Here is a 115,343-nt window from a genome sequence, read left to right on the forward strand (position 1 = left end):
CTTCAGGGCTTAATGATGGTGCTGCTGCTCTAGTTATAATGAGTGCTGATAAAGCTAAAGAATTAGGAATAAAACCTCTTGCTAAAATAGCATCTTATGGTTCTGCAGGACTTGATCCAGCAATAATGGGTTATGGTGCCTTCTATGCAACAAAAGCAGCTTTAGATAAGGTTAATTTAAAAGCAGAAGATCTAGATTTAATTGAAGCTAATGAAGCTTATGCATCACAAAGCATAGCTATCGCTAAAGATTTAAACCTTGATGTGAGTAAAGTAAATGTCAACGGTGGTGCCATAGCTCTAGGACATCCAATTGGAGCTTCAGGTGCAAGAATACTAGTTACACTATTACATGCTATGAAAAATAGAGATGCTAAAAGAGGTCTAGCAACTTTATGTATAGGTGGCGGACAAGGAACTGCAATGATTGTAGAAAGAGAATAAAACATCCATATATTAAATCAATTATATAAATCCACTTATTTAATTGATTTATGGATGTACCACTTCGTAATAAAATTTATTAATTTTAAAAACTAAAATTTAATAATACCCACAAATAATTTCAAATTAGATTAATATTTAAAAGCACATATTTATTTTAAATCAATATATGTGCTTTTTTATACTTTCAATTCAATTATCAATTTTAGTATGTCAAAGAATCATAAATCGCATGTCATTCGAACAATTATAAATTAAATCTCCTGTATGAGTTCTTTATTCAATTATTGTAAGTCCCCATCTTTTTAATTCTATAAACACAGTTTCTAAGTTTCTTCCTTTTTCAGTTAGCTTATATTCTACCTTAGGAGGAATCTCCGGGTATACTATCCTATCCACCAATCCCACTTTTTCTAATTCTCTAAGCCTTACAGATAAGGTCTTTGGGCTTATTCCATCTAGTGACCGTACTAAATCACCAAATCTCATGGTTCCATCTATTAGTAAATCTCTTATTATTAAAAACGTCCACTTACTTCCTATTATATCTATTGCTGCTTCTATTGGACATTTATCTGAAGAATTTCCTCGTTCCAATTTAATTTCAGACATATTTATCCCCCTCATGTCTTGATTCATCATATTACTTACTTTTTTGAAATTATATGATTATAATATCACTACTTCCTAAAATATAGTATATATACTATAATAACATTATTCAATAACTTTATATAAAGGAGATGAAATATATGAATATTTTTAGTAAGTATGACTTAAAGAATACTACTTTAAAAAACAAAATTGTAATGCCACCTATGTGTATGTATTCTGCAGATAATGATGGTAAAGCTAATGACTTTCACTACAATCATTATATAACTCGAGCAATAGGTGGAGTGGGCTTCATTATTGTAGAAGCTACTGGCATAACTGAAAATGGAAGAATATCAGATAATGACTTAGGCATTTGGGATGATTCTCATATTGACGGATTAAAAACTATTGTTGAGGGTGTAAAAAAATATGGCTCTAAAATAGCTATACAACTGAATCATGCAGGTAGAAAATATACAGGAAATTTTAGCGAAGCAGTTGCTCCAAGTAAAATTGGATTTGATGAAGACAGTATACTTCCTAGAGAATTAACTAAGAACGATATAAAAGAAATCATAACAAAGTTTAAAGAAGCTGCTCAAAGGGCTGATAAAGCTGGGTTTGATGCAATTGAAATACATGGAGCTCATGGTTATTTAATACATCAATTCTTATCACCACTTTCAAATCTAAGAACAGATGAGTATGGTGGTAGTGTTAAAAACAGAACTAAGTTCCTTAAAGAAATACTACAGGCTATTAAAGAAGTCTGGCCAGAAAATAAAGCAATTTCACTTAGAGTATCATCAGATGATTATACTACAGATGGCATAACCTTAGATGATATGATTGAAATAATAAACGAAGTTAAAAAATATATTGATATAGTCCATGTAAGCACTGGTGGATTAGTTCCAGCAAAAATAGCTGTATACCCTGGGTACCAAGTTAATTATTCAAATGAAATTAGAAACAAATGCAACATACCAACTATAGCTGTTGGCTTAATAACAGATCTTAATATGGCAGAAGAAATAGTATCTAATAAAAGAGCTGACTTAGTTGCAATCGGAAGAGAACTTTTAAGGAATCCTTTCTTAATATTAAATGATGCCAGAGACAAAAACTTAGATATTGATTATCCTAAGCAGTACCTTAGAGCTTTTAAGTAACATAAAAACACTTCATCTTCTGATTTTAGAAATGAAGTGTTTTCACATCATTTATCATCATTAATAATTAAAATTTATCCACAACTATGGTAATATAATCCACTATTCTTCCCCCTAAAAAATAGAACCTTGTGACTAATTTTCATTAATCCCAAGGTTCTATTTTACATAGTATACTTTAATATTCTTTAAGAACAGACTTATTTATTTACTTGCCATCAATTTAACCATAACTGCCTTTTGTGCATGAAGTCTATTTTCTGCTTCCTCGAATATTTCTTTTTCATGTAACTCAAGTATATCTTCTGTTATCTCCTCACCTCTATGAGCAGGAAGACAATGTAGAACCATAGCGTCTTTCTTAGCTATTCCCATAAGATCGCTATTTACCTGATAACCCTTAAATGCTTCTTTTCTCTTATTTGTTTCATCCTCTTGGCCCATACTAGTCCAGACATCTGTAATAACTACATCAGCATCTTTAACTACATCCAATGGATTACTTGCAAAAGTCACGGTTCCTTTTGAAGTTTCCTCTATTTCCTTCACACTTTTTATAACATGTTCAGGTGGTTCATAGCCATTTGGTGTAGCGATTCCTATACTCATACCTACTTTTAAACATCCAACCATCAATGAGTTTGCCATATTGTTTCCGTCTCCAATAAAAGCAACCTTAAGACCTTCAAACTTTCTTTTAAATTCTTTTATTGTAAGTAAATCAGCTAAAACCTGACATGGATGCTCTTCATCCGTAAGTCCATTTATAACAGGGACTCTTGAATACTCTGCTAGATCTTCAACATCTTTTTGGGAGAAGGTCCTTATCATTATTCCATCCACATATCTTGATAGAACTCTAGCTGTATCCTTTATTGGTTCTCCTCTTCCAAGTTGTATATCATGTGAACTTAGGAATAAGGCTGATCCACCTAGTTGATACATACCAACCTCAAAGGATACACGAGTTCTTGTAGAGGATTTTTCAAATATCATTCCTAAAGTCTTTCCTTTTAATAGATGATCATGAGGTATGCCATGCTTTGTTTCATACTTAAGCTGTTCCCCAAGTTCTAGTATTTCCATTATTTCTTCTTTTGTATAATCATTTAGCTTTAGTAAATGCTTATTCTCCATAACTCTTCCCCCTAAGATATTTTTATTTATATATCAATAATTTAGTGATTCTTTGCGAAGCTCATTAAAGTATTCAATGTATGACACCTAAATTTCAACTCAACCGTTAAATGTAGCCTTAATTTTGTACTAAAAGCATTCTTTAAGAACTTCTAATCCAGCTTTTATTTCTTCTTCAGTTATAGTTAATGGTGGAAGAAGTCTTAGAACCTTTGCTCCTGCAGTAAGAGTCAATATTCCTTTAGCTAAAGCTTTTTCTTGAACATCTTTACTCTCACCTTCAAGTTCAATACCTAACATAAGTCCTTTTCCTCTAACTTCTTTTACTGCTGGAATATTAAAACCTTCTATTATGTTCTTTATAAGTTCACCTTTTTTCGCAACTTCATCTATAAACCCTTCACTGGTTACCACATCAAGAACTACACTTGCACCTTTAAGAGCTACTGGGTTTCCTCCAAAAGTTGATCCATGATCTCCCTTTTTGAATACTCCAGCAGTTTTTTCACCAGCTAAGATTGCTCCGATAGGAAGTCCGCCACCTAATCCCTTAGCTAGGGTTACTATGTCTGGTTCTACATTAAAATGCTCAAATCCAAAGAACTTTCCTGTTCTTCCTACTCCACACTGAACCTCATCAAATATTACTAACACATCTTTTTCTTTGCATAACGCAACTGCGTCTTTTACAAAGCTCTCATCCAAAGGATATACTCCGCCTTCACCTTGTATAGCTTCCATCATTACAGCACATACAGTTCCATCAAGCTGTTCCTTTAAGGCTTCTATATTGTTTTTTTCTACATATACGAATCCTTCTGGAAATGGGAAGAAGTAATTATGGAATTTTTCTTGTCCTGTTGCCTTTAGTGCAGCAAGAGTTCTTCCATGAAAAGATTGCTTTAAAGAGACTATCTTTCCTCTTCCTTCACCATATTTATCAAAGCTATATTTTCTTGCAAGCTTTATAGCACCTTCATTTGCTTCTGCTCCAGAGTTAGCAAAGAAGACTTTCTTTAACTTACTTGCTTTTATTAGTTTTTCTCCAGCTTCTATAGCTACTGGATTGAAAAATATATTTGAAGTATGCAGAAGCAAATCAATTTGATCCTTTAACCCCTTCTTTAATTGTTCATTCCCATAACCTAAAGAAGATACCCCTATACCACTTGTAAAATCTATATATTTTTTCCCTTCAGAATCTATAAGACAATTACCTTCACCTTTAACAAGAGCTATAGGTAATTGACCATAGGTATCCATGAAGAACTCATTCCATTTCTCTTTAAAATCCATTTTTATTACACCTCCTATTTACTTTAAGACTCTGTTAAATCGAAATCATGTTAATTCAATGAGTCTTAGAAAGATCTAACTACTATATTGTTAATTAATAATATTCACCGTCACTTTATTTCAGCTATGTGTTATATTAGTGAATCATGGTACCTATACCTTCATCTGAGAACAACTCTATAAGAACAGAATGTGGCATTCTTCCATCTAGTATATGAACTCTCTTAACTCCATTTCTAATACTCTCAACACAACTGTTTATCTTAGGTATCATTCCTCCGCTTATTATCTTTTCCTCCATAAGCTCCGGAATCTCTCCCACTCTTATATCTGAAATAAGTGTTTCTTCTGAACTCGGATCTCTTAAAAGACCAGGTACATCAGTAAGAAGTATGAGTTTTTCTGCTTTTAGAGCCGAAGCTACTTTAGCTGCAGCTATATCACCATTTATGTTATAAGCTTTTCCATCTTCACCTATGCCAATAGTTGCTATTACGGATATATATCCTTGTTTTAAACTGTTATCTATTACTTCTGTATTTACTTTCTTTACTTCTCCTACGAAGCCTAAATCTTCTTCACTTTTTACCTTTTCAGTTATAAGCATATTTCCATCTATGCCACATAATCCGATAGCTTTTCCACCTAAAGAATTTATAAGGAATACAAGCTCTTTATTTACTTTGCCTGCAAGCACCATTTGCACTATATCCATGGTTTCTTCATCGGTGTATCTTAAACCGTTTATAAACTTTGGCTTTTTCCCCATTTTTTCTAGGAATACATTTATCTCTGGACCACCGCCATGTACCAAAACAACATTTATTCCAACACAACTCATAAGTATCAAGTCATTTATAACCGCTTCTTTAAGAGTCTTGTTCTTCATTGCACTTCCACCATATTTTATTACTATAGTCTTGCCATAATATTCTTTTATATATGGAAGCGCCTCTATAAGGGTATTGGCCTTCTTAAAATCTATACTGCTCATAGTTGCCACCTCTTTATAATAATAAGTTCTAACTATACTTGTATTGATTATTGAAATTAAGGTTTTACTACAGGAGATGCTATATGAACAAGCTTATTTAAGCATCGGATGCAGTGACACCTTAATCTCAACAGCATACTATTATTTTTAAGTTCTATAATCTCCATTAATTCTTACGTATTCATAACTTAGGTCACAACCCCAAGCGATAGCTTCTTCTTCGCCCATTTTTAAGTCAATTATTATAGATATTTCACTTTCTCCAAGTACTAGTTTTGCTTTTTCCTCACTAAAAGGTACTGGCATACCATTTTTGCAAACTTCTAAATATCCCTTTATGCTGTCAAAAGATACATCAACTTTTTCTACTTCTAAAGGTTCATCTGAATATCCAAGAGCGCATAGTATTCTTCCCCAGTTTGCATCTGCACCAAATACAGCAGTCTTAACTAAGCTTGATTGAATTACTGATTTTGCTAACGCTACTGCATGCTCTTCATTTAAAGCACCTTTAACATAACATTCAATCATCTTAGTTGCGCCTTCACCGTCTTTAGCAATAAGCTTAGCAAGTTCTGTACATACAAAAGTCAATGCGTTCAAAAATTTATAATAACTCTCATCTTTATCCGTAATTTTTTCATTTCCTGCCATACCATTTGCAAGAACTGCTACCATATCATTTGTACTTGTATCACCATCAACACTTACTCTATTAAAGCTTTTGTTGGTAGCATGTAGAATAGCTTCTTTTAACAACTTTCCATCTATGCTAACGTCAGTAGTCACAAAGCCTAACATAGTAGCCATATTTGGATGAATCATTCCTGACCCCTTTGCCATAGCCCCTATAGTAACTTTTTTATCACCAACTTTTATTGATACTGCTATTTCCTTCTTTATAGTATCAGTGGTCATTATAGCTTCTCTAGCATCTATGTTTCCGTTTCTATTTATACTGTTTACAAGCTCAGCCATTCCATTTTCAATTGCTTCTATGTTAAGTGGAACACCTATAACTCCTGTAGATGCGACAATAACATTTTCCTTATCTATACCAAGTCTTTCACCCGTTACTTCAGCCATTCTGTTAGCTTTTATTATTCCGTCTTCTCCTGTACAGGTATTTGCATTACCACTATTTACTATGATTGCTTGAGCCTTATAATCTAATAAATTCTTTTCAGTAACTAGTATAGGTGATCCTTTAACTTTGTTCTGAGTATAAACTGCTGCTGCATCACATATCTTTTCTGAATATATAAGTGCTAAATCCTTTTTTTCTTTTTTCTTCTTTAATCCGCAATGTATTCCTGAAGCAACAAAACCTTTCGGTGCTGTAACTCCACCTTTTAATATATCCATTTCTATTCCTCCTCTTTAAAAATTGCTGACAAATTAAAAAGTTAAAATGCTGGTGCTAAAAATTCTAATCCCTTATTTTCTTCATAACCCATCATTATATTCATATTTTGTATAGCCTGACCTGCGGCTCCCTTTAGCATATTATCTATCACAGAACATAGAATAAGCTTATTTGCTCTCTCATCAAAATGAACTGATATTTGGCAGTTATTTGATAATGTCACTGACTTTATCGAAGCTGTCTGTCCTTTAGGTACTATATTAACAAACTTCTCACTTTCATACGCTTCTACTAAAGTGTCATAAGCTTTTTCATAGCTCACTTCTTCATTTAATTCACAGTATATAGTTGAAAGTATTCCCCTATTTACTGGTATAAGATGTGGTGTAAATACAATCCTTATTTCTTCACCATAGGCTTTACCTAAGCTCTGCTCTATCTCAGGAATATGTCTATGAACTCCTCCAACCTTGTAAGGAGATATATTTTCATTACTTTCTGGATAATGAGAAGTTAATGAAAGTCCTCTTCCTGCTCCAGTTACTCCGGATTTAGAATCAATTATTATTCCATCCTTTTTAATAAGCTTGTGCTTTAGTAATGGAGTTAATGCTAACGCTATGGATGTTGGAAAGCATCCTGGATTAGCTATTATAGGTGATTTTTTGATAAGTTCTCTATTTACTTCACAAAGTCCATAAACAGATTTTTCATGAAGACTTCCATATAAATACTTCTTTCCGTACCATTCCTCATATTCATTCTCATCTTCAAGTCTAAAATCTGCACCTAAATCTATTACCTTCTTGCCTTTTGCTATTGCAGTATTTGCTATTTCTTCACTTAATCCATGAGGAAGTGCTAAGAAAAGAAGATCACTCTTTTCTACAACCTCATCAGTATTCTCACATTTTAACTCAGTATATCCTAGTAGATTAGGGTATATATCTGTTATGTTTTTCCCCTCAAAGGAGGAAGAGCTTATTGCCGCAACCTCAACCTCATTATGAGTGAGAAGCAACCTTAAAAGCTCAATACCTACATATCCTGTAGCACCTATTATTCCAACCCTTAACTTGTTCACCTAACATCCCCCTTAATGCTTTTGCTCTTTTTTAATGAAATATTTTAGATTATCTAATTGTATATTTACAGATGACTTACTAGGTCCACCTACAACTTCTCTTCGTTCAACACAATTTTTAAGATCTAAAGCTTCATAAATATCCTTGTCAAATAAACTTGAAAACCCTTTGAATTCTTCTAAAGTTAAATCTTCCAATTTTGTTTTCTTTTCAATGCAATAAAAAACCAGCTGTCCAATCACCTTATGAGCATCCCTAAAAGGCATCCCTTTTTTAACTAAATAATCTGCTCCATCGGTAGCATTGGTAAATCCTTCACCAGCTGCATCTCTCATTCTTCCACTATTAACCTTCACCGTTGAAAGCATATCACTAAATACATCTATACATAATTTAACTGTATCTAAGCTATCAAAAATAGCCTCTTTATCTTCTTGCATATCCTTGTTATAAGCTAGCGGAAGCCCCTTCATCATTGTAAGTAGAGTTATAAGCCCCCCATAAACTCTTCCTGTTTTTCCTCTAACAAGCTCTGCTACATCTGGATTCTTCTTTTGTGGCATTATGCTTGAACCTGTAGAAAACCCATCATCAAGCTCTATAAAACCGAATTCCCCAGTGCACCAAAGAATTATTTCCTCGGAAAACCTCGATAAATGCATCATTATTATTGCTAAAGCGCTATTAAGTTCTATTACATAATCTCTATCAGATACACCGTCTAGACTATTCATGGTAACGTCATCGAACCCCAATTCTTCCGCTACCATGTATCTATCAAGTGGATAAGTAGTAGTTGCTAATGCGCCACTTCCCAGTGGGGATACATTCATCCTCTTATAACAATCCACAAGTCTAGAATAATCTCTTTTAAACATTTCTCCATAAGCTAACAAATGATGACAAAAGGTTATGGGCTGTGCCTTTTGAAGATGTGTATATCCAGGCATTATGGTGTCAACATTTTCAGATGCTATCTTATATATTGAATTTTCAAGTTTCAATATTAAGTTCTTCAATTTATCAATTTCTTTTTTTACATACATTCTTAAATCCAATGCTACTTGATCATTTCTGCTTCTGCCTGTGTGAAGCTTTTTACCAACTTCACCTATGCTGTTTATAAGCATTGTTTCAACATTCATGTGTATATCTTCAGCATCTTCTGAAAAATTAACTTCTCCATTTTCTATGTTTTCTAAAATACTTTTAAGCCCTTCAACTATCTTCTCCATATCATCAAAAGAAATAACATTGCAGCTTGCAAGCATTTTTGCATGAGCTATACTTCCCTTTATATCTTCTTCATACAATCTATAATCAAAAGATATAGAGGAATGAAATGCATTAACTAAACTGTTTGTTTCCTTTTGAAATCTTCCACCCCAAAGTTTCATAACTTACCTCCTATTTTTTTGAAAGCATTGACTTAACTGTTATTGGCAATCCAAATAGATTTATAAATCCTTCTGCATCCTTTTGGTTGTAAACTTGATCTTCTCCAAAGGTTGCTATTTCTTCACTGTAAAGAGAATATGGTGATGTTATTCCAGCATTTATTATATTTCCTTTATAAAGCTTTAACTTAACATCTCCAGTAACTGTTTCTTGTGTTTTATCTACAAATGCACTTAGTGCTTCTCTTAAAGGAGTAAACCATAGACCAAAGTAAACCAATTCTCCAAACTTAGTTGCAACTAGTTCTTTATAGTGTGATGTTTCTCTATCTAAACATAATGTTTCTAATTCTTTATGTGCATAATATAAAATCGTTCCACCTGGAGTTTCATATACTCCCCTTGATTTCATACCAACTAATCTATTTTCAACAAGATCTATGATACCAATTCCGTTTTTTCCACCTAGTTCGTTAAGCTTTTTGATAATTTCAACTGGACCATATTCAACTCCATCTATCTTCTTAGGAATACCTTGTTCAAAGGATACAGTTACATAAGTAGGTACATCTGGAGCTTTTTCTGGAGATACTGAAAGTTCTAGTATCTTATCATAGTCTGGCTCATTTTCCGGATTTTCTAAATCTAAACCTTCATGGCTTAAATGCCATAAGTTCTTATCCTTGCTATAGTTTGTTTCTCTTGTTAAAGTTATAGGAATATTTTTTGCTATAGCATAATCTATTTCTTCATCTCTTGATTTTATATCCCATTCTCTCCAAGGAGCTATTATCTTCATTTCTGGTGCATATGCCTTTATTCCAAGTTCAAATCTCACTTGGTCATTTCCTTTTCCTGTACAACCGTGAGCTATAGCATCTGCCCCTACTTTTTTTGCTATTTCTACAAGTCTCTTAGCTATTATAGGTCTTGCAAAAGATGTTCCTAAAAGATACTTTCCCTCGTATATTGCATTTGCTTTCAAACAAGGAAAAATAAAGTCATTAACTAATTCTTCTTTTAAATCAGCTACATAAAATTCTGAAGCACCAGTATTGATAGCTCTATCTCTTAATCCTTCTAGTTCATCTCCTTGACCAACATCGCCTACTACAGCTACAACTTCACAACCATAGTTTTCCTTAAGCCAAGTTATTATTATAGATGTATCAAGTCCACCTGAATATGCTAAAACAACCTTATTTAATTTCGCCATTAAAAACACCCTCCAATTTCTTCATTTAAAACATGTTATAATTATACATTCATTCTTTATAATTATGCAATACTTTTGAATAAATTTTTATTCATATTTTTTCTTAAACACTCATTTCAATAACATTCACGAAAAACTTGCATTTATACAGCCGCTTATTCAATGTTCCAAATATTCTGTTTTATATTATTTGTGCATAGTTCTGATGTATATATGCATAAAAATAATAATTTAGAATATATTTTAATTGTTGATTAGTGCATATTTATAATATTTTTTTTAAAAAACAACTATTTTATCTGAGGAAAATTAAGAAATGCAAAGATTAAAAAACCTTTGCATCTGTCATTGTATAAATATCTTCACTCTTTCTACTCTTTTTTCACTCATTTCTTCTATCTTTAAGGTTATATTATCGTAATTTACTATTGAATTTTCTATATTTTTAGGGATGGTTCCAAGCATCTCAAGAACGAATCCACCTATAGTATCTGTATCCTCAGAATTAATATTCAAATTAAGTATTTCATTAACCCTGTATATGGATAAAAGTCCATCCACACTATAGGTATTGTCATCAATTTTTCTTATCTCTTGTTCATCCTCATCATATTCATCTGATATGTTCCCCATAACTTCTTCTACCAAGTCTTCTAAGGTAACTATCCCCGAAAAACCTCCATATTCATCTATCAATATAGCCATATGACTTTTTGTTTCCTTTATATCCTTAAAAAGTTCATCAATATGCTTTGTTTCAGGTACAAAATAGGGTTCCCTAACTAATTTATTAAGTTCTATATCATCTATGTCTTTAGTTATAAATTGACTAAAAATATCCTTAGTATATAAAATTCCAATAATATTATCCACTTCATCTTCATAGATAGGGATTCGAGAAAATTTCTCATGTACTATTTCTTCTATAACATCTGCGATTTTTTCGTCACCGTCTAACATGAATACTTCAGTTCTAGGTATCATTACCTCTTTTGCTAGTTTGTCATCAAACCTAAATATTCCATTTATCATTTCTCTTTCTGTTTCATTTATTACTCCATGTTCTTTCCCTACTTCTATCATTGATTTTATTTCTTCTTCTGATACCCTTTCTTCCATGTTGTTCATATCTATTCCAAATAACCTTATTAAAAGATTTGTTGAGAAAGAAAGAAATTTTACAAATGGTACTGTAATCTTAGAGATCATAACTACAGGTTTTACTGTAAACATGGCTACAGATTCAGACTTTTTTAGAGCTAACCTTTTAGGAAATAATTCACCTAGCACCAATGTAAAGTATGATATTACAATTGTTATAATCACCAATGCAATTTGGTCACTGTAAGGCACATTATTTTTGGATAAAAATCTTGCAAAGCTATTTGATAAACTCGTTGCTGCAGATGCACTGGCAAAGAAACCTGCAAGAGTTATTCCAACTTGAATAGTGGCTAAAAATCTACTTGGTTCATTTGTAAGATTCCTAAGCAGTATAGCTTTTTTATCTCCCTTATCAGCTAAAATTCCTATTCTATTTTTATTTAAAGAGACTATGGACATCTCAGCTGCTACAAGAAATGCATTTATAGCAATTAATACTACTACTAATAAAATGCTTTTGATTAAATTTTCTTCCATAGCATTCTCCCTTAGTACTAAAGAGTTCCTATATCGAAACTTAATTTATACTTGTTCTAAAATCCCGGCTTCTGGGGATTTTCGGGCATTCATAAATTAATAGTTGAGTTAGGAACTCTATAAGATAAAAGTTTTTTTAGTCTTAACTATGATTATTATTTCTTAAAACACTTACTATTATCCTATTTTATAATTTTCTTAATTTTAGTGATGTAAATGAACCGTATTGAAATTAAGTAGTTATACATCCGATGCTTTATAACCACTTGATATTGCTAGGTTTAGTTACCCCAAAATTTTATAATGGTCTAGACAGTAAAAAATGCTATCAAGTAAAAAACTCAATAGCATTAATAAAAATCATAATTTTTGTTGTTCAGGAATCTTAACTTACTATAATCTTTTAGAATACAAAAAAATTAGGGAATATTCATCCCTAATTAAATTTATTATTCATTATATCATCAAAGGTTATACCATTTAGCTGTTCATTAACTATATTTTGAATTCTATTCAAAGCATTATGTAACTGACATCTTCCAGATCTATTTGCATTGCATATTTCAGGCTCACCTATACATTTAGCAACATAAGTAGGTCCATCTATTGCTTCTATAACATCATTCAAATGGATCTCTTGTGGAAGCTTTGCTAACGAATAACCACCATTAACACCTCTATAAGAACTAACAATCTTCGCATGTGTCAACTTTCTAAGTATCTTAAGCAAAAATCTTATAGGAACTTTTTCATGTTCTGATATGGATCTTGCTTCTATCTTAGTACCATAATCTAATTTACAAAAGTATAAAACTACTCTTAAAGCATAATCTACTTCCTGTGTTATCTTCATAATATTACCCCTTATAAGGTTTTAAATACATGACTAAATATAGCACTAATACATTGAAATGTCAACGTTTCACTTGATTTACCTACACTCACTTACTATGTATCACTTCGTTTTAAAATCTATTTTTAAAACTTCTTTAAGCTCTGAGATGATAATTTAAAAATATGTATTTTATTATAGAGTAGATTAGAAAATAATTAAACTCGTATCCTTTGATAATATACAAACCAACATTCCCCATCATTATATGCTTATAAACTATTTTTTCTTTATACAGTTATTTATTAATTAAATGTTGGTAAATATTTATATACATAGGTGGACTAGCATGTAATTAACTTTATATTTTAAATATACTTTTCTAAAACTACCACAGTATTAAAACAGTTTTAGTACAAAACTATATTTCTTTGCAATTACTTCTCAGTAACATTAGTTGCTTTACTTGCTTATTAATTTTTCAAAGTCATATTTCTTGCTATATGTTCCTGTTAATTTATTTAGAATTATGTTGACACCCTTACTTATTAATATTTTTAAAGTTTCATTAATCATTTATCGTCTTATTAATTCCTATTAATAGCAAGATTTTATTTCTAAATGTATTAAATTATAATCTAATAAATAACCAAATTATACAACTACCTTTTCAATATAAATATAATTGATTATTGAAAGTTGTATTAACCTACAATTTCTTCAAAAAGGTGAATTCATAATTCTTATTTCAGCAATTTTTATAAATCTATTTCCTTCAAATAATCTATCATATATCAAATCCATATAGTCAATCACCTTATCCAAATTCATAATTATAAAGAAACTAAGGTATCTTTTTAGATACTTCGAGGCTACTCCGTGAAAAATTGATAGCCATTTTTTCAAATTTGGCCAAAGGTATTTTATTCTATACTCAGTCTCTACCTTAATCGATTTGTTTCTATTATGTCTTCTTGCTATTGATTTTATATAACTGTCTCCATAGGGAGCAATGTATGATTTCTTCTCTATTTTAGAATAGACTTTTTCATTGAAAGCAATTTTATCCCACTGATGCTTAAATATCGGTTTTATAAACATAGAGTCTTCTTGTCCTTTTGCACCAATAACCCAGAGATCTTCTCTTGGAGTTGCGGAGGCAATTATTTCAGCATTTCTACATCCTTTAAAATTCTCTTTTAAAATAACCTTTCCTACATGTACAACTCCTGATAAACTATCTGGAGTGGAGTCTATACTTAAAGCTTGAAGTATTTTATGTCTCCAATAAAAAGCGGTGCCAATACTTATATGTAGCTTTTCTGCGCAAAATTTTAAAGTTTTATTTTCTGTCATTAATTCAGTAAATTCCAACCAAGTTCTAGTATTCTTTTTTGAATAACTCCATAATGAATTAGTTGTATGTGAAAAAGTTTTTTCACATACTTTGCATTTGTATCTTTGAATTCCATTATAAAAACCATATTTAATATACCAACTTGATCCACAAATCGGACAAACTTCTACAACCCTATCTTTATAAAAATCTCTTTTTATAACCTTGTTAGTATGCAGATCAATTTTTTTCAATTCAACATCATGCTGTAGCAAAAGGAACACCTCTCTAATAAAATTTAATGATTAGGCTATCCTCTTAATGCTTGCCACATATTCATGTTTTTAATCATTACCAACATTTATTTAATAAATAGTTTTATGCTAGAACAATTCATAGGAGCTACCTTCTTCAGTGAGCTTTCTATGAACAACAGATTTTTCTGAACATAACTTAAGAAATTCTTACAGTAGAATAAATTTTATTCCTAAAAATATTAACGTAATTATAATTTATATGATTACTTGATGAAGCAAATTAAATAAACCTTATATAAGTTAATTTTAAATATTTATATTTACAATACAAATTTTCCATGATATTATATGTGTATTCAATTAAATTTTATACAATTTAATTTGACAAGATATAATTAGGAGATGTTTAAAATGGCTATTTATGATTTTAAAGTAAACAATATTGATGGAAAAAAAATCGAATTATCTCAGTACAAAGGCAAAGTTTTAATCATTGTTAACACTGCAACTAAATGTGGTTTTGCTCCACAACTTGAAGATTTACAAAAGTTATACACCAAATATAAAGATAGAGGATTGGAGATATTAGGTTTCCCTTCAAATCAATTTGAAAACCAAGAACCTGGTTCGAATGAAGATGTAAAGAAAGTTTGCTCAATAAACTATGGCGTAACATTTAATATGTTTGAAAAGGCTGATGTTAGAGGTAAAGATTCTCTTCCAATATTTAATTATCTTATATCGGAAAAACCTTTTAGAGGCTTTAACTTAAATGATCCTCAGCAAAAGTTTTTTAATACATTTTTAGAAGAAAACTTTCCTGAATCTTTAATCGATGATTCTATAAAATGGAACTTTACTAAATTCCTTGTTGATAGGAATGGTAAGATAATCGGAAGATTTGAGTCTCCTGTCGATCCATTAAGTATGGAAAGTTATATTGAAGCTTTATTATAATTAATATAACATTTATGCTATATTTCATGAATATCTAGTTGTTATCAGTAAAAGCATCATTAGCACTATCGATAATTCCAATTTCAAATAGTTAATGAAATTTCTAATTTTAATTCGTTTAAAGAAGAGCTATTTACATTCAAATATATAAATGATATATTTATATTGTAAATTAGGTTTTATGCAATTTAATTAAACTCAATATTATTGGAGGTATTAAATATGAGTATATATGATTTTAAAGCTATAGATATAGATGGTAGAGAGGTTGACTTTTCTGATTATAAGGGTAAAGTATTACTTATAGTAAACACTGCAAGTAAGTGTGGTCTCACACCTCAATTTAAAGAACTAGAGGATTTGTACAATAATCTTAGAGGTAAAAACTTTGAGATTCTTGGATTCCCTTGCAACCAATTCGCTAGTCAGGACCCAGGAAACAGTGAAGAAATAAAAAGTTTTTGTCTGCTAAACTATGGAGTAACTTTTAAGATGTTTGAGAAAATTGATGTAAATGGAGAAAATGCTCATCCTATCTACAAATATTTAACTTCACAAAAAGGTGGACTTTTAAATAAAGCCATTAAGTGGAATTTTACAAAATTCTTAGTTGATTCAAATGGAAATGTAGTAGACAGGTTTGCTCCAACTACATCACCTTCAAAAATCGCGGAGGATATAAATAAACTTTTAAAGGACGTGTAACAATGGAAAACAACGAATTAAAAGATGAAATGTTAAAATTAGATAATCAATTGTGCTTTGCTATTTACGCTTGTTCCAAAGAAATAATCAAAGGGTATCGCCCTTATCTTGATGAGTTAGGCCTTACTTATACACAATATATAACTCTACTTTCACTTTGGGAAAAGGATGGTGTAACTGTAAAAGAATTAGGAAACAAATTATATCTTGATTCTGGTACTTTAACACCATTATTAAAAAAGTTAGAAGCTTCTAATTTAATAGAGAGAATTAGAGATAAGGAAGACGAAAGAAACGTTATAATAAAGCTTACTGAAGAAGGCAAAAACAAAAAATTATCAGCTGAATGCATTCCTCAAAAGTTATTGGAAAATACAAAACTGTCACCAGAAAAACTTTTAAGTATAAGAGAAAGCATGAAAGCTCTACTAGAATCAATGAAATAGCATAAAAACTACCAGAAATATATCTGGTAGTTTTTATTTTACTTTATATTAACTTTTTTCTATTTCTTCATAAAGAATTCATATAAAATGGATATCATTAATAGTATGCTAATATTTTTTCACAAACAAATAATCCGTAAGATAAATAATTTTGAGGTGTAAAATGTTATAGGGGTGATAAAAATGGCAATAAAAAGTATAAACCTTAGCGTTAACGACATGACCTGTACTTCTTGTGAAAATAGAATATCTAATTCTTTGAAAACTCTTTCTGGTATATTAGAAGTAAAGGCCAGTTATAAGAACTCATCGGTTTATGTTAAGTTTGACAACGAAAAGTGCTCTTATGGGAAAATATGCGGAGCAATAGAAGAGATAGGTTATACGGTCACAGGAAATACTTTATCCCAAAGTAATTCTGCTAAAACTGAAATATTACCTATACTTGCAATAATACTTATAGCATTTGTATTTATAAAATTAGGTCAGAATTCTATCGGCTTTGATATGAGTTCTAAACTTGGAACAAATACTACATACGTTATGCTATTTGTAATAGGTATTTTCACTTCTCTACACTGCGTAGGTATGTGTGGAGGTATAATGCTTTCTCAAAGTATATCAATAAAAGGTGTAAATAAATTTTCAAACCTAAAACCTTCGCTTTTTTATAACTTTGGAAGATTAATATCTTATACACTATTAGGCGGAGTAGTAGGTGCTATAGGATCTGTATTTACTATAACTATAGGGACTCAAGCATTAATATCCATAATTGCCGGAGTTTTTATGGTAATAATGGGATTTAATTTAGCTGGGTTTAAGTTTTTTAGATCTATTAACATTAAACTTCCTTGGTCAAACTGTAATACAAAAAAATCAATTACAGGTAAACCATTAGTGGTTGGTCTTTTGAATGGCTTGATGCCTTGCGGACCTCTTCAAACAATGCAATTATATGCACTTGCTACTGGCAGTCCAATTAAAGGCGCAATTTCTATGTTCATATTCGCCTTAGGTACTATTCCACTTATGCTTATATTTGGAGTTGCTGCAAGTTTTCTAAACAGTGGTAAGACCAAGAAGCTACTAAAAGTCAGTGGAATTGTAGTAATATTGTTAGGATTTATCATGGCTAACAGAGGTTTTACTCTCATGGGCTTTAATATATCACCTATGTCTATACTAAACAGTAAAAACTTAGCTTCTAATGTTAAAATGTCTGATGATAACAAGGCAAAATTAGTAGATGGTAAACAAGTTATTAACCTAACTGCGGATAACAAAGGTTATTCTCCTAATGTAGTATTTCTTCAAAAAAATGTACCAGCCAAAATAGTTATCGACGGAAAACTTATAACTTCCTGTAATAACGAAATTGTATTTCCTAGTCTAAACATAAGTAAAAAACTAAAATCCGGTGAAAATGTAATAGAGTTTACTCCTACTGATAAAGATGTTGATTATAGCTGTTGGATGGGTATGATCACAGGTAAAATCAAGGTTGTTGATAACCTAGGCAATGTGTCTCAGGAAGATATCTCTAAAGCCCAATCAGATCAACAACAATCTGCCGCTGGAGCAAGTTGCTGCTCTCCTACCGGAGGAGCTACTCAAGAGCCACAATTATATGGTCAACCTATTTCTAAGGTACCTACTAGTAAAATAGTTGTAAAAGCCAAAATTGATGGTATAACACAAAATCTTTCGATTAAAGCTAATAATAATGAATTTGAACCTTTAGTTTGGGTATTTAAAAAAGGTCTCACAGCTAATGTTTCTCTTAATTTAGATGGCATGAATAATGCTGATGGCAAGTATGACATTATAGGTTTTACTACAAATGCTAAGGTTAATAGCTTTACAATAAGCAATTATCTTGGAAAGTTAAATATGAAATTTGATAAAGAAGAGACTTATTTTATTGAAAAAGATAACAATGTTTACGGAGTTATAAAAGTTGTCTCTGACTTTGATAACGCTGACTTAGAACAGATAAGAGCTGAAACTATAAATCAATAATCATATAAGCCGTCTACACATACTTATCCAAACTTTTATCTAAAATATAACGTAATAAAGAATAAAAAATGTACCACTTCGTAATTAAATCTATCTTTTAAATTATCTCATCAGAATTCATTAGAATTTTGAAAATAGATTTTGTAGTGAAGTGGTACATTTTTATATATTGTTTCAACCTTGAAACTTTTTTCTCTTAATGCTTCCCCAACTTCCCTTTAGTTTTCTAAATTTTATTATACCTTCCAATCTATATAGAGTAGTCATTTGCCTATATCCGAAATTCTCTATTATTCCATAGAAGGTTAGCTTTATTAGCTGCCATATTGACGGATATTTATTAAAAGTATATTCCTCCAGTAGTATCGCACCTATGGAAAGTATAACTCCATATAGTATAGATGAAGCCAAAAAAAGCAGGAAATACCTAACATTAAGCACTCCAAAAAAATAAGATAACGGAATAAATACGTATCCTACTACTTCCACTACAGGTCCAATCATCTCAAACACCCAAAAATAAGGAGCTGCTAAGATACCTATCTTTCCGTACCTAGGATTAAAAAGTAATCGTTTATGCTTGAACAAACTATCCATAAGTCCAATCTGCCATCTTCGTCGTTGTACCCTTAGATCCTTAAATTTCTCAGGAGCCTGAGTCCAGCAAACTGGATCTGGTATAAATTTTATCTTATACTTCTCTTTTCTGTCTCTCATAATTCTATGAAGCCTTACCACTAGCTCCATGTCTTCACCTATAGTCTTAACAGTATACCCCCCAACTTCTATAACACTCTCTTTTTTAAATGCTCCAAAAGCTCCTGATATTATAAGCAAAGCATCAATTGCATCCCACCCCATTCTACCGGTTAAAAATGCTCTAAGATACTCAACAATCTGAAACATGGCTACTCTATTTTTAGGTAACCTTATGTCTTTTATCTTTCCATTATCTATTGTGCTTCCATTTGCAATCCTCACTATTCCTCCTACAGCTATTGTGAGTTTATCCTCTACAAAGGGCATTATCACTCTTACTAAAGAGTCACTTTCTAATATTGAATCAGCATCAATAGATGCAAATACCGGATATCTAGATATATTTATTCCAGCATTTAAAGCATCAGCCTTTCCTCCATTCACCTTATCCACTACTACTAGCTTAGGTATATCTATATTTTTATATACTGCTTTTATCTCATTAGTAGCAACCCTATATCTTATAGGTTGGTAAACCTTTCTAAGCTTAAATGCTTCTATTACTCTTTCTAGAGTTTCATCCTTAGAACCATCATTAATTACTACTATTTCAAATGTAGGGTAATTCAAGGCTAGCAGAGATTTTATGTTATCGACTATGGTTTCTTGCTCATTATATCCTGGGACTAATACTGATATAGGAATCATATTATCTGATTCACTATACTTTTTGTGGCTCGAATATCTCATCTTTCTTATATAATCATACAAGTTAAAACTTGATAATATAAGCTGAATAAAATAGATTCCATTAACAATAAGGACATAATATAAGATAAAGTGGTTAAACGCTAAAATTACTTTTCTTAAGATATCACCCATCTTCTGTTTCACCACCATTATCAATGTAGTTTTTTACGAGTAAAGCTAATTTTTCATCATAGTATCTATGGTTTTCATTATCAAATATTCTTGACATTAAATCAGTATCTTCCATAGCCGATATTATTATATCTTTAGCAAATCTATCTTGCCCTTCAAATACTTTATGAACATACTTTAAACTTTCATCTAACTTTAGTATAGAAACAGCAGAATTATATCTCACAAACCATTGCCTATCAGATAATTTGTTAATTAACTTAGGTATGACATTTATATCACTGTATCTTCCCAGAGTTTTAGCAGCCAAAGCCCTGATTTCCCAACCTTCATCGTCTAAGAGATTAGAGATTTTATCAATATAACGAGTATCTTTCATATTACCTAAAGCCTTAATAGCTGATATCCTTCTTTCTTTAGAACTACTTTCTAAATATCTTGCTATTTGTTCTATCAAAGTGTACTCTAATGAATTACCGGCAGATTTTATAAATAGCGAACTTATAAATTCGTCTTCTACATCTATCATTTTTGAATATACAAAATTTTTATTTCCTTCAAAGCTATCTATTATTTCAATGAGGCTCCGTTCACTTAGAAGAATTGATCCATTTATCTTTGAGAAAGCATCTATAAAACTCTGTTCATCGCCTATTTTAGCTAATGCTAAAAGAGCATTGTACTTTATATCTTGTATAGATATTGGAATTTGTTCTAACAAATCTTTTGTAGCCTTTTTACTTCTTAATTCTCCCAACCTTTTGCAACACAATGCTTTCTTATATATATTTCTCGTATTTAAGTCTTTCAATTCCTCTTCTACAATTTTGTAATCTTCGCAAAATCGTATTAAGACTTCTCTAAATTCACCCGTGAAGTTTTCAAGATAATAGCTTATTCTTTCTTCTACTATATCTTTTCTTATACTATTCCTTAGTATTTTCTTAAGTCTCTTTACATCAATGCTAATATCATTTGCAGTTTCAGTATCTATTACTTTATTAATTATAGAGTCTATCTCAGGAATTAACTGTTTTTCATACCTAGCTCTCTGCTTTCTAGCTATTTTTTCTATACTTTTTTCCACTATTATATACACATAAAGGAATGCTACTATAGTGCTAAAAAAAATTATAGAATAATATATATACTGTTCCATGAATTCACCATCATTCTTTTATATACTTTTTTATGATTTCATCCATCTCTTTTGGTGAAAATGGCTTTTTAACAATTTCACTTGCTCCTATTTTTAAAAGATACTTTGCATTTTCAGTTGACTTTTGGGCTGACAAGACTATTATGTTAATATTATTATCTATCCTTTTAACTTTTTTTATAAATTCATCTGCATACATGGTATCCATGTAAAAATCTATTATAAGAAGATTAAACAGGGCATACTTCATTAATACTAGAGCTGCATTTGCATTATCAGCAACTGCAACAGAGTAATTCCTATTCTTATATCTACTAACCATTATTGAAGTTAAGGTTACGTCATCATCGACAATTAAGATTCTTCCTGCGGTCATTTTATCATCTTGGCTCGCCATTAAAAGTGATTTATTCTTCAATCTACTGTCCTCCTATATCTTTAAATGCCTCTTTTAATATGTAATAGGAAGGCTTAAGCCTCTCATGAAAACTTGGATTATTCCATTCACTTAAGCTGAAATATCCCATCTCATTACTATTTATAGCTTTATTATTGCTTACATGAATTCCTCCCAAATATATACCATCAATCTTTGTAGCTTTTATACCATAAATATAAAAGTCATTCATTATGCTCTTTGTAGAAGGATCCATAAAGTTTAATAATTGCCATGGTATTCTTATTTCAATGTTATCTCCATTAACATTAAAATCTGTTAATGAGTTAAATGCATTATGTTTAGGATTTCCATCACCGAAAGTTAATCTACCAGTTTCATACTTTGAAAGAGGTATTACAACTTTATCTTGAGGTAATAACTGCTCTTTATTAAGGCATAAATACATTGGATTAAATATATTGTTATCTTTGATCTCAAATGCTGTATTTCTATCTATCTTTTTCAATTGTTTTGCATAAAGATAATAGAAAGAATCGTAATAGCTATGTACCATAATTCTAGAATTACTTTTCCCGTCAATATTTATAATAAAATCTACTGGTCTTTGAAAACTTATATCAGTATCTTTAAGTGATAAACTTCCTGAACTCGGAGTTACGTCTATTGGAATAATAAACTTATCTTTTTCTAGATTGAAATTATCTACTTTTGCATATATATATAAATATTTCTCATCCTGCCTAGCATAAACGCTAAAATCACTTCCCTTAGCTAAAAGCTTGCTATTTTCCCATTCATCAGGCTTTCCATCAACATAACATACACTATCTTTATTCCCAGGGTCAAAGGCTAAAACTCCAAATTCTTGCTCATTGGTTTGAGGGTTTGACCAATAGGCTCTTCTCTCCGGAATATCAAAATCCATAGTATTCCAAGTTCTTTTAAACCATTCATCTTGCCATGTGAATACGATCCCTCCACAATATCCTTCATCATATATATTTTGCAACATAAACTTATTCATTTCTCCTTGGCTTTTTTCGTCGATGTATCCTTGGTTGAATCCCATATGTATATTCTCATGAGCTTTTCCTCTAGATGCAGGAATACCGAACTCAGCTACAAGCACTGGAGTTGTATGTTGTTTTCTAAGATCCTTTAAATAAGCTCTATAAGTGTTTGACTTTCCATTCGGATCTTTAAACTGCGCATATTCATGTTGATAATTCATGAAATCAGGATAATAAGGATATATATGATAAGATGCAAATAATCCAGGTTTAAAAGAACTTTTACTCTTTATATGCTCTTGATTTACTACCGCTATATCTTCAGTTGATAAAGGTTCATTTGGATGTGACAACATATCTGTGGTTACCCAATTAGTAAAACTAGTTGGCCTTTGCATCTTATAGGTTGTGGACTCATACTCTATAACATAATCCCCTAACTCACAAAGAAACTTTTCAAAAGGAGATGCATTATTGGTATATAGGTACTTCCCATCGTAACTAACATTATCTTTGTTAATAGCATTTGTATTTAATACAAACTCAGGGTCCCACTCTATACCAAGTATCCATCCTACGACATAATCGGATATATCTTTTTTATAAATCCCACTAGCATAGCCTTTTCTTTCTGGCAATTCTGCCTTTCCATGAATTATATCTACTAATGCTTTTATATCTGTTTTTACTTGCTTCTTTATTTTTGGATCTTCTGCATTTTTTATATTTGCAATATCTTCTTCATTAATCCAAATGCCTTGAAATAGATATAAAGGTTTAATAGACTCTTTATTGTATTCATAAAGAGCCTCATAAAAATCTGGCTTTAGAATAGTATATACTCTTATGCTATTAGCATTCATTTCACTTATATATTTAAACCATCTTTTATATTCTTCCTTAGTTATTGCAAGTTCCCCTGGAAAACTACCTGGCTTAGCTGCTCCTATATTTACACCTTTTATAAAACTTTTTTTCCACTTTCCTAGTTCATAGATATAAAAATCTTTTGTATCCACTTTAGTAATAAATTTTATATTATCCTCTCTATAAACAGAAAACTTATTCCTAACTATATATCCAAACTTCCATATTGAAAAGCTAAGAATAGCTAAGGTTATTACCACTGCTAAAAACTTCTTCATTCTAAATCCCCCCCTTACACCTCCACTGTTTAAAACACCGTGTTTACATATATAAAAATCTCAATATACATTCCTATAAATTCTTTTGGAAAACTCCGTACTTTAACTGTACCTAATATTATTATGTTCTAAAGCAGATTGGTCCATGTAAGTATGAAGAATAAAAAAATCGCTGATGCGACTTTTTGCGCATCTGCCTTTTCTGAACGTATGCGAAGAATCTTACAGGCGACATATTCTTCTTTTTTTATTCTTTAACTTATATTACTTCTTACGCCTCTCCATATACTTGTCCAAAGATCTTATTGTATTATGAATGGTCTAAAAAAATAAAAAAACCTTTGTCTTTCAACAAAGGTTTTTAACTAATCTAAAAAATCAATATTATCTTGTCATGCAAGCTTTTATCTTTTTAATTCTTTTATCCCCAACTTCTTCTACTTTAAACATGACATTTTTATATTCAACTATTTTTTCTTCATCACTCTTAGGGATCTTTCCTATCATACTTACAAGAAATCCGCCTATTGTATCAAAGTTGTCAGTTTCTATATCTAAATGTAGATGTTCATTAACATCATTTATTGATAAAAGTCCATCTATTAAATAAGTGTTATTATCTAACTTTTTAATTTCACTTTCATTATCATTCTCATCGTATTCATCGAAGATATTTCCCATAACTTCTTCTATTAAGTCCTCTATAGATACTACTCCTGAGAATCCACCATATTCATCTATAAGAATAGCCATATGATTCTTAGAGTCTTGTAGTTCTTTAAACAGAGTATCTATATTATTAGTTTCAGGAACAAAATAAGGAGTCCTTAATATACTTCTAATGTTAATCTTATCTATCCCTGTCTTATTGGCCTGGAAGAAGAAATCTTTCATATATAGTATACCTATTATATTATCAATATGACCTTCATAAACGGGAACTCTAGAGAAGTTTTCATTTAATAGCTTAGAAGATATTTCTCTTATAGGAGTATTTATATTCAATAAAAATACTTCCGTTCTTGGAGTCATTACTTCTTTTGCAAGCTTGTCATCAAATTCTATTATACTTTCTATCATTTCCTTTTCGGTCTCATTTATAACACCATGTTCTTGTCCAACTTGAACTAAGGACTTTATCTCTTCTTTAGAAACCTTTTCCTCTAAGTTTTTACCATCAATTCCAACAAGTCTTAGCAATAAATTAGTTGATCCTGAAAGGAATTTTACAAAGGGGCTACTTACTTTTGAAACGAATACGATCGGCATTACAGAAAACATAGCTATTGCTTCTGAGTTCTGAAGGGCAACTCTTTTTGGGAACAGTTCTCCAAATACTAGTGTGAAATATGATAATAAAATAGTTATTACCACTAAAGATATTTGACTGCTATATGGTATATTAAACTTTTCTAAGAATACAGAAAACTCACCACTTATTCCTGTAGCAGCAGATGCACTAGCAAAAAAGCTTGCAAGGGTTATACCAACTTGTATAGTTGCCAAAAAGTTACTAGGTTCGTCCAAAAGTTTTATTAAAGATAAGGCTTTCTTATTTCCTTTTTCAGCAAGATTTCTAACCTTGTTCTTATTTAAAGAAATTATAGCCATTTCTGCAGATGAGAAAAAAGCATTGATAAGTGTTAAAAACACTATTAATAATAATTGAAACAAAATACTACCATACGGGCTCGGGTCCATACTTTTAATACCTCCTAAAACATTATAGCTATAATGATATCATAGCTAATGAAATCTTTCAAATTCGAAAAATTCTTAGAATTGTCTAATAATTTATCTCAAATGCTTAATATACAGTTTATCCTGCTTACACTTTCTAAATCTAGTCCATAATTCAAGTAGGTACTATAGATGTACCAGTTCGAACCGAAATCTATTTTTAAAACTCTCACGGCTTCTGGTGAGAGTTTTAAAAATATAAATTCAAATACGAAGTGGTACATCCATAAATGAAAAAAATCACCTACTAGATATAGGTAAGAATATAGTATTCTTAGCCTACCTCTAATAGGTGCAAGTTCAAGTTTGGAACTTATTATATATTAACTATAAGGGTTTGCTATTTATAATTTTTCACTTCTATGGATGTACCACTTAGTAATAAACTTATTATTTTTAAATTCTCTCACTTATCCAATTGTGAAGTGATACTTTTATACATTCTCACCATTGGCTTCTATTACTTCTTTATACCAATAGTAACTCTTCTTCTTGATTCTTCTTAAATCTTTGTCTCCAGTTTCATCCTTATTTACATAGACAAAACCATAACGTTTTTGATACCCGTTAAGCCAGCTTAAAAGGTCTGTGAAAGACCAAGTGCAGTAACCTATAAGTTCTACCCCGTCAGTTATTGCTTCTTTGCAAGCTTTAACGTGTGCTTCTAAATAAGCTATTCTATAATCATCATTAACAACATCATTTTCTTCTAACTTGTCAAATTCGCCAAGTCCATTTTCTGTTATCAATATAGGCAATCCATATCTATTAGTTATTCTTCTAAGCCCTATTCTTAAGCCTTCAGGATCTATCTCCCAATCCCAGTTAGTAGCCTCTAGATGCTCATTTCTTTTAGTTTTAAATACTCCTGGGATACCACTATCTTGCGTAGTTCCTTTTTTACCTGAAGTATTCATCTTAGCTTCTCCAACACCATCTAATGGATTCATTTCCACAGTAGCTGATCTATAATAATTAACACCCATAAAATCAGGAGTACCACTCTTAAGAAGTTCTATATCTCCTTCTTCTATCTTTGGTGCTAAGCCTTTGCTTGCTAAATATTTATATGCCGCTTTTGGATATTCACCTTTAGCATAAACGTCCATCCACCAATGACTAGTTAGCTCTTCATGATTTTCAAAAGCTAATATATCTTCTGGCTTACTACTTGCTGGATATGTTGGTGAGTAAGCAAAACTTGGTCCTATCTTTCCGTCTGGAACTAGTTTTCTAAAAGATTGTATTGCTTTAGCGTTTGCTAAAAATGCAATATGATTTGCTGCGTAAAGTCTCTTTTGATCCTTTACTCCAGGTGGATGTAAAGCTGTACCATATCCTAGACCTATAAATACATTTTGTTCATTTAAAGTAACCCAATGCTTTACTCTATCTCCATAAGCGTTGAATAAAGTTATACAATATTCATTAAAGTCATCTATTATTTCTCTTGATTCCCATGCACCATACTCATCCATCAATGCTTGAGGAACATCCCAATGGTATATAGTTATAAGAGGCACTATGTCATTTGCAATCAGTTCATTTATAAGATCATCATAGAATTTCAAACCTGCTTCATTAACTTCGCCTTTTCCATTTGGATAAATTCTGCTCCAAGCTATAGAAAATCTGTAGGCCTTTAATCCCATTTCTTTCATAAGGGCAACATCTTCTTTATATCTGTGATAATGATCTACTGCAACGTCACCATTTGTTCCCATATATGTAGTTCCAGGTAGTTTAGTATATATATCCCATACAGAAGGTCCCTTACCATCTTCATCCCATGCACCTTCTACTTGATATGCTGCTGAAGCTGATCCCCAAAGAAAATTATCTGGAAATTTACTTAATTTTTCGTATATCACAATCACCACTCCTTTTACCTCATTTTATAATTAAAAAATTTATCAGTAAACAATTACAGCAACAATAGTAACATGTTAACTAGTATAGACATTTTGTTTTTTCTAAAAACAAGCTGTTACAAAAATATTGTATTAATAAAATTATTTTATTATAATATTTATTATGCTTTCTTTCGGTTTATACAAGTATCTATGTACATTTATAAACTTTATTAAAGCACCAGACTTTTACAAATCAATTTCAATGCATAAATCTATATAGTTATTGTTAAAAGTTATATTGATTAAATTGGTTTATGTTTAATTATTATAGAAATTAAGTTGATGCTACAGAGGATGCTGTATGAACGAGCAACTAGAATTAAATGATTTTTGTATGTATCATCAACTTAATTTAAACACATTAAAAATAAAAGGTTAGATGGGAGAATTTTATGAATACTATATTATTTGACTTAGATGGAACTTTGCTACCTATGGACACGGATGAATTCACAAAAATATACTTTACTGAAATGGCTATATACCTTGCAGATCTTATTGATGGAAAAACTTTAGCTAAAAATGTATGGGCCTCTACCGAAGCCATGGTAAGAAACTTAGATTTAAAAACTAATGAAGAAGTATTTATGGAAGACTTTGCAACAAGAATAGATGCAGACATAGATATATATAAAGAAAGATTTTATAGTTTTTATGATACAGGTTTTTTAAATGCTAAAAAAGCTGTATATGAAAATGATTATATACAAAAGAGTGTAGCCCTACTAAAGGAAAAAGGCTATGAACTGGTTATAGCAACAAACCCACTTTTTCCACTTAAAGCAATACTTCATAGGATAAGATGGGCAGGATTAAATGCTAGTGACTTTATCTATATATCTTCATATGAAAAGAATCATTACTGCAAACCACAAATTAAGTTCTATGAAGAAATACTAAATGATTTAGGAAAAAAAGCCACTGACTGCATGATGGTAGGTAATGACGTAGAAGAAGATATGGTTGCTGGTAAGCTAGGAATTGAGACTTATCTAATAACTGATAACCTACTACAGAGATCTGAAGATGAAGCTAATTCAGACCATAAAGGTACATATGAAGACTTTTATAAATTTGCTGAAAACCTTCCAAAATTAGTTTAAATAATATATAAGACTCCTCATATGATCAATAGAAGCTAGTATCATATAAGGAGTCTTATATATGTATAAAACTTTTTATCTTCTATTCTCAACTCCCATAATAATCATAGTTGTTACTAAATTATATTTATCATATAATTATCTATATAGAGATTCCCCGTAAAAAAGTGGCTGAAGCGATTTTCTTCAGTGAATTTTTTACTCATCTGCCTTTCCCAATGTATATGAGGAAAATCTGGCAGTAGATACATTCTTCTTTTTGGAGGTGCATAATGGCTCATATTTTTTACAAAGATGGACATGCTGTAGATAATACAATAATAGACAACCTAAAAGACATTGATGAAAATATACTTTTATATATATCGCAAGATAAGAGTGAGGCCTTTTTTAGGAGTCCTCATAAGAATAATATAAACACAATAAGTAGAGATATAATTCATAAGGATAAAAACACCATATTCTTAAGTATTCCATATTTGAATACCCATAGTAAATACATATTAGAAGCTGTGTTATATAAAAATACTTTGATTTTAAATGTAAAAGACAAGTCATGTATTGAATTTCTAAAAGAAAAATTAATTACTGACATAAATATAAACTCAAAGTCACTATTACTTCACTTATTTGAATATCTATCATTTGTTTATAGCGATAAGTTAATGAGATTAAATGAAGCTATAGAAGAACTTTTTGAAAATGCAATTTCAGAGAAAACAATAGAAATGGAACAAATCCTTAAGAAAAAAAAGATTGTATCACTTATTAAGAGATACACCACTTATTATAAGTCTATGGTTAACTATTTAGAGGACGAGCTTTCAGAGGAACTACTGTTCAATAAAGTATTTTTTTCTTTCGATCATACTCTTCAAATAGTAGAAGATGTTGAAAGTTCTATTTATTCCTGCATTGATATATACAACTCTATTTCTGCTAACAAGATGAATAAAACCATGGAGCTTTTAACCTTTATAACAGTATTTACTCTTCCATTGACCATAATTACCGGAGTCTTTGGGATGAACTTCGAGAATATGCCTTTACTTTCAAATAAGTTTGGTCTTTTACTTGCTTTCTTATTAGCAGTTGTTATAGCAATCATTGAATTTTTATATTTTAGAAAAAAGAAATATCTATAAGTAATATAGGTATTAAAGAGGTGAACTTTAGATGAATATAAAAAAATTATCTTTAATATTTTGCACTTTATTAACACTAAATACTCTATTATATGGTTGTACCAAGAACCAAGTTGTAGCCACAAGTACTAATAAAAGCAATGAACCTAACATCATAAAGTACGATCCACCTGAGGATAATTCTTCAAAAGCTACTACAAATAATGGTGCTACTTCTAATAAAGACGGCGGCTCAAATGTAAAAAATTCAACTAGTACTTCTCAACCGCCAGTCGATAAAAACACTTCTGGATCAGCTGTAAATTCAGTAACTTCAAGCAAATCTTCTAATATAAATACTAACAATGCGTCAAAAGTTAATGCTTCAACAGAATCAGCACTTTATGATGCTATAAAAAAAGGTATTGAAACCGGAACTGATATATCAGTTGATCTATCTAAGATTTCAATTAATGGAAGTCTTGTTGATTTTGCTTTAAGGGTTGCTAGTGAAACCGGCTACGCAGGGTATCTTGAAAATGTTCAGTACAATACTACTGGAAATAATGTAGTTCTACACTTCAACTATAAAGCAGGAAAAGATGGTTTTACTTCACAAATTAATTCTGTAAATTCAAGAGTCCAATCCATAATTTCTTCAGTTATAAAACAAGGAATGAATGATTATGAAAAAGAATTAGCTCTTCATAATTATGTAGTAAATAACACTGTTTATGACTATAAAAATCTTGAGCTTAATTCTCTTCCTGATGATTCTTTTACAGCCTATGGAGTATTTATTAAAAAAGTTGCAGTATGCCAGGGTTATTCTGAGGCTATGTATAGACTTTTAAACGCAGCAGGAGTAAGTAATAAAATCATTACTGGAACTGCGAATGGTGTACCCCATGCATGGAATCTTGTTAGTATAAACGGAGCTTACTATCACATGGATGCAACCTTTGATGATCCAATATCCCAATCTGGAAACCTCTTAAGTTATAACTACTTTAACGTAACAGATGCTCAGATATCCAGAGATCATAGTTGGACTAAAACCAATTACCCTGCTTGTAATAATACGGCAGCAAACTACTTTAAAGTTAATAACTTGCTCGCAAATAATCAAAATGACTTTTATAATATAATTTATAACGGTCTATCAAAAAAACAAACTACAATAATGTGTAAGACAAGCAGTTATGATACTAATACCTTCTCACCAAATGCACTAGTAGATGTAATATCTAAGCATCCTGAATTAAATTATATAAATAATTCTAAAGGTTTTTCTTACAGTTACGATCAAAATTCTTCTGTAATGGAGTTTTTCGTAAGCTATAAATAATGAATATTATCTTGTAGTATATAAACTTTATTATAAAGTGGTACATCCATATGCAAAGAGACTGAAATCCTTATGATTTCAGTCTCTTTGCTTTATAGCTTTGTTGCTAGGATGCCATAACTTGTTCCATCGAAATTAAAAACTTCTTCAACTTTAAACCCAGTCATAGCTAATAACTCTTTTATGACTTCTATTGATATTAGATCTTTAGCTCTAATCTGGTGTTCTTCGCATTGAATTGAATGATTTAAAAGAGCAAGCTTACCATTACTTTTCAACATTCTATTAATCTCATCTAAGAAAGCTTGCTTATCTTCTACTTCGTGAATTACATTACAAGCTAATGCGAAAGTGATGGAAGAAGATTCAAGTTTAAGATTGTTATGATCAGTTTTAATTGTTATTATGTTATTCAATTCACTAAACATGGCTTTTTTATCAACTTCATCTAACATCTTTTCTGAGTTATCCAAAGCATAAATCTTATTCTTATTTATTATTTTTCCTAAAGGTATAGTGAAGTTACCTCTTCCGCAGCCTATGTCTGCAACAACATCCTCTTCACTTACACCGAATTTCATCAAAATCTCAAAAGGCGAAGCTTCAAGCTTTGTCAAATCATTTTGATGTATAGCGCTGCTTTCTATATTTAATTTATGTTCCATATATAAAATCCCCTTCCCAAGAAGTTTATAATTTCAGATGCAAATATCCTATAACGATTATCTCCATTTTTTCTTATTTATAGACTAAATATAAATTTATTTACTCCAAAAAGACATTTGCTCTATTGTATCCTCTTTCAAGGATGATATTGATAATCCTATTAACCTTATTTTCTCTTGCAATTGTAGATTTTCTAATATATCTATAGCTTCGTTATACAAATCATTTTCTTCTCTTATATAGCTGTTTAATGTTCTGCTTTTAGTATGGTTAACAAATGATGATGTTTTTATTTTAAGTGTTATAGTCTTCCCACTAACATTTTTATTTTTAAGTATAGAACTTATATCTGAAGAAAACTCTTTTATATATTCTTTAAGCTCCTCTATCTCATCTGTATCAACTCTAAGAGTAGTCTCTTTTCCTATAGATTTTCTCTCTCTTGATGTTATGACCTTTCTATTATCTATGCCTCTTATCCTATCATATATATCATGTCCAAATTTGCCGAAGTATTCTATAAATATATTCTCAGGGAGTTTATATAATTCCTCCACAGTAAAGATTCCTATATTATTTAACTTTTTCACCGACTTCGAGCCAAGACCATATATCTTGTTTATAGGTAAGGGAAATAAAATTTTGGGCACCATTTCCTTAGTTATGATCTTAAGACCATTAGGCTTATTCCAATCAGATGCAAGTTTAGCCAAAAACTTATTGTATGATATACCAACAGATAATGTAAGCCCAATGTCCTTTTTAACCTTATTTTTAATATAATTTGCTATATCTATAGGATTTTTATTTATATAACTTATATCTAAATAAGCTTCATCTATGCTTAATGGCTCAACATAAGGAGTAATATCACGAAATATATTAAATATATTATTAGAAATTTCTTTATATCTCCAAAATCTTGGTTTGACAAACACTGCATTAGGACACAATTCCTTTGCCATAAATATAGGCATAGCACTCCTAACACCAAAACGCCTTGCTTCATAAGAGCATGTAGCCACTACTCCTCTATTTGATGTTCCCCCTACAATAACTGGCTTACCTTTTAAACTAGGATTATCTAGTACTTCTACTGAAGCAAAAAAAGCATCCATATCTACGTGAATTATTACAGTATCCACTTGAACACTCCCTTTTTTTATTCTTTAGTTCCTTATAACTTAATTATGCGTATAGATAATATGTGTAACGACTTAGAACATAATATAAGTTAAAGAATAAAAAAGAAGAATTTAATAACATAACTATTATACCAAAAAGAACACATGTTTCCACATAATTTTAATTTTTTTAGACATTGTTAAAGTCTATGCTAAAATCAAATGGTTATTCATCCAATGTTTTAATGAGCTTTCACAAAGAATTAATATGATTTCAACAATATTCTTAGGCATAGCATTTTTTAATAGATATAAGTTCCTATATTAATCTATAATTTGTATATTTACATATACAAATTAAATTAAATATAGGAACTTTTTAGATTTATTAAGAATTATATTTTTTTAGTAGTTCTAGTGCTTGCTCTTCAGGTACTGGCTTGGATATGTAATAACCTTGTACAATATCACATTTATTATTCACTAGGTAATTATATTGTTCTTCCGTTTCCACTCCTTCGGCAACTACATTTAATCCCATTTGATGCGCAAGCTGTATTATTACACCTACTATACTTTCATTTGTTTTACTTGCATCATCAGAACATAATTCATCTATAAATACCTTATCTATCTTTAAAGTATCAAAAGGCATATCTTTTAAATAAGTTAAGGACGAATATCCCTTACCAAAATCATCTAAGGATATTTTTATTGATTTTTCTTTAAGCTTATTTAACTTAGTTATGTTTTTGTCTATAGATTCCATAAGTATAGATTCTGTAATTTCTAAATTAATAAATTGCGAATCAACTCTCGATTTAGCGATAATACCTTCTACCATGTTTAAGAAATCATCTTGTAGAAGTTGAACCACTGATACGTTTAATGATATATTGATATCCTTATACCCCAGGTTATGAATTTTTGTTATAAACTCACAGGACTTTTCTAATACCCATCTACCAATTTGTATGATTATGCCTGTTTTTTCAGCTAATGTTATGAATCTAAATGGAGAAACAAATCCTAAAGTTTCACTGTTCCATCTTATCAGAGCTTCAAAGCCTTCTATTCGTGAATCCTTTAACGATATTTTAGGTTGAAAATGAAGTACAAATTCATCTTTATTTAGCGCTAATCTCAATTGATTTTCCATTATAAGCATTTCAAGAATATTATCATTCATCCATTTTTCAAAGAAGGTGAAGGTTCTTTTACCTGCTTCTTTTGACTTATACATTGCTGTATCCGCATTTTTCAAAAGCTCCTCAAAATCTTGTCCATCTTTCGGATACATTGCAGCTCCAAAGCTTGCTGACGTTATTACATTGACGCCATTTACTGATATATTATTACCTAACTTTTTCGATAAGTCATCTATATAAGAATTTATAAATTCTTTATCTACAGCATTAGGTAATAGAATCAAAAATTCGTCTCCTCCATGCCTCGAAACTATACCCTTATCTCCAGTTGCTGACTTGATTCTTTTCGAAACTTGTATTAACAAATCATCTCCTATGGTATGACCAAAAGAATCATTGATATTTTTAAAGTTATCTAAGTCCATAAATATTACAGCTATATTTCTCTCATTATCTTCTTTTATAAGCTCACCAAATTGTCTTGATATTTCTATTCTATTAGGTAATCCAGTTAGAGAATCAAAGAAAGCTAATCTTTTAATCTGATCCTCTTGGAGCTTTTTCTCATGAATATCAGAATGTGAACCAACAATCTTAACTGGCTTGCCGTACTTATCCTTCATCGACTTACCGATAGCACGAATCCATTTATATTTACCATCCTTTTTCATTATCCTGAAATCATATGAAAAACTGTCTCTTATACCTTCACTTACTTCCAAGATAAGATTTCTAGCTGTATGTCTTTCATCAGGATGCACTATCTTATACCATTCATCCATATCTTTAAGTTCTTCGCTTGATAAATCAAAAATCTCATACCATCTATCTGAAAAATATCTTTCTCCAGTTGTTAAATTAATCTCCCATAATCCATCGTTAGCTGTTTCAAATACTAACTTGTACATCTCCTCATTTTTTTGGATAGTATCTCTATTTTCCTCTAACTTTATATACTGATATCTAAGTTCCTCATCTGAAGCTGCTAATTCTTCATATAGTTCAGATAACTCATAATTATTTTTTCTCAGATTATCTTCAGCCTTTTTTCTTCTTAGTACATTTATTATTAATATTGTTACTAAGGCTGTTAGTACAAATATAATTGATATAACTCCCCATACTAGATGCTTATAAGTTTTATAAAAAGAAAATTCTTCATTTACTACAATACTACCTTTTGGTAATTGATCTTTTGAAATATTAAACTTCTTCATTATATTATTATCATATACATTTGAAATAGCATTTCTATCCTCAAATATATTGGTAGAAGGTAAAGTTCCATTCATAATGCTGATAGCAAGTTCCGCTGCACTTGATCCATGTTCTTCTCCGTCAAGTAAGCTACCACCAATAATTCCATGATTTAAATCCATTTTATAAATACCAAATATAGGTACAGATAGTTTTCCACTTAAAAAGCTTGTTAATTCTTCATTTTGCACAGTTTTTCCTTCATTATCTCTTGCGTAGGTTGTGACAAGCACAATACTGTCCTTATCTATTACAGGAATATTCTTTTCTAAGTTATCTACTGATAAATCACTAACTCCCTGTACATCAATCTTAATATTTAGTTCATCTAATTCTTCTTTTACTTCCTTAAAAGATGCTGTACCAGTTTCAGTATTATCATGGATCACATACATTTTTTTTGCCTTTGGATATATATGTATTGCAGATTTTACTGTATCGCTAATATCATCTTCTTCAAATACTCCATAAACATTGCTGTATCCGTCTGTGATTCTTTTAGCAGTTTCATCAAATACCCCTGAAAAGACAATAGGTACATCTCCAAATATCTCCTGTGTATTTTTCACTGAAAAATCTAAGGCAGCATCATCAGTTGTCATCACTAAATCTATTTTTTTATCTTTATATCTAGATTTAATTAATTCCTTAAACTTGTCCAAGTTTTCTTTATACGGACTATTCTTCCAATCTATATATTCAACATAGACCTTGTATTTTGGGTCAGCTTCTTTAAACTTTTTTAAAATCCCATTGGTTTCATCTATTGTCCATGTATAAGTACTATCATAGGAATTTATAAGTAAAATACTTTTTTCCTGCTGTTCTGCATTTGTTACTGGTGGATTTATAAAAGAAGCCAAAAACCCTAGAAGCATAAAACTTATAAAACTTATTATAAATATATTGAAAATTTTCTTTCTCTTAAAGTTTTTGTTATAAAACACTCCTACTCCACCTTCTTTCTTTGCAGACAAATTCACTTATTTTTTGACATTAATTTCATATTATTTATAAATATTATAATCTATATGAAAAATAATGTCTATTAACATTAATTATTTTTTAATTACTTTAATCTATTTATTAAACTAGCCTTTATAATCTTATCTTTTTATGTATGGATGTACCACTTCGTAATAAAATTTGTATTTTTAAATTCTCTCACCAGAAGCCATGAGAGTTTTAAAAATAGATTTCGGATTGAAGTAGTTCACCTATTAACATTATCGTACGAAAAATATTTTTCTACCCTGTTAAAATATTCATATAATGTTAATGGGGAAAGTATTAAAGCTTTTCAGGCCTTTTTTCAGTGATTAATCACTACAAAAAAGACCTGAAATATTGCTATAGTATTTTAAATATAAATATCATTTATCTAACCTAAATTGAAATAAAAGCTCCTTATTATATTTTACCAATCATACTTATTGCTTCACTTAAGCTTGTTACTGGCTCATTACAAGTAAAATTCCTACATATGTATATTGTTGTTTTGCCATCCACTCTGTCTTGGTATCTTGTATAATCTGCTATTTCATGAATCATAGGATTAGATTCATTAGCATTCTTTGCAATTATTACTGAAGCAGGTGTACACACTGACCTAATATTACTTATATAATTTTTAAACTCATCTGAGTTAATATCACCTACTACAACTATTTCTTCGCTTTTACTAAGAGATAAAAGTATTCCTGACACCATTTGAGTATAAGCTATTGGACTTTCTTCTATAATGTCAGAAAATGCTTTTTGAAGCTTCTCTGCATATCCTTCATACTTTGTTTCACCAGTTATCCTACTAAGTCTAAAAAGATTGGTGAAGGAAATAGAATTTCCAGAAGGTATGGCTCCATCATATATTTCCTTTATCCTAGTAAGTACTTCCTCTTCATTTGATGAGGTGAAATAAAAACCACCTTCATCATCCCAAAAATTCTTTATTTGTTCATTCATTAGGTCAATTGCTTTCTTAAGATATCTATCATTAAAAGTAGCTTCATAAAGCTCTATCAGCCCAAATATCATAAAACTATAATCATCAACATTGCCTGATATATTCCATTGGCCTTTACAATATCTATGAAATAAACTTCCGTTGTCTTCTATGCTACCAATAAAGAAATCAGCACATTTTGAAGCAGCTTTAGCTAAATCCTCCCTATTGAATATCGCTGCAGCTCTACTTAAGGCCCCTATAATAAGACCATTCCAGTCCGTCAATATCTTATCATCCATATGAGGATGTACTCTTTGCTCTCTTTTCTTAAATAAAGTTTTTCTTATTTTATCTAAAGTACTATTTAAGTTATCATCATACTTATCTTCACTAACTTCGCTTAATTTTTCTTTAAGGTGAAGTATGTTATAGCCAGTAAATCTTCTAGTTGCCTCATCCTTAAAATTCCCACTTTCCTTTAAATTATATACTCTACTTAAAAGCTCAAGTTCTTGATCATCTAATATATCTCTTAATTCTTTTATAGACCATACATAAAACTTACCTTCTTCTCCTTCACTATCTGCATCTTCTGCAGAATAAAACGCTCCTTCTTTTGACAATAATACTCTATTACAGTATTCTAGTATACTCTCTGCAATCTCCTTAAAATAAGTATTCTTTGTGATGTTATAACACTCTGTATATGCTAAAGTAAGCATAGCTTGATCATAAAGCATTTTTTCAAAATGAGGAAGCAGCCATTTTTCATCAGTGGAATATCTATGAAATCCATAACCTATATGATCATAGATTCCCCCCATACTCATACTATCTAGAGTTTTAACAACTATATCTAATGCCTTTTGTTCCTTATTTATACGATAATAATTCATTAAGAATAATAGATTGTGAGGTGTTGGAAACTTAGGAGAGTTACCAAATCCTCCATTCTTACTATCATAGCTATTACTAAGCTGTTTAAAGCAAAGATCAATAACTTCTTTACCTAATAAATCCCCAGGAGAATTTTTTGTAGCCTCTTTAACTCTTTGTGATATATGTTCTGCTGAATCAAAAAGTCTATCTTTCTCTTGACTCCAGAGTTCCTTAGTTTTATTTGTAAGTTCAATCATTCCTATTCTTCCGTACTTACTAGTCTTTGGTATATATGTACCTGCAAAGAATGGTTTCTTATCTGGGGTCATTATTACAGTTAAAGGCCAACCTCCACTTCCTGTGAGCATCTGACATACAGTCATATAAATATTATCTATATCAGGCCTCTCTTCTCTATCTACCTTTATCGAAATAAAAGTATCATTCATAAGTTTTGCTACTTCTTCATCCTCAAAACTTTCATGAGCCATAACATGACACCAATGACAAGTTGAATAACCTATACTTAAGAATATAGGTTTATCTTCTAATCTTGCCTTTTCAAAGGCTTCTTCATTCCACGGATACCAGTTTACTGGATTATAGGCATGCTGCAAAAGATAAGGACTTTTTTCATCTACTAGCTTATTAGTTCTTATACCCGTTAATGTACCATTATACATTTAATCACCTTATTTCATTATTTATTTTGGCTATATTTAAGAATTTTATTTAAAATCATTAAAGCATTAAAATATCTAGGTTTAGTTAGCTTGAAAATCATATACATTTCTGTGCAATAAAAAGCCATCAGATATTACTTGATAGCTTTAATTGTTCTATACCAACTTATTTTCGCTTCATTTTAATAACTACCCCTTTGGCTTAAATATAATGGCTGCCATAAACCCAAAAATTATTGCAGCAGAGATACCTGAGCTTGTGATCTCAAAGATACCAGTAAGAACTCCAATTATCCCAGTTGTTTCAGCTTCCATTAAAGCACCTTTTACAAGTGAATTTCCAAAACTGCTTATAGGTGTTGAAGCGCCAGCTCCTGCAAATTTAACCAGAGGATCATACCATCCTAATCCACCTAATATAGTGCCTGTTACAACTAAAGTACTCATAGTATGAGCAGGTGTTAGCTTAAATACATCCATCATTATTTGACCAATGACGCAAATAAGTCCACCAATTATAAAAGCCCAAAAAAAAGTCATCATATCCCTCAAACTCTCCCTTCTACATCTCAATAGATACTGCATGAGCAATGCACGGAATACTCTCTTTTTGTTGATAAGATAAAGGGGATAACAATGCTCCTGTAGCTATAACTAGTATTCTTTTTAACTCACCTTTTTTCATACGTTTAATTAAATGACCATAGGTAACAGTAGCGGTACATCCACACCCACTTGCCCCAGCCATAACTGGTTGGTCATCTTTATAAATCATAAGTCCACAGTCTGTAAATCTATCACTTGGCATTTCCATGCCATGTTTCTTTAATAGATCTGCAGCAATTTGATGCCCCACTTTTCCTAAATCACCTGTAGCTATTAAATCGTAGTATGATGGGTCTATATCTAAATTTTTAAAATGTTTTTCAATAGTATCTACAGCTGCTGGAGCCATAGCAGCTCCCATGTTATATGGGTCAGAAATTCCCATATCAACTATTTTTCCGATTGTTGCAGAAGTTACCCTTGGCCCATCACCTTGTGCAGCCACAAGTGCAGTTCCAGCTCCTGTTACGGTCCATTGAGCAGTAGGAGGCTTTTGAGCACCATATTCTGTTGGATACCTAAACTGTTTCTCAACCGCTACATTATGGCTTGATGCTCCAGTTAATACAAACTCAGCCGCCTTGCTATCAACCAGCAAAGATGCCAATGCTAGCCCTTCCATAGAACTTGAACACGCCCCAAATACACCTAGAAATGGGATTTCCAGTGATCTCGCAGTAAAACTACTAGATATAATTTGATTCATTAAATCTCCACTTATAAAAAATTGTATATCCTCTTTTTCCATATTTACCTTACTCATTGTAGTATTACAGGATTGCTCTAATAATTTCTTCTCTGCTTTCTCTACACTTTCTTCTCCTACCCATATATCATCATGAGTAAAATCAAAATCTTCTGCTAATGCTCCCTTTCCTTCAAATGGACCTCCTATGGCAGAAGATGAGATTATTACTGGTTTTGATTCAAAAATCCAAGTTTCTCTTCCCTTAAGCATTTAAAAGCCCCCTAGCCACTTGATAGTCAACTTAATTATCGCAACAACAAACGCAGAAAATACTCCAAAAGCAATTACTGAACCTGATAATTTAAACATGTTTCCTCCTACTCCAAGAACATAACCTTCACTCTTATGTTCTATAGACGCAGATGCAATAGTATTGGCGAATCCAGTTACTGGAACTGCAGTACCAGCTCCAGCCCATTGAGCGATATGGTCATATACTCCAAATCCCGTAAGCAAAACAGAAATAATTATAAGTACAGCAGAAGTAGGCCCTCCTGCAGTTTCTTGAGTAAACCCAAAAAATTTAATAAATATAACTTGAAGAAATTGACCTATTGTACATATAATTCCACCAACTAAAAAGGCCTTAAAACAATTTTTTATAACTGGACGCTTCGGCTCTCTAACCTTTGCAAATTCTTGATATTCCTTCTGGATATCCGTTAACGTTTTCTTTTTGCCCATTTAACTAACACCTTCTAATCTACTAAATATAATTTCCCTTTTATAAATTAATCTTTCAATTTTCAGGATTAATTATGCAGTATACCTAAAACTTATTTGATAGGCATTTTTTCTTTAATCATAATAAATCTTTTATTAAGTAAATTAAAAACATAACTAACGTCTTAACCTAAACTTTGCAAATTATCAAACTATACCTTGTGTGACGATGTATTATATTATATAATGGTAAAAAATAACTTAAACAGGAGTTAATTATGGATAAAGAACTTATGAGAGGAAGTATTGATATACTTCTGTTATCACTTATAGAAAAAGAAGACTTATACGGTTATGAAATTGCAAAAAAGTTAAAAGAGAAAAGTGATGAACTTTATAGTATGGGTGAAGGAACCTTATATCCTGCACTGCAAAGATTAGAAAAAAAGGAGCTTATTCATTCTTATTGGTTAAGTTCAGAAAATGGTGGAAGACGTAAATATTACAGCATTACAGATAACGGCAGAAAAAAGTTGTCACAAAAACTTAGCGAGTGGGATTTACTAAATAAGCTGATTAATAATTGTAGGGAGGGATTTTCATGGAAGAGCTTGATAGATACATTAGTTCTATAGTAGCAGATTTAAAGATAAGTAAAAAAAGAAAACTAGAACTAATATCAGAATTTAAAGACCATTTAGAGTTATTAAAACTTCAATACATGTCTGAAGGATACTCAGAAGCTGAAGCTGTAAGAAAGTCTATAGATAGCTTTGGCGAAGTAAAACAACTGAAATTAAACATAATGAACTCTCTTTCAAATTATAGAAACAGAATAACTCTGCTGTTTGGACTATTACTAATTATATCACTTATCCTAATTGGCAACAAAATCCCTATGCCTGGAATAGATTTGGCTTTAAGTTCTAACTTATTGTCTACATCAGTGTTTTTTATGATGATCTTTATACCACTGGGGTATTGGGTACCAGTAATATTCTCAAAATCAAAGAAGAAGCTTGAGCTTTTATTACTTGCATTACCGTTGACTATAAATGTTATTATATTATTTAGCTTTTTTATGATGTCTTCAATAAGAATAAATTATATCATATCAATTTCTATAAGTAGCTTTTTAGGAGGCTTAATTGGATATATACTTCTAGTATCAGTTAATAAATTCTATATGATAAACATAAAACTTCTAACTCGTAACTAGACTTTTATGTTTGACACTTTTAAAGGTATTATACTGAAATTAACGGGTTATTCATCCAACGCTTTAATGAACTTACGCAAAGAATTAATCTAACTTCTCCTGTATAACCAATTAATTTTAACAATTTTCTTAAATAAAACCTTATCTTTTAATTTTATGAAATATATAAATTATGAAAAGCACTTGAGTTTATATAATAAATAAATTCAAGTGCTTTTCATTATTCTGTACAATTTCTATATCCTAAGCATTCTAACTCAAAAAATCAGTAATCTACCAGATTATGAGTCAATCTCCTCTATATCTTTGCTAAGGCCTTGTCAAACTCTGCAATAATGTCATCAATATCTTCAAGTCCAACAGAAACTCTTATCAGCCCTTTAGATATATTAGCTTTTTTAAGTTCCTCATCCGTTAATGCCCTATGAGATGTCTTTACTGGATATGAGACAGAAGTTGTTACCCCTGCAAGGCTTGGAACGAATTTTATACTTTCAAGATTTCTTATTAATTCATAAGCTCCTCTTTCTCCGTCTATGACATCAATACTTAGCATACCTCCAAAGTCATCTCCATTGAATAGTGATTTTGCCACCTCAAAGTAAGGTGAACTTTTAAGACCTGGGTAGTATACATTCTTTATCTTTTCATGTTTTTCTAAGTATTCAGCAAGCTTTAATGCATTCTCTGAATGCTTCTTTAATCTAAGTTCTAAAGTTCTTAAACTTCTTATTAAAAGCCAAGCATCAAAAGGACTCATCATAGGACCATATAAAGCACCTGTATTTCTTATGCTGTTTACATTCTCTTTGTCTGCAACTACAATGCCTCCAGTAACATCGCTATGTCCACATATATACTTTGTAGCACTATATACAACAATGTCTGCCCCAAGCTTTAACGGCTGGCATATTACTCCCGTAGCAAAAGTATTGTCAACAATAAGCTTTGCACCATGTTTATGCGACAATTCTGATATAGTTTTTATATCAATAACTTCCATCAATGGGTTTGATATAGTTTCCACATATACCACCTTAGTATTTTGTTTAAAATATTGTTCAATACTTTCATTTACCACATCTACAAATGTTACTTCAACATTAAATTTTGCAAGTTCTTGCTTTAAAAAGGTGTAGCTTCCACCATATAAGACACTTGCTGCTATTATATGATCTCCAGCCTTTACATTAGCAACTATCGACATTGCTATGGCTCCCATTCCAGATGAAAATACCTGCGCATCTTCTGCTTCGTCTATTCCTGCTATTATCTCTTCTAAAGCATCATGTCCTGGATTACCATTTCTTGAGTAAACATACCCTTCTTCTTCGTTATCATAAACTTTATCAAGAGTTTCTACATCATCAAACACAAATACTGAAGTCATTGATATTGGAATAGTCTTGGATCTTGAAACTGATTTAGGACTTTTTTCTCCTAAGTGAGTGAGTCTTGTACTAAAATTGCCTTTCATTTATAAATCCCCCAATCTTAATCTTTATATTTTTCTGAGTTCGTTGAAATTAAAATAACCAAACTTTATTCAGATTTAACTTCCTTTGAACCATGATTTCTAGCATGAATCCATCCTGCATATTCTTCAATTCCTTCACAAGTTGCTAGTGCCTGTTTTTCATTCAAATACTTTTTAGCATTGTTTCCATATATTTTCCTGTCCTCACCTATAGGACATACTTTTATACATACACCGCAGGGATACGCATAGGCATCCTTAAGCTTTGAATGGTATTCCGCACATTTTTTCTTGTCCATATTTGCTATAAGTGTTTCTGTAGTAGTATAAACACTAGCTGGACAGCATCTCTTACACATTTCACATTTAATACAAAGATCCTTATTTAAAAGTTCATCCGGCTCTATTACAGCATCAGTTAAAACAGATACCAATCTAACTCTAGGTCCAAATTCTTTAGTTAATAAAGTATGGTTATAACCTATAGTTCCAAGTCCTGCATACTTTCCTGCCAATACATGTGAAAAGGCAGCCGCTGGTTTCTTCACCAATATAGATATGTCTCCATACCCATCTCTTGGAAAATAAAAGGCTCTATGCCCTAATGTATTTAAATAATTCGCTAGCTTATAGGCTGTTTCATCTAATAATCTATTAGTTGTATTATATAATTCCGAGTAAACTATAGAAGGTGTAGTTTCAAGCATTGGCAAAAATATTTGTATTCCTAAAACAATTATTGACTTCGTTTCAGGCCATATATTTTGCGGAAAATACTCTGGCGATGTTTCTTTAAATTCATCCCATCTATCCACTGAAGCAAAGCCTATAATATTTGCCCCCATTTCCTTAGCTTTATTTATAATATCTTGTTTTAATTTATTACTTCCATTTATATCAGACATAAAAACTCCTCATTCTTTATTTATGACTAATTAACTTTAAAATTTGCATACACTGGTTCTCTAAGGTTAAATCATTGCAAGGATATATATAAATACCATTATTTATTTCAAACAAAATCAGTTCCTTTAGTTATCTGTAATTGACTTTATAAAATTGTAAATCATCGTTAAAAATCTTCCCTCCTTAAAAAAAACTTATCGTAAAGATTAAAAAAAATTATAACTCCTAAAAAACAAAAAAATCTCTTCACTGAAAGAGATTTTTATAACACGTTCCTTATCTTTCAGCATTGCTGCAGGATTTAGCACCATGTATGCAAATGAAACATACTGGTTGCTGGGTTTCAAAGGGCCAGTCCCTCCACCACTCTTAATAAGACTTTATTAAATTATTATTTTATTTATATAATATTTTCTATATTGTGTCAATAAGAAAATAATCTAAATTTATTATGAAAACATATTGACAATACTTATATACAAGATTATTATTGAGTTGTAACTCAATGAGTTTATGCTCATCAAATTAAGGTGGTACTATGACAGAAAATAAAAGACAAATTCAAAAAAGAGAAACTAGAAGCAAGTTAATAGAAATAGCAATGGAGCAGTTTAGCTTAAATGGTATTTTATCAACAAGGACCATAGATATTGCAAAGGCTGCTAAAGTGTCTCACGGCACTGTGTTTTCCCACTTTCCTACTCAAGAAGAGCTACTTATAGCTGTTATCAATGAATTTGGCAATAAGATTGCAACTCGTCTACATGAGTTGGTCAGTGAAGAAAGCACTTTAGAGGATTTATTAAAAGCACATATAACTGCGTTATCAGAGTTTGAAGCTTTTTATACTAGACTGATAATCGAAAGAAGACTTTTACCTGTAGAAGTTCGTAATGTGTATATTAGCATCAACTCAACTATTTCTCATCACATTAGTTTAGCTGCTGAAAGAGAAATATCTCTTGGAAACATACGTCCTCTTTCTATTGATTTACTTTATAACACTTGGGTTGGATTACTACACTACTATTTAACCAATGGTGACCTTTTCTCACCCAATAAGTCTGTACTAAAAAACTATGGAACACAATTATTACATCATTACATTAACTTGATAAAAATATAATTTTAGGAGGTAGTTATTAAATGAAAACTTGTATCGCATGTGGAATGCCTATGGAAACAGTCGAAGATTTCGCTAGTAAAGATGAACGAAAGGATTATTGTAAATATTGTGCACGTCCTGATGGAGCAATGCAATCTTATGAGGAAAAACTTAGTTCATTAACTAACTTCATAATCAAAACTCAGGGATTAGACACTAATGTTGCTAATGAAGTTGCAAAATCAATGATGGCTAAGCTTCCAGCTTGGCAAAAATAAAGTAATAAGGCTTTTGCATTTAATTATGCAAAAGCCTTATTATCTTATACTTTTCCTACTAATTGTTTGCTTTCATTAATATCTTTAGGAATTGCCATTTCTGGAAGCTTTCCGTCTAATGATAGATAGTAATGTCTAATTGGAGTTAGATCGTCATTAAGTTCATATACCAAAGGTGTTCCTGTTGGTATGTTAAGACTTGCTATACCGTCACTAGATATATTATCTAAATATTTAACCAAAGCTCTTAAAGTATTACCATGAGCAGCTATTATAACCTTCTTATCTTCTTTTAAAGCAGGAACAATTTCCTGAAACCAGTCCTGTAACACTCTCTTTTCAGTGTCAGCTAAGTTCTCTGTTAGTGGTAATTGCTCTTCTGACAATCCTTTATATTTTATCTCATGACCAGGATATCTTGGATCATCTTTACTAAGTTCTGGTGGTCTAACATCAACAAATCTTCTCCATTTATGAACCTGCTCTTCTCCATACTTTTCAGCAGTTTCTTGTTTATTTAACCCTTGAAGCGCACCGTAGTGTCTTTCGTTAAGCTTCCAAGAATTATGGATAGGTATCCACATTAGATCCATTTCGTGAAGTATTATCCACAAGGTTCTTACAGCTCTCTTTAATACTGAAGTATATGCAACATCAAAAGTAAATCCGTTCTCCTTAAGTATTTTACCTGCTTTTCTTGCCTCAATAAGCCCGTTCTCTGATAAATCTACATCTGTCCACCCAGTAAATTTATTCTCTAAATTCCAAAGACTTTCTCCATGTCTTATTAAAACTAATTTCTTCATAATTTCCACTCCTCTCATAGGTTCAGATATTCTATATTATTATTTATTTCAATATATAAAATTCTATAAATAATGATTTAATTTATTATTAATTTCTTCAGACATTTTCTATACTCTATGTTAATAAACTACAATTTTAGTTAATTGATAATTATTATCATTTCATACTTCTATTATACACCTTTCTTTTCGAAATTCCACTATTTATTAAAATTTTTCTATGCCTTTAATGTAATTTTCACCTTAAAGTTTATATGACATGTTTCTTTTACGGCCTTCTCGTCTGTTACCTTTTCAATGTACTTTTTTTGTATAGAACGCTAGATAAATTACAAATATATCTTCTTAATCCAAAAACGTTAAACTCATACTGGTATAGACTAGGTTTATAATATCAAATATAGCTTTAAGTCTTATATTAAAATTAAATTATTTTACTGCTGCTTTAAGTAAACATTTTCACAGCATTGACATTTAAGATCATTTAGAATTATAATAAGCATAAAATGAAGCGTCATTCTATGCTTGAAGCGAGGTAATATCATGGTTTACAAAAGTTCAAAGGAAACACAAGAAAGAAAAGACTTAAAAAAGAAACATATTCTTGAAACTGCAATAAAAGTTTTCTCAGTAAATGGCTATCATGGAACTACAGTTAAAGATGTAGTTGAAGCTGCAGATATATCAGTAGGAACCTTTTATTTCTATTTCAAAAACAAAGAAGACTTGTTTGACACACTTTATGATGATGTATCTGAAGAGTTTTTTAATGCTTTAATTAATTCTTTAGATAATATAAACAAAGAGATTGATTTAGGTTTTAGTAAGGCTATAGCTTTCTTTCTAAAGGTAATTGAGTTAAATAAGCCTCTAGCAAGAATTCTGCTTATTGAAGCAGTTGGTCTAAACCCTAGGTTTGAAAAGAGGCGATATGAGATAACCCAGAAGTATGTCAGCTATACTTCAAATTATTTCGAACAAATGAAGCAAGCAGGAATTCTTAAAACCCCTGATGTTAAGATATGTTCTTTAGCCTTCATTGGTACACTCTATAACGTAATTATGGAATGGCTTCAGAGTGATGCTCCTAATAGCTTAACAAACTATGCCTATGCACTCACAATTTATAACCTTCAAGCCTTAGGAATCACTTATGATGATAAAAATGTAAAACAAGGGATAGAGGACGTTCTTAAGAATATATCAATCCAATGCTAACAATATCCAAGATCTTTTATCCCAGTATATTAATTGATAATTTTAAAATCTATAGACCCGATAAAATCTAAAGCATTATTAGTCCACTACAAATTCTAAACACTAAATAAATTCAGTTTTAATAATTTTACCTAAAATATCAATAATACATGAAAGAATAAAGGAGATAAATACATGAGAAAGATGCTAAAATTTCGATGGGTTTTGTTAGCTCTATGGATAATTGCAACAGTTTTATTTACCATAAATCAACCTAACCTAAAGCAGATATTAAATCAAAAGGGTCAAGCTTCAATAAGTGATGATTCGCCATCAAAGCAAGCATCAGAGATGATAAACAAAATGGGAACTTCAAGAGGTGACACAGCTATATTTGTGTTTACTGATCCAAATAAACTAACTGATGACGAAATGAAGGATATCGAAAAAGGTATACAAAGCCTTAACGATAAGAAAGATTCACTAAAAATAAACGGCATAATGGATCCTTTCGGGACTCCTGAAGCTAAGGATCAAATGATTTCTAAAGATGGCACTACTCTAATAGCTCAAGTTACCTATGAAAAAGGTACTAGAGATAGTGAAACCATAATAAGTGGCTTTACAGATGCTTTGAAAGATGTTAAGACAACTCACTATATAACTGGTGAACTAGCTATAAATAATGATTACTTAGCTGCTACTAATAAAGGGGTAGATAAAAGTGCCTTCATTACTGTAGGTTTTATATTAGTAGTACTAATGATAATGTTCCGTTCAATAATCACTCCTTTTGTATCCTTACTTGCAGTTGGTGTTTCCTATCTTTGTTCTATGGGTATAATAGGAATATTAATCAATGCTTTCAACTTTCCTATAACAAGCTTAACACAAATGTTCGTAATTCTTGTGTTGTTTGGAATAGGTACGGATTATAATATATTACTATTTAATAGATTCAAAGAAGAATTAGGACATGGTCTATCAATAGATGATGCTATAGTTACAACTTATAAAACTGCTGGAAAAACAGTTATATATAGTGGACTTACAGTATTCATGGCATTTGCTAGTTTAACTTTTGTTAGCTTCCCAATATACCGTTCAGCTAATGCTGTAGCTATTGGTATAGCAGTTCTATTAATTGAACTTGTGACTTTAACTCCACTGCTTATGAAGCTACTTGCTAGAAAGCTATTCTGGCCTTCACATAATGTTTCAGGTCATAAAGAGAACAAGCTTTGGGAAAAGGTTACTTCAGCTTCAGTTAAACATCCTGCTATATCTATAATACTGGTGGCTGCTATAATAACTCCAGTAATAGCATTTAATAGTACAAAGCTATCCTTTGATAGTCTTAAAGATCTAAGTGCTGATACTCCTTCTGTTAAAGGCTTCAATCTAATTGCAGACAAGATGGGCAGAGGTAAAGCAATGCCTACTACTGTAGTTATCGAAAACAAAGATGCTATGGATAACAATGAAGACTTAGCAGTTATAGATTCTCTAACAGAAAAACTTAAGAACTTAAAGGGTATCGAGCAGGTTTCAAGTGTTACTCAACCAAAGGGAGATGCTATAGAGAACTTCTATACAAACTCTCAAACAAAGACTGTAGTAAACGGGCTAGGCTCTGCTAATAGTGGTGTAGGCCAAATAAATGATGGATTGAAAAAAATAGACAGTAGTCTTACCACTCCTGATTTTTCAAGTGTTAAAGAACTTTCAACTGGTACAGGTGCAATCCAAAACGGTATGGGTGCAGTTACAGATGGTCTTAAAAAGATAATCGACGGTATAGATCAAGGGGCTAATGGTGCCGATAAACTTACTGCAGGTATTTCAGGACTTAAAGGTGGAGTTGCTCAGATAAATGGAGGACTTCAAACTATACATGATAACCTTGCTACAATTCAACAAGGATATGCTGGTATCGGACAATTTTATAATGCTCTACCGACTCAAATATCATCGCTTAAACAATTTATTACAGCAATGAACGCTTCAGTAGATTCACTTGCAACAAAGGTTCCTGCTAATGATCCTGATATCTCTACCCTTAGAGGCACACTTGCTACTCTTTCAGCTACTTTAGATGGGCTTTCAGGAAAAGTATCTGAATTTAACGGAACCTATAATCAACTAACTACTGGATTAGCAGCTCTAAATCAAGGCTTAAATCAAATCATAGCTAGCACAGGGGCAAATTCACAATTAGTTCAAGGAATAACTCAATTAGAACAAGGTGAAGCTGGACTAGCAGATGGTTTAAGAAAAGGTAATGCTGGTCAAAAGACTATAATTGATAACATGGCAAAATTACAAGATGGTGCTGGGAAGATAAAAGATGGCCAAGATAAATTATATGAAGGTTTAAACAAATTAACTGGCGGTTTAACCCAGTTAAAAGATGGTATAGGTAAGAGCAGTGATGGTTTAGGCTCAATATATGATGGTATAAATAAAACTAATGATTTCTTAACACAATTGACAAACGGAACAAAGAGTTTCTTTATCCCTAAGGAAGCTTTTGAAAAATCAGACCTTACAAAAATGTTTGATGCTTATATGTCTAGCGATAGAAAAATAACTAAACTTACTATAAATCTTGATTCAGATCCATATGCAAAAGAATCTATTAAAACAATTGATGAAATAAATGAATTGGTAAAGAATGAGTTAAAAGGCTCAAAGCTTACAGATGCTAAGTTTGGGGTAGCTGGTCCAACAGCAACTACTAATGATCTAAATAGTATAGCAACCCATGATATAACTCTTACCCAAATAATAGTGCTTGGTGCTATATTTGTACTACTAGTTATAGTAATAAGATCCTTCTGGATACCTGTATATATAGTTGGTTCCCTTGTTGCAGCTTACTATACAGCAATTTCAGTAACAGCATTCTTAACATCAAAGTTATTTAGTAACGTAGACGGAATGTCTTGGAACGTACCATTCTTCTCCTTTGTAGTAATCGCTGCCCTAGGAGTTGACTATAGTATATTCCTTATGACACGTTTTAAAGAATATCCAAATACAGATCCAAAGGAAGCAATAATCCTTGCCGCTAAAAATGTAGGAGGTGTTGTAATGTCTGCAGCAATAATCCTTGCAGGTACCTTCGCTACATTATATCCATCAAATATACATGTTCTTATGGAACTAGCTATTTGCGTAGTTACTGGATTGTTCCTACTAAGCGTTGTATTACTTCCGGTAGTTATTCCTGCTCTAATATCAATACAGGAAAAGATAACTACAAAATCATCTGAAACAAGCTTTAATAGCGATTCAATAGATAACGAATATATAGCATAATATAAAAAAACACTGAAGCGACTTTCTTCAGTGTTTTTTTGTGCATCTGCCTTTTCTGAACGTATGTGAAGAATCTTATAGGCGGCATATTCTTCTTTTTTATTATTTAACTTATACTATATATTAAGTGTGTTCGCATAATTATCCACAGATATAATTTACATATAATTTTCTAAAGAATAAAAAAATCCACAGATTTGCATTTGTTTACTTGCAAGTCTGTGGATTTTATTATTTACTTTGTGGATATATAAGACATACTACTTCATATTGAAATCTATCAAAATAATGCTTAGTAGAATCACCAAAAGCATTATTTCGAGTTTAAGGATTGAAATAGTATGTATGTTCAGATGAATAGCACATTTTAAAGTAACTAATTATGCTGTAAATACGAATTCTAAAGAATTTTCATTTTTTTATTCTTTGTAATACATTATTTTCAACGCCTTCAATCTATATATTTCACATTAGCCACACTCTCCCTACAAGTATAAAATAATCTTGCTGAGGTAAAACTATATGTACAAATTTTACTAAACATAACGGAGGATAAAGCAATGTTGAACCAAGAAGAAACTTTAAAAATAGCAGATTGGCTAAAAGATACATTGCAAAATTCTTTTGATATAGAGTTCCGTCATTTAGAATTCAATGAAATAAAGGCTGATTTTCTGTACATTACTAGCATTTGTGACAGGCTTGTCATCCAGCAAAATATAATAACATCATTTTTTAGAAGCAAAGATCTTCTGGAATATAGAAACTATCTTATTTCATTTCCTAAAAGTTTAGAATCAACTGATAGGCAACTTATATTAGATAAGCTACTTCAGGGATCAGTAGCTGTATTTCTAGAAAATGCAGTTTTACTTTTTGATGCAAAGAACTTTCTAGAAAGTTCTATAGCAGAATCTCAAATTGAAACTGTTGTTCAAGGACCTAAGGATGCTCTTAGGGAAAATTTAGATACAAATTTAAATATTATAAGACAACGCTACCCAACAAAAGATTTAAAAATTGAGTTAAGACAATTTGGGACCTTAAATACTCTAGGTGCAATTATATACAACAACAGTATAGTAAATACCGAAGCCTTGGAAGAGTTGAAAACTTGTCTTCAAAAACTATCTAATAAATATACTGAATCAGTACAACAGTTACATAAATATTTGATGAAGCATAATTCATCAATATTTCCAATTGTACTACTGACTGATAGACCAGATAGGATAATTAGTACCCTTAATGAAGGTAAAATATCGATAATTATTGAAGGTTCTTCTTTTGCTATGATTCTACCATCAGTATTTTTTGATTTTATGTCATCAATGGAAGACGTATATCAATTACCTGCTATAAGTAAAGCTCTTTTAACATTAAGATACCTAGGATTATTTATAGCAATCATATTACCAGGTTTCTACGTAGGGATGACCTCATATAATCCTGAACTTTTTAAATTCCAATTGGCACTTTCTATTGCTGGTAACAGGGTTAGTGTTCCTTATCCATCATTTGTAGAGGTTATTTCAATGTTATTAATGACTGAAATACTATCCGAATCTAGTTCAAGACTTCCTAAAGTAGTAGGGCCAGCGGCAACAACAGTTGGTGGATTAATAATTGGTCAGGCAGCCTCTGAAGCAGGTTTAATTAGCAATATAATGGTTATTATTGTATCCGCAGTTGCAATATCTACTTTTCTTATACCAATTAATTCCTTCAACTATTCTATAAGAATTATTAAATATCCATTGTTAATACTATCCATATTTTTTGGATTGAACGGCATAATCGTTGGTATAATTGCGGTAACCTTATATATAGCAAACATAAGAAGTTTCGGACGACCTTACTTACAGCTGTTTTCAAAAAAAACTACAAAATAATTCTTAAAAGCTAAGAGGTAATTTCATGAAACGATACTTTTTTTATATTGTTTTAATTAATTCATTTACTAATATAATTATATTTCTTCCTGAGATTATTCTACCAGCCGTGAATGAGGGAGGCTTACTATCTATTTTTCTGTCTCTTCCTTTTGGCACTATTATGATGTACATTTTTTTGAAGACACTTATTAGATTTCCCAATAAAACTTTATCTGAAATCCTAGAAATAACGTGCCCTCGTTGGGTTCAAATAACCATTATGCTATTATTTGGTCCAGCTTGGTATATTTCAGGCTTGTTGATGCTATCTTCTACTTTAGATATGACAAATACCTTTATGGATCCTCATACATCAACATATTTGTTATTATTACTTTATGTGTTTCTAATTATTTATGCCATCAGAATGAAGGGTACAACATTACTTTATGTATTAGAGATATTTATGCTCTTTATAAGTCCTACAATTATATTTATATATGTAAAAGGAGTTACAGATCCTTTTTTCTGTTTTGATGCCTGTGTTGAAACCGTTTCAAATCTATTTACCTTACCAAAGTTATCAGTTTTTGCAGTAACAACTTATAGCTTCACTGGCTATACTGACATGGTTGTTTTTAATAAATATTATAAAGGTACATATCCACTTAAGCTTCTTTGGATATTTCCAATAACAGAGTTCCTTTTGATGTCATTTGCTTTTCTGATTCCTCTTGGCTTTCTTGGAACACAAAATGTTGATAACTATAACTTTCCCTGGATTACCTCTGCAGATTGCATGCTTATTAAAACTGGTATAATTGAACGTACTTTATTTATTTACTTATTAATTTACCTTGTAACTTCATTGGTAAATATAATTATTCATTGGCATGTTTCCTTAGATATATTTAAGCAATTATTTAAAAATCAGCTCAAATTAAAAAACACTAAATTAGCAAACCTCTTTATATTATGTGTTTTTGCTGTTATCCCTTTTTTCTACAAACACTTTGTGCCACAAATAAAGAGTGAACTTGTGGTTAAACTTTGGCTTTCACTTCGATTGTTCATGGAATTTTTCCTTGTTATGTTTTTAGTTTTTGTGACATATAATGCTCATAAAAAGGGGCGAATTTGATGCGAAAATATAAATTACTAATTTTAATTTTTTACATAAACTTAATTATAACTGGATGTGCATTTAAAGATATAGATAAAAGATTTTTTGTAGTTAGCATGGGAATTGATCAATCAGAAAAATCTGCTAACTCATATTTAGTAACATTAAAGTTAGCAGTCCCAAACACTGAGCCTAAAAGAGGTGAATCTAACTTTATAATGTTCACTCAAGAAGCAGACAATATTTCACAAGCAGTAGGTCTTATCAAGTCAAAAGTAGATAAAGAATTAGATTTTAGCCACTTAAAAGTAATCCTCTTTGACAAAAAACTTGCTTCGGCTGATATGAGAATTCCTATAGATTGGCTTGTGCGAAGAAGAGATGTACCAAAGAGTACCTTGGTTGGTATAGGTAGCCCTAGTGCAAATGCAACCATAGGAGAAAAGATTTATTTTGAACGCGTACCCTCTAATGCTTTAATTTTATCTTTAGATAGATCAGGTACAGTAACAAATTACATTACCACACAGTATTTATTTGATTTAGAAAGACGTCGTACAGAACTAGGATTAGATCCAATACTACCAATTATTGAGTCAGATAAAAGTAATAAGGATGGCGATATCAAAAACAGGACTAATAGCTATACCATAAATCAACTTGCTCTTTTTGAAAAAAAGAATTCTTTAAAAATCAAATTAATTCTAAATCCTGAAGAAACAAAATTATATAATTTAATTGCATCCTCACATACTAGAGTTAATTTCCATGTAAATTATCCACAATCTAATTTTGTTTTTGATATAAATGATTGTAAATGTAAATATAAGTTTGAAACAAATAATAAAGATATAACTAATATTAACCTAAAACTAACTGCTACAGGCTCTATAGAAGAAATCATAGGAAACTTAAAAGCAAATAATATTAAAAGATGTGAAGAAGAAGCTGAGCTATTTTTACAAGAAAGAATTCAAGCCTTGTTAGAAAAAATTCAAAGTAATGAGGTTGATCCACTGGGTTTAGGATTGCATTATCGAGCAAGACATTTAAATGCATACAATAGCAACGAATGGGAGGATTGGCAAAAGCTTTATCATAGCCTACAATTCAATGTGAAGGTTGATATTAAATTGAAATCAACTGGTATTACAAAATAGCAAATTGCACTTAGAAATAGTTACTATTTAGAGTATATAAATAATATACATATAATAAATACTTACTATCCATAGGAGCATTGTATGAAGTCACCTAATAACCCTTGTGATTTACCAACTTCTTTTCCGCCACAACATCAACCACAGCAACCTGGAATTGAATTTGTAATGAATCCAAGACCAGAATTCCAGCCCCCACCTGATTGTGTACTAAGAGAAAAAAAGCTTTTAGACAAGGTGGCATTAATAACTGGTGGAGACAGTGGTATAGGCAGATCAGTAGCCTTAGCCTTTGCAAAAGAAGGAGCAGATATTGCTATAGTTTACTTAAACGAACATATAGATGCAAAAGAAACAAAAGAGATGATAGAACAGTTAGGCAGAAAATGCATAGCCATTGCAATTGATATTTCTAAAGAAAAGAATTGCAAAATTGCTGTACAAATGGTGCTAGAGCACTTTAACAAGATAGATATATTGGTAAACAATGCTGGTGTCATCTATCCTCATTACAATTTTGAAGACATTACCGATAGTGAACTAGAATGGCTTTTTCATGTAAATGTGTTTTCGTACTTTTATTTCTCTAAAGCAGTGCTTCCTCATATGAAGCCAGGCAGTTGCATCATTAATACCTCTTCAATAGCCTCATTTATTCCTTATGGAATAGCTATAGATTATGAAGCATCAAAAGGTGCAATTACATCCTTTACTCAGTCTTTAGCAAAAAACTTAATTCGAAGAGGTATACGTGTTAATAGCGTTGCTCCAGGTGAGGTTTGGACACCATTAATTCCAGCTGCTTTTACAGCAGAAGCAACTGCTTCATGGGGATCTGAAACTCCCATGGGAAGATCTGCCCAACCTTATGAAATAGCTCCAGCCTATGTCTATTTAGCCTCTGATGAATCTAGTTATATGACAGGTCAAACTATTCATGTGTATTCTTAAAACTACAAATATTTGCTAAGCAAAAGAATCTCTGATTTCTCAGAGATTCTTTTTGATGTGGACTTATTCATAAACGTTTTTCTAAGAGTAATTGGTATTTTTGTAGGTAATTTAGGGAATTAAATAATATATTTTTTAGTCTTAAGCTAGAACTGTTAATAGTTCTTCATTAAGAGCTATAGACTTCTTATCTGTCTCAACAACATCTGCATAATTATCTGAATTAGTAACTATTACGGGAGTTGTTAATGTATAACCTGCTTCTTTAATAGCTTTAATATCAAACTCTACTAATACTTGACCAGCTTTTACACGGTCACCTTGTTTTGCTTTTGTAGTAAAATGCTTTCCACCTAATTCTACTGTATCCATACCTATATGGATTAGTATTTCAGCTCCATTGTCACTTGTGATTCCTAAAGCATGTCCTGTTGGGAATAATGTTGTTAAAACTCCATCTACTGGTGCTACTACTTTTCCTTCTGATGGTTCTATTGCAATTCCTTTTCCTAAAGCTCCTGATGAAAAAGCTTCATCTTTGATAACTGCTAAAGGTCTAACTTCCCCTTTTATTGGACTAACTAAAGTTTCTGCTTTTACTTCTATTTTTACGTTATTAGTAGTTGTTTCTTCTATATCATCTTCAAATCCAGTAAGCATCATTAATGTAAAGCCTATTACGAAACCTACTGCCATTGCAATTACTGCTCCATAGAATCCCTTATCCATTCCATTTGGTCCTATAAAACTTGGTATTCCGAATACACCCATACCACCCATTATATATAGGTTACTTCCTGCAAATCCAAGTATACCACCACCGATAGCAGCAGCTATACAGCTTAGTATAAATGGTTTCTTTTTAGGTAAAGTTACACCGTATATAGCTGGCTCTGTAACACCAAAGATACCTGAAATTACTGCTGGTATTGCAATTGATCTTAGTTTACTGTTCTTAGTCTTAAGTAATATAGCTAATACTACACCTGTTTGAGCAAATGATGCAGCAAATGTAGTTGCAAGTACTGGGTCATGCTTAAGTACAGCCATGTTGTTAATTGCTATAGGAACAAGTCCCCAATGTAATCCGAATATAACGAATACTTGCCAGAACGCACCTATAAATACACCTGCTATAATAGGACTTAAGTTGTAAATTGCTAATGTTGCTGCTCCAAGAAGCTTACCTGCCCATGTTGCAACTGGTCCAATAACTATAAATGTAAGTGGTACTATAACTAATAGTGTACAGAATGGAACTAAGAATGTCTTAACTACATCTGGAATTACTTTTTTAAATGCTTTCTCTATCTTAGCACCAACGAAAGCTGCTAATATAATAGGAATAACTGTTGATGAATAATCCATAAGTATTACTGGAATACCTAAGAAAGTTAAGTTTACATTTGATGCAAGTACTGTGCCACCAAATACTGTATATAATGGTTTAGCTGCAGTTAATGCCGCAATCTTAGGATAAACTAGTGATGCACCTATTGCCATACCTATAAAGTGATTACCTTTAAACTTTTGAGAAGCTGTATAACCAAGGAATATTGGGAAGAAGTAGAATAAACAATCTCCTATTCCGTTTAGTATTGAATATGTTCCTGAAGTAGCACTTAATAAACCTAAAGCTACGAATAAGGCATTAAATCCTTTTATCATACCAGTTGCGCATAAAACACCTAGTGTTGGAGTGAATACCCCTGATATGATATCGATGAATTTATTAAATGGACTCATCTTTTCTTGTCCGCTATCTTCAGAAGAAGCTGAAAAACCACCAATAGCCACTACATCTGCATATACGTCTGGAACATGGTTTCCTATAACAACCTGATATTGCCCACCACTCTTGATTACGGTTACAACACCATCCATCTTCTTTAAGACTTCTGTGTTCGCTTTACTTTCATCTTTTAATTTGAAACGTAGACGTGTAACACAGTGAGTTAAACTGTTAACATTTTCTTTTCCGCCGACATTTTTTATAATGTTTTTTGCTAAAGCTTCGTACTTCATATATAACTCTCCTTTTATATAATTTTGAATTTATTGTATTTTTTTACTTTTATGTTGGACAAAAAAGACGAGACCAAATAGGCAGTACGATTTACTCTATACTCACTAATTTGGTCTCGCCCGCTTAACCGGTTACGATCCAATAAATATTAACTTTATTAATTAAACACTACTATAGATGAGCTCGATTTAAACATAAAAGACCCTAACCAATAAAAAGAGTTATACTTGTCTCTTTTATCAGCCAGGGTCTTGCCTAATCGAATTAGTTACAATCCCATACATCAATATGTAAGCGTTTAATCTATGTACTTATAATAACTTGTTTTATTAAGCTTGTCAATAAGTTTTTTATAACTTTTTTATAAAAACCTTAACTTAACACTATAAGTCTTATCATCTTAAATAAGTATGAGCACCACCAGAACACTGGCAGCGCTCATTAGTTTAATCTTTACTTGTATCCTTTTTCTTTATCTAAAGCTTCATCTCTAATTTCATTTCTGAAAGAATTTAGCGCTTCTTCTCTTCTTTCATTCTTAGCCTTTAGATCTTGCTTAGTTTTTTCATCATCTGTTATTTCAATCATATCATTAGCTTTATGGATATTGTCTAAAGTATCGTTAATATGTTGTTGGATTTTATTCACGTTATCTCTTCTATCATCTGGGTTAACTTTCATGTTCAAACATCTCCTTCACTTAATAATATTTCTACTTTATTATGTGTTGGAGCATGTTTATTATACGTGAGAATAGTTTCAGTATATAGTTATAATTTCATCACTAATACATACAAATTAACTCTGCAATTATCAAATGTGCAATTATCAAATGTGCAATTCTAGGAAAAGCATAATCACAGTTAAAAAGTATTATTTTTATTAAGTACTTTATATATCAAAACTTAGTTTTTTATTAAACTTTATCCTTCTTTTTACTATTTTCATAATAGTACATTTTTGCAATAACTACACTACTATTATCGCAAGCTCTATACTTATAGTATATTTTTTCTTTATATAGTTGTTTATTAATTAAATGTTGTTAAATATTTGTATACAGATAGACAACCTTATTAAGCTTATATTTCTAGGGCTTTCTTTCCCAATCAAGTATAGCATTAAAGCAGTTTTCCAATAGAACTGTATCTCTTTGCAATTACTTCAGAATATATCTATCATCTTACAATATTGTTAATATTTCGCAAACTTCATTAATAGCAAAATTTTATTTCTAATTATGTTAAATTGCAATCCAACAAACAGCTAAATTTTCAATTTACATCTAATGAATTATTCAGAGGTATACTAGCTTATAATTTCTTTAAAAAAGTGAATTCATAACTCGTATTTCATCAGTTTTTATAAATCTATTTCCTTCAAATAATCTATCATATATCAAGTCCATGTAATCGAGCCCCTTATCCAAGTTCATGATTATGAAAAAACTAAGGTACCTTTTCAGATACTTTGAGGCCACACCATGAAAGATTGATAGCCATTTTTTTAAATTGGGCCAAAGATATTTTATTCTATACTCTTTCTCAACCTTAATATATTTACTTTTATTATGTCTCATCGCCACTGAGTTTATATTGCTGTCTCCGTATGCAGCAATATATGAGTTTTTTTCTATTTTAAAATAAACCTTTTCATTGAAAGCCACCTTATTCCAGTGATGCTTAAATATTGGTTTTATAAACATAGTGTCTTCTTGTCCTTTTGCACCAATAACCCAAATGTTCTCTCTTGGAGTTGCTTCGGCTAGTATTTCTGCATCTCTGCACCCTTTAAAATTCTCTTTTACAATAACTTTTCCTATATGTACAACTCCTGATAGACTATCTGGAATTGAGTCTATGCTCAACGCCTTAAGTATTTTGTGTCTCCAATAAAAAGCTGTGCCAATACTGATGTTTAGCTTTTCTGCGCAAAACTTCAAAGTTTTATTTTCCGTCATTAATTCAGTAAACTCCAGCCAGGTTCTAGTATTCTTTTTTGAATAATTCCATAGTGAATTAGTTGTACGCGAAAAAGTTTTTTCACACACTTTGCATTTATATCTTTGAATTCCATTATAAAAGCCATATTTAATATGCCAAGTTGATCCACAAAGTGGACACGCAGTTACAACTCTATCTTTATAAAAATCTCTTTTTAGAACCTTGTTAGTATGCAGATCAAATCTTTTCAATTCAACATCGTGCTGTAGCAAAAGGAACACCTCTCTAAGAAAATCTAATAATTAAGCTATCCTCTTAATGCTTGCCACATATTGAGCTTTCTAATCATTACCAACATTTATTTGATAAATAGTTTTATGCTAGAAAAACTTATTGAAGCTTCCTTCTTCATTAAGTTTTTTTGAATAGCAGCATTTTCTGAACATAAGTGTAAGAGATTATTTCAGTAGAATAAGTTTTACTCATAAAAATATTAAAGTAATGATACTTTAGATGATACATTGATGAAGCAAATTAAATAGAACTTATGTATATACAAAAAAACTATTACAAGATGGTATAACTTCCATCGAGTAATAGTCCTAAATATCATAATAAATAAATTAATTAATTTATATTTATTGTATTCTATTAGAGTACTTTGTTGAAATTAAGTTGTTAGCCATTTATTTAATCAACTCATCGTAGTTGTTCTTAATAACCTTAAATACTATATCTTGAAAATCTATATCTTCACTCAAAATTCTAAAATCTTTTACTGTAGCTTTTATTATTGATTTTATATTTTTAAATTCTCTCACCAGAAACCGTGAGAGTTTTAAAGATAGATTTCGGTTCGAAGTGGTACATCTATACCAGTATCTATAACTGTATTACTTTGTGCCTAATCGAAACAATTTTATATATTTAACTAATTTTTCAACTTCACAAAAAGAATTTGTATATACAGGATTAGTTCTTTCAATCACAAATATCTTAAGCTTTCTATCAATTGCAGCTTTAATCTTCTCTTCAGTTCCACCTTCTACTCCGCTATCTTTTAAAACTATTGCCTTTGCATTATATTCATCTATAAAGGCAAGATTTAGCTGATAGCTTATTGGACCTTTTATAGCAATTACATCTTCTGTTTTCACACCAAGTTCATAGCATTTTTCCATTACCTTAGTTGATGGAAGAACTCTATGTATGATCCTATTATCAAGGTTCATATCCATTAACTTTCCAATGTTATTACTCCCAGTTGTATTTAGTATGGCACCCTTAACATCAAGTAGCTTCTTGTAAAGTTCATCGTAGCTCCCAACGCTTATTATATCTTCTTTGTAGTTTTCTACAATCGATGGTCTCTCATATCTTATATATTCTATTTTAAGCTCTTTGCAAACCTTGATAGCATTTTCTGTTACCACCTGAGCATATGGATGAGATGCATCTACAAGTATAGTAGATTTATTATCAATTAAGAATTGCTTCAAAGCTTCAGCATCTAAAGGTTTAGTATTTAATATCTTATATCTATAATCCTTTAATAACTCTCCACCATAATTAGTAGCTGTGGAAACAGCTATATCCTCTGTAAATTCATTAAGTAGAGAAAGAATCTTCTTCCCTTCAGAGGTTCCTAGTATTAAAGTTATCATAACTTATATCCTCTAGGAGTTACAAAGTAGCCATCCTTAATATAGCTTTGGCTGTTTCCTATAATAACTATTGAAAGCATATCTGCCTTTTCATAATCAAAAGTATCTAAAGTTGATATAGTAACTTCTTGTCCATCCCTCAAGGCATTCTTAACAAGTGCCACAGGAGTATCTCCTGTTCTATATTCTCTTATCGAATCTAAATTTTCTTTTAGATATTCTGATCTACCTTTGCTTCTAGGATTATATAGAGATATAACAAAATCTCCTTCTGCAGCTAGCCTTACTCTTTTCTTAATAAGTTCATACGGAGTCATAAGATCGCTTAAACTGATATTGCATGAATCATGCATAAGAGGTGCACCAACTATGGAACCAGCTGCTGATGAAGCAGTTATCCCTGGAATAACTTCAACTTCTTCATCTTTTCTAAGCTCAAGAATTAAACCAGCCATACCATATATGCCCGAATCTCCAGTGCTAATTACTGCAACAGTACTATCTTTACATAATCTTAATGCTTCTTTACATCTTTCTTCTTCACCCATCATACCTGTTGAGAATATCTTCTTCCCATCTAATATGGGTTTGATAAATTCTATGTATCTTGTATATCCAACTATTATTTCACTTTCCTCTATTGCTTCCTTAGCTCTTATTGACATATGTTCAATACCGCCAGGGCCTATTCCAATAACATATAATTTTCCCATTATATTTCCTCCACTCCTATACATAAAGTCATTCCGTCAATACTTAGTTTTTCTGTTATAAGTGTACCTCCAAAAAGTTCTACAGAAGGTTCACAAACTGCTCTAACACCTATTGTCTTTTCTACAAAGTCACTACCTTTGTATCTATGCTGTATCTTCTCGATTTCTTTTATTGATGCTATCTTAAAATCAGCATCTAAGTACTCTGAAAGTCTTTTTATAGCCTCTTCATTCTTTTTCACTTCAACTGTAGCCACAGTTTTCACAGCACTTTTATGAAACCCAAATTCCTTAAGCTTTCCTATAACAATTTCTCTCATCTTATCAACTGAATAGTCTTTTCTGCAACCTATACCTAAAATAATATTTTTTCTTATAAGGCATAAGGTTTTATCTTCATTTAAATATTTATCTTTATTAGTAACTACAACTGCCCCTGATTTTTCATTAGTCTTATTACTATTTAGATTATTATGATAACATGTTTTTTCTACCTTTTCAGCGTTACAGCTTTGCATATCATAATCTCCGTCAATATACCCCTTTGGTGTAGATATTTTTTTCTCTTCATCAACAAAAACTACTTTTTCTCCTGCAACTAAAAGTGCTGCTATCTCTTTAGCCTTTTTTAAATCATCTATTACCAAGTTATTATTTTTAGCTATCATATCTGGAGCGATAAGGCCCATATTATCAGTAGCTGTTGTTATTATAGGCTCAGCTTTTATTAGCTTTGATATTTCAATAGTCAGTTCGTTTGCTCCCCCTAAATGCCCACTTAGAAGACTTATTACATACTTACCTAACACATCAATAACCAATACTGCTGGATCCTTATCCTTTGATTTTATATAAGGAGCAATTGCCCTTACTGCAATTCCTGTAGAAGTAAAAAAAATCAAAGCATCATATTTTTGCTGCTTAAAGATTTCACCAACTACTTCTCCTATGCTAAAGACTCCATTATCATTTTTATTAAACAAATCTATCGGAATATATTTATTTATATTTCTATAGAGTTTTTCTCCTTGGCTATTAATGCAAATTGCTGCTATCTTCATCTATTACTTTATTCCTTCTCTGAACATATGAGTAAAACTCTTATCATAAAGCTTACTTTTTTCATATTCACAATCTATAAAATCTCCAACTAGTATCTGAGCACACTTAGTTATTTTTGCATCTTTAACCTTTTCTGCTATATCATCGAGAGTTCCATATATCACTCTTTCATCCTCCCAAGTAGCTCTTTCAACTACAGCAATAGGAACATTTCTTCCGTATCCCTTTCTTAGCTTCCCTACTACCTTTTCAATCATGCTAATGGAAAGGAATATCGCCATAGATGCTCCTATTTTAGCTAAAGCTTCTAGGTCCTCAGTTTCAGGTACTGGAGTTCTCCCTTCAACTCTTGTAAGGATTACTGTTTGAGTAACACTTGGAAGAGTAAACTCACTCTTTATAGAAGCTGCCGCTGCTGTAAAGGAACTAACCCCTGGAACTACTTCGTAATCTATTCCTAAGATTTTAAGTTCATCCATCTGTTCTTTTATAGCTCCGTAGATTGAAGGATCACCAGTATGTAGTCTAACTACTTCCTTCCCTTCAGCTTCACTTTTTCTCATAACTTCTATAACTTCATCCAAATTCATTGAAGCCGAATTGTAGATCTCCGCTTCTTCTTTGCAAAACTTTATATGCTCTTCACTTACCAAAGAACCCGCATATATTACAACATCTGCTTTCGATAGTATATCTCTACCCTTTACTGTAATTAAATCCACATCCCCTGGACCCGCACCAATAAAGTAAACCATTTATTATCCCTCCTATATCTTTAACCTATCTATTCTATAGAAACCTGCATATTTCATGATTGTATAAACTCTTAATACTACTATGTTTAAGACTACTTTTAATCAACACCGTTATTAAACTTACATAATGGTCACGCCTCTATCTATGCGCAATAATTAAAGCCATATACTCTCTGTTCTTTATTATATCGGCTCTATCGCGTATAACTTCTTGTCCTTCTCTTCCAGCTTTCTTTATATAAACATATGTAAAGCCCTTTTCTTCTAAAATATCGATTATTTTTTCCTCTTGCTTATATACCTTCATAAGTACAACATTCTTCTCATCTGTTATCTTATCTATCTGATTGCCTGGAAGTATCAAAAGTGGTTCATCCCCTATAACTAGTGGTTCTTTTGCAAGACTTGCACAAGCACAGAAGGAAGTTATTCCTGGAACAGTTTCTGTCTCATAGCCATGCTCTTCTATATGCTTTAATAAGTATATATAAGTGCTATATACGAAAGGATCTCCTATTGTTAAAAATGCTACATTTTTTCCTTCTTTAAGCTTCTCTTCAACCGCCTTAAAAGCTTCAAATATCTTAGCCTCTTGTTCTTCTCCCCCCATTGGAAAATGCTTTACTAATACTTCAGTATCTTCTTTTATATAATCCTCTGCAATTTCTAATGCTATACTCTTTCCTCCAGCCATCCCACTAGGAACGACTACAACTTCACAGCTCTCAATGACCTTAACTGCTTTTATGGTGATAAGCTCCTTATCCCCAGGACCAACGCCAACTCCATATAACTTTGCCATAATATCCTCCTAATAATTTAATTACCGTTCTTTCAATTACTGAATCTAATATCCTACTAAGTTAAACCTTGCAACCAACTTCTATATGTTAATTTTCTACTCAAAATTACTCTATTCACGAACTTAAAGTTATTTATAAAGATATCCTTCTATTTGAATTAAGTTTTTACGGATGTACACTTCGTAATAAAATTTATATTTTTAAATTCTCTCACCATAATCCGTGAGAGTTTTAAAAATAAATTTCGGATCAAAGTGGTACATCTTTACTTCTTTGTTGCTGTAATTATAAAAATAGGATTATTAGCTGTAAGCATGAGACTTTTTCCCTTTGCTTTACTTACTGCAAGCTGAGTACATTCTAGCTCATACCCTAATTCTCTAAGGCAATTTACAGCGGTATACAGATTATCTATAGTTATAAAGTTTAGTACCATATTTCTATTGGGTTTTAACTTATTTCCATATACCTTTATTATATCCTGCAGATTTCCACCACTTCCGCCTATAAATATTCCGTCATATTGACCTTCCACTAAGTGTTCCACCTCAAGTGCTTCTCCACTTATAATTTGCATGTTTTCAACATTAAACTTTTCCTTATTCTTATGTAAAAGCTCTAATGCTTCTTCATCTTTTTCTATAGAAATTACTTTTCCCTTTGTTACAGCTCTACTCATTTGAACGGATACTGAACCTGTTCCAGCACCTACATCTAGCAGGTTATAACCTTCTTCAATTGCTAGCTTTGCTATACTAACTATCCTTACTTCTTCCTTAGTCATAGGACAGTTGCCTCTTATGAATTCTTCATCTTTAATATAAATCATTTTCTATCACCACCACTGATAGCTCATCAAAAGCTCTATTCATTAATTCTTCTGGATTTCCACTTGAAATTACTTCATCCTCGTAGGATAAATTCTCTCCTACATAAACCATTGCTGCTATATTCTCTTTATATAACCTTCTGCATAGGCTATCTGGACTATTGTTTTTATCTGTTAGCCATATGGATAGTTTATTTTTCTTTACTACTTCTAAAAAACTTTCTTCTCTTCCATGAAGACTACCTAAATGACTATTTTGCCATGACTTATTTAGTTTAGCCATAAGATATTGAAAAGAGCTTAATCCAGGAATAACTTGTATTTCTCCTTCATATTTGGTTCTTATATAATTTGAAATTCCATAAAAACCTGGATCACCAGAAGCAATCACTGAAATATTCTTATGTTTATTTAAGTTTGCAATACTTATTATTTCTTGTAAACTACTAACGGTTGCTATCTTAGCCTTAACATGGTTTATGCTCTCTATTGCCCTAGAAAAACCTAAGATTAGATCCGAAGTCTCAAGTATTTCTGTAGCCTTTGGAAGTATGTACTCCTTACTTCCTGGCCCTATCCCTACTATATATAGCATAAAAAATCACATCACTTCCTACTATCGTAAAGTACTCCACTATCCATAGAGTACATTATAGCTTCAACTTCCAGTTTATTATAAGTAAATATATTTATTCTATTTACTATCTTCTCTCCGATATTTTTGTACAATTTGCCATAACCATCGCCGAGAAGCTTAACTGCACCTTCTGTAGTCTTTTCTTCATAAACCTTTCTAATCAGTTCAGTACTTTCCCCCATAAGCGCTAGTTCTAATGCCATGACCTCAAGCCTAACATCACATACTCTGCTATGAGTATTAAAACAGCCTGCAGCTATCTTGCATATCTTACCTATGTGTCCTACTATGGTAATCTTCTTAATGTCCTTTTCCATGCAATAGTTTAGAGCATCACCCACGTAGTTGGACATTATAACAAATTTACTACTGTCTAAACCTAGACTTTCGGCCTTATCTTCACCCATATTACCAAACAGAAGAACAAGTTCATCATGCCCGTTTGCGACCTTTTGATTCATCTCAAGCTTTATTGATTCTCTTAGAGCCTCTTCTGACATAGGGGTGACTATTCCTGTAGTTCCTAATATTGAAATTCCTCCAATTATGTTGAGCCTAGGATTAAAGGTTTTTTTTGCAACTTCTTCTCCCTTTGGAACAAATATTGTTATCTCAACACCTTTGCCATCAGGCAAAACTTCCTTAACTTCTTTTTCAATCATAGTTCTTGGTACTGGATTTATAGCTGGTTCACCCTTTTTAACATATAATCCTTCTCCCATTACTACGCCTACACCTTTGCCACCTTTTAAAGTATATCCATCTTCTTTTTTTGTAGCTCTAGCCCAAATCTCTAGACCATGAGTAGCATCTGGATCATCTCCGCCATCCTTTAGTATGCAACACTCAACATAATCCTTACCTCTTACTACTTTTTCTATAGGAAGTAGAAGAACTATACCTTTAGGAGTATCTATTTTTATCTCACTTATATCTTTATTTTCATATAGCATCTGTGTGGCTGCCTTAGCTGCTCCAGCAGCACAAGATCCAGTAGTATACCCACATCTAAGTTTTTTTCCATCACAGGTAACGTATAATTCTAACATACTATCCTCTATTCACTACTAGATACATCAACGCATTTACAATAGCAGCCGCAACGGTACTTCCACCTTTTCTACCTCTTATAGTTATCATAGGAAGTGGCAGTTTTTCAGCTTCTACCTTGGACTCAGCCGCACCTACAAAACCTATCGGTGCCCCTATAATAAACTTGGCATTAGCTTTGCCTTCTTCTATAAGTTCTTTAAGTCTGTATAAAGCTGTTGGAGCATTTCCAAAAACAAAAAACTCTACTCCTTCTTCCACAGCTTTTTCTACTGCTGCCATTGATCGAGTAATTCCTCTTTCCCTTGCTATCTTAGCTACATCTTCTCTATCCACGAAACACTCAACCTTACAATTAAGATCACTTAAAGCTTTTTTGTTTATACCTGATAATGCCATCTTAGTATCTGTATATACTGTAACTCCGCTTTTTAAAAGCTTTAAAGCTTCATCTATAGAATTTTCTCTTATATATACTAAATCTTTATATTCAAAGTCTGCTGTAGTATGTATAACTCTTTTTACTATACTAAGCTCTCTTTCATTAAAACTGTGCGCTCCTAACTCTTCACCTATTATTTCAAAACTTCTCTTTTCTATATCCATTGGGATCTTTATATATTCCATGTTCTCTCTCCTATTTACCTTCTACAATTATAATAAATTGTTTTTAATATTATCATTAAAATTGAGATATACCTAAGTTTAGATAAAAATCTTAACCATATATAGATGTATAACTTTGTAATAAAATATATTTATCAAATCAAGTTCCTATTATAAATTTATGTCCACCAAACTACTAAACATTTCAATATTTCCGAAGAAATGTATGTGAGCATAAGCTGCAAGGGTATTATTCTTGTGATAACCACATTGCCACTGTTTTATTGAGTTATCAAAAGTAGTCTTGGAAACCTTGTATATTTTCTTTTCATGAGATTCTATCTTTGATCTATGAAACTCATGACAATTAATCTTACTTTCATTTTTCAAGATTTTATTTTCCTCCGACACTTCTAGTTCAGCATAGCCAAAATTCTGAAGCCTGCTTGTAAGCGTAGCTTTACCTTCAAAAAAGCCTACTGAATTGGTCCCTTCAATTTGTTCCATTAGATACATAAGACCGCCACATTCACCATAACACCTTAACCCTGAATTTAGCTGAACATTTATAGATCTTAACATAGATTTATTTTCACTTAATTCTTTTATAAATACCTCTGGGTAGCCTCCTCCGAGATAAAGAAAATCAATATTTTTAGGTAACTCTTTATCTTTAAGTGGGCTAAAATATTCTACTTCTCCAACCTGTTCTAACAGCTCCAAGTTTTCCTTATAATAAAAGCTAAAAGCTTTATCATATGCTACAGCTGATCTTATTTTTTTATTAGATAAATTAAAGTCATCTTCATACCTTTCAGTATTATCAAAACATCTCATAAGTGCTTCTACATCCACATGAGCTTGTATTAGATCCGAGCATATATCAATTTTCTCATCTAAATCATTTATTTCACTGCTTTGTACCAGTCCAAGATGTCTACTTTTCAAAACTAATCTTTCATCTTTAGGAAGATATCCAAATACTTTTACGCCGCAATTTTTCTCAATTGCCAGCTTTAGAAGTTTATAATAACTTTCACTTATATTATTTAGCACCACACCAGCTATAGTAACTTTCCCAAAGTTCTGCAGCCCTAATATTTCTGCACATAGGGTTGCTACTTGAGCCTTAGGTGAAAGTACAAGTACTACCGGTATATTCATAACCTCTGCCAGATGTGCTGTAGAGTATTCATAGGTTATTCCCTTACCATCATATAATCCCATGACTCCTTCGATTATTCCATACTCTCCAACCCCTCTTGAAAAACTTGCCTTAACTCCCCTATCTCCCATAAGGAAAAGATCTAGATTTCTTGATGTAGACTTTGTTATATGAGAATGAAAGGCTGGATCTATATAGTCCGGTCCTGCTTTATAACCTTGTACCTTTAACCCTTTACGTTTCAATAGGTTAAGCAGTCCTAAGGTAAATGTAGTCTTACCTCCGCCGCTAGAATTTGAGGATATAATTATACTTTTCATCACTTGTATCCTCCTATAATTTCTTTTCTAATCCTACTATTTCGTATATCTTATCCATATCTAAAGAATTCCTAACAATATCAGCTAACTTATCAAGTTCACTTTCTCTTAAACTTTCATAATTGCTTGCCTTTTTATAATGTAATCCTTTTTTCTCTCTTAATTTATTAATAATATATTCTCTAAACATACATCCATCAAAGATACCATGTATATATGTGCCCATTATATTGCCATTAGTATTTATTGCTCCATCTTTATAAATTAATTGTTGTTCTCCTAGATACTTGCCATTTTTCTCTACTATTTCGAATAATGGCTCCACTTCTGTTCCATAGCTGCTTATTCCCATATGAATTTCATAGCCATATATTTGTTCTAACTGTTTACAATAGTTATCAGACATATTATTCTTTTTTAAGAATTCAGATATTACATTTGCCTTAACTCTTGTAGTAACCTTTTCTTTTTCAAACACAGTTCCTATATCTAAAAGACCCATTCCCTTTATCTCTCTAAGCTCTGTTTCAACCTCATATGGGTCCTCTATAACTTTTCCGAGCATCTGATATCCACCGCAAATTCCAATAACCATACCATCCTTTGAATAAGTTATAATCTTATCCTCTAAGCCATTTTCTCTTAAAGCTTTAAGATCCTCTATAGTATTTTTACTTCCTGGAATTATTAGAAGATCTGGTGTACCAAACTCTTCTGGAGAAGTTATAAACCTTACAGATACATCTTCTTCATTTTTCAACGCATCAAGATCTGTAAAGTTTGATATTCTAGGAAGCTTTATTACTGCCACATCTATAGGTGCAATTACCTTCTTATTGAAATCTACAGCTCCATCTTCATCTTCTAGTTTTAGTCTGAAATAGGGAACAACTCCAAGAGTAGGCTTATCTATTATCTCCTCTAACATATCAAGTCCAGGCTCGAGTATTTTAACATCACCTCTGAACTTATTTATAATCGTTCCTTTAACTCTTTTTTTCTCATCTTCCTTAAGTAAAAGCATAGTTCCAGCTAATGCAGCAAATACTCCACCCTTATCTATATCTCCAACTAAAAGCACAGGTGCATCCACAAGTTCTGCCATCCCCATATTTACTATATCTTTATCTCTTAGGTTAATCTCTGCTGGGCTTCCCGCACCTTCCATAACAACTATGTCAAAGTCTTCTTCTAGCTTATCAAAATGTTTTTTAAGCATATCCTTAAAACCAGATTTCATATTATGGTATTCCATAGCAGTATAGTTGCCAAATACTTTTCCATTAACTATCACTTGAGATTTTTTATCTGAAGTTGGCTTAAGCAAAATAGGATTCATATATACTTCTGGTTCTAATCCGCAAGCATAAGCTTGCAAAACTTGTGCTCTCCCCATCTCTTTACCATCTAAGGTTATATAAGAATTTAAGGACATATTTTGTGATTTAAATGGCACTACCTTAAACCCATCTTGTTTAAATATTCTACATAATGCAGCTACCAAAATACTTTTCCCAACTGAGGATGCAGTACCTTGTATCATGATTTTAGCCAAATTTTACCACCCCTTAAAAATTGCTAGCCATTCCTTTTTTATTCTTTCCTATACCTATATATTTCTCACTTATGGCATCTTCTAAATGTTCAAGATATAGATTTTGTATATTAATATTTTCCCCTAGTCCATGCATATAAACATCCACTTCAAAACCTTCTTTTTCAAGTATACTTTTCCATGAATCTTCTTCATCTCCAGCCATATCATTTACGGCGTGATCACCAGCTACTAGTAAAAGTGGCATTAACGTAACTTTGTTTATATGATTTTTTCTTAAATTCTTTATAACGTGATTTAAGGTTGGATAACCATCTATGGTTCCTATAAAAACCTTATCAAAATCGTTATCCCAAAATACAGTTTGAAGACAACTATAGGTTGAATTTGCCGGGTGATGTGTTCCGTGTCCCATAAAAACAACAGCTTCATCTCTTGATACTTGGTTTTCTAAAGCATTCACCATCAAGGTATAATCATCCGGTATATCGTCTTCTTCTCCTTTAAAATACAAAAGTGGTCTTCCAAGCTTTATATATTTAAAGTCATTGTCCTTTGAAAAACTTTCTATTACATTTCTTATATAGTCATATTCTAAACCTGGTATAAGATGAAGAGGTTGAACTATTATTTCATTAAAACCTTCTTCCTTAAGCTTTTCTAACGCTTCTTCAGGTGTATCTACATACATGTCATACTTACTAGCAAGTTTTTTTATTACACCATGAGCTGTGAAAGCCCTTCTTATTTCGTATTCATCATGTTTTTCTTCTATCAATTTCTCTATTTTTTCTATAGTTAGCTTTCTTGTATTCTCATAAGTAGTTCCAAAGCTAACCACTAGTATTGCTTTCTTACTAATATCTTTCTTTTTTATTACATCCTTCATTAAACTTCCCCCTAAAAATATGCTTCCTCATTTAATCTACAGATGTACCACTTCGTAATAGAACTTATTATTTTTAAATTCTCTCACCAGAAGCCGTGAGAGTTTTAAAAATAGATTAAGATTCGAAGTGGTACATCTATATTCACAAATTAAAAACTTATGGTCAATAGGCACTAAAAAATAAAAAAGATAATACTCCTCAAAAGAATACTATCTTTATAAAAGACTTATATATAGAAATTTTGCGTATAAACTATACCTATAACATATAGTATCATTATGCTCAAAATAAGCATTTATTAACGCATATTAATTCCGTATAAACTATCAATAAAAATAGTACTTTCCCTCCGAAAGACTTACTTTCCCTCAATTTAGGCAGGTCTCCTGGCTCGTGCTTCTTTCTCTCCTTAACCTTCCCCTTTTTTATTAGATTAAAGTTCTTACCTTGTTTTCTAATCTTAAGGCTTAACTTTACTTCTATATAAGAGTGGTATTCAAAGGTTCGTCTTCACTTACAGTAGCGGGGGCTGCTGCGGATTTTAACCGCATTCCCTTTTCACCTTTCTAAAAATAGTTTCTTGAAAGGCACCTAAATCTGTTATTAACTTGTCAAAATTAGCTTACATTTATATAAGATGTTTGTCAATATATAGATAAGGCAACCTTTTTCAGTGAAAAAATCGCTGAAGCAACTTTTACAGTAAAAAATCCACAGCCAAAAATATCAGCTGTGGATTTTTAAGATCATCTTCTTATCATATTTGTATTTTAAGCCAAGTAAACATCTATACTTCTGAAATCCCCTTGTCTTATCATTTCAGCATAGCGCCCTTCAATTATACCGCCCACTATTTCAAAAGCCTCTTCATCAAAAGTCCTTAACTCTAATCTTTCTACCACAGCACCATTATCCCCATAGGTATTTTTGCTGCTCCTATTATGATAGGTAACAATAGTTTTTCCAAGGAACTTAAAGCTAATTTCATTATTGCTGTTAAACAACCAATGTGGAAGTATAGGTTTTAATTCTAGTTTTAGTTTTCCTTCTTCATATCTAAATACATTTTTACCAGCCATCATCACAAACCACATACTTAACATTTCTGAGGTTGATCCAGTAAGTCTTGATACAAAACCTCTTCCATGCACTTCTTCATCTGGGTTTACTGAGCTTGCTATAAACGATGAGTTTTCAAGAGTACTTCTTCCATAAACCTTAGGATCTATAAAAGGTATCAATGCAGTCTTTATATCTTCAAAATATTCATCATACAAACCAGCTTTTAATAGTCCTAGTAGATATTTATATTCCATATGAAGGAATATTGACTCTCTCTCAAGCCAACCAGCAGTGAAGGCTCTAGCTCTTCCTACTTCATGGGTAGTTTCGTCTAAAGGCTCTGAAGTCTTATACATATTAAGCTTTTCATCATATATCTTACTATTTTTTATCTTATTATAAAGTGATTTTGCCTTATCTATGTCTTTTAAACTCTTAAGCATTCTAGCTGGACCTTCAAGGAACAATGGTATTGGAACGCATTCAAATTCCTTTACTAAAACATTTTGATATCCATTTACAGGATTCTTCTTGCCTTCTAATATCTCATATTCTTTAGCTTCATAAGTTATATAGGTAGGATATATACCCTTTCCTAATTCCAAAGCTTTTTCAAGTCCTTCATTAAGCTTAGTTCTAAATTTGTTAAATATCTCTAGTATTTCTTTACTTGTTAATTCTTTCTCTTTTCCATCTATTCCAAATCTTATTTTTTCTCTATAGGCTTCTTTTAAATAAGATATCTTGTCCCAATATTCAAATTGGCCTATTTCCCCATTATTTTTTCTATTTAAAACAGCGTCAACATCTGTGATCAGTTCAAATAATTCTGTATGAATTGGAACTGACTTATCAAACTTCTCTGAGGCATCTATTATAAAGTTCAAAACTCTAACTAATTCCGCCGATTCATTTATACTAGACCCAAATATTCCAGGCAATCCATTCATAGCATCATTCCAGCCTGGCTTATTGGCTTCCATCTCAATGCCCATTCCCATTGGATCAAGATTTACAAATTTATTTAAAGCAAGAGAAATAAGCTTTGCATATAAATTTGTTTCGTATATATCCCCAGCACCATTGTCCTTTTTAAGCCAATTAGTATCAGTTAGCTTTATATTAAGCTTATGGCATTTTTCTTCATCTTCTAAAATAGCTCCATATTGACGAACCTTACCATTAGTAATTACATATTTATCGCTTCTTGGCAGTACTCTTACTGGACTATCAAAAAATCTATAGTCTTTGGTCTCAAATAAAAACTTTTCTAACTTATCTGGATATATATTTAAATAGTTATCTATAAGATCCATGTTATAAGTCCAGTGATCTGTCCAATATCCTTCTCCAAATTCAGCCTCAAAGCCTTGCGTAGAGTATTGTAAAACTCGTTCAACAAGCTCCTCGTAAGAACACTTTATAATTACATTATTGTCAGCTATATAGTTAATAAGCTTACCTGGAGTGAATTTACCCATTAATATATTTTTTACATTGTTATCTTCTTCATTAAATAATTCGAATACTTCATCAAACTTTTCTTTATCAAAGGTAAACTCTGATCCTTTTACTGATAAAGGATTGTATCCATCTGCTTGAATCAAATCCATAAATTGTTTAACATTAAATTCTTGAACTTCTGGGTTTATTAAAACATCATTTCTACGATTTTGATTAACATCTCTAAAGTTACCATTACCTTGAGAATAGTATGCAGGCTCTATAGAGAAGAAATTATATTCTCTTTCAAGATCTCCATGTTTTCTTGAGTATACATGGTAAACATGATTTTTTCCGTTACCTTTAAATACTAATGGATATCCGCCTCTAAGAACATTATCCATGTAACATTGACTTATATATTGATCAAAGAGATGATTTCCTGTTTCTGTATAAGTATTATCAACTAAGTCTTCAATTAACTTTCTTGCTTCATCTTCTTTTATTTCTACATATGCCACATTAAATCTATCTTTTATAGAATTTATAAGTTCAACACTAGCAATATGGCCATAAATGCTGCATAAAGTAAACTTTTTAGTAAGTCTCACAGCTTTTCCTGAGAAGCCTCCTGAAACCTTGTTCTGAGGTACTTGCTTCTTAGAATATATGTCCTCTAAGTCATTGTCTTCAAATCCGAAAGGTCTAATAAGTGATGTATTACATCCAAAAATTAAATCCATATCTATTATAGGGCTTATCAACTGATTATCTTCACTAGAGAATGATAAGAAGAAATTTCCCTTATTAACCTCACCCACTTCTGCTGAATCATTTGTAGTGGCTCTAACCTTATAGTAAGCTATATTATTTTCTAGATTAAAGACATCAAACCATGATTTCATAAGGTTTGCCATCGCTTGATAGTCGGCATTAGTTATTCCATATGGAAGAACCTGAGTTAATCCATCTAATATCTCTATGAACTTTTCAGTGTTGTCTAAGTTTTCAACATCAACTTTTCTAATTAGCCCTGCATAACTTTCTTTAGGCACAGTGAAGTAAGTAACAGTAACCTTAATATTTAAAGTCTTATTTATTTCTTCTACCTTAAGTATATTCTTCTCTATTAGCATCCTTCTTTTTGTATCATCTTTTGATGAAGAAGAAAATATTTCATGTACTTCCCCATTATATTTTATAAAAGTCCTAAACCCTTGCAATTCAATATTCTTGTACATTAAATGCGCTGGAAAGAACTCCATTATTGTACTATTTTTATCCTTTACTCCAAAGCTTCCAAGTCCTTGTCCACGATTTACATAGTATGCCCACATTGGGATACCATCTACACCTGCAACACCTGGAAGAAAACTAGAGAAAGTTTTTGCTTTATCATAATCTTTTATTATAAATTGATTATCTACATTAAAAATATATTCTACTGCCATATCTTCACTACCTTTCACCATTATAAATCAATACATTAATCTCATAGAAAGATGTACCAATTCACCTTTCAACATTTTCAAAACTTTAAATATTCTTAGGAGCGATCTTGAAAATATAAATTCAGATGTGAAATGGTACATCTTTAAATTTAGACACTGTTAAAATACCATGTTAAAATTATTAAACTTAGCTTAAACAATAAATGTAGCTATGGAATGTGCGTCTAAAACATAATTAGCATATTCTCCATCAGCTTCTATATCAAAACTTTCTGCATTATCGCTTTCATTCATAACAATTAGTGCTATGGATCCATCTTCATTTAGAAAAGCAACTTGCTGAAGATTTGAAGCACCATCAATAACACTATCAATTCTTACAGCACCTGGCTTAACATACTTACTAAAATGTCCTATATAATAGTAAGAACTGTTATAATGAACTTCTTGAGTCTTAGTGTCTGCAACTATAGGTGCATCACAAAGATTTCCAACATGGTTTGGCCCACCAGTTTCGTCAAGAATTAGATTCCAATCAATCCAGCCTTCCTGCCAATTTCTAAAGTCACCTATCATATTTCTTCCATACCTTTCACCAGTTAACCAAGAACCTAGGTGTAGTCCACCTTCTTGACAACCTTCTGTGAATAAAATATGTTTGTCAGGATATTTATCATGAAGCTTTGAAAGATTCTCAAATTCCTCTGAAACATACCAGTGGTTTCCTGTACCATAAACATATTTTGCTGCCTCAGGATCAGATAAAACAGTATCTGCTCTTTCGAATAAAATATCTCTGTTATGATCCCATATATATATTTTTACATCTGAAAGACCTTCTCTCTCTAAAGTTGGTCCTAGATGATTCTTTAAGAAGTCTCTTTCTTCTTCAGCTGAATATAGACAGGAATCCCATACCTGCAAAGCAGCTGGTTCATTCTGAACAGTTATAGCCCAAATATCGAAGCCTTCTTTTCTCATAGCTTTAATATATTTAGCATAATAATTTGCCCAAGCTTCATTGTACTCAGGAAGTAAAGTTCCCCCATGATTCATCTCACCATTTGATTTCATCCAACCTGGAGGGCTCCATGGAGATGCAAGAAGTAGGATTTCACCATCCCTAGTTTTTCTTGCTGCATCTATAAAAGGTAATACCCATTGCTTTTCATGGCTTATATCAAAAGTTTTTAATTCAACATCATTTTCTTCTACATACGTATAATTTCCAAGAGAAAAGTCACAGCTGTGTATGTGAACTCTTCCGATCGAGTAAGCTAGTCCATCAACTTGATCAAAGTATTTCTTTACTATCTCTGCTCTTTTTTCTTCATCCATTCTAGCTAATGTATAAGCTGCCGATTCAGTAAACGCTCCACCAAATCCAACTATTTTCTGATACTTTTTATTTCTATCAATTTTCAAAGTATTATCTGATGATTTTTGTCCATTAAATCCAATTGAATCTTTTTCAGTTAATCTGTCTGCTGTATCTTTTGATGTCTTAATTATTCTTATTTTCCCCATCTCTACACCTCAACTATTCTTTTCCATAGGTTTCTAAGATGTAACACTTCGAACCGGAATCTATTTTTAAAACTCTCACAGCTTCTGGTGAGAGAATTTAAAAATAATAAATTTTGTTGCGAAGTGGTGCATCCAAAATTTTAAATGTATAGCTTTACACTTAATATGGTATAATTTATGCTATTCATGGTAAAGGGGTGTTTTTTTGGTTATAGAGTTGATTTTTTAGATATTTTACATAAACATAAAATTTTATACTTTTCTAGACAGTAAAATAAAGGAGGGTAAAGAAAACTACCTTATAGTGTAATTTCCCTTCCCTCTTTAACTTGAAACTTCTGTCCTTTAGATTATGAATTTAGTATCTTTAGAGCTTCTTGAATAATTTTTGTAGCATTTTTTATTACTGGTTGTGCTTCGCATCTATATATAGGCTTACCTTTAAACCTACTTTCTTCTTTTACTGCTACATCCACTGCAAGTATAACGAGATCTGCAGCTACTACCTCCTTGGCACTTATCTTATTTTCGATACCTATAGAACCTTGAGTTTCAACCTTTATAATATGCCCCATCTTTTTTGCTGCTTTTTCCAAAGCTTCCGCTGCCATATATGTGTGAGCAATGCCTGTCGGACAGGCTGTTACAGCTACTATTTTCATTTTATCCCTCTTTTCCTTTTCACCTTGCTTGCTTATATAATAATGTATTTACATTCCTTCACTATCTTCTTCTAATTCTTCAGTAGCAGGTACTGGCTTCTTTAAAATATTTATCATTAAAACAGTTACAGCTATTCCAACTAAAACAGAAATTATAAAGCCCAAAGGATTATCAACAACAGGAAGTACTATAGGGCCTCCATGTGGAGCATGATCTCCTACTTTAAGAAGTGCTGCTAAACCTGCACCTATTGAAGATCCAACCATAATTGAAGGTATAACCCTTAGCGGATCACCAGCGGCAAAAGGTATAGCTCCTTCAGTGATTCCAATTAGACCCATAGCGATAGCACCTTTACCAGCCTCTTGTTCTGTTTTCGAATACTTTTTAGGAGCAACCAATGATGCGATACCCATAGCTAATGGTGGTACACATATTGCTACAGCAACAGGTCCCATTACTGTAAATATATTCTCTTGAATCATTGCTGAACCAAACATAAAGGCAACCTTATTTACCGGTCCTCCCATATCAAATGCAATCATTGCTCCCATAATAAGTGCTAGTAAAACAGCACTTCCAGAACTCATTGACTTTAGACCGCCAGTCATTGAAGTCATTAGTGCACTTATAGGTCCTCCAAGGACATAAAGCATAAGTAGTCCAACTGTGATACTAGTTAACAGTGGTATAATGAATATCGGCATTATAGGCCTTAAACTCTTAGGAATCTTCCAGCTCTTTATCCATCTTGCAATGTAACCTGCAAGTAAACCACCTATTATACCGCCTAGGAATCCTGCCTTTACATCATTGGCAAGAACTCCGGCTACAAGACCTGGTGCGATACCTGGCCTATCAGCTATACCATAAGCGATAAACCCTGCCAGTACTGGAACCATTAGGGAGAATGCATCACTTCCGATTTGCATTAACTTTTTCAAGAAATCATTATCAACTACAGCGCCTTGACCGGCTTTGACACCGCTTAGCATAATAGAAAAAGCAATAAGGACACCACCTATAACAACTATAGGTATCATGTAAGAAACACCTGTCATAAGATATTCTCTAAGCCTTTTTAGTTCTTCTTTCATTTAATATACCTCCATTTTCAATTTTTTGAAAACCTTTGACTTTTCTACATTTACAAGAACCATGTCCATCAAATTTATGACGCTTCGATACTGCGTAAAATATAATAGACCTCTTCTTCAGTAGTTGCATTTCGCAATAATCTTACAAAATCTTCGTCCATAAGTTTTCTTGACAATTGAGCAAGTATCTTAAGATGTAGATTCTCTTTGTTTCTCTCCGGCACTCCTAGCAAGAATATTAAGTCAACTCTTTCACTGTCCATAGACTCCCAATCAATGCCGTTTTTTAATTTTGCGAATACTATCAAAGCCTCTTTCACAGTTTCTGATTTTCCATGGGGTATAGCAATACCATTACCAACACCTGTTGAAATTTCCTCTTCTCGTTCCAGTACACATTTTAAAAAATCTTCTTTTGAAATTATCCTGGCTTCCTTATAGGCTAGATTAATCATCTTTTTAATAACCTCTGTTTTACACTTTGCATCCAAATCAAGCACTATAAGATTTCTATTTATCAGCATATATAAATTCCTCCACAACTCTAGAAATTTCTTCTGAACTTTTTATGCTTTTTAAGAATTTTACATTGCTACTATCATCAATAAAATTGTATAGGTTTCTCATCCATTTCCTTGATTTTTCTCTGTCCGCTTCACTTATGCATAGTAGAAAAATCATTTCTACATTTTCATTTCCCCAACATATAGGATGATCCAATATACTGATAGCAAAGCATGAGCGTTTAACCAGAGCTACTTCACCATGAGGTATTGCAACCCCACCTCCTATTGCTGTGCTATATATCTTTTCTCGTTCTAACACACTGTAAACGTATTCATTGTCTACATATTTGCTGTTAACTAAATCAGTACATATTTCTTTTATCAATAATTCTTTGCTTTCTACAGAACCTCGTACCTTTATTAGGCTTTTATCTATAATTGGATATGTTTCATCATTTTTGCTTTTATTACTATAAACATTATCAATAAAAATTCCTAATCTTCTAATATCGTTTTGATTAAGTAATGGGCTAATCATTAGTTTAGGTCTATTTACTTCTACTGGAACTGTAGATATAACTATATCTATGTCTTTCAAGCTTCTCTGCTTTAACTCGATGATAGATATTACATCGATAATCTCTATTTGTCTGAAGCTCTTCTCAAGCCTAGCTGCAATAAATTGAGAGGTCCCTATACCACTAGCACAAACTATTAATGCTTTTAGTGGATTTTTGTTACGTTCAACTGATGCTGCTAGATGAAGACATATATATCCTATTTCTTCATCTGGCATTTTTACACTCAGATATTTTTCAAATACAGTGCTTGTCATCCAAGCAACTCCATATATTTCAATGTAATTTTCCTTTATCTCTTTAAGCATTGGATTTCTTAAGGCAAGATCATATTTTAATCTATTTATTGTGGGGCGCAGATGTAAAATCAGCCCATTTAACAGTTGTTTATCGTTACTTAAATTCATATGAAGGGCTCTCTCTGCAATACTAATTATCTCCCTAGCCATTATTACTGCTAGTTCGCTATCACCCTGACCTTCCAAGGCAATCGTTAGATTTTCGCTTTTCCCTTCAAGAAGTTTTGTACCTAAAATATGAAGAAGTATATATCCTATTTCAGATTCAGGCAGTTTTATCTTAAATGACTCTTCAATTTCTTCTGCTATCTGCCTTGCTTCCTCATACTCCTCATTTTCCTTCAAACTATTTAGCATTTCCTCAGAGAGCTTTACATCTTTTCCTTCTTTTAGTCTTTTGATTGATATTGCTATATGCATAATTAAGCTGACAAAAGCTTCATCCGAAAATTTAAACTCTAATTTTTTTTCTGCCTTCGTGATTATATTTTCTAAAAGCCTATAATCAATATTTACTAACTCTTTTAATTTTGAAATAGACTTATAATCGATCTTCCTCTCGCATTCATCATAAAGAAGTTCTTTAAGTTCTTCGTAACCTTTATTGCTTGTCAATGCTAATAGGTTTGCAATAGCTTTTCTCCACCCCTCTTCATTGCCAATAATCTCGACACCATAACTTGGTTTCTTTTTTAAAGTTAGATTGAACTTAGAAAGCCATTCCTCAACTTTCTCTAAATCTTTCTGAACAGTAACTCGACTTACGTATAAACTTTGAGATAATTCTTTCACTGCAATAGGTTCTTTACTTATAAATAATTGTTTTAAAATATAGTTCAATCTATCCTCTGGAGAAAATGGTTCTATATAGCTATTATCTTCTTTTAAAGTTTCTTCAAGTCTCAGTTTTCTTTCTTCTAATCCCTCGATAATAATCCCTACCCCTGGTTTTTTAGTAAGCTTCAAATTGGCTTCGTCAACAATCTGTTGGATTTTAGGAAAGTCATTTCTAATGGTCTTATTTGATACATTAAGATTCTGTGCAATAAAATCTACAGATACGGGGCAATTACTTTTTAATAACAAATCCACTATTTTATAAACCCTGTCCATATTTATTCACCTTTTGCCACAAGTAATGCGGCGTACCATTTTACATTTATTACCACCTACAATCTTATTATAATTTTTCCACAGTCTAAATTCAACGTTTCAACTGCTCCATTTATTACCTCATCGATGTGGCAACATTTTATTATCAAATATTTATATTTTCATTTGTACATTTGCTTTACCAAACCTTATTAGTATTGATAAAAAAGTAGCTGAAGCGACATTCTTAAGTGAGTTTTTTAACGCATCTGCATTTTCGAATGCATATGAGGAAAATTTGGCAGGCGAATAAGTTTTATTTTTTACTGTCTAGCCATAAAAAACTTATACAAGCATTGTAATATTTAGGTTTAGCTACCTTAACAATTTTATAATTTTCTATACAGTAAAAAAGATACCCAAATCGAGCTCCCAGCCACTCTGATTCAGGTACCTTTTTTAACCTATGGACTTATGTGTTGCAAACATTAGTATTCTTACCATATAAGCAGAATTTATTCTTATTTATATGTTCTGCAGCTTAATTAACGTAATTATGTATGGATAATTTGCATTATTCATTATTTGATTATTACTCTTTATTATTTAATCTTGTTCCAATGCCAATTGTTTATTACTGTAAGTATAACTTTTTTCTAAATTAGTGTAAAATAATCATATATACTAATTTTTATTTTTGTTTTGTAATAATATAATATTTGATCTAGCCGCTACTTTATATGTAGTTAAATAAGAGAGGTGTAGGACTTTGTTTGCAGAAGAAAGATTAGATGAAATTATTAAAATATTAAATAGTGAAGGTAAATTGAAAGTTAAGGATCTAAGCATAAAATTCAATGTTACTGAAGATTGTATACGAAAAGATCTAAAAACATTAGAAAATCAAAGTTTATTAAAACGAACTTACGGAGGCGCTGTACAAGTAAGAGAGTCAGCAGAAGATATAGATGTTCTTATAAGAAAAGACGCAGATATAACCACTAAAACCATAATAGCACAAAAAGCGTTTAACCTTATAAATCATAGAGAGACTATTTTCTTAGATATCTCTACAACTAATATAATACTTGCTAAATTGCTTGCTTCCAGCAACAAACAGATAACCATAGTAACAAATATGCTTGATATAGTGAATGTACTTTCGAAACCTAATAATATTAGAGTTATTTGTACTGGTGGAATTCTAAATAGAAATCTAGATGGATTTACTGGAGCTCCTACTATTGAAATTATATCAAAATATAAATTTGATAAATCCTTTATTGGAAGTTGTGGAATTGATGTATTTGACGAAAGTATTACAACATTTGATATTGATGATGGTATAACCAAGAGAGCAATTCTTGAATCTAGCAAAAAAAGTTATGTTGTTATGGAAGATTCTAAATTTCACATGGATGGAAATTATAAGTTTGCCTGTCTAAGTGATATAGATTGCATAATAACAGAGAAGGCGCCAAAAGAAGAGGTTGAAAGTATATTATCTGATTTTAATATAGAAGTATTTTAAAGAGAGTTGTAGGAAACGTGTTGAAATTAAAGACTCCTTATATCTTTTAAGCAAGGGTATAAGGAGTCTTATTCGCCTATATTTTAAACTGATTTATAGCTTCAACCATACTTGTTGACATTGAAGAAAGTATTTGAGCTGATCTCGCCACTTCTTCAGATGAACTATTCATCTGCTCAGAAGAAGCTATAATCTCCTCTGACGAAGCTGAATTTTGCTCAGCAACTGCTGAGGTGCTACTTATCTTTGATATAATGTCACTTTTCTCAGTACTAACAGTCCCCATAGATTCTCTTACATTTTTCATCAATGGTATCACTTTTTCAACCATTTGTATTATATCTTTAAAAGAAGTTATGGATTGATTTATTATATCTATTTGATCTGTAAATTCACTATTCACATCATTTGTTGTTGTTACTACTTCATTGGTCTCTTTAGAAATAACTCTTAATAAATTGTTTATCTCTGAAGATGCAGCTTTACTTTGCTCTGCTAGATTTCTTATCTCATTAGCCACTACAGAAAATCCTTTCCCAGCCTCCCCTGCTCTAGCAGCCTCAATGGCTGCATTTAGTGCCAATAGATTTGTTTGGTCAGCAACACTATTTATAAGAGATGTTATTGCATTTATTTCCTTTATATTAGTCCCTAGATGATCTATTTTTTTGGTAACACCATTAAAAGAATTGTTTATAGTCTTAACTGAGAATATAAGATTTTGCAATTGTTCATTACTCACATTAGCCATAGACCCTACGACTTCAGTAATATCATTAACATCTTTAATAATGGAAGCCATGCTATCAATTTGTTCTCCGAACTCATTAACTATTTTAGCTATGCTAAGTAGTTCATCTGCCTGAGATGTTGATCCTAATGCGACTTCTTGTATTGATCCACTAACACCTTGAGAAGATGAGCTCATTTCCTCTGCCACTGCTGAAAGGGATACTGCGTGATTGTTTATCTTACTTGCATTTTCTTTTACATCACTTAATATTGAAGAAATAGAATCTACTGTAACAGCTAGTTCCCTTTTCATAATACCAAATTCACTGCTTTCATCTCTATCTATATCTATAGTCAAATCTCCTGAGGCCAAGACTTTTAATTGAGAAGTAAATATTTTTATTGATTTTTTTATGTAAGTTAATGTAACCATAGATATGATAACTATCACAATAGCTACAGCTATAGAAATTGCTATAAAAGTATTTCTTGTACTAGTAAATTGCTGCTGGCTTTGCTTACTAGTGGCATCAGATGACCTTTTTTCACTTGCAACGAGCTTGTCTATATTTTCTCCTACTAAAAGCCCGGCATTAGTATAATCATTCATATATTCTTTTGACATTACTTGCCCAATTCTTCTTTGCTGTCTAAGTGGAGAAAACTTATCCATATACTTTTCATATGATTGCTTAAGTTCTGATATAAGCTTATCTTGTTCTGCTGTATTTTTTGAAGTCTGAAGCTTACTTAGCAAAGATATTATTTTACTATTGGTATCACTGACTGTCATTGCCATAGTCTCGTCATAAGGTTCAGCAATTATTTGTGAAATAATATTCTTCATACCATTGAAAGCACTATCTACATCAACCAATATTCTCATATTTTCCAATTCATTATTATTAATTGATTTTAAATTATTATTTATTTTATATAAGTTGGATAATGAAATTACTCCTACAATTATTAAAGAAAGCACAGACATTGAACAAATTGCTAGTATTCCTTGCACGGCTCTTGCATTCTTTAATTGATTTTCCTTCTTCTTCATCACTTTATCCTCCAATTATATTGATATACTGCTTATCTACAAAACTTATATTTTAAAATTTCCTAAACATAACCCACAAGAATTTTAAGTATATCAGCACATCATAGCTAACCGTTTACAAAAATCACCTTAACATAATTTTATATATACGATTTTAGGATTAAAAGTAGATAAATTTTAGAATCAGGTGGTTTTTTTCAGAAATCACTCGATTTAGGTAGAAATAAATTTTTATAACTTCCTATAAAGTAAGAAAAAGCAGTCACTTATATGAGTGCTAGATGTTAAATGTATAACATCTAGAACCACAATAATAGTGACTGCTAATTACATTCTATTTTGACTATATTAAATCAATAAATTTATATTAAACAAAGCCTATATTTTAAACTTATTGATTGCTTCTACCATACTACCTGACATTTCAGAAAGGATCTGCGCTGACTCAGCAACTTCTTCAGATGAACTACTCATTTGCTCTGAAGATGCAGTTATCTCTTCTGCTGAAGCTGAATTTTCTTCTGCCACTGCTGATGCATTTCCTATTCTTCCTATAATCTCAGTCTTTTCAGAATCTATGTGTCCCATAGATTCACTTACTTCCTTCATTAAAGGTATTACTTTTTCAACTAGCTCTATGATATTTTTAAAGGAAACTATTGACTGGTCAATAACATTTATTTGTCCTGCAAACTCATCATTAACAACATTAGTAGTATTTACTACCTCATTTGTCTCTTTTGATATTACTTCCAACAAATTGTTTATCTCTGTAGAAGATGATTTACTTTGTTCTGCTAATTTTCGTATTTCATCAGCTACTACTGCAAATCCCTTACCAGCCTCTCCAGCTCTTGCTGCTTCTATGGCAGCATTTAGCGCTAACAGATTAGTCTGATCAGCAATACTATTTATAAGAGAAGTTATACCATTTATCTCTTGTATATTATCGCCAAGTTTATCTATCTTCTCAGCAACCTTACCAAAAGATTCGCTTATGGTCTTAACAGATAGTATAAGACTTTGTAACTGCTCATTGCTTAGATTTGCCATTGTACTTATAGTTTCAGTTGAACTATTTACATTCTTTACTGTTTTTGAAATACTTTCTATAGATTGTCCAAACTCATTAACAACGCCTGCAATGGTCATTAATTCTTCCGCCTGTGATGTAGACCCTACTGCAACCTCTTGTATAGCATTGCTTACTTCTTGAGATGATGAAGTCATTTCCTCTGAAATTGCTGATAAAGATAGTGCTTGTTCATTCATCATTCCCGCATTTGACTTAACATCACCTAGGATACCTGATATAGCTCCTACAGTAACTGCTAGTTCTCTTTTCATTATTCCAAATTCATTCTTTTCATCTCTATCTATATCCACTGTTAAATCTCCAGAAGCTACAACCTTTAATTGTTTTGTAAACTCCATAATGGATCTTCTTATATACCATAATATAAACATAGATATAAAAGTAACCAAAACTACTACCCCTACAGAAATTGCTATAAAAGTAGTCTTAGTTGATAAAAATTGCTCCTCACTTTGCTTGCTTATAAGGTCAGCAGATTGTTTTTCACTATCTACGAGTTTTTCTATACTTGCACTAACTCCAGTTCCAACTTTAGTGTATTCATCCATATATGCTTTATCCATGACTTGTCCTGCTTTTCTTCTTTCAGCAAGAGGAGGGAACTTTTGCATATATTGATCGTAATATTCTTTCATATCACTTACTATCTTATTCTTATCTGCAGTATCACCAGATGTATTCAATTGATCTATTAAGTTTCTTATTTTCGTATCTGTATCCTTAACCGTTGTAACCATATTTTCATCATAAGGTCTATCTATTATTTTTGTAAGAACATTTCTCATACCATTAAAAGATCCATTAACATCTCCTAATATCTTTATATTCTTTAGCTCTTTCTTGTTAATAGCCTCCAGATTACTATTTATTTGGGACATATTTGTTAGTGAAACTATCCCCACAACTATCAAAGAAACAATTGCAATAAGCCATAGAGCCACTATTCCATGTACTATCTTAACATTTTTAAATCTTTTTTCTTTCTTTCCCATACTACTCCTCCAAATAAAATAAATTTAAAATAATGTAATTTCAAACCGACTTTAAAACTAATGGAATTTTTTTACCAATCTTTTTTAAGTAATATTAATTATTAGTTATATTATCGTGTATTAATTAATTATATTGATAGTCAAAATATATTTTTTTGGAGTGGGAGCTAAATAATTATTTTATTTATAGCATTTTATTTGCAATTCTATTTTTTTCAATCCACTTTACAGCATAATCTACTAAATCTCTTTGTCTAATGAATCTTACAATTCCAATGCCAATAGGGGTCATTTTCACTTCATATTCCTTTTCAAAATCCCTACCTATATCTTCAAAATCTTCACCATCTACAGCTAGTGTCTCGTAAGTCACCCATTTCCTTTGTCCATCAACCATAATTGCACTACTGTTATATTCATTATGTTTACTATCATACTCAGCAATTGCATCTGCTAGATGGAGAGAAGTATTCTTATCATATCCAACACCTATTAACATTACATATCCATCCAAATCATATAGCTTATCTATAGGTGATCCTTTGCCAAATATATTGGATAAATCATGATCTCTTGTCAAGAATTCCGCATTCTTTCCGACGGCTGCAAAAGATCTTACTGGATGGTCACTTCTTTGTGCATTTGGCCAAGTCCTAAACATTTCTGAAACTGCCCCCATTGTATTTGTAGGTGTAATCGCCTTATCATAAGCTGGCCAGTTATCTCTTATTATTTGGTACCACTCTACTGGTTCTTCCCAATGCACTCCCATATTAGGATCGAGGTTTTTCCAGGTTTGAGTTGGCATCATAATAGTTCCTTCTTCTCCAACGGATTCTAATAGTGACTCTATTACAATTTGGGGTCCTCCACAGACAAAACCTAGACTCATTAATGATGTATGAACTATTATATTTTGTCCTTTTTTAACTCCTAATGCTTCAAATCCCTTTAATAAATCCTCTTTTAAAACAATCTTTCTGTTCTCAACTTCCATTTTTACTCCCCTTCTATCTCATTACTACTTTAAGAATCGCTTGTGCTAACGCTTGCACATCTTCCCTGGTGTATATAAGCTATTAACAACTACACATAGTACATACTCAAGCTTACTTAGATTATTCTACTATTTCTCTACTTGAAACTTATCAACAAGGGATTTACCACCTTCTAAAACCTTATTTTAAAACCCATATTACCATAATTACCCATGCATAACAATAATTTTGTTGACTTATCTATTTGCCAAAAGCTCTCTATTCGACTTTCATTTTAGTACAGCAAAAAAGGCCACAGCTTGTAGCTATGACCTTTGGTTATTTAATTCTTATTTAACACTTCTTTTTCTGACTAAAACCCCTGCACCTATAGTTAACATCATCAACCCTAAAATTAATAATATATTACTATCAACAGTAGAACCAGTCTTAGGCAATACTTGCTCTCCAGTAGCAGCTTTTTCAGCAACAATGAATTTAGAGAAGTGAGGTGTTGTGAAGGTTACCTTATTGCCCTCTACTTTTGTGTCCATGATTTCAAATTTCTTTGTACTTTCATTATAGTAGAATACTGCAATATTATTTTTATCTAATCCCTTAAGCTCTTCATCTGTTAATATTAAAGATATTTGAGCCTTGCCATCAGCAAAGTTGTGTATGTCAACTTTAGAATCACCTGTTACCACTGATAATCCAAAATTGTATACTTTCTTGATACCTTTAATATTCTTAGTTATATCATTGCCCTCTTCAATAGTTAAGTTTACAACTACTCTTGAGCCATCTTTTAATAGGCTCTTGCTTATTACTGAGAATGGAACTACAGCATCAATATTTGCACCTTTTACTTCTATACTTCCATTACCATTCTTAATAGCTGCTGTATCAGTTACTTCTAATGTAAATCCTTTTGAAACATCTTTTATTTCAATTACATTATTACCATTAGATATCTTTGATACTTGAATTATCTTTTTACCATTTTCATCTGTTATAACAGTTCCAGTTTGGTTATTTTGGCCACCATTTGAATTTCCGTTTCCAGGATTATTACCTCCATTACCTGAGTTGCCATTATCTCCTGGATTATTGTTGCCGCCATTACCTGGATTATTGCCATTGTCCCCTGGATTGTTACCACCATTTCCTGGGTTATTTCCGTTATCTCCTGGCTGTTGTGGAACTTCCTTTACTGTAATAATTCTTTCTTTATTTATTACATTACCTTCTCTATCAACTACTTTATATACAACCTTGTAAGTTCCAGCCTTAGTTGTATCAACATTATTTGAAACCACTTCAAGCTTAGAAGTTAAATCATCACCATTTATATCTATTGCTTTTACACCATCTAGAGGATTAAATTTATCCCCTACATTTATAGTTAAGTCGTTTGTATCAATTGCTCCCATGCTTAAGACTCTTACTATAAAGAAACTTACTGAGCTATTTCCAGCTGCATCTGTAATAGCAACTTTCACTCTAAATACTCCATCCTTTGATGTATCTACAACATGTGTTATTACTGCTTTAGCTGTAACATCTCCATCTTTATTATCAGTTATCTTTAATGCTAAATCTTTTACAGGATCAAAAGTAGCTCCTACAGGAATTACTGCATTGTGACCTTCTATAACTGGTGCTATAGCATCTTCTTTAACAGTTACTTTAAAGCTCTTTTCAGCTTTATTCCCTGAAATATCAGATACAGACGCAACTACTTCGTAAGTTCCTGCTTTATTTATATCTAGCTTGCTATCATCTAAAGTTACCTTACTAGTGATATCTCCATCCATATCATCTACTACACTTAGTCCTAAGGCTTTTATTAAGTCTGGTTTTTCACCTTGTTGAATTACAGCATCATTTCCATATATAGTAGGAGCAGTACTGTCATTAGTGTATTTTAAAGTTAATGATCTTATATTAAATCCATCTACGTCAACATAAACCCTTAAGTTTTGTACTCCTGCTTGAAGATAAACAGGTGTTGAATCAGAATTAGCCCATTTATTCCAATCTCCTGTACTTGGCATCTTGGTTTTTCCTAGTTCTTTACCTTGGCTATCTTCTAGAATTGCCACAGGCACTGAGCTTACTGAATCTGCATAGTTATAAGTTACTTTGTATATACCTGCTTTCTTAACATTAACAGAGTAATCCATATATGAACCAACTACTGTATCCCCTATATTCTTTACTCCATCCTTAGTTTCAATAGCATAACCCTTATCTCTTGAGCCTCCAAATAAGCTATCTGCATTAATTACAGTTGTATCACCTGAATTATCTGCTTTGATTTCTTGAGGAGCCTGCTTCTTTACTATCTTTATTGAATTAAGAGTAAAACCTCCGTTTACAACTTCTATTCTTAAAGTTTGGGTACCAGCCTCAAGTCTTACTGTATCCTTCACTGAAAGTGTACCACCCCAGAACTTAGCAAAACTTAAAGTTGCAATATTTCCAGCTACATTTGTATCCTGTCCAACACTTAATTTTATTGCATTGGTAATTGCTGAATTATTGTAAGCAGTATAAGTTATAGTATAGTCCCCTGCTTCAGGAACATCTAAATAATAATCTATTCTATTTCCTGTTTGAACATCACTCTTAAGTGATCCCTTAGCTCTATATGCCATATCTTCAGTTAAAGTAATTTCTTTATCACTTACCTTATATGGTGTAGGCTTTTGGTCACTCTTCTGACATTTAATTGTAGTAGTTAAAGTGTTATCATTTGTTGAATCACTGTAGGCACTTGCAGGAATATTTACTACTAGTGGAAGATCCTCATAATATAGTGCTCCCCATTTTAGATTTAATCTTACGTGAGTTGCATCTAAATAAGTTGCGGATACTAATTGAACATATTTTCCTTCAGCAGCATCACCTGATAAGGTAATATCGCCTAATTTATCTTTATTAAATGTTCCTCCAGTTAGAGTAACATCTACAGAACTCGTATTCATTGGTATAGCATCTGTAGCTGCTATCTTCTCAACATCTGGATTAGCAGTTATTATAAAACTGCTTCCGATATTATAGGTTTTGTCTGACAGTCCTGCAACTTCTTTTGCAGCCATTAATACATTTATAGTCTTATCATAGTCAAAGTCTAAGCTAGAGCTTCCATGAAGTGTAATCTTAGCAGCTGTGTCATTAACTCTTGTAACCTCGTAATCTATACCTGCTGGCAAATTTTCTAACTTCCAGTTGGCTTTTGTAAGTGTATCAGCAAACTTTCCATCATAAAGGTTTACGTTGATTACACTGCCTTCTTCTTGTCCTTCATTTATAACATTATTAGTAACTCCAATTGCAGAGCCCACTGTGAACCAATCTAAATTAAATCCACTCTTAACTAAGAATTTAAGCGTATGCTCACCCTTTGTAAGGTTTATCCTAGTACTTTGAACCTGCCACTTTGACCAATCATCAGTCCCTTGAAGATTTACTGTTTTCACCAAGTCACTATCTGAATATAAATCAAATGTTGGTGCACTATTTGCTGAAGCGATATTTAAATTAAGAGTGTATTCTCCATCTTCAGCTACATTAACTTTGTATTCCATAAAGTCATCTTTATCTACAAATCCAAGCTTATCATCTTGTATCACTACACCTTTTGAATTAATGTAGTTCTTCCCTTCTATTCTTCCTGGAAGGTTATATATTGAAACTGCCTTCTCAACCTTAATATTTTTTATATTAAATTCACCTGCATCTATATTAAATCTAATCTTCTGCAGACCTTTGCTTGTAAAATTGATTGTATTTTTAACTGTAAAGTAATTACTCCAAGTACTGTTATCCCAAGCTGATTGCTGAACAAAAACATTGGTTAATTCCTTATCACCAAGCATAACATGTATCTGTCTATTTTTCTTAGCACCATCGTCATAGTTGCCCCATGGTGTAGCTGTTTCAAAAGTCATGTTATATAAACCAGCTTCATCTACATTTACATAATAGTCTAGGTAATTTCCATCATGTATATATCCTACATGATCTCCTTCAACCTTTATATTTGAGCTAGCATCAGTAAAGTTAGCTGAACTAAAGGTTCCTGGTAATTTGTTTATCTTTTCTGCAGCTATTGGGTTCCACTTGTAAGTAGCTACATTCTTTGCAGGTATTGTTGCAGTGATTTGTGCTCCGCTGCTTGTTAACTTGAAAGATTGTGCATTTTCTGTTTGGTTAACTACAACTGCAACTAATGATCCATCTGGATTCTTAAATACAACATTTGTTACTGTATCCTTTGAGCCATAATTACTATCTATTCTTACAGCTCCAGGTTTTATAAATTTTGAGAACTGACCTGTTATATAATACTCAGGAGTCGCCCAGTAATTATTATGATCATTAGCATCTAATACAAACATTGTAGGGTCTGGTGTTCCAGTCCATTGTTCTGGAGAAATATTGCTATCTAGCATTGTTACCCATGAATTATAACTTTCAGCATAGTTTCTATAGTATTGAATTATTCTGTCAGCTCCTGAAGTTCCCCAAACTGATCTTTCAGTTAGATTTACAGAATGACCTGGGAACATATCATGAACTTGTGTCATAGCTGTTGGCTCTCCGCCGTAGTCGTGGAAGGCTATACCATCTATTGCAGCTTTTCCAGCATCATTATTCATTGCTTGAGATGCAAAGCTTACTCCGCTATCAAAATTATGATCAAAAGCCCAAATCTTAATATCCTTGCCCTTTAATACATCACTCTTAGCTATATCAGCTTTAATAGCTATAGCTAACTTTTGCTCTTGCTCTGGTGTCATAGAGCAGCTTGGATAATCTATTTGAAGTCCTGGTTCATTTTGAAGAGTCATTGCATATATTGGAATTCCAAGCTTTGCGTACTCTTCTAAATATCTAGTATAATACATAGCAGCATCAGCAATGTGAGCATCACTTAATTTACCACCCTTTATTAACTTTCCATTATTCTCATAACTTTCACTACTGCTTGTTTGATCTTTCATCCAACCTGGAGGTGTCCAAGGAGATGAGAATAACTTAAGATTTGGATTAATCTTTAATGCTTCTTTTATTGTTGCTACTATATTGTAATCTATATCTTTTTGTATAGAGAAGCCCTTGCCAGTAGTGTTGTACCAATCTGGTCCTGAAGCTCCTGGAACATTGTCGTAATAAGTGTAGAATTCTCTTCCTGTGAAGTCTGCTGTACCTATAGTAAGTCTCATTAAGCTCATACCAGCTCCATCTACAGGATCAACTAACTTCTTTAAGAACTCAGTTCTTTTCTCTGGTGACATCTTGGATATATTATTAATTGTTGATTCTTCAAAAGAAGTTCCCATACCTAGGAAGCTTTGATACTTCTTTGAATCATCAATCTTTATATCAGTAATTTTTGAATCATCTTGTGAAGTTATATCAAGATTATCCTTCTTAGTTAAAGTATTTGATAAATCCTTTGGAGCATCATACCAGCTCATGCTTCCAGATTGCTCTGAAGAACTCATATATACCTCAACTGCTCCTGCTTTTATAACTGGGCCTGAAGGAGTAGTTCCTGGATTTTGTCCACCTCCATTATCATTTCCAGTATCCTCATAATCACCAATTCTAGTGAAGTTCATCCAATTGATATTAAAATTGCCGTTACCAGCCTTAAAGGTTAAGGTCTGCTTTCCAGCCTTCAAGTTTGCAACACCTTCAACGGTCTTCCAATTTTGCCATCCACCTGTATCTGGCACAGTTGCTTTTGTAAGATTCTTAGTACCTAAGAATAATTGAGCACCATCTGTTGATCCACCTGGACTTGCTACTCTAAATTCAACTTTATACTTACCATCCTGAGCTACATTTACGTCATAATTCATCCAGTCTCCACCATCTATATAACCAAGGTTTTTTCCACCACCCTGGTCACTAGTGTTTTCACTCTGAATTCCATACATGCTTGTATAAGCTTCAGCTTCAACTTTTCCAGGTATAGCTATTGAGTTATCTGGTTGTGTTGGTTTTTGTGGTAATACTGCTGTTTGTCCTTTTTTAAGTCCATATCCAAACTTAAATAAAGCTTTTCCATCTTCATTTTTACTTGTAATGTCAGAAGCATACCATGGCCAAGTTATATTTAGTTTACCTGTAAAGTCATAGTTACCAAATAAAACATCAGCAACTCCTTGTCCTTCACTTCCTGGAAGCCATGCTTCTACTAATCCATCCATATCATCTATTTGATCTGCTATAGTTAAAGGTCTTCCAGAAACTAAAACCACTACAACTGGAAGATTTGGATTTGTGTCTTTTATATTTTTAAGAGTTGTTAAATCATCTGAATCTAGCTTTAAAGCATCTGGAGATCTGTCTCCATCAGTTTCTGCATAAGGCTTTTCACCTATAACAACCACTGCCACATCATTATCTGCTGATGCTCTACCACGCATATTATAAGTTACCTTAACATCATTACCTACTGTATTCTTAATTCCTTGCAGTATTGTAGTTCCAGTAGTTGTATTTCCAGCAGCTCCCTGCCAAGTTATAGTCCATCCACCACATTGAATTCCTATATCATCAGCACTTTTTCCTGCTACAAGTATATTTTTCTTGTCTTTTAATTTACCAACTATATCATTATCATTCTTTAATAAAACTAAAGACTCTCTCACTGCTTGTCTTGCTATATCTCTATGAGCTTGAGACCCTACAGTGCTTAGCAAATCTCTTTGTGCATATGCATCTTCGAACAAGCCTTGCTCGAATTTAACCTTTAATATTCTTGTAACTGCATCATTAATTCTGTCCTGTGAAACTTCATTTTTTTCAACTAAATCCTTTAGATTTGTAATGAAGCTTCTCCATGAATTTGGAACCATAGCCATATCAATTCCTGCATTTACAGCTTGTTTTATCTTATCTCTTTCAGTACCTGAAAGTTGAGCTATTCCTTCATAATCAGATACTACTATTCCTTTAAATCCTAATTGGCCTTTAAGAACATTGCTTAGAAGGTCAACATTACCATGACACTTTTCACCGTTTATGCTATTGTAAGAAACCATAACTGATCTAGCACCAGCATTTATTGCTGCTATATATGGTGGAAGTAATTCATTTTTTAGAGTTTCACTAAGATTGCTAATTACAGCATTCCCCTGATTTACACCATCAGTAGTTAATCCTTCACCAATATAATGCTTTGCTGTAGCAATTACAGTATTATTCTTTTTAAGCGTTCTACTTGGATCTTCCCCTTGTAAACCTTTTACATAAGCCTCGCCAAGCTTCGCAGTAAGCGCTGAACTTTCTCCAAAGGTTTCATAGGTTCTTCCCCATCTTTCGTTATGAGGTATTCCAAGTGTTGGCGCAAAAGTCCAAGTTACACCGGTTGCTCTCATTTCTTCAGCAGTTGCTTGACCAATCTTCTTTACTATATCAGCATCTCCTGATGCCCCTAGGCCTATGTTATGCGGAAAAATTGTTGTTCCAAAAACATTATTATGTCCATGAACAGCATCTACTCCATATAATATTGGAATTCCAAGTCTAGTTTCTGATGCTGCCTTTTGGAAACCATCCACCATATTAGCCCAGCTCTCAGCAGTATTTGGAGTAGGAAGTGATCCACCTCCACTTAAAATTGAGCCAAGAAAATAATTTTTTACATCTTCTGTAGTAGCTGTCTTTCTTTCAGCCTGTACCATTTGCCCTATCTTTTCATCAAGTGTCATTCTAGATATAAGGTCATTTACTCTTTCATCCACAGAAAGTCTAGAATCTAGATATTTAGGAGCGTCCTCTGCTTTAACAATGGAAGATACTCCATTTCCTAGAACCATAGTTGTCACGAAGGTTGCTGTTAAAAATCTGGATAACCACTTTTTTAACATATTTACTATTCCCCCCTTAAATGTTTAATCTTCTCTCTAATCTTACCTTTAACCTTTGTACTGATGCTATTTAGTTAAAACACACAAGTACACTCACTTTACACTGCTTATATTTTCACTCTTTACCTCCTTATCTATCTCTTTTAGAAAGTAATCTGGGCTTATCCTTCCTGCTGCCAGCTGATAGCATAATTCTTCTATGTTCAGCTTAAAATTTGGAGTCAAGCTATCATGCCATGAGGTGCCACTCAATGATTTAGAATTATTGAGTATGCTTACCAATTCTTTTTGTATCTTTGTTTCTTTTTTATTTGAATAGTTCTCATACTTTTGTGCAGGAACTATTAACCCCTTTTCAAAACCCTTCTTAGCCCAATTTTCTGGCTTCATTAAGTACTCTAAAAACTTTATAGCTTCATCTTTAACCTGGGAGCTAGAAGATATGGCATAACCGCCACCATTCCAAGCAACTAGAGCATCATCATTAGAATTAGGCTCTAGTACTAATGGCATCTTACTTACCTCCATTTGATTTCTAAACTCCTCCGGTAATTCTGTATTGTTTACCATCCCAATCTCCCATGAACCTGTGTATATCATAGCGCTCTCTTTTTTGGTAAATAAATTCATAGAAGTATTGTAATCAAGCTGCGTCATTGTATCTGCAATACCACAAGCATCTATAAGAAGCTTTAAATCCTCTGCTGCTTTTTTAAATACTGGATTATCTATAAAACTTTCTTTACCGTGTATAGCATCATATATAAAGCTTTGATCTTGTCCCTCCATAAGCACTAATTCCTGATATAGTAGTGCCAAAGGCCACTTATCTTTGATATTTATAGTAATTGGAATAATCCCTTCATCTCTAAAACTCTTACAAACCTCAATAAGCTCTTTAAAATTCTTAGGTATATCTATTCCACTTTTATTAAATAGATCTTTATTATAGTAAAGAGCCATATAATCCATACTTTTAGGCACTCCATATAACCTTCCATCCAGACTAAAACCTTCTAGTGCTCCATCTTTAAATTCATCTTTTTTAAATTTATTACTATCTAACTCACAAGCATATCCACCTTTCATCACTGGATTAAAGAATGATGGCTGTCCCCAAACAAAAAATATATCTGGCAAATTATCACTTATGGCATATGCCTTAAATCTCTGTTTATAAGGTTCATCTTGATATGCTTCCACTTCAATGTTTACATTACTATTTTCACTCATGTATTTATCTATTAAGAGCTGTTCAAGCTTTCCTTGACCTGATTCTCTTTCTGGTAAGTTAGATAGAAATCTTATAGTAACTTTTCCATCCTTATGATAACCTTTACTTGGTGTAGTACTAATAATATCACTGCTACAGCTAGTACAAGTAATCATAATAAACACTGCTATTACTATATATCTAATAATTCTATAACTTTTTATTCTCATATATTTCTCCAATTTGCATGTGATTTTATAGATGTATCACTTTGAACCGAAATCTATTTTAAAACTCTCACGGTTTCTTGTGAGAGAATTTAAAAATAATAAATTTTATTACGAAGTGGTACATCAACATCTACTATTTTGTACTAGAACTTATAAATACAGTTTATCTACAGAGTAATTATATAAACCTCAGGTAAAAATTAGTAGTATCCAAAATTCAGAAAATGGTATGATTTTTCAGAACTTAAAGTTTATTGAACGATAAATTTAGGTGCCGTTAAAGCACCGTGCTGAAATTAAGTGGTTATTCATCCAATGTTTTAATGAGCTTGCGCAAAGAATTAATATTATTTTGTCATATTCCATGGCTAAAACTGTAAACTCACTACGTTCGAACAGTACAGTTTTTTAACGCCATTCCATCTGAAAAAATCATTTAATTCTAGTTGCTCGCTCATATAACATCTCCTGCATAACCACTTAATTTCAATAGTACTCTTAAATAAATCCTAAATTTAATAAGTTCCACATCTATAAATTGAAACAGTATTTCTTTTAATGTAAAATATATATGGAACAAAAATGAATCTATACCATATAAAAGGAGTCATATATGAGTTACCTTAAGAAACGGCTGGTAAAATTCAATATAAATTATATGAATCTTAGTATTAAAAATAAGATATTGATTTTTTATGTCTGCATTTTGTCTATAATTTGTTTAATACTAGGTGGTTATTCTTATTTAGTAGCTTCAAAATCTTTAAAAGATGAAGTAACTTCTATCAATATTAAAGACATTAATCAAACTGCAGACAGCATAAACTTCTTACAAAAAGATGTTACAGACCTATCTACATTTATATGTTTAAACCCTTTAATTCAATCTTTAGTAACTACCAATGAATCTTCTGATGAGTATGAAAAGTTTACTAAATACGGATTAGAACCGTTGAATATATTGCTTGCATCTAAGGATTATATAAGCTTTATAGTCATATACGGTGATAAGGGTTCAAAATATTATTTAAGCAAGGATGGAAGTAATGGTCTCTCCTCTTATGATGCTGTAAAAAAAAGCGAGGTTTATAAAGATGCTCATGAATTAAAAGGAGCCCCTTTATGGGTTAATATAGGAAGCAAAAATAATATACTAATTTCTGATAATAGAAGTCCTAAGATAGCCATGGTTAGAACAATCATTGATACTAATACTCTACAAGAATCAGGACTTATGGTAATCTGCATAAATACATCCTTTATTGAAAACCTTTACTCACAGGGTCTAAAAGGCTCTGACAGTATAGCACTTATTGATAATAAAAATAATATTATTTCATCTAAAGATACAAAAAAATATCTTAACGACACAAATATAAATTATGTTTTTTCTAAATTATCCGAGGTTAATAGATATGAAAATCTAAACTTGAGTGGTTCAGATCTTTTAGCTACTTCTAGTGTCATAAAAGAAAGTAATTGGAAATTAATATCCCTTACCTCTCAAGTAGAAATGTTTAAGAGTCTTAATTCAATAATGACAATGACACTTACAGTAATAGGTTTTTGCCTTATAATTTCATTTTTCATATCAATATTTGTATCATCTAAGCTTACAAATCCAATAAAACAGTTACTGGCTTCTATGAGAAGAGTAAAAAGTGGAAATTTTAAAGAAAAAGTTGATTATAAATTTAACGATGAAATTGGAATGTTAGTATATCAGTACAATGATATGATTGATAACATACAAAATCTTATTAATAGAGTTTATAAGCTGCAGCTTAAAGAAAAAGAAGCTGAATTGAAAGCACTTCAAGCTCAAATCAATCCTCATTTTTTATATAATACTTTGGATATGATTTTTTGGAAATCAGAAAAGGCTAAACAAACTGAAATAAGCGAAATGGTGTATGCTTTATCAAAGCTATTTCGTACTACTTTAAATAACGGACAAGACTTCATCTTAGTAAAATCAGAAAAGGAGTTTATAGAGAACTATCTGTTACTTCAAGGTAAGAGGTTTAGAAATAAACTTGAATATTCTGTAGCTATTGATGATGATATTCTGTGTTATTCAATTCCAAAATTGATAATACAACCTTTTGTAGAAAATGCAATAATACATGGTACTGAGGCTGATAGTGATAAAAGCTATATTTCTGTAACTGGATCTGTTGTAGAAGAGAACTTGGTATTTTCAATTGAGGATAATGGTAATGGAATTGATGATGAAACAATGAATTCTCTACTTAATAGCAATTCCAATAATACTAACCACATTAACAAGCAAAAAGGTTATGCAATAGGAAATGTAAATCAAAGACTATCACTTTACTATGGAGAAAACTACTCATTAAATATGGAAAGCAAAACAGGACAAGGCACAAAAATCATGATATCTATTCCAATTAAAGATATATCGCTTTAATATAAGATATTTCATAAACTCTACTATTTATATATAAAGGAGATAATTTGCATGTATACATTATTTTTGGTTGATGATGAAATAGAACTTGTTGAAGGTTTAAAGGAACTAATTGACTGGAATAGCTATGATATTGAGATATGCGGCGAAGCAGATAACGGAGTAAGTGCCTTAGAGCAAATTCTTAAAATTAAGCCAGATATTATAATAATGGATATTAAAATGCCTAAAATGAATGGCATTGAACTCTTAGAAAACATATTTTCAAAAGGTTTAAATTCAAAGTGCATTATATTAAGTGGTTATGATGATTTTGCATATGCAAAAAAAGCAATTAGCTTATCGGCATGTAACTATCTCTTGAAACCTTGCCGTCCATCAGAAATATTAGATTCAGTAATAGATGCTAAAAACAAACTCATTGAAGAGAGATTAAAGGATGAACTTCTAAAAAAATACGAAGGTAATCTTAATGAATATTTACCAATAATTAAGAAGAACATTCTTCAGGACCTTATATTAAAACCCTATAACAAAACTAAAGTCTCTGAAGAAAATATTGCATTATATAATCTCAAATATGAAAATTTATTGATCTTCATAATATCTATAGACCATTCTACGCTTATATATGATCTGTTTAATGAAACTGACATAGATTTTATAAAAAGCTCTATAAAAACCATTGCCTCAGATGCTTTAAATACAGTGGAATATATGGATTACTTTGAAGAAGATGATGATATTATTGTTTTCTTGTCCTTCAGCAATGAAACAGCAAAAAGTGATACTATTTATCTTTCCCTTGAAAATATAAGGAATTCTATAAAAGCTTTTTTAGGATTTTCCGTAACCCTTGCACTTGGGAAAATAGTAAATAGATTAGAAGATATCAATTCATCTTATTTAAGTGCTAAAGCAGCCTTTGAGTTTAAATTTTTTCTTGGTGACAATAATATAATTCATTCAGATTATATAAATGGTTATAAAGTTGTAAATAACCCCTACCCAATAGATGAAGAGCTTAAGTTAATAAATTATCTTCGAACTGGTGCAATAGAAGAAATCAGATCAGCACTGAATAGCTTTTATGATAAACTCTGTAATGGAGGGATGCCTACAAAGAAAAATATTCAAGGTGCTACCCTGTCACTTCTAGGATCTATTAATAAATTCTGTATAGAAAATGATATTGATATAAATGCCTTATCGAAGCTGAGTTCACCTTTTGACGTGGTACTTCAATGTGAAACAATTGATGAATTAAAAAATCAACTTGAGCTTATTATCTCTAATATATTTGCAAAAACTAATCCACTAAATAAAAATAATTCTCTAATAAAACTAGCAATAAACTTTATTACAGAAAATTATTCAAAAGATATCACATTGGAAAGCATAGCAAGAGAAATACATTTAACTCCTGGCTATATAAGTCAGTTATTCAAACAGGAAACAGGAATAAACTTTCTTGAATTTCTTCATAAATACCGCATAGAAAAATCTAAGGAATTATTAAAAAATAAACTCTTAAAAAACTACGAGATTGCTTACATGGTAGGCTACACAAATGAAAAACATTTTTCTAAGACCTTTAAACGATACACAGGCCTTACGCCAAGTCAGTATAGGGCAAGCGTTGCTTCTTAAAATTAGGCACCGTTAAAGCGTTGTGTTGAAATTAAGTAAAAAAATAGATAGCGCCTTAACTATAACCACTTAGTTATTATTTTTAATGTAGTATACTATTTAAATTAACTTGCAAATAATATATACTTTTCCTATAAGATTAATAAAGATGTGCCACTTCAATCCGAAAACTATCTTCTAAGCTCCTCTGGGTTCTGAGAGGAGGCTTTGAAAATATAGGTTTCATTATTAAGTGGCACATCCATAGATATTTAAATCATCTATAATTTAGGAGGGTTATTTCATGTCAAAGCTACTAAATTCATTAAACACTAGTAAATTTAATCTACCAAACCGTTTAGTAATGCCCCCAATGGCAACTTCTAAAGCTGGGGTAACCGGTGAGCTTACAGAAGATATAATAAAATACTACGATGAAAAATCAAAAGGCGGATATATTGGGTTAATAATTATAGAACATAGCTATGTTTCAAAAGAAGGCAAAGCTAATCATAATCAACTTTCTATTTCAAGAGATAATGATGTTGAAGCCTTAAAAGCTCTTGCAAAAACTATTCAAAACAACGGTTCAAAAGCAGTTATGCAAATAAATCACGCTGGTGGATCTACAAAAGAAGAAGTGACAGGTTCACTACCAGAAGCTCCTTCTGCCATAGAAAATCCATATACAAAAATCGTTACTAAAGAACTTTCTAAGGAAGATATAAAAAAAGTTATAAAAGACTTTGCAGAAGCTGCTAGAAGGGTTAAGGAAGCTGGTTTTGATGCTGTAGAAATTCATTCAGCACACGGATATTTGCTTAATCAATTCTACTCTCCTATATTCAACAAGAGAACTGATGAGTATGGCGGAGATATATTAAACAGGATAAGAATACATCTTGAAGTTATCAAGGCAGTAAAAAAAGCTGTAGGTGATGACTTCCCTATATTATTAAGATTAGGCGCTTTAGATTATGAAGAAGGTGGCGCTACTCTTGAAGATGCTAAAATAGCTGCTAAAGAATTTGAGAAAGCAGGAGTTGATATTTTAGATATCTCTGGAGGATATAACCGTTTTATGGTACCTGGTTTTACAGAACAAGGCTACTTCTATCCTGTAACTGCTGAGTTAAAAAAAGTTGTTAAAATACCTATAATTTTAACTGGTGGTGTTGTTGATGCTAATGCTGCAGAACAACTTTTAGCTGATGAAAAAGCCGATTTAATAGGCGTTGGAAGAGCTATATTAAAAGATTCTGATTGGGCTAAAAAAGCTATTGAAAGTCTTAAATAATTTATATATAAAATTATAACAAAAGGGCAGCTACTCATTAGCTGCCCTTTTGCATCAAATATATCCCTTATAATTGTCATCATCATTAAGTGTATTTAAAAGATGCTTAATCTCTTGGTCCTTATCTTTATCCATAACCAAGATAACATCACCTGCGTCTACTATAACTAAGTCCTTTATTCCAAAGCCTATTACTAGATTTTTATTACCAAATACAGAACAGTTTTCGCATTCCTCTAAGAAAACGTTCTTTGAAATACTATTGTTCCTATGGGTACCTAAAAATCTACTTAATGCACTAAAGCTTCCTATATCATCCCATAAAAAGTCACTCTTCAGAACATAGGCCTTTCTTGTTTTTTGCATAACTCCAAAATCTATGGAGATACCATCTATCAAGCAATATTGTTCTGTTATTGTACTTTCTTCGTTTTCTGTCCCAAGGTTCTTATATATCTCCATCAAACTTTTATACATCTTAGGAAGATATTTTTCTATCTCTCTCAAAATTACGTCTGCTCTAAAAACAAACATACCGCTGTTCCAAAGATAGGTGCCCTTTAGTATGAAGTCTTTTGCTACCTCAATATTAGGTTTTTCAGTAAACCTGGCAACCTTAAAAGTAGCTATATTTCCACCAACTCTTTCGCCCATCTCAATATAACCATACCCTGTTTCCGGTCTAGTTGGTTCAATTCCTAAAGTTACTATACCTCTTCTTCTATCTGCTATTTCCACTGCCTGCTCTAAAGTGTCCAAGAAGTTCTTCTCTCCTTCAATATGGTGATCTGAAGGTAATACCATCATCACAGCATCCTTATCATTTTTAAGAAGCTTTACAGCTGCAAGACCTATGCAAGTAGCTGTCTCCTTATTGCTGGGTTCTGTGAATATATTATCAGCACAAATGTCTGATAGCTCTTCTTTTATTTGATTCTCATAATCTTGATTGGTAATAACATAGATATTGTCAGTCGGTACCAATGGGCGAACTCTTTCAACAGTATTAACTAAAAAGCTTTTGTTATTTACCACCTTCAAAAACTGTTTAGGTCTGTCTGATCTAGATAGTGGATAAAGTCTTGTTCCCTTGCCTCCTGCTAAAATCAGTGCATAAAGCATTTAGCCTTCAACTCCAAGTATTGTTATACACTATACTATGTTTATCCCTGAAGTAGTGTGAAATATCTTTTCAAATAAATGGAAATATATACTGAGACTCATATCTCCAATTTATTATTAATTGCTTAATACTTTCAATGACTCACTCATTTCATTAATAACTAATAAACGCAGATCTTTATTATTAAACTCTAATACTTTCACTAAAGTAGCTTGTTCATTTGAAAAACACTTAATTGTAGTTGGTGCCGGCCATATTATTGGACAAGATGGTCTAATTGAAAAATTGAAGACTAAGGGATATACTATTACAAGACTTGAATAGTATGGTATGAAAATATGCCCTAATATGAAATGAGATAAAAAAAGCTGTTTACCTAGTAGCTTTTTTTATCTCATTTTTCATTCTTAATATCTAAAATACTGCAATAAACTTATAAAATTTTTCCTATATAAACATTTATAAATAAAACTTTTTAAATTTATAACTTCTTAAAAATTTACGCCTAAAATGCAGGTTTGAGAGCACTTTAAGACTTACTGCATTAATTAATAACTTTTTATTATCTCCAAATCACATTTTTCTTTGTCATTTCTATAACTAGTATATGAGATTTTTCTATGGCCTTAATCTTTACATCTTCTTCAACAATCTCAGCTGCATCTCTTTGATTAAGCTCTGTACCATTTACTGTACTTGTGCCTTCTATTTGTACCATATACGCCTGTCTTCTGTTCCCTACAGCAAAGTCTATTTCCTTGCCTTCTTCTAATTCAAGTGCATAGAAATTTATATCTTGATTTACTTTTATAGGCGCATCTCCTTGTTTTGAAGATACAAAATGAAACCATTTATTTTTTCTTTCTTCCCAATCAAATTTAAAATCTCCATATTGAGGAGTATGGTTCTTCTTATCTGGTAAAACCCAAATTTGAAGGAATCTTGCAGTTACATCACCTCTATTGTGCTCACTATGATAAACTCCAGTACCAGCACTCATATACTGTACTTGGCCTCTTCCTATCACGCCTTTACTTCCCATTGAGTCTTCGTGAGTAAGTTCACCTTCTATCCCATAGGATATTATCTCCATGTCCTTATGTGGATGCATATCAAAGCCTGTATGTGGCTGAATCAAATCATCATTTATTACTCTTAAATCTCCAAAACTAATATTTTCTACATTAAAATAATCTGCAAATGAAAAATGAAATAAACTATCAAGCCACTGATTTTTGCTACGTCCCATATCACTACTTTTTATTTTTCTTATCATCGCTTTCACCTCTATATAAAATTTAGTTAATTACTTTTAATAACCTTATAACTTCATGATACATTAACATTTTATCGTTGTCAATAACAATTATCAGTAAGTACTTGCTATTATAAACACTGTATTTTATAAAGTTTATCAAAGCATTTAATATATAAATTCATAAATACAAAAATACAAGCTCCACTTATTTATTCATCCTTAGCTTAACCACTAATAAAAATTAAATTATGAATTATTTTATAGACTGTAGAAAATATTATATGGTAACCAAATGTGTTACAAACTTTTTCTTTCAAAAACCACACTTAAATAGTATAATTATTACGAATATCAAAGGTCCGTTTTTAGGAGGAGTTTATGGATAAACTAATGGAGTTAGTACAAAAAGCTAAAGAAACTCATTGTCTTACAAAGGATGAGTTAGTTGAACTTTTAAAAAATGACGAAATAAATGAAGCAATATATAAAGCAGCTGATGAAGTTCGAGAAGAATATCGTGGAAACGAAGTTCTTTTAAGAGGACTTATAGAATTTACAAACATATGCAAGAGAAACTGCATGTATTGTGGGCTTAGAAGAGACAATAAAAACCTTGAAAGATATAGATTATCTGAGGAAGAAATCTTAGATTTTGCCACTAAAGCAGTTGGTTATGGTTATAAAAATTTAGTTCTTCAAGGTGGAGAAGATGATTACTTTACTATAGATAGAATGTCTAGCATAATAAGAAAGATAAAAGCACTAGGTGTTACTCTTACTATAAGTATAGGTGAAAAAACATATGAAGAATACAAAGCACTAAGAGAAGCTGGCGCTGATAGATATTTACTTAGAATAGAAACTACTGATGAGGATTTATACCATGAGCTTGATCCTGGTATGAGTCACGCTGAAAGAAAGAGATGTCTTAGAGATTTAAAGAGTCTAGGCTATGAAGTAGGTTGCGGTTCACTAGTTGGACTTCCTAACCAAACAATTGAATCTATAGCAGATGATCTTCTATTCTTTAAAGAGATAGATGCTAATATGATAGGCATTGGACCATTTATACCAAATGGAGATACTCCTCTAGCTGATTGTGCTGGTGGCGACTTCCACATGTCAATTAAGGTTATGGCCTTAACTAGACTACTTATGCCTGGTATAAGAATTACTGCAACTACTGCTATGGAAACACTTAATAAAAACGGTAGAGTTATAGCCCTTGAAAGTGGTGCCAATGTTGTAATGCCTAATGTTACTGAAGGTGATTACAGAAGACTTTATGCCTTATATCCAGGAAAGATATGTATAAATGATACTCCTGCTCATTGTAGAGGATGTATTTCTGGAAAGATTAAAGCTCTTGGTAGAACAGTATCCGATATATCAAATGATGGATCAATCCTTACTATTGAAAAAACTAACATTAGTTCTTAATTTAATACATATATACAAAGTTCGTATATAATTTACAAAAACCAGCTTGAGAATAAATCAAGCTGGTTTCTTATTTACTTTATTTTAATGCTATATTTAAAAACATTATTGAAATTAAGTGGTTATACAGTAGATGCTATTTAACCTCGCTCACACACGCTATAATTTAAACTTCTCTATTACTTCTTTTAAGCTTTCAGCTTGTCCATTTAAATCTAAAGCTAATTCATTAATTCTCTTATTATCCAAAGCTTCATCTTCTATTACAGCTGTTACTTCTTCTGTGGCTGCAGTGTTCTGCTGCGAAATAGCTGCAATATTTCCTATAGCTATATTTAAATTATTTTTTCCTTCGTCTATATTTCTTACAGAAGTCATTGACTGCTCTATTGCAGCAGATACTTCTCCAAAGGTTTTTTCTAACTCACTAAAGGATTCTATTGTTGATTTAACCTGTAACTGCTCTTTTTCAAAAGCTTCCTTTGCACTATCCGCAATTATCATAGAATCATTGATAGCTGAATTTACGTCTCCAATTATATTCTTTATTTCTAATGAAGCCTTTTGAGATTGCTCTGCTAATTTTCTTATCTCATTTGCTACAACTGAAAATCCTTTTCCAGCCTCTCCTGCTCTTGCTGCTTCAATAGAAGCGTTTAATGATAATAGATTGGTTTGATTAGTTATACTGTTTATCTCATTTAATATCTTTAAGATTAACTGAGTGCTATTTGTTAGCTTATTTATTGTACTAGCAACTTCAGTCATAGCCTGAGAATTTTCTTTTGAGGTTTCATGTAATTCATTTATATCTTTCGTATTATTCTTTATAGCATTTATAGCATTTTCTTTTGCATCATTAAGGGTTACTAATACTTCAGTAGTATACTTAAGTTGATCATCTAGGTCTGTATTTATAGACGCACAATTCATAGTATCTTCCGCCTGTTTAGATGATCCTATTGATATTTCTTGTATATTTCTAACAACATCCTCTGACTTTTCATTTATACTATTAGATACCTCTAAAAGATGAGATGAAATAGATGCTGTTTCATCTGCCAGTATTGCAGTGTTGGTTAACGCTCCTTTTAGCCTTGCCACCATATTATTAAAATTAATCGATAACTCGTTTAATTCTTTTATCTTGTACTTCTTATCAGATATAACCGTAAAATCACAATTAGAAACCTTGGTAACTAAAGATATAAAATTCTTTATTGGCACAGTAATTTGCATAGATATCGGAATAGATGCTAATGCTGCTAAAAACAAACATACTACTAGTATTATTAAGGAGTATTTGCCTACATGTAGTGCAGTACTATATAGTTCACTTGTAGGTATTAAAGCTACATACTTCCATCCAGTCTCTGATAACGTAGAATATGCTATATAATAAGATTGTCCATTTATTTTCTCCGTAAGTTCTCCTTCTTGCTTGTCCTTTATAGAAGAATAAAAAGCTTCATTATACTTCTCTCCCAAGGTTAATTGAGTATTCCCCCCAATTAATTCTCCTTTTTCATCGACTATTATTACCTTACCATTATCCCCTATATTAATATCTTCCATGGCTTTCTTAAATATACTATCTGCTACATTTATTTGAAGCACCCCAAGCTGTTTGCTTGAAACACCATTGTTTACTGACTTAATATAGCTTAATTTCTTTTCTCCATCTTGATCTGTAACTGCCCAGAAGCCTTTACCCGGTTCATCTATAGCTTTTTTATACCACTCTGTTTTCTTAGCTTCTTCTCCTATTTTTTGTGAAGAATCTTCAAACACCTCATTTTTAGTGTTAATTGACAATCCGTCATTATCTTTATATAAATATATACTATCTAATACTCCACTATTATTAAGACCTATGATTTTTTGAAGGTTCTGTTTAGCATCCGATGCTTTACTTATAACCTGATCTCTTTCACTGCTTGAGAAACTCATAGCATCAGTAATATTAGCATTGGATAATATCTGAAAGGATATCTGATCCGAAAAATCACTTATAAGTCTTACATAATGCTTGTTCTGATTTAAAATATGATCTGTAGATGCCTTAAACTCTTTAGTCATACTACTTGACATAACTGCAAAATTAAACGAAGTAGTAATTATCATAACAACTAATACTAGAGTTACAAAGGCGATAACTAATCTTCCAAGTAAGCTTTTTATACTAAAGATATCCTTAATAAAAACGTTATCAATTTTCTTGTTGCTAAGTTTAGATGAAAGCGAAGGTTTTAAACGTTTAGATTTAACTGATGATTTTAAATCCTTCTTTCTTTCCTTATTCTTAAGCCTCTTTTTAACCATAAATTCTCCTCCTCTTTATTAGGGCAATCGTTTGCACAAATGCGTGCAATTAAGACATCTATAATTATATCTAATCACTTATTGACAAAAAAGTCAACTTACATCCATTAGTAAGTTGACCTTTTTCTAAATATTTTTAAATAGGTTAAGATTTTCATTATATTTTTGCACAAAAGCTGTCTTATGTCATCGAATTCATTGCTTTTTGACTATGTCTCATTCTGTATGCAGCTATTAGCAAGAAAGCTACTGAGAATAACAGAAGAACAGCAAAATTCAATCTGATATCACTTAAACTATTACCATTTTGAAGCTTTTGTATTCCATCAATAACCCATCTTTGAGGAGTAAAGAATGATACTTTCTGAACTGTATCAGGCAATAATTTTGCTGGAACAAAGCATCCAGAAAACATAGCAGTTGCAGTGACTATTAAGCTAGTAAAGGTAGAGAAACTCTGAGATTCATTGAACAATGCTATACATAACATACCGAAGGCAACAGTTACTATTGATATCATAATTAAAAGTAAGAACATTGGTAATAAATCAACGCCAGTTTCTATATTAAATACATATTTTAGTGAAACTAATATAATAACTACTTGAAGTGCTAAGAAGATTACATTAGACAATATATTGGCGAAGGTATATTTTATAGTGGATACTGGAGCTACAAATATTCTTGAATAAGTATTCTCCTTTTTCTCCTTTATTGTTAGTCCTGATATCATTATAGATCTTAACATCATATAATATATCATAAACCCGATACTTGCCTCTGTTACAGCCAATCCATCACCTTTATCCTTAAGCGGAGTTTTTTCAATCTTCACAGACCCATTTTTGTACTCTTCTAGCATCTTATAAAATTTATCCTTATCTCCAGAAGCGGCTTTTCCTAAATCAGAAATATTTTTAGTCTGAAAATCTAATACCCCTTTTAAACTATCTGTGAAGCTATTTGCCTTTGAGGAGTAAATTTCTGCTCCAGTAATATCTCCTGACATAATATCATTTTCAAAACCCTTAGGTATGGATATGGCTAAAATTATATCATTCTGAGTTAGTTTTTCTTTAATATCCTTCTCATCCTTTATTGTTACTATATCTACCTGAGTCATATTCTTCACATTTTCTATTACTTGGCTTGATACTTTGGAATTATCATTATCTATGATACCTACTCTTATTGCACCTTGAGATACAGTATATAATTTCATAAATACCAATATTACAAGCACTGGTACTAAAAGCTGCATTAATGCTTTTGGAGAATCAAAAATTAATTTCAAGTTTTTCTTTACTAAAACCAAAATCTCATTCATTTTAAGCTTCCTCTCTTCTCATAATAAATGGTAGTGCCATAAATAAGGCTGATAATGATAGACATATCAATAATGTGGTATTGAATTTAGAAAAATCATTATTAAACGCTATATTAATAATAGTTCTATTTACCCATCTAACTGGCGACAACTTTGTTGCTATAGCTAAAGCACCAGTAACATTCTCGCTTATATAAACATATCCTCCACCAAGGAATGTTAAAGCCGGAATTATAACTACGTTTAAAAGCATTTGACCAGTCTTTTCGTCTTTAACTATAAACCCGAGACATACACCTAAGGATGATGAAAATAGATTTAAAGCTAACATTACTACTAGAATACTTAAAAGATGATCTCCCCAGTAAACTTTCAAAACGAAGGTAGCAAATAGAAATGCAGGTATCAGTGTTACAATGGTTATCAAGAAGGTTGCTATTATTTTAGTAAATACATATTCACCTCTAGACACACCAGATACAATAGTTCTTCCCTCTATCTTCATGTTTCTTCCTTCAACTACCATGAAGTATCCGAACATTCCACCATATAATATCATCATTGTTATTTCAACTACTCCATAGTAATCAAAGGATCTAGTCTGTCTGCCTATGGATACAGTATTCACTTTTGTATAGCTCTTTGAAAAATCATCATTCACTAATTTTATATTTTGTGGGGCAAGTTTACCTATAGCGCCATATACACCGTATCTTTCTACTATCCCTTGCAAACCACCCATAACAATATTTACTGAAATATTATCTTTTTCATTTTTATAAACTTGTATTTTATCACTTTGAAGTTCTACTAATATATTATCTGAGTTCTTCCTTACAATTTCCTTAGCTTCATTTATATTGCTGATTTCCTTAAAGGTTACTTTACCAGCTTTTTGCTCTTCTTTAAATCTATCAAATATATCTCTAGTATCTTTCGAACCATTATCTACATAAACTATATTCATCTTATCTAAATCCACTGTACTATCAAAAGCATTGGCCAGTGCGCTTCCAAGTATAACCATAAAAACTATTGGAAATACTAACATTGACACTAAACCAGATTTTTCTTTGATTGAATACAATATAGAATACCCTACATGCTTTAAAATCCTCATGATGATTCCTCCTAATCTCTAAGCTTTCTACCTGTAAGACTTAAAAATACAGTTTCTAAATTTATCTTTTTATACTCTATATTTCTTATTAACATATCTTTGCTACTAAAATAACTGATTATCTTATCTAAGTTATTTATTTCTCTTACTGAATTTATAGTTATCTTTTCATCATTTATTTCAAAACCTTTAACTCCTGGTATCTCTTTCAATTCTTTTTCAACTAGCTTTTCTATACCCTCAACTTGAATTTCAAGACTTTGAGTATCTGATACTATAGATATTAAAGCTTCCTTAGTTCCTTCAGCAATTACCTTACCATGGTCCATAATAACTATCCTAGAACACAGCTCTTCAACCTCCTCCATGTAGTGTGAGGTATATATAACTGTACATCCTTGCCTATTTAGTTCTTTAACAGATCTTAGTATATGATTTCTTGATTGAGGATCTATCCCTACTGTAGGTTCATCCATTATTATTAACTTAGGCTTATGAGCTATTGCACAAGCTATATTAAGTCTTCTTGCCATTCCACCTGAAAATTTCTTTGCTTGAGTCTTTCTATGTTCTAAAAGTCCTGTAAATTCTAGCGCTTCTTCTACAGCAGCTTTTAGTTCTTTTCCTTTTAATCCATATAGTCCTGCAAAAAAGCTTACATTTTCCTCTGCGCTTAATGCGTTGTATATAGCAAGACTTTGAGGCACCAAACCTATTTGACTTTTTATTAATCTTTCATTTGATTTAAAGTCTTTGCCAAACAGATATATCTCACCTCTAGTTGGTTTAAGAAGTCCTGTTATTATATTAATTGTTGTACTTTTTCCTGCTCCGTTTGGTCCGAGTAGCCCAAATATCTCCCCTTCTTTAACCTCAAATGAAAGGTTATCTACTGCTACATAATCACCAAATCTTTTAGTTAAATTTTTAATACTTAATAAGTCCATTATAAATTCTCCTCTCGATATAACATTTTATTTAAGATCGCTTCACGATTTATTTATCTGCTTTCCATACTTATATTATAGAAAAACCCTCTCTACTTCATCAGTAGAGAAGGTCATATCTTCACATGACTTTCGTCATATATATCATCTTTATCTCACATTACTTATATCATAAATAACTTCACACCTTGACTATATCTAGAACCAAAGCATTATATTTAGTGATATCTTTATTTCAGCGAATTTCTTAAGTATAAGCTAGATTATTAAAATCAAGTGGTTATGCAGGAGATGCTCTATGAGCGAGCTATTAGAATTAAATGATTTTTTCAGATGTAATGGCGTTAGGAAAATGTACTGTTCGAACGTAGTGAGTTTACATTTTTAGCCATGGAATATGAAAAAATCATATTAATTCTTTGCGTAAGCTCATTAAAGCATTGGATACATAACCACTTAATTTCATTATAGTGCTCTTAAGTTAAACCTTACCTTTTATATAATATATCGCTATTTGTGTTCTATGATTCAAGCCCGTCTTATCTAAAATATTAGTTATATAATTCTTTACAGTTCCCTCAGATATAAATAGCTTGGCTGATATTTCTTTATTTGACATACCTTCTGATATAGCCTTTATTATCTCTAACTCTCTTTCGGTAAATAAAGAAGTATCTATTTTTTCTTCATTATAGGACATATTCTCTTTAAATTTATTAAATACACTTTCTTCCATTACATTATTGCCGCTTGCGACTAACTTTATTGTATTTATAATCTTATCAGGAGGATTATTTTTTAATATATATCCACTAGCTCCATTACTTAAAGCCTCTTTTATATATTCATCCTCATCAAAAGTTGTAAGTATAATAACCTTTGACTTAGTTTTGTTTATTATCTCTCTAGTAGCATCTACCCCGTTCATTAAAGGCATTCTTATATCAAGTAAAACTATATCTATTATATTCTTTATACAAATATCTAACGCCTTGAGCCCATTTTCTGCTACATCTATAACCTCTATCTCCTCATCCATCGACAAAATTATCCTTAGACTTTCTCTAATCAAGGCATCATCATCACATATTAGAAGTCTTATACTCATGCTCTCTCTCCTTTAATATAGGTAATAATAAAGTTACTGCAAAACCGTCACTTCCATCAAATAATGCATTACCACCAGCATCTATACATCTTTGCTCAATCCCTGAAAGTCCTAGTCCCTTTTTTACATTAATTATTCCTGACCCATTATCCTTAACAAAAACCCTTATAACTTTATTTAATACATCTATAGCCACTTCAACATTACTAGCATTAGAGTATTTTATAGTATTAGTCAAGCTTTCTTTAATACTTTCAATAATTAAGCTCCAATGACTATACTTAATCTTATTAAGATCTCCTGTGTATACCAAACTATATTTTAATTCTGTTCCTTTTGTGCAGTCTTCTAACACCATCTTTACTCTATTTATTCCTAACTGCTCAGTTGGAGGTTTTACCTTCCTTAACGTAATTCTTATATCGTCCATTCCATCTCTTAGAACTTTAATAGAATTATCAATCATTCCTTCAGCCTTATCTTTGTCACTCTTCATTATAAATTTAGCAGCCTCAAGCTGCATTAAACTTGCTGCAATTGTATGCCCTATTTTGTCATGCATCTTTTGGGATAATGAATTGCGTTCCTCTAACTGAGTTGTATATAACACTTGTTTCTCATAACTTTTTAAATCATCTATCTCTTTAGTATAATTATAATTTTTTTCTCTAAGTAAATCATTTTCCTTTAGAAGATTATCAATTCTTGCAAAATGTTTTGTAAAAATTGAATCTAACATTATAATGAGTAAAACTATAAAAACATAGATGGGCTGAATACTTACACTCATAATAATAAGCATTACTATCGATACCACTGAAAATATTATCTCATTTAGATTAATTGCCTTGGTAATATCATATATTGAACATGGCAATAACACTATAAACAAATTATTTATATATATGCTTGAATATAATATTACGATAATAGAAATCACTGGTATAATTATACTGTTTTTATGTTTTATAAGAACATAATATGACACACTTGTTATGATATAAATTAATAGCAATATCACAATATTTGTAGAGAATACCTTCTCTTCAATATAATCATATATACAATATACAATTATTAAAACCCTAAGTAATAGTAAATAATCACTTCTATTTTTCAAAATGTTCTTCTCCTTAAAATTAGGATTAAGTTGTTTCACAAGCTTGTCTAATTTTTAACTTATTTAAGCAAGGTAACCATTAAGGTTTATGATTATTGCAAATATAAATCAAGCACTTACATAATAAATATTTATAGGGTTCCACTTTCTATTTTTAAGCTGTACATGATATATTTGTTCCATTTCAAATATGTACATCTTAAATTTCTT

The 115,343-nt window shown here is 31.6% G+C and carries 86 protein-coding genes and 2 riboswitches (1 of these 88 running past the window's edge); of the genes, 25 read left to right on the plus strand and 61 right to left on the minus strand.

The features are described 5' to 3' along the window. Positions 1–443, plus strand: the final stretch of a protein-coding gene (locus bsdtw1_RS18375) for an acetyl-CoA C-acetyltransferase (RefSeq protein WP_183278977.1). 736 nt of this gene lie to the left of the window's left edge; the window shows 443 of its 1,179 coding nt (coding positions 737–1,179); its start codon lies beyond the left edge, outside the window; the stop codon is at positions 441–443. A gap of 276 nt (positions 444–719) precedes the next feature. On the opposite strand, the gene bsdtw1_RS18380 is transcribed toward bsdtw1_RS18375, so the two are convergent. Beyond that, positions 720–1,055, minus strand: coding sequence for a winged helix-turn-helix transcriptional regulator (locus bsdtw1_RS18380; protein ID WP_183278978.1), 336 nt, complete (start codon positions 1,053–1,055; stop codon positions 720–722). A gap of 140 nt (positions 1,056–1,195) precedes the next feature. Between bsdtw1_RS18380 and namA the strand changes: the two genes are divergently transcribed. After that, on the plus strand, positions 1,196–2,212 hold the full coding sequence (gene namA, locus bsdtw1_RS18385) for an NADPH dehydrogenase NamA (RefSeq protein ID WP_183278979.1): 1,017 nt from the start codon (positions 1,196–1,198) through the stop codon (positions 2,210–2,212). A gap of 204 nt (positions 2,213–2,416) precedes the next feature. Here the strand turns inward: namA and argF are convergent, their stop codons facing one another. The 10 genes from argF to bsdtw1_RS18435 form a co-directional block, all read right to left on the minus strand. Then, positions 2,417–3,349: an ornithine carbamoyltransferase gene (gene argF / locus bsdtw1_RS18390; protein WP_183278980.1), complete on the minus strand. Its 933-nt coding sequence runs from the start codon at positions 3,347–3,349 to the stop codon at positions 2,417–2,419. 129 nt (positions 3,350–3,478) lie between these two features. After that, positions 3,479–4,651 carry an aspartate aminotransferase family protein gene (locus bsdtw1_RS18395; RefSeq protein ID WP_371874761.1) on the minus strand — a complete coding sequence of 391 codons (1,173 nt, stop codon included), beginning with the start codon at positions 4,649–4,651 and terminating at the stop codon, positions 3,479–3,481. 130 nt (positions 4,652–4,781) lie between these two features. Further along, the gene (gene argB / locus bsdtw1_RS18400; protein ID WP_183278982.1) at positions 4,782–5,639 is read right to left on the minus strand and encodes an acetylglutamate kinase; all 858 of its coding nucleotides are present in this window, start codon (positions 5,637–5,639) and stop codon (positions 4,782–4,784) included. Positions 5,640–5,786: 147 nt separating this feature from the next. Then, entirely contained in the window at positions 5,787–7,010 is a 1,224-nt protein-coding gene (gene argJ / locus bsdtw1_RS18405; RefSeq protein ID WP_371874762.1) for a bifunctional glutamate N-acetyltransferase/amino-acid acetyltransferase ArgJ, read from the minus strand. 35 nt (positions 7,011–7,045) lie between these two features. Next, positions 7,046–8,089, minus strand: coding sequence for an N-acetyl-gamma-glutamyl-phosphate reductase (gene argC / locus bsdtw1_RS18410; protein ID WP_183278984.1), 1,044 nt, complete (start codon positions 8,087–8,089; stop codon positions 7,046–7,048). Positions 8,090–8,101: 12 nt separating this feature from the next. Beyond that, entirely contained in the window at positions 8,102–9,487 is a 1,386-nt protein-coding gene (argH, locus tag bsdtw1_RS18415; RefSeq protein WP_183278985.1) for an argininosuccinate lyase, read from the minus strand. Between the two features lie 10 nt (positions 9,488–9,497). Continuing rightward, positions 9,498–10,703 (minus strand): argininosuccinate synthase, encoded by a 1,206-nt coding sequence (locus tag bsdtw1_RS18420; protein ID WP_183278986.1) that lies wholly within the window; start codon positions 10,701–10,703, stop codon positions 9,498–9,500. Between the two features lie 345 nt (positions 10,704–11,048). Then, a complete protein-coding gene (locus tag bsdtw1_RS18425; RefSeq protein ID WP_183278987.1) occupies positions 11,049–12,344 on the minus strand; it encodes a hemolysin family protein in 1,296 nt (431 codons plus the stop codon). 436 nt (positions 12,345–12,780) lie between these two features. Next, the gene (locus bsdtw1_RS18430; RefSeq protein ID WP_183278988.1) at positions 12,781–13,197 is read right to left on the minus strand and encodes an RrF2 family transcriptional regulator; all 417 of its coding nucleotides are present in this window, start codon (positions 13,195–13,197) and stop codon (positions 12,781–12,783) included. 699 nt (positions 13,198–13,896) lie between these two features. After that, complete coding sequence (locus bsdtw1_RS18435) at positions 13,897–14,787, minus strand: IS1/IS1595 family N-terminal zinc-binding domain-containing protein (RefSeq protein WP_183278989.1); 891 nt, start codon at positions 14,785–14,787, stop codon at positions 13,897–13,899. Positions 14,788–15,180: 393 nt separating this feature from the next. Between bsdtw1_RS18435 and bsdtw1_RS18440 the strand changes: the two genes are divergently transcribed. From bsdtw1_RS18440 to bsdtw1_RS18455, 4 genes are all read left to right on the plus strand, one after another. Further along, positions 15,181–15,726, plus strand: coding sequence for a glutathione peroxidase (locus bsdtw1_RS18440; protein ID WP_183278990.1), 546 nt, complete (start codon positions 15,181–15,183; stop codon positions 15,724–15,726). A 222-nt stretch (positions 15,727–15,948) separates the two neighbouring features. Next, positions 15,949–16,431, plus strand: a complete 483-nt coding sequence (locus bsdtw1_RS18445; protein ID WP_183278991.1) for a glutathione peroxidase — start codon at positions 15,949–15,951, stop codon at positions 16,429–16,431. A gap of 2 nt (positions 16,432–16,433) precedes the next feature. After that, a complete protein-coding gene (locus tag bsdtw1_RS18450; RefSeq protein ID WP_183278992.1) occupies positions 16,434–16,877 on the plus strand; it encodes a MarR family winged helix-turn-helix transcriptional regulator in 444 nt (147 codons plus the stop codon). Between the two features lie 183 nt (positions 16,878–17,060). Further along, positions 17,061–18,899, plus strand: coding sequence for an urease accessory protein UreH domain-containing protein (locus bsdtw1_RS18455; protein ID WP_183278993.1), 1,839 nt, complete (start codon positions 17,061–17,063; stop codon positions 18,897–18,899). A gap of 174 nt (positions 18,900–19,073) precedes the next feature. Here the strand turns inward: bsdtw1_RS18455 and bsdtw1_RS18460 are convergent, their stop codons facing one another. From bsdtw1_RS18460 to bsdtw1_RS18485, 6 genes are all read right to left on the minus strand, one after another. Continuing rightward, positions 19,074–20,480: a glycosyltransferase family 2 protein gene (locus bsdtw1_RS18460; RefSeq protein WP_244638186.1), complete on the minus strand. Its 1,407-nt coding sequence runs from the start codon at positions 20,478–20,480 to the stop codon at positions 19,074–19,076. Next, positions 20,473–21,639 (minus strand): HEAT repeat domain-containing protein, encoded by a 1,167-nt coding sequence (locus tag bsdtw1_RS18465; RefSeq protein WP_183278995.1) that lies wholly within the window; start codon positions 21,637–21,639, stop codon positions 20,473–20,475. Before bsdtw1_RS18465 ends, bsdtw1_RS18460 begins: the two co-directional genes overlap by 8 nt. 10 nt (positions 21,640–21,649) lie before the next feature. After that, positions 21,650–22,057: a response regulator gene (locus bsdtw1_RS18470; protein ID WP_183278996.1), complete on the minus strand. Its 408-nt coding sequence runs from the start codon at positions 22,055–22,057 to the stop codon at positions 21,650–21,652. Position 22,058: 1 nt separating this feature from the next. Then, on the minus strand, positions 22,059–24,194 hold the full coding sequence (locus tag bsdtw1_RS18475) for a family 2 glycosyl transferase (protein WP_183278997.1): 2,136 nt from the start codon (positions 24,192–24,194) through the stop codon (positions 22,059–22,061). Positions 24,195–24,578: 384 nt separating this feature from the next. Next, positions 24,579–25,895: a hemolysin family protein gene (locus bsdtw1_RS18480; protein ID WP_183278998.1), complete on the minus strand. Its 1,317-nt coding sequence runs from the start codon at positions 25,893–25,895 to the stop codon at positions 24,579–24,581. A 473-nt stretch (positions 25,896–26,368) separates the two neighbouring features. Then, positions 26,369–27,805, minus strand: coding sequence for a glycoside hydrolase family 1 protein (locus bsdtw1_RS18485; protein ID WP_183278999.1), 1,437 nt, complete (start codon positions 27,803–27,805; stop codon positions 26,369–26,371). Between the two features lie 434 nt (positions 27,806–28,239). Between bsdtw1_RS18485 and bsdtw1_RS18490 the strand changes: the two genes are divergently transcribed. From bsdtw1_RS18490 to bsdtw1_RS18500, 3 genes are all read left to right on the plus strand, one after another. Further along, positions 28,240–28,950, plus strand: a complete 711-nt coding sequence (locus bsdtw1_RS18490) for an HAD family hydrolase (protein WP_183279000.1) — start codon at positions 28,240–28,242, stop codon at positions 28,948–28,950. Between the two features lie 272 nt (positions 28,951–29,222). Then, positions 29,223–30,095: a CorA family divalent cation transporter gene (locus bsdtw1_RS18495; RefSeq protein WP_183279001.1), complete on the plus strand. Its 873-nt coding sequence runs from the start codon at positions 29,223–29,225 to the stop codon at positions 30,093–30,095. 31 nt (positions 30,096–30,126) lie between these two features. After that, positions 30,127–31,422: a transglutaminase domain-containing protein gene (locus tag bsdtw1_RS18500; RefSeq protein WP_183279002.1), complete on the plus strand. Its 1,296-nt coding sequence runs from the start codon at positions 30,127–30,129 to the stop codon at positions 31,420–31,422. 92 nt (positions 31,423–31,514) lie between these two features. Here bsdtw1_RS18500 and bsdtw1_RS18505 read toward each other — a convergent pair whose 3' ends face one another. The 7 genes from bsdtw1_RS18505 to spoVAC form a co-directional block, all read right to left on the minus strand. Continuing rightward, entirely contained in the window at positions 31,515–32,087 is a 573-nt protein-coding gene (locus bsdtw1_RS18505; RefSeq protein WP_183279003.1) for a class I SAM-dependent methyltransferase, read from the minus strand. 96 nt (positions 32,088–32,183) lie between these two features. Next, positions 32,184–33,233 (minus strand): DNA polymerase IV, encoded by a 1,050-nt coding sequence (locus bsdtw1_RS18510; RefSeq protein WP_183279004.1) that lies wholly within the window; start codon positions 33,231–33,233, stop codon positions 32,184–32,186. Positions 33,234–33,600: 367 nt separating this feature from the next. Continuing rightward, complete coding sequence (locus bsdtw1_RS18515; protein ID WP_183279005.1) at positions 33,601–36,564, minus strand: ABC transporter substrate binding protein; 2,964 nt, start codon at positions 36,562–36,564, stop codon at positions 33,601–33,603. Positions 36,565–37,027: 463 nt separating this feature from the next. Next, positions 37,028–39,124: a thioredoxin domain-containing protein gene (locus bsdtw1_RS18520; RefSeq protein WP_183279006.1), complete on the minus strand. Its 2,097-nt coding sequence runs from the start codon at positions 39,122–39,124 to the stop codon at positions 37,028–37,030. Positions 39,125–39,313: 189 nt separating this feature from the next. Next, positions 39,314–39,667, minus strand: coding sequence for a stage V sporulation protein AE (gene spoVAE / locus bsdtw1_RS18525; protein ID WP_183279007.1), 354 nt, complete (start codon positions 39,665–39,667; stop codon positions 39,314–39,316). Positions 39,668–39,686: 19 nt separating this feature from the next. Next, positions 39,687–40,688 carry a stage V sporulation protein AD gene (gene spoVAD, locus bsdtw1_RS18530; RefSeq protein WP_183279008.1) on the minus strand — a complete coding sequence of 334 codons (1,002 nt, stop codon included), beginning with the start codon at positions 40,686–40,688 and terminating at the stop codon, positions 39,687–39,689. Next, a complete protein-coding gene (gene spoVAC, locus bsdtw1_RS18535; protein ID WP_183279009.1) occupies positions 40,689–41,162 on the minus strand; it encodes a stage V sporulation protein AC in 474 nt (157 codons plus the stop codon). A 257-nt stretch (positions 41,163–41,419) separates the two neighbouring features. Between spoVAC and bsdtw1_RS18540 the strand changes: the two genes are divergently transcribed. Then, positions 41,420–41,776, plus strand: coding sequence for a PadR family transcriptional regulator (locus bsdtw1_RS18540; protein WP_183279010.1), 357 nt, complete (start codon positions 41,420–41,422; stop codon positions 41,774–41,776). Then, complete coding sequence (locus bsdtw1_RS18545) at positions 41,743–42,360, plus strand: permease prefix domain 1-containing protein (RefSeq protein WP_183279011.1); 618 nt, start codon at positions 41,743–41,745, stop codon at positions 42,358–42,360. The genes bsdtw1_RS18540 and bsdtw1_RS18545 overlap by 34 nt, the downstream gene beginning before the upstream one ends. Positions 42,361–42,658: 298 nt before the next feature. Here the strand turns inward: bsdtw1_RS18545 and bsdtw1_RS18550 are convergent, their stop codons facing one another. After that, a complete protein-coding gene (locus bsdtw1_RS18550; RefSeq protein WP_183279012.1) occupies positions 42,659–43,837 on the minus strand; it encodes a trans-sulfuration enzyme family protein in 1,179 nt (392 codons plus the stop codon). 65 nt (positions 43,838–43,902) lie between these two features. Further along, entirely contained in the window at positions 43,903–44,742 is an 840-nt protein-coding gene (locus bsdtw1_RS18555) for an epoxyqueuosine reductase (RefSeq protein ID WP_183279013.1), read from the minus strand. A gap of 274 nt (positions 44,743–45,016) precedes the next feature. Further along, a riboswitch (SAM riboswitch) is annotated at positions 45,017–45,122 on the minus strand. 159 nt (positions 45,123–45,281) lie between these two features. Between bsdtw1_RS18555 and bsdtw1_RS18560 the strand changes: the two genes are divergently transcribed. After that, positions 45,282–45,869: a TetR/AcrR family transcriptional regulator gene (locus bsdtw1_RS18560; RefSeq protein WP_183279014.1), complete on the plus strand. Its 588-nt coding sequence runs from the start codon at positions 45,282–45,284 to the stop codon at positions 45,867–45,869. A 20-nt stretch (positions 45,870–45,889) separates the two neighbouring features. Beyond that, positions 45,890–46,126 carry a zinc ribbon domain-containing protein gene (locus bsdtw1_RS18565; RefSeq protein ID WP_183279015.1) on the plus strand — a complete coding sequence of 79 codons (237 nt, stop codon included), beginning with the start codon at positions 45,890–45,892 and terminating at the stop codon, positions 46,124–46,126. A 44-nt stretch (positions 46,127–46,170) separates the two neighbouring features. On the opposite strand, the gene gpmA is transcribed toward bsdtw1_RS18565, so the two are convergent. After that, entirely contained in the window at positions 46,171–46,932 is a 762-nt protein-coding gene (gene gpmA / locus bsdtw1_RS18570; RefSeq protein ID WP_183279016.1) for a 2,3-diphosphoglycerate-dependent phosphoglycerate mutase, read from the minus strand. Between the two features lie 543 nt (positions 46,933–47,475). Between gpmA and bsdtw1_RS18575 the strand changes: the two genes are divergently transcribed. The 6 genes from bsdtw1_RS18575 to bsdtw1_RS18600 all read left to right on the plus strand — a co-directional run bounded on the left by bsdtw1_RS18575 (position 47,476) and on the right by bsdtw1_RS18600 (position 56,558). Next, entirely contained in the window at positions 47,476–48,150 is a 675-nt protein-coding gene (locus bsdtw1_RS18575; protein WP_183279017.1) for a TetR/AcrR family transcriptional regulator, read from the plus strand. Between the two features lie 174 nt (positions 48,151–48,324). Next, complete coding sequence (locus bsdtw1_RS18580; protein ID WP_183279018.1) at positions 48,325–51,450, plus strand: MMPL family transporter; 3,126 nt, start codon at positions 48,325–48,327, stop codon at positions 51,448–51,450. Between the two features lie 560 nt (positions 51,451–52,010). Next, positions 52,011–53,342 (plus strand): spore germination protein, encoded by a 1,332-nt coding sequence (locus bsdtw1_RS18585; RefSeq protein ID WP_183279019.1) that lies wholly within the window; start codon positions 52,011–52,013, stop codon positions 53,340–53,342. Positions 53,343–53,367: 25 nt separating this feature from the next. Beyond that, positions 53,368–54,465 carry a GerAB/ArcD/ProY family transporter gene (locus tag bsdtw1_RS18590; protein ID WP_183279020.1) on the plus strand — a complete coding sequence of 366 codons (1,098 nt, stop codon included), beginning with the start codon at positions 53,368–53,370 and terminating at the stop codon, positions 54,463–54,465. Further along, positions 54,465–55,607 (plus strand): Ger(x)C family spore germination protein, encoded by a 1,143-nt coding sequence (locus tag bsdtw1_RS18595; RefSeq protein ID WP_183279021.1) that lies wholly within the window; start codon positions 54,465–54,467, stop codon positions 55,605–55,607. The genes bsdtw1_RS18590 and bsdtw1_RS18595 overlap by 1 nt, the downstream gene beginning before the upstream one ends. A gap of 84 nt (positions 55,608–55,691) precedes the next feature. Next, positions 55,692–56,558 carry an SDR family oxidoreductase gene (locus bsdtw1_RS18600; protein ID WP_183279022.1) on the plus strand — a complete coding sequence of 289 codons (867 nt, stop codon included), beginning with the start codon at positions 55,692–55,694 and terminating at the stop codon, positions 56,556–56,558. A 141-nt stretch (positions 56,559–56,699) separates the two neighbouring features. Here bsdtw1_RS18600 and bsdtw1_RS18605 read toward each other — a convergent pair whose 3' ends face one another. From bsdtw1_RS18605 to bsdtw1_RS18705, 21 genes are all read right to left on the minus strand, one after another. Then, positions 56,700–58,583: a beta-glucoside-specific PTS transporter subunit IIABC gene (locus bsdtw1_RS18605; RefSeq protein WP_183279023.1), complete on the minus strand. Its 1,884-nt coding sequence runs from the start codon at positions 58,581–58,583 to the stop codon at positions 56,700–56,702. 454 nt (positions 58,584–59,037) lie between these two features. Further along, on the minus strand, positions 59,038–59,265 hold the full coding sequence (gene tlp, locus bsdtw1_RS18610) for a small acid-soluble spore protein Tlp (protein ID WP_183279024.1): 228 nt from the start codon (positions 59,263–59,265) through the stop codon (positions 59,038–59,040). Between the two features lie 643 nt (positions 59,266–59,908). Beyond that, positions 59,909–60,799, minus strand: coding sequence for an IS1/IS1595 family N-terminal zinc-binding domain-containing protein (locus bsdtw1_RS18615; RefSeq protein ID WP_183279025.1), 891 nt, complete (start codon positions 60,797–60,799; stop codon positions 59,909–59,911). A gap of 621 nt (positions 60,800–61,420) precedes the next feature. Further along, the gene (locus bsdtw1_RS18620) at positions 61,421–62,191 is read right to left on the minus strand and encodes a cobalt-precorrin-6A reductase (RefSeq protein WP_183279026.1); all 771 of its coding nucleotides are present in this window, start codon (positions 62,189–62,191) and stop codon (positions 61,421–61,423) included. Then, on the minus strand, positions 62,188–62,904 hold the full coding sequence (cobJ, locus tag bsdtw1_RS18625) for a precorrin-3B C(17)-methyltransferase (RefSeq protein WP_183279027.1): 717 nt from the start codon (positions 62,902–62,904) through the stop codon (positions 62,188–62,190). The genes bsdtw1_RS18620 and cobJ overlap by 4 nt, the downstream gene beginning before the upstream one ends. Continuing rightward, positions 62,904–63,965, minus strand: coding sequence for a cobalt-precorrin 5A hydrolase (gene cbiG / locus bsdtw1_RS18630; protein WP_183279028.1), 1,062 nt, complete (start codon positions 63,963–63,965; stop codon positions 62,904–62,906). Before cbiG ends, cobJ begins: the two co-directional genes overlap by 1 nt. 3 nt (positions 63,966–63,968) lie before the next feature. Further along, positions 63,969–64,721 carry a precorrin-4 C(11)-methyltransferase gene (gene cobM / locus bsdtw1_RS18635; RefSeq protein ID WP_183279029.1) on the minus strand — a complete coding sequence of 251 codons (753 nt, stop codon included), beginning with the start codon at positions 64,719–64,721 and terminating at the stop codon, positions 63,969–63,971. Between the two features lie 139 nt (positions 64,722–64,860). Continuing rightward, positions 64,861–65,523: a cobalt-factor II C(20)-methyltransferase gene (locus bsdtw1_RS18640; protein ID WP_183279030.1), complete on the minus strand. Its 663-nt coding sequence runs from the start codon at positions 65,521–65,523 to the stop codon at positions 64,861–64,863. A gap of 266 nt (positions 65,524–65,789) precedes the next feature. Beyond that, the gene (cbiT, locus tag bsdtw1_RS18645) at positions 65,790–66,353 is read right to left on the minus strand and encodes a precorrin-6Y C5,15-methyltransferase (decarboxylating) subunit CbiT (RefSeq protein WP_183279031.1); all 564 of its coding nucleotides are present in this window, start codon (positions 66,351–66,353) and stop codon (positions 65,790–65,792) included. Next, complete coding sequence (gene cbiE / locus bsdtw1_RS18650; RefSeq protein ID WP_183279032.1) at positions 66,340–66,948, minus strand: precorrin-6y C5,15-methyltransferase (decarboxylating) subunit CbiE; 609 nt, start codon at positions 66,946–66,948, stop codon at positions 66,340–66,342. The genes cbiT and cbiE overlap by 14 nt, the downstream gene beginning before the upstream one ends. Before the next feature lie 11 nt (positions 66,949–66,959). Continuing rightward, on the minus strand, positions 66,960–68,039 hold the full coding sequence (gene cbiD / locus bsdtw1_RS18655; RefSeq protein WP_183279033.1) for a cobalt-precorrin-5B (C(1))-methyltransferase CbiD: 1,080 nt from the start codon (positions 68,037–68,039) through the stop codon (positions 66,960–66,962). Between the two features lies 1 nt (position 68,040). Then, positions 68,041–68,667 (minus strand): precorrin-8X methylmutase, encoded by a 627-nt coding sequence (locus tag bsdtw1_RS18660; RefSeq protein ID WP_183279034.1) that lies wholly within the window; start codon positions 68,665–68,667, stop codon positions 68,041–68,043. Positions 68,668–68,817: 150 nt separating this feature from the next. Beyond that, entirely contained in the window at positions 68,818–70,131 is a 1,314-nt protein-coding gene (locus tag bsdtw1_RS18665) for a cobyrinic acid a,c-diamide synthase CobB (protein WP_183279035.1), read from the minus strand. 13 nt (positions 70,132–70,144) lie between these two features. Beyond that, a complete protein-coding gene (locus bsdtw1_RS18670) occupies positions 70,145–71,686 on the minus strand; it encodes a cobyric acid synthase (RefSeq protein ID WP_183279036.1) in 1,542 nt (513 codons plus the stop codon). Positions 71,687–71,699: 13 nt separating this feature from the next. Beyond that, positions 71,700–72,575, minus strand: a complete 876-nt coding sequence (locus tag bsdtw1_RS18675; protein ID WP_183279037.1) for a sirohydrochlorin cobaltochelatase — start codon at positions 72,573–72,575, stop codon at positions 71,700–71,702. Between the two features lie 360 nt (positions 72,576–72,935). Next, positions 72,936–73,186, minus strand: a riboswitch (cobalamin riboswitch). Between the two features lie 160 nt (positions 73,187–73,346). Further along, positions 73,347–76,532, minus strand: a complete 3,186-nt coding sequence (locus bsdtw1_RS18680; RefSeq protein ID WP_183279038.1) for a cellobiose phosphorylase — start codon at positions 76,530–76,532, stop codon at positions 73,347–73,349. A gap of 192 nt (positions 76,533–76,724) precedes the next feature. After that, positions 76,725–78,059, minus strand: coding sequence for a glycoside hydrolase family 30 protein (locus bsdtw1_RS18685; RefSeq protein ID WP_183279039.1), 1,335 nt, complete (start codon positions 78,057–78,059; stop codon positions 76,725–76,727). A gap of 350 nt (positions 78,060–78,409) precedes the next feature. Beyond that, positions 78,410–78,721: a PTS fructose transporter subunit IIB gene (locus bsdtw1_RS18690; protein ID WP_183279040.1), complete on the minus strand. Its 312-nt coding sequence runs from the start codon at positions 78,719–78,721 to the stop codon at positions 78,410–78,412. A gap of 48 nt (positions 78,722–78,769) precedes the next feature. After that, complete coding sequence (locus bsdtw1_RS18695) at positions 78,770–79,819, minus strand: PTS fructose transporter subunit IIC (RefSeq protein ID WP_183279041.1); 1,050 nt, start codon at positions 79,817–79,819, stop codon at positions 78,770–78,772. 74 nt (positions 79,820–79,893) lie between these two features. Continuing rightward, positions 79,894–80,343 (minus strand): PTS sugar transporter subunit IIA, encoded by a 450-nt coding sequence (locus tag bsdtw1_RS18700; RefSeq protein ID WP_183279042.1) that lies wholly within the window; start codon positions 80,341–80,343, stop codon positions 79,894–79,896. Further along, complete coding sequence (locus tag bsdtw1_RS18705) at positions 80,330–82,315, minus strand: BglG family transcription antiterminator (protein ID WP_183279043.1); 1,986 nt, start codon at positions 82,313–82,315, stop codon at positions 80,330–80,332. Before bsdtw1_RS18705 ends, bsdtw1_RS18700 begins: the two co-directional genes overlap by 14 nt. Before the next feature lie 748 nt (positions 82,316–83,063). On the opposite strand from bsdtw1_RS18705, the gene bsdtw1_RS18710 reads away from it, so the two are divergent. After that, positions 83,064–83,825: a DeoR/GlpR family DNA-binding transcription regulator gene (locus bsdtw1_RS18710; RefSeq protein ID WP_183279044.1), complete on the plus strand. Its 762-nt coding sequence runs from the start codon at positions 83,064–83,066 to the stop codon at positions 83,823–83,825. 76 nt (positions 83,826–83,901) lie between these two features. Here bsdtw1_RS18710 and bsdtw1_RS18715 read toward each other — a convergent pair whose 3' ends face one another. The 5 genes from bsdtw1_RS18715 to bsdtw1_RS18735 form a co-directional block, all read right to left on the minus strand. After that, the gene (locus bsdtw1_RS18715) at positions 83,902–85,611 is read right to left on the minus strand and encodes a methyl-accepting chemotaxis protein (RefSeq protein WP_183279045.1); all 1,710 of its coding nucleotides are present in this window, start codon (positions 85,609–85,611) and stop codon (positions 83,902–83,904) included. Positions 85,612–85,989: 378 nt separating this feature from the next. After that, positions 85,990–87,699: a methyl-accepting chemotaxis protein gene (locus bsdtw1_RS18720; protein ID WP_183279046.1), complete on the minus strand. Its 1,710-nt coding sequence runs from the start codon at positions 87,697–87,699 to the stop codon at positions 85,990–85,992. Positions 87,700–87,883: 184 nt separating this feature from the next. Beyond that, a complete protein-coding gene (locus bsdtw1_RS18725; RefSeq protein WP_183279047.1) occupies positions 87,884–88,696 on the minus strand; it encodes an AAC(3) family N-acetyltransferase in 813 nt (270 codons plus the stop codon). 330 nt (positions 88,697–89,026) lie between these two features. Continuing rightward, positions 89,027–96,568, minus strand: coding sequence for a glycoside hydrolase family 3 N-terminal domain-containing protein (locus bsdtw1_RS18730; RefSeq protein ID WP_183279048.1), 7,542 nt, complete (start codon positions 96,566–96,568; stop codon positions 89,027–89,029). A 93-nt stretch (positions 96,569–96,661) separates the two neighbouring features. Beyond that, positions 96,662–98,011, minus strand: a complete 1,350-nt coding sequence (locus bsdtw1_RS18735; RefSeq protein ID WP_183279049.1) for an ABC transporter substrate-binding protein — start codon at positions 98,009–98,011, stop codon at positions 96,662–96,664. A 613-nt stretch (positions 98,012–98,624) separates the two neighbouring features. Between bsdtw1_RS18735 and bsdtw1_RS18740 the strand changes: the two genes are divergently transcribed. The 3 genes from bsdtw1_RS18740 (at position 98,625) to bsdtw1_RS18750 (ending at position 103,368) form a co-directional block, all read left to right on the plus strand. Further along, on the plus strand, positions 98,625–100,442 hold the full coding sequence (locus bsdtw1_RS18740; RefSeq protein WP_183279050.1) for a sensor histidine kinase: 1,818 nt from the start codon (positions 98,625–98,627) through the stop codon (positions 100,440–100,442). A 51-nt stretch (positions 100,443–100,493) separates the two neighbouring features. Continuing rightward, positions 100,494–102,092, plus strand: coding sequence for a response regulator transcription factor (locus tag bsdtw1_RS18745; protein ID WP_183279051.1), 1,599 nt, complete (start codon positions 100,494–100,496; stop codon positions 102,090–102,092). Between the two features lie 283 nt (positions 102,093–102,375). After that, complete coding sequence (locus tag bsdtw1_RS18750; protein ID WP_183279052.1) at positions 102,376–103,368, plus strand: NADH:flavin oxidoreductase; 993 nt, start codon at positions 102,376–102,378, stop codon at positions 103,366–103,368. A 54-nt stretch (positions 103,369–103,422) separates the two neighbouring features. Here bsdtw1_RS18750 and bsdtw1_RS18755 read toward each other — a convergent pair whose 3' ends face one another. Then, positions 103,423–104,490, minus strand: coding sequence for a mannose-1-phosphate guanylyltransferase (locus bsdtw1_RS18755; RefSeq protein ID WP_183279053.1), 1,068 nt, complete (start codon positions 104,488–104,490; stop codon positions 103,423–103,425). 121 nt (positions 104,491–104,611) lie between these two features. On the opposite strand from bsdtw1_RS18755, the gene bsdtw1_RS23755 reads away from it, so the two are divergent. Next, positions 104,612–104,815 carry a TraB/GumN family protein gene (locus bsdtw1_RS23755; protein WP_183279054.1) on the plus strand — a complete coding sequence of 68 codons (204 nt, stop codon included), beginning with the start codon at positions 104,612–104,614 and terminating at the stop codon, positions 104,813–104,815. Between the two features lie 238 nt (positions 104,816–105,053). Here bsdtw1_RS23755 and bsdtw1_RS18765 read toward each other — a convergent pair whose 3' ends face one another. Beyond that, complete coding sequence (locus bsdtw1_RS18765) at positions 105,054–105,767, minus strand: pirin family protein (RefSeq protein ID WP_183279055.1); 714 nt, start codon at positions 105,765–105,767, stop codon at positions 105,054–105,056. A gap of 360 nt (positions 105,768–106,127) precedes the next feature. Between bsdtw1_RS18765 and hydE the strand changes: the two genes are divergently transcribed. Beyond that, entirely contained in the window at positions 106,128–107,189 is a 1,062-nt protein-coding gene (gene hydE, locus bsdtw1_RS18770) for a [FeFe] hydrogenase H-cluster radical SAM maturase HydE (protein ID WP_183279056.1), read from the plus strand. A 159-nt stretch (positions 107,190–107,348) separates the two neighbouring features. Here hydE and bsdtw1_RS18775 read toward each other — a convergent pair whose 3' ends face one another. The 6 genes from bsdtw1_RS18775 to bsdtw1_RS18800 form a co-directional block, all read right to left on the minus strand. Beyond that, positions 107,349–109,511, minus strand: coding sequence for a methyl-accepting chemotaxis protein (locus bsdtw1_RS18775; RefSeq protein ID WP_183279057.1), 2,163 nt, complete (start codon positions 109,509–109,511; stop codon positions 107,349–107,351). A 181-nt stretch (positions 109,512–109,692) separates the two neighbouring features. Then, positions 109,693–110,838 carry an ABC transporter permease gene (locus bsdtw1_RS18780; protein ID WP_183279058.1) on the minus strand — a complete coding sequence of 382 codons (1,146 nt, stop codon included), beginning with the start codon at positions 110,836–110,838 and terminating at the stop codon, positions 109,693–109,695. A 1-nt stretch (position 110,839) separates the two neighbouring features. Continuing rightward, complete coding sequence (locus bsdtw1_RS18785) at positions 110,840–111,958, minus strand: ABC transporter permease (RefSeq protein WP_183279059.1); 1,119 nt, start codon at positions 111,956–111,958, stop codon at positions 110,840–110,842. Positions 111,959–111,969: 11 nt separating this feature from the next. Then, a complete protein-coding gene (locus bsdtw1_RS18790) occupies positions 111,970–112,905 on the minus strand; it encodes an ABC transporter ATP-binding protein (RefSeq protein WP_183279060.1) in 936 nt (311 codons plus the stop codon). Between the two features lie 481 nt (positions 112,906–113,386). Then, positions 113,387–114,013, minus strand: coding sequence for a response regulator transcription factor (locus bsdtw1_RS18795; RefSeq protein WP_183279061.1), 627 nt, complete (start codon positions 114,011–114,013; stop codon positions 113,387–113,389). Then, entirely contained in the window at positions 113,988–115,133 is a 1,146-nt protein-coding gene (locus tag bsdtw1_RS18800; RefSeq protein ID WP_183279062.1) for a sensor histidine kinase, read from the minus strand. Before bsdtw1_RS18800 ends, bsdtw1_RS18795 begins: the two co-directional genes overlap by 26 nt. Positions 115,134–115,343: the final 210 nt, after the last annotated feature.

The organism is Clostridium fungisolvens (genome assembly GCF_014193895.1).
In the GTDB taxonomy this organism is placed as follows: Bacteria; Bacillota; Clostridia; order Clostridiales; family Clostridiaceae; genus Clostridium_AR; species Clostridium_AR fungisolvens.

Coding starts and splice junctions, on each gene's coding strand:
- bsdtw1_RS18380 (WP_183278978.1), bottom strand. CDS start 1,055: ATGTCTGAAATTAAATTGGAACGAGGAAATTCTTCAGATAAATGTCCA.
- namA (WP_183278979.1), top strand. CDS start 1,196: ATGAATATTTTTAGTAAGTATGACTTAAAGAATACTACTTTAAAAAAC.
- argF (WP_183278980.1), bottom strand. CDS start 3,349: ATGGAGAATAAGCATTTACTAAAGCTAAATGATTATACAAAAGAAGAA.
- argB (WP_183278982.1), bottom strand. CDS start 5,639: ATGAGCAGTATAGATTTTAAGAAGGCCAATACCCTTATAGAGGCGCTT.
- argH (WP_183278985.1), bottom strand. CDS start 9,487: ATGAAACTTTGGGGTGGAAGATTTCAAAAGGAAACAAACAGTTTAGTT.
- bsdtw1_RS18420 (WP_183278986.1), bottom strand. CDS start 10,703: ATGGCGAAATTAAATAAGGTTGTTTTAGCATATTCAGGTGGACTTGAT.
- bsdtw1_RS18425 (WP_183278987.1), bottom strand. CDS start 12,344: ATGGAAGAAAATTTAATCAAAAGCATTTTATTAGTAGTAGTATTAATT.
- bsdtw1_RS18430 (WP_183278988.1), bottom strand. CDS start 13,197: ATGAAGATAACACAGGAAGTAGATTATGCTTTAAGAGTAGTTTTATAC.
- bsdtw1_RS18440 (WP_183278990.1), top strand. CDS start 15,181: ATGGCTATTTATGATTTTAAAGTAAACAATATTGATGGAAAAAAAATC.
- bsdtw1_RS18445 (WP_183278991.1), top strand. CDS start 15,949: ATGAGTATATATGATTTTAAAGCTATAGATATAGATGGTAGAGAGGTT.
- bsdtw1_RS18450 (WP_183278992.1), top strand. CDS start 16,434: ATGGAAAACAACGAATTAAAAGATGAAATGTTAAAATTAGATAATCAA.
- bsdtw1_RS18455 (WP_183278993.1), top strand. CDS start 17,061: ATGGCAATAAAAAGTATAAACCTTAGCGTTAACGACATGACCTGTACT.
- bsdtw1_RS18460 (WP_244638186.1), bottom strand. CDS start 20,480: ATGGGTGATATCTTAAGAAAAGTAATTTTAGCGTTTAACCACTTTATC.
- bsdtw1_RS18465 (WP_183278995.1), bottom strand. CDS start 21,639: ATGGAACAGTATATATATTATTCTATAATTTTTTTTAGCACTATAGTA.
- bsdtw1_RS18475 (WP_183278997.1), bottom strand. CDS start 24,194: ATGAAGAAGTTTTTAGCAGTGGTAATAACCTTAGCTATTCTTAGCTTT.
- bsdtw1_RS18480 (WP_183278998.1), bottom strand. CDS start 25,895: ATGGACCCGAGCCCGTATGGTAGTATTTTGTTTCAATTATTATTAATA.
- bsdtw1_RS18490 (WP_183279000.1), top strand. CDS start 28,240: ATGAATACTATATTATTTGACTTAGATGGAACTTTGCTACCTATGGAC.
- bsdtw1_RS18495 (WP_183279001.1), top strand. CDS start 29,223: ATGGCTCATATTTTTTACAAAGATGGACATGCTGTAGATAATACAATA.
- bsdtw1_RS18500 (WP_183279002.1), top strand. CDS start 30,127: ATGAATATAAAAAAATTATCTTTAATATTTTGCACTTTATTAACACTA.
- bsdtw1_RS18505 (WP_183279003.1), bottom strand. CDS start 32,087: ATGGAACATAAATTAAATATAGAAAGCAGCGCTATACATCAAAATGAT.
- bsdtw1_RS18520 (WP_183279006.1), bottom strand. CDS start 39,124: ATGTATAATGGTACATTAACGGGTATAAGAACTAATAAGCTAGTAGAT.
- spoVAE (WP_183279007.1), bottom strand. CDS start 39,667: ATGATGACTTTTTTTTGGGCTTTTATAATTGGTGGACTTATTTGCGTC.
- spoVAD (WP_183279008.1), bottom strand. CDS start 40,688: ATGCTTAAGGGAAGAGAAACTTGGATTTTTGAATCAAAACCAGTAATA.
- spoVAC (WP_183279009.1), bottom strand. CDS start 41,162: ATGGGCAAAAAGAAAACGTTAACGGATATCCAGAAGGAATATCAAGAA.
- bsdtw1_RS18540 (WP_183279010.1), top strand. CDS start 41,420: ATGGATAAAGAACTTATGAGAGGAAGTATTGATATACTTCTGTTATCA.
- bsdtw1_RS18545 (WP_183279011.1), top strand. CDS start 41,743: ATGGAAGAGCTTGATAGATACATTAGTTCTATAGTAGCAGATTTAAAG.
- bsdtw1_RS18550 (WP_183279012.1), bottom strand. CDS start 43,837: ATGAAAGGCAATTTTAGTACAAGACTCACTCACTTAGGAGAAAAAAGT.
- bsdtw1_RS18555 (WP_183279013.1), bottom strand. CDS start 44,742: ATGTCTGATATAAATGGAAGTAATAAATTAAAACAAGATATTATAAAT.
- bsdtw1_RS18560 (WP_183279014.1), top strand. CDS start 45,282: ATGACAGAAAATAAAAGACAAATTCAAAAAAGAGAAACTAGAAGCAAG.
- bsdtw1_RS18565 (WP_183279015.1), top strand. CDS start 45,890: ATGAAAACTTGTATCGCATGTGGAATGCCTATGGAAACAGTCGAAGAT.
- gpmA (WP_183279016.1), bottom strand. CDS start 46,932: ATGAAGAAATTAGTTTTAATAAGACATGGAGAAAGTCTTTGGAATTTA.
- bsdtw1_RS18575 (WP_183279017.1), top strand. CDS start 47,476: ATGGTTTACAAAAGTTCAAAGGAAACACAAGAAAGAAAAGACTTAAAA.
- bsdtw1_RS18580 (WP_183279018.1), top strand. CDS start 48,325: ATGAGAAAGATGCTAAAATTTCGATGGGTTTTGTTAGCTCTATGGATA.
- bsdtw1_RS18585 (WP_183279019.1), top strand. CDS start 52,011: ATGTTGAACCAAGAAGAAACTTTAAAAATAGCAGATTGGCTAAAAGAT.
- bsdtw1_RS18590 (WP_183279020.1), top strand. CDS start 53,368: ATGAAACGATACTTTTTTTATATTGTTTTAATTAATTCATTTACTAAT.
- bsdtw1_RS18595 (WP_183279021.1), top strand. CDS start 54,465: ATGCGAAAATATAAATTACTAATTTTAATTTTTTACATAAACTTAATT.
- bsdtw1_RS18600 (WP_183279022.1), top strand. CDS start 55,692: ATGAAGTCACCTAATAACCCTTGTGATTTACCAACTTCTTTTCCGCCA.
- bsdtw1_RS18605 (WP_183279023.1), bottom strand. CDS start 58,583: ATGAAGTACGAAGCTTTAGCAAAAAACATTATAAAAAATGTCGGCGGA.
- tlp (WP_183279024.1), bottom strand. CDS start 59,265: ATGAAAGTTAACCCAGATGATAGAAGAGATAACGTGAATAAAATCCAA.
- bsdtw1_RS18620 (WP_183279026.1), bottom strand. CDS start 62,191: ATGATAACTTTAATACTAGGAACCTCTGAAGGGAAGAAGATTCTTTCT.
- cobJ (WP_183279027.1), bottom strand. CDS start 62,904: ATGGGAAAATTATATGTTATTGGAATAGGCCCTGGCGGTATTGAACAT.
- cbiG (WP_183279028.1), bottom strand. CDS start 63,965: ATGAAGATAGCAGCAATTTGCATTAATAGCCAAGGAGAAAAACTCTAT.
- cobM (WP_183279029.1), bottom strand. CDS start 64,721: ATGGTTTACTTTATTGGTGCGGGTCCAGGGGATGTGGATTTAATTACA.
- bsdtw1_RS18640 (WP_183279030.1), bottom strand. CDS start 65,523: ATGGCAAAGTTATATGGAGTTGGCGTTGGTCCTGGGGATAAGGAGCTT.
- cbiT (WP_183279031.1), bottom strand. CDS start 66,353: ATGATTTATATTAAAGATGAAGAATTCATAAGAGGCAACTGTCCTATG.
- cbiE (WP_183279032.1), bottom strand. CDS start 66,948: ATGCTATATATAGTAGGGATAGGGCCAGGAAGTAAGGAGTACATACTT.
- cbiD (WP_183279033.1), bottom strand. CDS start 68,039: ATGTTAGAATTATACGTTACCTGTGATGGAAAAAAACTTAGATGTGGG.
- bsdtw1_RS18660 (WP_183279034.1), bottom strand. CDS start 68,667: ATGGAATATATAAAGATCCCAATGGATATAGAAAAGAGAAGTTTTGAA.
- bsdtw1_RS18665 (WP_183279035.1), bottom strand. CDS start 70,131: ATGAAAAGTATAATTATATCCTCAAATTCTAGCGGCGGAGGTAAGACT.
- bsdtw1_RS18675 (WP_183279037.1), bottom strand. CDS start 72,575: ATGAAGGATGTAATAAAAAAGAAAGATATTAGTAAGAAAGCAATACTA.
- bsdtw1_RS18680 (WP_183279038.1), bottom strand. CDS start 76,532: ATGGCAGTAGAATATATTTTTAATGTAGATAATCAATTTATAATAAAA.
- bsdtw1_RS18685 (WP_183279039.1), bottom strand. CDS start 78,059: ATGGGGAAAATAAGAATAATTAAGACATCAAAAGATACAGCAGACAGA.
- bsdtw1_RS18690 (WP_183279040.1), bottom strand. CDS start 78,721: ATGAAAATAGTAGCTGTAACAGCCTGTCCGACAGGCATTGCTCACACA.
- bsdtw1_RS18695 (WP_183279041.1), bottom strand. CDS start 79,819: ATGAAAGAAGAACTAAAAAGGCTTAGAGAATATCTTATGACAGGTGTT.
- bsdtw1_RS18700 (WP_183279042.1), bottom strand. CDS start 80,343: ATGCTGATAAATAGAAATCTTATAGTGCTTGATTTGGATGCAAAGTGT.
- bsdtw1_RS18705 (WP_183279043.1), bottom strand. CDS start 82,315: ATGGACAGGGTTTATAAAATAGTGGATTTGTTATTAAAAAGTAATTGC.
- bsdtw1_RS18715 (WP_183279045.1), bottom strand. CDS start 85,611: ATGAAGAAGAAGGAAAATCAATTAAAGAATGCAAGAGCCGTGCAAGGA.
- bsdtw1_RS18720 (WP_183279046.1), bottom strand. CDS start 87,699: ATGGGAAAGAAAGAAAAAAGATTTAAAAATGTTAAGATAGTACATGGA.
- bsdtw1_RS18725 (WP_183279047.1), bottom strand. CDS start 88,696: ATGGAAGTTGAGAACAGAAAGATTGTTTTAAAAGAGGATTTATTAAAG.
- bsdtw1_RS18730 (WP_183279048.1), bottom strand. CDS start 96,568: ATGTTAAAAAAGTGGTTATCCAGATTTTTAACAGCAACCTTCGTGACA.
- bsdtw1_RS18735 (WP_183279049.1), bottom strand. CDS start 98,011: ATGAGAATAAAAAGTTATAGAATTATTAGATATATAGTAATAGCAGTG.
- bsdtw1_RS18740 (WP_183279050.1), top strand. CDS start 98,625: ATGAGTTACCTTAAGAAACGGCTGGTAAAATTCAATATAAATTATATG.
- bsdtw1_RS18745 (WP_183279051.1), top strand. CDS start 100,494: ATGTATACATTATTTTTGGTTGATGATGAAATAGAACTTGTTGAAGGT.
- bsdtw1_RS18750 (WP_183279052.1), top strand. CDS start 102,376: ATGTCAAAGCTACTAAATTCATTAAACACTAGTAAATTTAATCTACCA.
- bsdtw1_RS18755 (WP_183279053.1), bottom strand. CDS start 104,490: ATGCTTTATGCACTGATTTTAGCAGGAGGCAAGGGAACAAGACTTTAT.
- bsdtw1_RS18765 (WP_183279055.1), bottom strand. CDS start 105,767: ATGATAAGAAAAATAAAAAGTAGTGATATGGGACGTAGCAAAAATCAG.
- hydE (WP_183279056.1), top strand. CDS start 106,128: ATGGATAAACTAATGGAGTTAGTACAAAAAGCTAAAGAAACTCATTGT.
- bsdtw1_RS18775 (WP_183279057.1), bottom strand. CDS start 109,511: ATGGTTAAAAAGAGGCTTAAGAATAAGGAAAGAAAGAAGGATTTAAAA.
- bsdtw1_RS18780 (WP_183279058.1), bottom strand. CDS start 110,838: ATGAATGAGATTTTGGTTTTAGTAAAGAAAAACTTGAAATTAATTTTT.
- bsdtw1_RS18785 (WP_183279059.1), bottom strand. CDS start 111,958: ATGAGGATTTTAAAGCATGTAGGGTATTCTATATTGTATTCAATCAAA.
- bsdtw1_RS18790 (WP_183279060.1), bottom strand. CDS start 112,905: ATGGACTTATTAAGTATTAAAAATTTAACTAAAAGATTTGGTGATTAT.
- bsdtw1_RS18795 (WP_183279061.1), bottom strand. CDS start 114,013: ATGAGTATAAGACTTCTAATATGTGATGATGATGCCTTGATTAGAGAA.